The organism is Nannocystis pusilla, from assembly GCF_026626665.1.
Classification (GTDB): domain Bacteria; phylum Myxococcota_A; class Polyangia; order Nannocystales; family Nannocystaceae; genus Nannocystis; species Nannocystis pusilla.
The window spans coordinates 4689582-4803733 of the sequence record NZ_JAPNKE010000002.1 but is presented as its reverse complement, the minus strand read 5'-3'; the positions used below and the strand labels follow the sequence as shown (position 1 = coordinate 4803733).

Annotated in this window: 99 protein-coding genes and 6 pseudogenes (2 of these 105 cut by a window edge); 53 read left to right on the top strand and 52 right to left on the bottom strand. The window is 72.9% G+C overall.

The window, feature by feature from the left end; genetic code table 11:
- From OV079_RS21140 to OV079_RS21110, 7 genes are all read right to left on the bottom strand, one after another.
- A protein-coding gene (locus OV079_RS21140; RefSeq protein WP_267770665.1) for a hypothetical protein crosses the window boundary here: on the bottom strand, positions 1-12 show its beginning. 510 nt of this gene lie to the left of the window's left edge; 12 of the gene's 522 nt are visible here — the first part of the coding sequence; it begins with the start codon at positions 10-12; its stop codon lies off the left edge, out of view.
- 109 nt (positions 13-121) lie between these two features.
- Entirely contained in the window at positions 122-550 is a 429-nt protein-coding gene (locus OV079_RS21135) for a VOC family protein (protein WP_267770664.1), read from the bottom strand.
- 112 nt (positions 551-662) lie between these two features.
- The gene (locus OV079_RS21130) at positions 663-1262 is read right to left on the bottom strand and encodes an AraC family transcriptional regulator (RefSeq protein ID WP_267770663.1); all 600 of its coding nucleotides are present in this window, start codon (positions 1260-1262) and stop codon (positions 663-665) included.
- A complete protein-coding gene (locus OV079_RS21125) occupies positions 1250-1513 on the bottom strand; it encodes a hypothetical protein (RefSeq protein ID WP_267770662.1) in 264 nt (87 codons plus the stop codon). The genes OV079_RS21130 and OV079_RS21125 overlap by 13 nt, the downstream gene beginning before the upstream one ends.
- 13 nt (positions 1514-1526) lie before the next feature.
- Positions 1527-2987: a dihydrolipoamide acetyltransferase family protein gene (locus OV079_RS21120; RefSeq protein ID WP_267770661.1), complete on the bottom strand. Its 1461-nt coding sequence runs from the start codon at positions 2985-2987 to the stop codon at positions 1527-1529.
- A gap of 25 nt (positions 2988-3012) precedes the next feature.
- Positions 3013-3993, bottom strand: a complete 981-nt coding sequence (locus tag OV079_RS21115) for a pyruvate dehydrogenase complex E1 component subunit beta (RefSeq protein ID WP_267770660.1) — start codon at positions 3991-3993, stop codon at positions 3013-3015.
- A gap of 4 nt (positions 3994-3997) precedes the next feature.
- Complete coding sequence (locus OV079_RS21110; RefSeq protein WP_276603596.1) at positions 3998-4966, bottom strand: thiamine pyrophosphate-dependent enzyme; 969 nt, start codon at positions 4964-4966, stop codon at positions 3998-4000.
- 342 nt (positions 4967-5308) lie between these two features.
- On the opposite strand from OV079_RS21110, the gene bioB reads away from it, so the two are divergent.
- From bioB to OV079_RS21095, 3 genes are all read left to right on the top strand, one after another.
- Positions 5309-6406: a biotin synthase BioB gene (gene bioB, locus OV079_RS21105; protein ID WP_267770658.1), complete on the top strand. Its 1098-nt coding sequence runs from the start codon at positions 5309-5311 to the stop codon at positions 6404-6406.
- Between the two features lie 661 nt (positions 6407-7067).
- The gene (locus OV079_RS21100) at positions 7068-8180 is read left to right on the top strand and encodes an outer membrane beta-barrel protein (protein WP_338089097.1); all 1113 of its coding nucleotides are present in this window, start codon (positions 7068-7070) and stop codon (positions 8178-8180) included.
- Positions 8181-8325: 145 nt separating this feature from the next.
- Positions 8326-9912: an aromatic ring-hydroxylating oxygenase subunit alpha gene (locus OV079_RS21095; RefSeq protein ID WP_267770657.1), complete on the top strand. Its 1587-nt coding sequence runs from the start codon at positions 8326-8328 to the stop codon at positions 9910-9912.
- Between the two features lie 45 nt (positions 9913-9957).
- On the opposite strand, the gene OV079_RS21090 is transcribed toward OV079_RS21095, so the two are convergent.
- Positions 9958-10614 (bottom strand): hypothetical protein, encoded by a 657-nt coding sequence (locus OV079_RS21090; protein WP_267770656.1) that lies wholly within the window; start codon positions 10612-10614, stop codon positions 9958-9960.
- Between the two features lie 28 nt (positions 10615-10642).
- On the opposite strand from OV079_RS21090, the gene OV079_RS21085 reads away from it, so the two are divergent.
- Positions 10643-11086 (top strand): hypothetical protein, encoded by a 444-nt coding sequence (locus OV079_RS21085; RefSeq protein ID WP_267770655.1) that lies wholly within the window; start codon positions 10643-10645, stop codon positions 11084-11086.
- 145 nt (positions 11087-11231) lie between these two features.
- Here OV079_RS21085 and OV079_RS21080 read toward each other — a convergent pair whose 3' ends face one another.
- Entirely contained in the window at positions 11232-12695 is a 1464-nt protein-coding gene (locus tag OV079_RS21080; protein WP_267770654.1) for a pectin acetylesterase-family hydrolase, read from the bottom strand.
- A 412-nt stretch (positions 12696-13107) separates the two neighbouring features.
- Here OV079_RS21080 and OV079_RS21075 point away from each other — a divergent pair, with 412 nt between their 5' ends.
- Positions 13108-13467 (top strand): hypothetical protein, encoded by a 360-nt coding sequence (locus tag OV079_RS21075; RefSeq protein ID WP_267770653.1) that lies wholly within the window; start codon positions 13108-13110, stop codon positions 13465-13467.
- Between the two features lie 162 nt (positions 13468-13629).
- Here the strand turns inward: OV079_RS21075 and OV079_RS58295 are convergent.
- Positions 13630-14306: pseudogene (locus tag OV079_RS58295) on the bottom strand (glutathione S-transferase N-terminal domain-containing protein).
- Positions 14307-14368: 62 nt separating this feature from the next.
- Here OV079_RS58295 and OV079_RS58290 point away from each other — a divergent pair.
- Positions 14369-15303: pseudogene (locus OV079_RS58290) on the top strand (LysR family transcriptional regulator).
- A 149-nt stretch (positions 15304-15452) separates the two neighbouring features.
- Here the strand turns inward: OV079_RS58290 and OV079_RS58285 are convergent.
- Positions 15453-15614, bottom strand: coding sequence for a hypothetical protein (locus OV079_RS58285; RefSeq protein WP_267770651.1), 162 nt, complete (start codon positions 15612-15614; stop codon positions 15453-15455).
- 962 nt (positions 15615-16576) lie between these two features.
- On the opposite strand from OV079_RS58285, the gene OV079_RS58280 reads away from it, so the two are divergent.
- Positions 16577-17197: a hypothetical protein gene (locus tag OV079_RS58280; RefSeq protein WP_267770650.1), complete on the top strand. Its 621-nt coding sequence runs from the start codon at positions 16577-16579 to the stop codon at positions 17195-17197.
- 262 nt (positions 17198-17459) lie between these two features.
- Here the strand turns inward: OV079_RS58280 and OV079_RS21045 are convergent, their stop codons facing one another.
- The 4 genes from OV079_RS21045 to OV079_RS21030 all read right to left on the bottom strand — a co-directional run bounded on the left by OV079_RS21045 (position 17460) and on the right by OV079_RS21030 (position 21125).
- On the bottom strand, positions 17460-18644 hold the full coding sequence (locus OV079_RS21045; protein ID WP_267770649.1) for a pyridoxal phosphate-dependent aminotransferase: 1185 nt from the start codon (positions 18642-18644) through the stop codon (positions 17460-17462).
- A gap of 32 nt (positions 18645-18676) precedes the next feature.
- Positions 18677-19297, bottom strand: a complete 621-nt coding sequence (gene rsmD / locus OV079_RS21040; protein ID WP_267770648.1) for a 16S rRNA (guanine(966)-N(2))-methyltransferase RsmD — start codon at positions 19295-19297, stop codon at positions 18677-18679.
- Positions 19298-19371: 74 nt separating this feature from the next.
- Positions 19372-20340, bottom strand: a complete 969-nt coding sequence (locus tag OV079_RS21035; RefSeq protein WP_267770647.1) for a peptidase MA family metallohydrolase — start codon at positions 20338-20340, stop codon at positions 19372-19374.
- Positions 20337-21125 (bottom strand): hypothetical protein, encoded by a 789-nt coding sequence (locus OV079_RS21030; protein WP_267770646.1) that lies wholly within the window; start codon positions 21123-21125, stop codon positions 20337-20339. The genes OV079_RS21035 and OV079_RS21030 overlap by 4 nt, the downstream gene beginning before the upstream one ends.
- Before the next feature lie 1043 nt (positions 21126-22168).
- Between OV079_RS21030 and OV079_RS21025 the strand changes: the two genes are divergently transcribed.
- On the top strand, positions 22169-23128 hold the full coding sequence (locus OV079_RS21025) for a ribulose phosphate epimerase (RefSeq protein ID WP_267770645.1): 960 nt from the start codon (positions 22169-22171) through the stop codon (positions 23126-23128).
- 202 nt (positions 23129-23330) lie between these two features.
- Here OV079_RS21025 and OV079_RS21020 read toward each other — a convergent pair whose 3' ends face one another.
- Positions 23331-23552: a biotin/lipoyl-containing protein gene (locus tag OV079_RS21020; protein ID WP_267770644.1), complete on the bottom strand. Its 222-nt coding sequence runs from the start codon at positions 23550-23552 to the stop codon at positions 23331-23333.
- 299 nt (positions 23553-23851) lie between these two features.
- On the opposite strand from OV079_RS21020, the gene OV079_RS21015 reads away from it, so the two are divergent.
- Complete coding sequence (locus tag OV079_RS21015) at positions 23852-24394, top strand: hypothetical protein (RefSeq protein ID WP_267770643.1); 543 nt, start codon at positions 23852-23854, stop codon at positions 24392-24394.
- A gap of 351 nt (positions 24395-24745) precedes the next feature.
- Positions 24746-25879, top strand: coding sequence for a hypothetical protein (locus OV079_RS21010; protein ID WP_267770642.1), 1134 nt, complete (start codon positions 24746-24748; stop codon positions 25877-25879).
- Between the two features lie 155 nt (positions 25880-26034).
- On the opposite strand, the gene OV079_RS21005 is transcribed toward OV079_RS21010, so the two are convergent.
- Both OV079_RS21005 and OV079_RS21000 read right to left on the bottom strand, forming a co-directional pair.
- A complete protein-coding gene (locus OV079_RS21005) occupies positions 26035-27573 on the bottom strand; it encodes a hypothetical protein (protein ID WP_267770641.1) in 1539 nt (512 codons plus the stop codon).
- A gap of 310 nt (positions 27574-27883) precedes the next feature.
- Entirely contained in the window at positions 27884-28153 is a 270-nt protein-coding gene (locus OV079_RS21000; protein ID WP_267770640.1) for a tetratricopeptide repeat protein, read from the bottom strand.
- A 186-nt stretch (positions 28154-28339) separates the two neighbouring features.
- Between OV079_RS21000 and OV079_RS20995 the strand changes: the two genes are divergently transcribed.
- From OV079_RS20995 to OV079_RS20985, 3 genes are all read left to right on the top strand, one after another.
- The gene (locus tag OV079_RS20995; protein WP_267770639.1) at positions 28340-28912 is read left to right on the top strand and encodes a hypothetical protein; all 573 of its coding nucleotides are present in this window, start codon (positions 28340-28342) and stop codon (positions 28910-28912) included.
- A gap of 107 nt (positions 28913-29019) precedes the next feature.
- A complete protein-coding gene (locus tag OV079_RS20990) occupies positions 29020-29298 on the top strand; it encodes a hypothetical protein (protein ID WP_267770638.1) in 279 nt (92 codons plus the stop codon).
- The gene (locus OV079_RS20985) at positions 29295-30614 is read left to right on the top strand and encodes a radical SAM/SPASM domain-containing protein (RefSeq protein WP_267770637.1); all 1320 of its coding nucleotides are present in this window, start codon (positions 29295-29297) and stop codon (positions 30612-30614) included. The genes OV079_RS20990 and OV079_RS20985 overlap by 4 nt, the downstream gene beginning before the upstream one ends.
- A gap of 544 nt (positions 30615-31158) precedes the next feature.
- Here OV079_RS20985 and OV079_RS20980 read toward each other — a convergent pair.
- Positions 31159-32223 (bottom strand): hypothetical protein, encoded by a 1065-nt coding sequence (locus OV079_RS20980; RefSeq protein ID WP_267770636.1) that lies wholly within the window; start codon positions 32221-32223, stop codon positions 31159-31161.
- Between the two features lie 259 nt (positions 32224-32482).
- Between OV079_RS20980 and OV079_RS20975 the strand changes: the two genes are divergently transcribed.
- Positions 32483-33031: a hypothetical protein gene (locus OV079_RS20975; protein WP_267770635.1), complete on the top strand. Its 549-nt coding sequence runs from the start codon at positions 32483-32485 to the stop codon at positions 33029-33031.
- Between the two features lie 266 nt (positions 33032-33297).
- Positions 33298-34428, top strand: a complete 1131-nt coding sequence (locus OV079_RS20970) for a hypothetical protein (RefSeq protein ID WP_267770634.1) — start codon at positions 33298-33300, stop codon at positions 34426-34428.
- A 6-nt stretch (positions 34429-34434) separates the two neighbouring features.
- Here the strand turns inward: OV079_RS20970 and OV079_RS20965 are convergent, their stop codons facing one another.
- Complete coding sequence (locus OV079_RS20965) at positions 34435-36135, bottom strand: hypothetical protein (protein WP_267770633.1); 1701 nt, start codon at positions 36133-36135, stop codon at positions 34435-34437.
- Between the two features lie 489 nt (positions 36136-36624).
- Positions 36625-37590, bottom strand: a complete 966-nt coding sequence (locus OV079_RS20960) for a hypothetical protein (RefSeq protein WP_267770632.1) — start codon at positions 37588-37590, stop codon at positions 36625-36627.
- A 105-nt stretch (positions 37591-37695) separates the two neighbouring features.
- Between OV079_RS20960 and OV079_RS58275 the strand changes: the two are divergent.
- A pseudogene (locus OV079_RS58275) lies at positions 37696-38052 on the top strand (hypothetical protein); the annotation flags it as partial.
- 251 nt (positions 38053-38303) lie between these two features.
- On the opposite strand, the gene OV079_RS20950 reads toward OV079_RS58275, so the two are convergent.
- Positions 38304-38543 (bottom strand): hypothetical protein, encoded by a 240-nt coding sequence (locus OV079_RS20950; RefSeq protein ID WP_267770630.1) that lies wholly within the window; start codon positions 38541-38543, stop codon positions 38304-38306.
- Between the two features lie 50 nt (positions 38544-38593).
- Between OV079_RS20950 and OV079_RS20945 the strand changes: the two are divergent.
- Positions 38594-40117: pseudogene (locus tag OV079_RS20945) on the top strand (serine/threonine-protein kinase); the annotation flags it as partial.
- 9 nt (positions 40118-40126) lie between these two features.
- Positions 40127-40687, top strand: a complete 561-nt coding sequence (locus OV079_RS20940; RefSeq protein ID WP_267770629.1) for a hypothetical protein — start codon at positions 40127-40129, stop codon at positions 40685-40687.
- A gap of 309 nt (positions 40688-40996) precedes the next feature.
- Here OV079_RS20940 and OV079_RS20935 read toward each other — a convergent pair whose 3' ends face one another.
- From OV079_RS20935 to OV079_RS20920, 4 genes are all read right to left on the bottom strand, one after another.
- A complete protein-coding gene (locus OV079_RS20935; RefSeq protein ID WP_267770628.1) occupies positions 40997-41773 on the bottom strand; it encodes a ketopantoate reductase family protein in 777 nt (258 codons plus the stop codon).
- 49 nt (positions 41774-41822) lie between these two features.
- The gene (locus OV079_RS20930; protein ID WP_267770627.1) at positions 41823-43937 is read right to left on the bottom strand and encodes a choice-of-anchor L domain-containing protein; all 2115 of its coding nucleotides are present in this window, start codon (positions 43935-43937) and stop codon (positions 41823-41825) included.
- A 192-nt stretch (positions 43938-44129) separates the two neighbouring features.
- On the bottom strand, positions 44130-45530 hold the full coding sequence (locus tag OV079_RS20925; protein WP_267770626.1) for a vWA domain-containing protein: 1401 nt from the start codon (positions 45528-45530) through the stop codon (positions 44130-44132).
- A 143-nt stretch (positions 45531-45673) separates the two neighbouring features.
- Positions 45674-47896 (bottom strand): RCC1 domain-containing protein, encoded by a 2223-nt coding sequence (locus tag OV079_RS20920; protein ID WP_267770625.1) that lies wholly within the window; start codon positions 47894-47896, stop codon positions 45674-45676.
- 173 nt (positions 47897-48069) lie between these two features.
- On the opposite strand from OV079_RS20920, the gene OV079_RS20915 reads away from it, so the two are divergent.
- Positions 48070-48849 (top strand): hypothetical protein, encoded by a 780-nt coding sequence (locus OV079_RS20915; RefSeq protein WP_267770624.1) that lies wholly within the window; start codon positions 48070-48072, stop codon positions 48847-48849.
- A gap of 72 nt (positions 48850-48921) precedes the next feature.
- On the opposite strand, the gene OV079_RS20910 is transcribed toward OV079_RS20915, so the two are convergent.
- The 4 genes from OV079_RS20910 to OV079_RS20895 all read right to left on the bottom strand — a co-directional run bounded on the left by OV079_RS20910 (position 48922) and on the right by OV079_RS20895 (position 54276).
- On the bottom strand, positions 48922-51372 hold the full coding sequence (locus OV079_RS20910) for an aminotransferase class V-fold PLP-dependent enzyme (protein ID WP_267770622.1): 2451 nt from the start codon (positions 51370-51372) through the stop codon (positions 48922-48924).
- Positions 51373-51685: 313 nt separating this feature from the next.
- Positions 51686-52291, bottom strand: a complete 606-nt coding sequence (locus OV079_RS20905; protein ID WP_267770621.1) for a c-type cytochrome — start codon at positions 52289-52291, stop codon at positions 51686-51688.
- Positions 52292-52983: 692 nt separating this feature from the next.
- Positions 52984-53592: a hypothetical protein gene (locus tag OV079_RS20900; RefSeq protein WP_267770620.1), complete on the bottom strand. Its 609-nt coding sequence runs from the start codon at positions 53590-53592 to the stop codon at positions 52984-52986.
- A gap of 30 nt (positions 53593-53622) precedes the next feature.
- Positions 53623-54276: a hypothetical protein gene (locus tag OV079_RS20895; RefSeq protein WP_267770619.1), complete on the bottom strand. Its 654-nt coding sequence runs from the start codon at positions 54274-54276 to the stop codon at positions 53623-53625.
- Between the two features lie 152 nt (positions 54277-54428).
- Between OV079_RS20895 and OV079_RS20890 the strand changes: the two genes are divergently transcribed.
- Complete coding sequence (locus OV079_RS20890; RefSeq protein WP_267770618.1) at positions 54429-54983, top strand: hypothetical protein; 555 nt, start codon at positions 54429-54431, stop codon at positions 54981-54983.
- A gap of 88 nt (positions 54984-55071) precedes the next feature.
- Here the strand turns inward: OV079_RS20890 and OV079_RS20885 are convergent, their stop codons facing one another.
- Complete coding sequence (locus OV079_RS20885; protein ID WP_267770617.1) at positions 55072-56535, bottom strand: hypothetical protein; 1464 nt, start codon at positions 56533-56535, stop codon at positions 55072-55074.
- Positions 56536-56692: 157 nt separating this feature from the next.
- On the bottom strand, positions 56693-57265 hold the full coding sequence (locus tag OV079_RS20880; RefSeq protein WP_267770616.1) for a hypothetical protein: 573 nt from the start codon (positions 57263-57265) through the stop codon (positions 56693-56695).
- 456 nt (positions 57266-57721) lie between these two features.
- On the opposite strand from OV079_RS20880, the gene OV079_RS20875 reads away from it, so the two are divergent.
- From OV079_RS20875 to OV079_RS20850, 6 genes are all read left to right on the top strand, one after another.
- Positions 57722-58498, top strand: a complete 777-nt coding sequence (locus OV079_RS20875; protein ID WP_267770615.1) for a PQQ-binding-like beta-propeller repeat protein — start codon at positions 57722-57724, stop codon at positions 58496-58498.
- A 2-nt stretch (positions 58499-58500) separates the two neighbouring features.
- A complete protein-coding gene (locus tag OV079_RS20870) occupies positions 58501-59121 on the top strand; it encodes a hypothetical protein (protein WP_267770614.1) in 621 nt (206 codons plus the stop codon).
- 47 nt (positions 59122-59168) lie between these two features.
- Complete coding sequence (locus OV079_RS20865) at positions 59169-60677, top strand: TIM44-like domain-containing protein (protein WP_267770613.1); 1509 nt, start codon at positions 59169-59171, stop codon at positions 60675-60677.
- A 6-nt stretch (positions 60678-60683) separates the two neighbouring features.
- Positions 60684-61310 (top strand): DUF502 domain-containing protein, encoded by a 627-nt coding sequence (locus tag OV079_RS20860; RefSeq protein WP_267770612.1) that lies wholly within the window; start codon positions 60684-60686, stop codon positions 61308-61310.
- 321 nt (positions 61311-61631) lie between these two features.
- The gene (locus tag OV079_RS20855; RefSeq protein WP_267770611.1) at positions 61632-64208 is read left to right on the top strand and encodes an FG-GAP repeat domain-containing protein; all 2577 of its coding nucleotides are present in this window, start codon (positions 61632-61634) and stop codon (positions 64206-64208) included.
- 144 nt (positions 64209-64352) lie between these two features.
- Positions 64353-65084, top strand: a complete 732-nt coding sequence (locus OV079_RS20850; protein ID WP_267770610.1) for a class I SAM-dependent methyltransferase — start codon at positions 64353-64355, stop codon at positions 65082-65084.
- Positions 65085-65273: 189 nt separating this feature from the next.
- Here the strand turns inward: OV079_RS20850 and OV079_RS20845 are convergent, their stop codons facing one another.
- Together OV079_RS20845 and OV079_RS20840 are read right to left on the bottom strand one after the other, a co-directional pair.
- Positions 65274-66239 (bottom strand): hypothetical protein, encoded by a 966-nt coding sequence (locus OV079_RS20845; RefSeq protein ID WP_267770609.1) that lies wholly within the window; start codon positions 66237-66239, stop codon positions 65274-65276.
- 453 nt (positions 66240-66692) lie between these two features.
- Positions 66693-67166 (bottom strand): hypothetical protein, encoded by a 474-nt coding sequence (locus OV079_RS20840; protein WP_267770608.1) that lies wholly within the window; start codon positions 67164-67166, stop codon positions 66693-66695.
- A gap of 265 nt (positions 67167-67431) precedes the next feature.
- Here OV079_RS20840 and OV079_RS20835 point away from each other — a divergent pair, with 265 nt between their 5' ends.
- The 5 genes from OV079_RS20835 to OV079_RS20815 all read left to right on the top strand — a co-directional run bounded on the left by OV079_RS20835 (position 67432) and on the right by OV079_RS20815 (position 74106).
- Positions 67432-68358, top strand: a complete 927-nt coding sequence (locus OV079_RS20835; protein WP_267770606.1) for a pyridoxal-phosphate dependent enzyme — start codon at positions 67432-67434, stop codon at positions 68356-68358.
- A 12-nt stretch (positions 68359-68370) separates the two neighbouring features.
- Positions 68371-68637, top strand: coding sequence for a hypothetical protein (locus OV079_RS20830; protein ID WP_267770605.1), 267 nt, complete (start codon positions 68371-68373; stop codon positions 68635-68637).
- On the top strand, positions 68634-69875 hold the full coding sequence (locus tag OV079_RS20825; protein WP_267770603.1) for a Mur ligase family protein: 1242 nt from the start codon (positions 68634-68636) through the stop codon (positions 69873-69875). The genes OV079_RS20830 and OV079_RS20825 overlap by 4 nt, the downstream gene beginning before the upstream one ends.
- Positions 69862-71166, top strand: coding sequence for an NlpC/P60 family protein (locus OV079_RS20820; protein ID WP_267770602.1), 1305 nt, complete (start codon positions 69862-69864; stop codon positions 71164-71166). The genes OV079_RS20825 and OV079_RS20820 overlap by 14 nt, the downstream gene beginning before the upstream one ends.
- A gap of 357 nt (positions 71167-71523) precedes the next feature.
- On the top strand, positions 71524-74106 hold the full coding sequence (locus tag OV079_RS20815; RefSeq protein ID WP_267770601.1) for a serine/threonine protein kinase: 2583 nt from the start codon (positions 71524-71526) through the stop codon (positions 74104-74106).
- Positions 74107-74295: 189 nt separating this feature from the next.
- Here OV079_RS20815 and OV079_RS20810 read toward each other — a convergent pair whose 3' ends face one another.
- Positions 74296-74424 (bottom strand): hypothetical protein, encoded by a 129-nt coding sequence (locus OV079_RS20810; RefSeq protein ID WP_267770600.1) that lies wholly within the window; start codon positions 74422-74424, stop codon positions 74296-74298.
- Positions 74425-74543: 119 nt separating this feature from the next.
- On the opposite strand from OV079_RS20810, the gene OV079_RS20805 reads away from it, so the two are divergent.
- The 4 genes from OV079_RS20805 (at position 74544) to OV079_RS20790 (ending at position 78710) form a co-directional block, all read left to right on the top strand.
- Entirely contained in the window at positions 74544-75668 is a 1125-nt protein-coding gene (locus OV079_RS20805) for a M20/M25/M40 family metallo-hydrolase (RefSeq protein ID WP_267770599.1), read from the top strand.
- Between the two features lie 207 nt (positions 75669-75875).
- A complete protein-coding gene (locus OV079_RS20800; protein WP_267770598.1) occupies positions 75876-76949 on the top strand; it encodes a sensor histidine kinase in 1074 nt (357 codons plus the stop codon).
- Between the two features lie 15 nt (positions 76950-76964).
- Positions 76965-77729: a LytR/AlgR family response regulator transcription factor gene (locus OV079_RS20795; RefSeq protein WP_267778608.1), complete on the top strand. Its 765-nt coding sequence runs from the start codon at positions 76965-76967 to the stop codon at positions 77727-77729.
- Between the two features lie 210 nt (positions 77730-77939).
- Entirely contained in the window at positions 77940-78710 is a 771-nt protein-coding gene (locus OV079_RS20790; protein WP_267770597.1) for a LolA-like protein, read from the top strand.
- Positions 78711-78885: 175 nt separating this feature from the next.
- Here OV079_RS20790 and OV079_RS20785 read toward each other — a convergent pair whose 3' ends face one another.
- Together OV079_RS20785 and OV079_RS20780 are read right to left on the bottom strand one after the other, a co-directional pair.
- Positions 78886-79227: a hypothetical protein gene (locus tag OV079_RS20785; RefSeq protein ID WP_267770595.1), complete on the bottom strand. Its 342-nt coding sequence runs from the start codon at positions 79225-79227 to the stop codon at positions 78886-78888.
- A 763-nt stretch (positions 79228-79990) separates the two neighbouring features.
- Positions 79991-80227, bottom strand: coding sequence for a hypothetical protein (locus tag OV079_RS20780; RefSeq protein WP_267770594.1), 237 nt, complete (start codon positions 80225-80227; stop codon positions 79991-79993).
- Between the two features lie 123 nt (positions 80228-80350).
- Here OV079_RS20780 and OV079_RS20775 point away from each other — a divergent pair, with 123 nt between their 5' ends.
- Complete coding sequence (locus OV079_RS20775; protein WP_267770593.1) at positions 80351-80920, top strand: hypothetical protein; 570 nt, start codon at positions 80351-80353, stop codon at positions 80918-80920.
- A 164-nt stretch (positions 80921-81084) separates the two neighbouring features.
- Here OV079_RS20775 and OV079_RS20770 read toward each other — a convergent pair whose 3' ends face one another.
- Positions 81085-84891 (bottom strand): serine/threonine-protein kinase, encoded by a 3807-nt coding sequence (locus OV079_RS20770; RefSeq protein ID WP_267770591.1) that lies wholly within the window; start codon positions 84889-84891, stop codon positions 81085-81087.
- Positions 84892-85118: 227 nt separating this feature from the next.
- Between OV079_RS20770 and OV079_RS20765 the strand changes: the two genes are divergently transcribed.
- The 4 genes from OV079_RS20765 (at position 85119) to OV079_RS20750 (ending at position 87979) form a co-directional block, all read left to right on the top strand.
- Positions 85119-86330, top strand: coding sequence for a thiolase family protein (locus tag OV079_RS20765; protein WP_267770589.1), 1212 nt, complete (start codon positions 85119-85121; stop codon positions 86328-86330).
- A 63-nt stretch (positions 86331-86393) separates the two neighbouring features.
- Positions 86394-86600, top strand: coding sequence for a hypothetical protein (locus OV079_RS20760; protein ID WP_267770588.1), 207 nt, complete (start codon positions 86394-86396; stop codon positions 86598-86600).
- On the top strand, positions 86600-86944 hold the full coding sequence (locus tag OV079_RS20755; RefSeq protein WP_267770587.1) for a hypothetical protein: 345 nt from the start codon (positions 86600-86602) through the stop codon (positions 86942-86944). The genes OV079_RS20760 and OV079_RS20755 overlap by 1 nt, the downstream gene beginning before the upstream one ends.
- An 81-nt stretch (positions 86945-87025) precedes the next feature.
- A complete protein-coding gene (locus OV079_RS20750; RefSeq protein ID WP_267770586.1) occupies positions 87026-87979 on the top strand; it encodes a homocysteine S-methyltransferase family protein in 954 nt (317 codons plus the stop codon).
- Between the two features lie 138 nt (positions 87980-88117).
- Here the strand turns inward: OV079_RS20750 and OV079_RS20745 are convergent, their stop codons facing one another.
- A complete protein-coding gene (locus OV079_RS20745; RefSeq protein ID WP_267770584.1) occupies positions 88118-88873 on the bottom strand; it encodes a PAS domain-containing protein in 756 nt (251 codons plus the stop codon).
- A gap of 472 nt (positions 88874-89345) precedes the next feature.
- Here OV079_RS20745 and OV079_RS56110 point away from each other — a divergent pair, with 472 nt between their 5' ends.
- Positions 89346-89966, top strand: coding sequence for a ribosomal protein L7/L12 (locus tag OV079_RS56110; RefSeq protein ID WP_267770583.1), 621 nt, complete (start codon positions 89346-89348; stop codon positions 89964-89966).
- 43 nt (positions 89967-90009) lie between these two features.
- Here OV079_RS56110 and OV079_RS20735 read toward each other — a convergent pair whose 3' ends face one another.
- Both OV079_RS20735 and OV079_RS20730 read right to left on the bottom strand, forming a co-directional pair.
- Positions 90010-90387, bottom strand: a complete 378-nt coding sequence (locus OV079_RS20735) for a sulfite exporter TauE/SafE family protein (protein WP_267770581.1) — start codon at positions 90385-90387, stop codon at positions 90010-90012.
- Positions 90384-90782 (bottom strand): TSUP family transporter, encoded by a 399-nt coding sequence (locus OV079_RS20730; RefSeq protein WP_267770580.1) that lies wholly within the window; start codon positions 90780-90782, stop codon positions 90384-90386. Before OV079_RS20730 ends, OV079_RS20735 begins: the two co-directional genes overlap by 4 nt.
- 72 nt (positions 90783-90854) lie before the next feature.
- Here OV079_RS20730 and OV079_RS20725 point away from each other — a divergent pair, with 72 nt between their 5' ends.
- Both OV079_RS20725 and OV079_RS20720 read left to right on the top strand, forming a co-directional pair.
- Complete coding sequence (locus OV079_RS20725) at positions 90855-90998, top strand: MYXO-CTERM sorting domain-containing protein (protein ID WP_267770579.1); 144 nt, start codon at positions 90855-90857, stop codon at positions 90996-90998.
- Positions 90995-92038: a hypothetical protein gene (locus tag OV079_RS20720; protein ID WP_267770578.1), complete on the top strand. Its 1044-nt coding sequence runs from the start codon at positions 90995-90997 to the stop codon at positions 92036-92038. The genes OV079_RS20725 and OV079_RS20720 overlap by 4 nt, the downstream gene beginning before the upstream one ends.
- Before the next feature lie 41 nt (positions 92039-92079).
- On the opposite strand, the gene OV079_RS20715 is transcribed toward OV079_RS20720, so the two are convergent.
- Positions 92080-92643, bottom strand: coding sequence for a hypothetical protein (locus tag OV079_RS20715; protein WP_267770576.1), 564 nt, complete (start codon positions 92641-92643; stop codon positions 92080-92082).
- 300 nt (positions 92644-92943) lie between these two features.
- On the opposite strand from OV079_RS20715, the gene OV079_RS20710 reads away from it, so the two are divergent.
- Positions 92944-93378 (top strand): hypothetical protein, encoded by a 435-nt coding sequence (locus OV079_RS20710; RefSeq protein ID WP_267770575.1) that lies wholly within the window; start codon positions 92944-92946, stop codon positions 93376-93378.
- A gap of 416 nt (positions 93379-93794) precedes the next feature.
- A complete protein-coding gene (locus OV079_RS20705; protein ID WP_267770574.1) occupies positions 93795-97655 on the top strand; it encodes a M36 family metallopeptidase in 3861 nt (1286 codons plus the stop codon).
- On the opposite strand, the gene OV079_RS20700 is transcribed toward OV079_RS20705, so the two are convergent.
- Entirely contained in the window at positions 97561-98664 is a 1104-nt protein-coding gene (locus OV079_RS20700) for an NAD-dependent epimerase/dehydratase family protein (protein ID WP_276602759.1), read from the bottom strand. The genes OV079_RS20705 and OV079_RS20700 overlap by 95 nt on opposite strands.
- Before the next feature lie 226 nt (positions 98665-98890).
- Here OV079_RS20700 and OV079_RS20695 point away from each other — a divergent pair, with 226 nt between their 5' ends.
- Both OV079_RS20695 and OV079_RS20690 read left to right on the top strand, forming a co-directional pair.
- Positions 98891-99598 (top strand): MFS transporter, encoded by a 708-nt coding sequence (locus OV079_RS20695; RefSeq protein WP_267770573.1) that lies wholly within the window; start codon positions 98891-98893, stop codon positions 99596-99598.
- Positions 99544-100230 carry a hypothetical protein gene (locus tag OV079_RS20690; protein ID WP_267770572.1) on the top strand — a complete coding sequence of 229 codons (687 nt, stop codon included), beginning with the start codon at positions 99544-99546 and terminating at the stop codon, positions 100228-100230. The genes OV079_RS20695 and OV079_RS20690 overlap by 55 nt, the downstream gene beginning before the upstream one ends.
- On the opposite strand, the gene OV079_RS20685 is transcribed toward OV079_RS20690, so the two are convergent.
- The 4 genes from OV079_RS20685 to rd all read right to left on the bottom strand — a co-directional run bounded on the left by OV079_RS20685 (position 100209) and on the right by rd (position 102393).
- Entirely contained in the window at positions 100209-100340 is a 132-nt protein-coding gene (locus OV079_RS20685; RefSeq protein ID WP_267770570.1) for a hypothetical protein, read from the bottom strand. The two genes, OV079_RS20690 and OV079_RS20685, sit on opposite strands and share 22 nt — an antisense overlap.
- A gap of 400 nt (positions 100341-100740) precedes the next feature.
- On the bottom strand, positions 100741-101274 hold the full coding sequence (locus tag OV079_RS20680) for a hypothetical protein (RefSeq protein WP_267770569.1): 534 nt from the start codon (positions 101272-101274) through the stop codon (positions 100741-100743).
- A 212-nt stretch (positions 101275-101486) separates the two neighbouring features.
- Positions 101487-102002, bottom strand: a complete 516-nt coding sequence (locus OV079_RS20675; RefSeq protein WP_267770567.1) for a response regulator — start codon at positions 102000-102002, stop codon at positions 101487-101489.
- 217 nt (positions 102003-102219) lie between these two features.
- Positions 102220-102393 carry a rubredoxin gene (rd, locus tag OV079_RS20670; protein WP_267770566.1) on the bottom strand — a complete coding sequence of 58 codons (174 nt, stop codon included), beginning with the start codon at positions 102391-102393 and terminating at the stop codon, positions 102220-102222.
- A 113-nt stretch (positions 102394-102506) separates the two neighbouring features.
- Here rd and OV079_RS56105 point away from each other — a divergent pair.
- From OV079_RS56105 to OV079_RS20655, 3 genes and pseudogenes are all read left to right on the top strand, one after another.
- Positions 102507-104710: pseudogene (locus OV079_RS56105) on the top strand (molybdopterin-dependent oxidoreductase); the annotation flags it as partial.
- Between the two features lie 42 nt (positions 104711-104752).
- Positions 104753-105403 (top strand): molybdopterin oxidoreductase family protein, encoded by a 651-nt coding sequence (locus tag OV079_RS56100; RefSeq protein ID WP_338089096.1) that lies wholly within the window; start codon positions 104753-104755, stop codon positions 105401-105403.
- A 122-nt stretch (positions 105404-105525) separates the two neighbouring features.
- Complete coding sequence (locus tag OV079_RS20655) at positions 105526-105936, top strand: hypothetical protein (protein ID WP_267770564.1); 411 nt, start codon at positions 105526-105528, stop codon at positions 105934-105936.
- 131 nt (positions 105937-106067) lie between these two features.
- Here OV079_RS20655 and OV079_RS20650 read toward each other — a convergent pair whose 3' ends face one another.
- Positions 106068-106751 (bottom strand): MXAN_2562 family outer membrane beta-barrel protein, encoded by a 684-nt coding sequence (locus OV079_RS20650; RefSeq protein WP_267770563.1) that lies wholly within the window; start codon positions 106749-106751, stop codon positions 106068-106070.
- Entirely contained in the window at positions 106708-108678 is a 1971-nt protein-coding gene (locus OV079_RS20645) for a DUF4215 domain-containing protein (RefSeq protein ID WP_267770562.1), read from the bottom strand. Before OV079_RS20645 ends, OV079_RS20650 begins: the two co-directional genes overlap by 44 nt.
- A gap of 735 nt (positions 108679-109413) precedes the next feature.
- Here OV079_RS20645 and OV079_RS20640 point away from each other — a divergent pair.
- Positions 109414-109623: a hypothetical protein gene (locus OV079_RS20640; RefSeq protein ID WP_267770560.1), complete on the top strand. Its 210-nt coding sequence runs from the start codon at positions 109414-109416 to the stop codon at positions 109621-109623.
- The gene (locus tag OV079_RS20635; RefSeq protein WP_267770559.1) at positions 109623-109883 is read left to right on the top strand and encodes a MarR family winged helix-turn-helix transcriptional regulator; all 261 of its coding nucleotides are present in this window, start codon (positions 109623-109625) and stop codon (positions 109881-109883) included. The genes OV079_RS20640 and OV079_RS20635 overlap by 1 nt, the downstream gene beginning before the upstream one ends.
- Positions 109884-110207: 324 nt before the next feature.
- Here OV079_RS20635 and OV079_RS20630 read toward each other — a convergent pair whose 3' ends face one another.
- The 3 genes and pseudogenes from OV079_RS20630 to OV079_RS58270 all read right to left on the bottom strand — a co-directional run.
- Positions 110208-111647, bottom strand: coding sequence for a DUF790 family protein (locus OV079_RS20630; protein ID WP_267770558.1), 1440 nt, complete (start codon positions 111645-111647; stop codon positions 110208-110210).
- Between the two features lie 156 nt (positions 111648-111803).
- Positions 111804-112481, bottom strand: a complete 678-nt coding sequence (locus OV079_RS20625) for a helicase-related protein (protein ID WP_267770556.1) — start codon at positions 112479-112481, stop codon at positions 111804-111806.
- A gap of 292 nt (positions 112482-112773) precedes the next feature.
- Positions 112774-113358, bottom strand: a pseudogene (locus OV079_RS58270) (DEAD/DEAH box helicase family protein); the annotation flags it as partial.
- Positions 113359-113995: 637 nt separating this feature from the next.
- Between OV079_RS58270 and OV079_RS20615 the strand changes: the two are divergent.
- Positions 113996-114152, top strand: partial view of a hypothetical protein gene (locus OV079_RS20615; protein ID WP_267770555.1) — the beginning only. Its footprint extends 491 nt past the window's final position; 157 of the gene's 648 nt are visible here — the first part of the coding sequence; its start codon is at positions 113996-113998; the stop codon falls past the right edge of the window.

Sequence of the window (114152 nt, the reverse complement as noted above, 5' to 3'; positions counted from 1 at the left end):
CAGGTCGTGCAATTCACTGAGTTCGTGAGACGGCGCGTCGGACAGTGCCAAGGTCGTCTGAGGATGCCGGAGCCGACGGTCGGCGACAATCACCCGTGAGCGCGCGCCGGCGCGCCGGCGCTCAGGTGGACGGGGCGCTCAGGGCGTCGAGCCGCCGCTGCATCTCCGCCGCCGAGACGTCCTCGACGCGGCTCTGGACGTTCCAGCGGTGGCCGAACGGGTCGGTCAGGCGGGCCGAGCGGTCACCGTAGAACTCGACTTCGATCGGCCGCTCGAGCCGGGCCCCGGCCGCGACGGCGCGGGCGGCGACGGCGTCCACGTCTTCGACGTACACGGTCAGCGTGTGGGAGATGCGGTCGGAGGTGGGCGCGAGGAAGCCGAGCGACGGGTACTCGCTGGCCACCGCGATGCGGCCCCCGAACACCGACAACTCGGCGTGGGCGACCCGCCCGTCGGGTTCGTGCAGGCGCAAGATCTCCTCGGCGCCGAAGGCCTTGGCGTAGAAGTCGAGCGCGGCCGTCCCGTCGCGGACGACGAGGTTGGGGATCACGCGCGGGCCGGGGGAATCGGGCTGAGCTTGGACATGGCTGTTTCCTTGCAGCTCAACCTAATCGCCTGCCCGGGGGTCGGTCTTGAACAAGTGCACCTGCCGCGCGGCGGCCTCAGCCGAACGTGAGGTCGCCGAGGAGCGCCCGGGCGTCGGTCGGGGTGACGCCGGTGAAGCCGCGGATCTCGCGGGTCAAATGGGCCTGATCGGCGAACCCGAATTCGGCCGCGAGGGCGGCCCAGGTGGTCTGTGGGCCCCACTTCAGGCGGCGCACCAGATGGTCGAAGCGGACCAGGCGCGCCAGCACTTTTGGCGGCACGCCGACCCGATCGCGGAACAGGGCGATCAGGTGCTTGCCGCTGTAGCCGAGCTCGCTCGCCAGGCGGCCGATGTCGACCGCGCCGGCGCTGGCCTCGATCCGGCGGCAGGCCCAGGCGACCGTGCCGACCTCGAGGCGGGCCTCGGCGAGCCGCGCGGCGATGAAACTTTCGACCATGTCGAAACGGTCATCCCAGTCGGGGCGCGCGGCGAGGCGCTCGGCCAGGCCCCGGTGCGCGCGCGGCAGCAGGTCGTCGAGGTGGACGACGCGGCCGGCCAGCTCGGACAGCGCCACGCCGAACAGCAGGCGCGCGCCGATCGGGGTCAGGTTGAGCTGGATGCCCGCCTGCGCGCCGTCGTGGCCGGTCTCGGTCCAGCAGTCGTTCAGGCCGGCCACGAACCCGCCGGCGTAGCGCGAGGCGTGCCGTCGCCGTCGTGGACGCGGATCGGCGGGCCGAACTCGATGATGACGACGACCTGCGGCAGCGGGAACTCGCGCCGCAGGCACGGCAGCGCGGCCGCCTCGCTGTAGCCGAGGAGGCCGCGCACGTGGGCCCGCAGGCCGGCCGGGAGCTCGCGGGTGGCGACCTCCCAGCGGGAGCCGCCCGCCTCGCTGCGGGTCACGCGGGCGCGGCGGTGCGGGTCCACGGCCACCTGTCCCTCAGGTCAGGAGCGACAGCGGGCTCTCGAGCAGCTTGCGCAGGGTCTGCAGGTACTTGGCCGACTCTGCCCCGTCGAACACGCGGTGGTCGCTGCACAGGGTGACGCGCATGCGCTTGCGGGCGACGAGCTGGCCGTCCTCGACCACGGCCTCGTCCTGGACCGCGCCGACGGCCAGGATCGCGGCCTCGCCGGGGTTGACGATCGCGCAGAACTCCTCGATGCCGAACATGCCGAGGTTCGACACGGTGAAGGTGCTGCCGGTCAGCTCCTCCGGCTTGAGCGTCTTCTCCTTGGCGCGGGTGCCGAGGTCGCGGACGTCGATCGAGACCTGCTTGAGCGTCTTCTGGTCGGCGAAGCGGACCGGCGGGACGATGAGGCCGTCGTCGAGCGCGACCGCCACGCCGACGTGGACGTCGCCGCGCTCGACGATGCCGTTGTCGGTGTAGTAGGCGTTGACCCGCGGGTGCTTGCGCAGCGCGCGGGCGGCCGCGAGGATCACCAGGTCGTTGAGGCTCGCCTTGGTGCCGTCGACCGAGAGGTTGAACTCGGCCCGCAGCGCGACCGCCTTGTCCATGACGATCGGCATCGTCAGGTAGATATGCGGGATCTCCCGCTTCGCCTGGCCCATGCGCTTGGCGATCGTCTTGCGCATCTGCGACAGCTTGACCGTGCGGTCGGGCCGGCTGATGTACGGGCGGCCGTGCTCGTCGACGTCGGCCGCGTGGGCGCCGGCGGCCTGGCTGGCCGTCGGGACAGGTCCCGCAGCGCCGGTCGCGGCGGCGGCCGGGCGGGCCTGCGGGCCCTTGGCGATCGCCTGCTCGACGTCGGCCTTGACGACCCGACCGCGCGGGCCGGAGCCCTGGATCTGGCCCAGCTCGAGGTCGTGCTCGCGGGCCAGGCGGCGGGCCACCGGCGAGGCGGGGATCCGGCCGCGATCGACCTGTCCTTGGGGACCTGTCCCCTGGGACGTGGCCTTCGGGCCAGGCTCCTCGTCCTCGTCGTCGTCGCCGTCGGGCGCGGCCGACGCGGCGGCGGCCGTCTGCGCGGCCGCGGCCTCGGCCTTCGCCTCGGGCTGGGCGGGCTTGGCCTCGGGCTTGCTCGCGGCCTTGGCGGGCGCGGGCTCGGCCTTGGCGGGCTCGGCCTTGGCGGGCTCGGCCTCGGCCTTGGCGGGCTTGTCTTCGGCCTTGGGCGCGGGGGCGCCGGCGGCGTCGGGGTTCTCGCCGGGCTGGCCGAACACGGCGATCGGGGCGCCGACGGGCAGCGCCTCGCCTTCGGGGGCGACCAGCTTGAGGACGGTGCCGGCGTCGAAGGACTCGAACTCCATCGTCGCCTTGTCGGTCTCGATGTCGGCGATGACCTGGCCGCGCTTGACCTTGTCGCCGACCTTGATCCGCCACTTGGCGATCACGCCCTCTTCCATCGTGTCGCTGAGGCGGGGAAGTGTGACCACGGTTGCCATGGGGTCTGTCTCCTTGACCAGGTGCTCAGCGCTTGTACGTGACGCGCCGGATGGCCGCGAGGGCGCGCTCGGGCGAGGGGAGGATGAGGTTCTCGAGGTTCTCGGCGTACGGCATCGGCAGGTCCTCGTAGCAGACGCGGAGGACCGGGGCGTCGAGGTCGTCGAACGCGAGCTCCTGGATGCGGGCGATGATGTCGCCGCCGACGCCGCCGTTGGGCCAGCCGTGGTAGACGATGACCGCGCGGTTGGTCTTCTTGACGGAGGCGATGATCGCGGCCTCGTCCATCGGACGGATCGAGCGCAGGTCGATGACCTCGCACGAGACGTCCTCGGCGGCCGCGAGCTCGGCGGCCTTGAGCGCGACCGGCACGCCCTGGCCCCACGTGATCACGGTGACGTGCTCGCCCGGGCGCTTGATGTCGGCCTGGCCGAACGGGATGAGGTACTCCTCCTCGGGCACCTCGCCCTTGACCGAGTACATCAGCTCGCTCTCGAGGAACAGCACCGGGTTCTCGTCGCGGATCGCCGTCTTGAGCAGGCCCTTGGCGTCGTACGGGGTGGCGACGGCGATGACCTTGAGCCCGGGGATGTGGGCGTAGAAGTGCTCGAAGGCCTGGCTGTGCGTCGAGCCGAGCATGTGCGCGGCCGCGTTGGGCCCGCGGAACACGATCGGCACGCCGAACTGGCCGTGCGTCATGTGGCGCAGCTTGGCCGCGTTGTTCAAGATCTGGTCGAACGCGACGGCCGAGAAGTTGAACGTCATGAACTCGATGATCGGGCGGAGCCCGCACATCGCGGCGCCGATGCCGATGCCGGCGAAGCCGGTCTCGGTGATCGGCGTGTCGATCACGCGCTTCTCCCCGAAGTGGTCGAGGAGCCCCTCGCTGCACTTGTAGGCGCCGTTGTAGTAGCCGACCTCTTCGCCCATGAGGAAGACGCGCTCGTCGCGCTCCATCTCCTCCTTCATCGCGTCGCGGATCGCCTGGCGGATCTGCAGAATCGGCATGGTCTTACTCCACTCCCGCCGGCCGCGTGGTCGCGCTGTCGCCGTAGTAAGGGCCCTCGGCCATCACGTTGTCGAACCGGGCCTCGGGCGCCGGGGCCGGGGCCTTGTCGGCGAACTCGTAGGCGCCGTCCATCTCGGCGACGATCGTCTCGTCCATCGCGTCGAGCTCCGCCTCGGGGACCTGGTAGATCGTCTTCAGCGCCATCAGCGTGCGCTCGAGCGGGTCGTTGAGCCGCCAGCGATCGACCTCTTCCTTCTGCCGGTACTTGGCCGGGTCGCTCATGCTGTGGCCGCGGAAGCGGTAGGTGATGAGCTCGACCAGCGTGGGCTTGCCGTCCTTGCGCGCGCGCTCGACGGCCTCGCCGAGGCGGCGCCGGGTCTCCTGCACGCTGGTGACGTGGAAGCGGTCGCTGGCGAACCCGTAGCCGGCCGCGCGGGCGGTGATGTCCTCGACCGGCAGGGTGCGCTTGAGCGGGGTGCCCATCGAGTACTGGTTGTTCTCGACCACGAAGACGATCGGCAGCTTCATGATGCCGGCCATCGTCATGCCCTCGTGCACGGGGCCGATGCCGACGGCGCCGTCGCCCATGAAGCAGAGGGTGACGCGGCCGTCGCCGGTGTACTGCGAGGCGAACGCGTGGCCGGCGGCGACCGGGATGTGGTTGCCGACGATCGCGTAGCCGCCCCACAGCCCGCGCTCCTTGTCGAAGAAGTGCATCGACCCGCCGACGCCGCCGACCAGGCCCGCGGCCTTGCCGAACAGCTCGGCCGCGCACGCCTTGGGATCGGAGCCGAGGGCGATGGCGAAGCCGTGGGTGCGGTAGGTGGAGACGACGCGATCGCCGGGCTCCATCACCTGCTGGGTGGCGATGGCGATCGCTTCCTGGCCGATGTAGAGGTGGAGAAATCCGCTGATCTTGCCGCGCGTGTAGGCGCGGGCGGCCGCCTCCTCGAAGCGGCGGATCCGCAGCATCTCGCGGTAGTCTCGCAGGACATCTTCACGGCTCTGGCCGTCGTAGTCGGCGCGGAGCTTGGCCTCGTACGCGGCGTCCACGGTGCTCTCCGGGGCAGCGTCTGGTGCGGCTTCTGATTGCGTCATTGGGGACCCTTCTCGCGGGCGCGGGGAGGGTACCACCGGGGACCGAGCGGTGAAAGCGCGAGATCCGTCGAGCTCGCCGCGCGGGGACGCGAAGGACGGTGCACGGCAAAGCTCACTCGCGGACCGCGGCAGATGCGGCGGACGGGCGAGCGCGCACGACGAACGCGCGCCGGGCTCCCGGTCCGCGCCGCGCGTGCTTGCGGTATACCTCGCGCCATGACGAGCCTCGACGCGCGCCCCGAACTCCCCGCTCCGCACGCCATCGCCGATCGGATCCTCGGCGGTGAGTGGGACGCGCTCGACGGGGCGACCCTGGTCCGTTACCTGAGCGGCGAGGCCGAGCTCGGGGACCTGATGGCGGCGGCCGACCGGCTGCGCCGCGCTCGCTTCGGCGACGAGGTCCACCTGTGCTCGATCGTCAACGCCAAGATGGGCGGGTGCCCCGAGGACTGCGGCTTCTGTGCGCAGTCGAAGCACTTCACCACCCACATCAAGGCCGACAAGTTCCTCGGCCACGCCGACATGGTCGCCGCCAGCCGCAAGGCCCAGGGCCAGGGCGCGACGGCGCTCGGCCTGGTGACCGCCACGCGCGGCTACGAGGACGGGTCGAAGGGCCTGAAGCACATGATCGAGGGCATCCGCCAGGTCCGCGCCGCGGGTCACACCGAGGCCCACGCGTCGCTCGGGATCGTCAGCAAGGAGGCGCTCCGCGAGCTGCGCGACGCCGGCATGACCGAGTTCAACCACAACCTCGAGTCGGGTCGCAGCTACTACGAGCAGATCGTCACCACCCACACCTACGACGATCGCCTGAACACCATCCGCGCGGCCAAGGAGCTCGGCCTCCGCACCTGCGTCGGCGGGATCTTCGGCATGGGCGAGAAGCCCCAGCACCGCGCCGAGCTGGCCATCGAGCTGCGCGGCCTCGACGTCGACGAGGTGCCGATCAACTTCCTCGTCAGCATCGAGGGCACGAACCTGCAGCACGTCGACCCGCTGCCGCCGCGCGAGATGCTGCGCATCATCGCCTGCTTCCGCCTGGCCCTGCCGCGCCAGAACATCTTCATCGCCGCCGGCCGCCAGCACCTCGGCCAGCTGCAGCCGATGATCTTCGCCGCCGGCGCGTCCGGCATGATGATCGGCGACTTCCTCACCACGCCCAACCGCTCGACCCAGGACGACCTCGACATGCTCGAGCAGCTGGGCCTGCGCGGCCGCGTGTGCGCCACCGGCGAGGCCCCGCCGCCCCGCCCGGAGATGGCCCCCCGCGTCGAGCGGCGCGCCGGCGCGACCCACCTGCCCGTGCTCGCGTAGCGCCTGTCCGGAGAGACAGGTGAGGACGAGCGCCTGTCTCTTGTGACAGGTGACGGACGTGCGCCTGTCTCTTGGGACAGGCCACCGACGGGCCGGAGCTCCTTGCGACCGCGCATGGCGAGCGGGCGCGGGCGAGCCTGGCTCATGAGACAGGGAGCGCCCGGGGCCTCGGCGCGGAGCCGGGGCGTGTGACGGCGCGCGCACGGGCGATCTCCCCGGCGGCGGGCGAGCTCGCGGGGTCCTCGGCGTCCGGGCTCGGGGGCCGCGTCGGCCGCGGATTGGCGTCGGGGCGCGATCTGGCCGCAGAATGGGGCGGCGACCGCCATGAGCCCGCCGATCCTCAGCCTCGCCTCGCTCGTCTCGCTCGTGCTCGCCGCGCCGGCGGGCGAGTCGGGCGCGCTGGCGTTGCCGCCGTGGACGCCGACGCCGGCGATCGAGGTGCCCGCCGAGTCGACGGAGTCGCAAGGGCCGGCGGCTCCCCGGCGAGCGAGCCGGCGTCGACGGCCGCGCCGGTGCCCGCGCGAAGACCGAAGCCGGTAGTGCGACCGGCGAGCGCCGCGACGCCCGTGGCCGCGCCGGCCGAGGAAGATCGCGTCGAGGAGGCGCTGCCGGGCACCGACGCGGCGTCGGTCAACAACCCGGCGCTGGCGGCGGGCGAGCACTGGACCCGCACCTGCCCGGCTTCAAGCCGTGGGAGGTCGGCGGCTTCATCGACGTCAACTACAGCTACAACAGCAACAACCCCGACAACCACGTGTACCGCGGCACCAGCGTGCAGCCGCGCACCGGCGAGTTCTCGCTCAACCATGCGGTCGCGTACGTCCGCCGCGACGCCATCCCCGGCCGGTTCTCGCCGCTGTTCGAGTTCGCGGCCCAGGGCGGTCCGGCCGCCGACGCGCTGGTGGCCTACGAGCCGAACCCGGGCGGGGCCAACGGCAAGTTCGCCGGGCCGGAGGTGTGGAAGCACCTCTCGCGCGCCAACATCGGCTTCCGCAGCCGCCACGGCACCGAGGTGGTGGTCGGCCTGCAACTGAGCCCGGTCGGCATCGGCGTCCACTGGAGCCCGTACAACTGGAACTACACGGTCACGTGGCAGCTCAACAGCGTGCCGTACTACCTGTCGGGGCTGAAGCTGGCGCAGACGATCCGCGACAAGCACCAGGTGCAGCTGTGGGTCGTCAACGGCTGGCAGCTGCTGGCCGACAACAACAAGGCGCCGAGCGTGATGCTCGGCTACACGTTCACGCCGAGCGAGAAGTTCAACCTCGGCGAGTACGTGTGGATCGGGCCGGAGCAGGCCGACATGCGCCCGCGGGCGTGGCGGCTGTTCTCCGACACGCAGGCGACCTACAACACCGAGCGCTTCGGCGTCGGCGCGCTGTTCGACGTCGGCGCCGACCCGCGCACCGACCTGCCGCTGTCGCCGTGGCAGATGTGGATGAACGGGGCGGTGTTCACCCGCTGGCGCGTGCTCGGCAAGCTGCGCACGTGGGACATGGCGCTGCGGCCCGAGTTCTTCTGGGACCGCGACGGGCGGATGTTCGGCGTGCCGCAGACGCTCGTCTCGGCGGCGTTCACCAACAACGTCCGCCTGTTCAACAACCTGCTCGTGCGCCTCGAGTACCGCTACGATCACTCGACCAGCCCGAACGGGTTCTTCTACCGCGGGCCGGCGATCATGGACGGCGGGCCCGGCCTCGGCCGCGATCAGCACACGATCTTCTTCTCGGTCGCCGGGGTGTTCGCGCACCGCTTCGGCGGCAAGCGAGGTTGACGCCGGCGCGGGTCCGATCGCCCGCTGTGACGCTCGCGCCCGCGGTCCGCGGGTCGGTTCGACCGCGCGGGGGACGTCGACTATTCTCAGCGCCGATGGACGCCCCTCGCTCGTCGCCCCGGTCGATCCGTCCGCGCTGGCCCAGGTGCTGCGGCCGTTCGGCGAAGGCGAGGGCCTGCCGCGCGACGCGTACGTGTCGCCGGCGGTCCATCAGTGGGAGCTGGGCGCGTTCCTCGACGACGCGTGGGTGTGCGTCGGTCGGGCGCAGGCGCTCGATCAGGTCGGCGCGCAGCGGGCGATCCGCGCCGGGCGCGAGGGCGTCCTGCTCGTGCGCGACCGGTCCGGCGAGATCCGCGGCTTCTTCAACGTGTGCCGCCATCGCGCCCACGAGCTGGTCCAGGTCGGCGAGTGCGTGCGCGGCGGCCAGATCCGCTGCCCCTATCACGGCTGGGTCTACGAGCTCGACGGGGCGCTGCGCGGCCAGCGGCGCGAGCAGGAGCCGCGCGGGCTGGTGCCGGTGCGCGTGGAGATCTGGCGCGGCTTCGTGTTCGTCAACCTGTCGGGCGCGGCGGTCCCGCTGGCCGAGTGGCTCGGCGACCTCGACGCGCTGACCGCCGCGCACGACCTCGGGTCGCTGCAGATCGCGGCGACCCATAGCTACGAGCTGGTGGCCAACTGGAAGCTCGTGGTCGAGAACTACCACGAGTGCTACCACTGCCCGCTGATCCACCCGCAGCTGTGCCGCGTCAGCCCGCCGGGCAGCGGCCAGAACTACGCCGGCGCGGGGGCGTGGATCGGCGGGCCGATGCAATTGATGGCCGACGTCGAGACGATGTCGTTCGACGGCAAGAGCGGCGGCCTGCCGCTGCCGCGGCTGTCGGCCGAGCAGCGGCGCAGCGTGTTTTATTACGGGGTCGGCGCCAACCTGCTGCTCAGCCTGCACCCCGACTACGTGCTGACGCACCGGCTCGAGCCGCTCGCGCCCGACCGCACGCGCGTGGAGTGCCAGTGGCTGTTCCACCCCGACGCGATCGCGGCGCCCGGGTTCTCGCCGGCGTACGCGGTCGACTTTTGGGACATGACCAATCGGCAAGATTGGCGGGCGGTCGAGCGTGCAGCGCGGGGTGTCGTCGCGCGGCTTTCGGCCCGGCGTGTTCGCCCCGCGCGAGCAGGCGGTCTACGAGTTCGTGACCCGCGTGGCCCGCGGCTACCGCGACGGCGGCTGGGCCCGCTCGCCCGGGACGGCGTAGCTCAGGCCGGTGGCGAGCGCCGGCGCGGCGAGTCCCCGCGGCGTGGAGGGATCCCCACCACATGTCCTTTCGGACATGTCCCGTGGCGAGCGCGACCGGCGGCGGCGCGGCTCGTGGCGCTCCGCTCGCTCGCGTGCGCGCCGGCGGCTCGCCTTCGGCCGCACATCGGCCCCCCGCGGCCCGCCGAGCCGGCTATCCTGCCGCCACATGCGAGACCGCCTCCATACCGTGTTCACCGCGTCGATCGCCGCTGCTCTGGCGTCGACCGTGTCCGCCACCGGCTGCGAGAAGAAGTCGACGGTCGAGCCCGAGCCGGCGCCGACCGACAGCAGCGCGCCCGCCGAGCCGCCCGCCGAGCCCGCCGACCCGCCCGCGCCGGAGACCCCGCCGGGGCCGACCGCGGCCGACTTCGCGGGCGACACCTGCGACGCGGCCGCGCTGGTCGCCCGCTTCGGCGAGGCGAAGCTGGCCAAGCCCTATGATTACGTCGAGCTGCGGATGTCGCAGCTGCAGCCCGACAAGGGCGATCAATGGAAGGTGTTGAACTCGCAGGCGGTGGCCAGCTTCGGCGCGAGCTGCAAGGACCCGAAGACCGCCAAGGCGTGCACCAAGGCGCTCGCCAAGGCGACCTCGCCCAGTTCGCTGTTCCCCCCGGGGCCGGGCGCATGCCGACGTCGACGTACCTGGTGGTCCAGTCCGGCGCCGAGGTGTCGACGATCACCACCCGGGCCGAGGTCGCGGCGCTGTTCGGCGCCGTCGACGCGCCCGTCGAGGCGATGTTCCTGACCACGCTCGACGGCTACGTCCCGCTGTGCGACGCGAGCAAGGTGCGCGAGGTCGAGGGCGGCTACAAGCTGCTGGCCAAGAAGAACTTCAACGAGTGCCTCAACCAGTTCCACGGCCACGTGGTGACGGTGAAGGGCGAGACGGTGAGCTCGCAGACCGAGGTCGATCTGACCAAGCCGGACGAGGGCTGCGCGGTCGCCGGGCGCCGCCCCGAGGGCTTCCGCCCGGCGCCGCGGACCGAAGGCAGCGCGCTCGTGGCCTACCTCGACGAGATGCACCACCTCGAGGCGGCCAGCGTGCCGGCGTTCGAGCGCCTGGCCCGCGAGCTCGCGCACCATGGCGCCCCGGCGGCGCTGGTCGAGCGCGCGGAGGCTGCGGCGCGCGACGAGGTTCGCCACGCGGCCGGGTTCGCGGGTCTGCGCGCGCGTGGCCGCGACCGACTGCGCGTCGCCGGCGCTCGAGGTGCCGACGGCGGTGCGCTCGCTCGAGGCGCTGGCGCGCGAGAACGCGGTCGAGGGCTGCGTGCGCGAGACCTTCGGCGCGCTGGTGGCCCGCTACCAGGCTTCGGTGGCCGCGGACGAGCCGCTGCGCCGGCTGTTCGCCGCCATCGCCGAGGACGAGCTGGACCACGCGGCGCTGGCGTGGGACGTCGCGACCTGGCTGAACGGTCAGCTCGACGAGGCCGCACGCGCGCGTGCAGGCGGCCGAGGCCGCCGAGCTGGCGCGCCTCACGGTCGCGCTGGCGACCACGGAGCCCGACGCAGAAGTCTCGCACCTGTGCGGCGTGCCGAGCCCGGCGATCGCAACCGCGATGTTCGAGCGCTGCAAGGCGTCGCTGTGGGCGGCGTGATGCGATCGGCGCTCGGGTGACTGGCACGAGCGCCCGCGCCGGCGGGCGGGGAACGAGCCCCGCCCGTCGCGTGGGCGGGGCCGAGGATGCGTCCGCGGGTTCGACACGCGCGGGGCTGGCCATCGGCGCGGCCAGACCGAGCGTCGAGCGGTCGCTCGGTCCGTATCAGAGGCGGCTCACGGCGCGACGTGGGTCGCGGTGCCGGCGAGGAGGTCGGCGACCCAGTCGCGCATCAAGGTGCCGTCGATCTCCGCGGTGTAGAGTCTGCGTCAGCCAGGTGTGCTGCATGCCGGACGGGTAGAAGGTGCCCCAGGTGCCGGCGGGCTCGCTCATCCAGTCGTCGCGCAGGTCGGCGAGGCCGTCGGTGAACATGGCGCCGCTCATCTGCCCGCCGGCGCACTCGTTGAGGCCGAAGCCGAAGAAGTAGCGGATGGTCTGATCCTGCAGCGCCGAGATGAGGCCGAGGCGCTGGTCGGCGTACTTCTCCCCGAGGTATTTGATCACATTGGAGATGCCGCCGCCGTCGGGGTTGAAGCACTCGGCGCAATCGGCCGGCAGGGTGTCCTCGAAGTTCCACAGGTCGCGCCACTGCTGTTGCAGGCAGGGGGCCATGAACTCGTCGGACATGACGGGGCCGGAGTCGTCGATGAGGGTGACCGCGCGGTCGGGGAAGGCCTCGGCGATTCGATCGTAGTTGAAGGCCGAGCCGAAGCCGCCGGCGCTCTCGCCGGTGACGAGCACGTGATCGACGCTGTCGACGAAGGTGGGGACGATGCGCTCGAGGTAGGCGGTGACGTTGTTGTAGCCGACGAATTGCTGCGGGTCGGCGAGGCCCGGGATCACCACGTCGTTGCGGGCGCCGGCGTGGACGTCGCCGGAGCAGTACGGGACGAACACGGCGCTCCAGTCGAGGACCGGGTTGGCGGGCTCGTCGGGGTCGAAGATGCCCTTGCTGCCGACGTTCTGGACGAAGTTGTTGTAGCTCGGCAGGCCGAAGGTCTTGATGTTCTGGTTGCAGGTGGCGGCGTTGAAGCAGGCGCCGCCGCTCTGGAAGTAGATCATCAGGCCAGGCGCGGTGCCGTAGCGCACTGCGATGCCGGTGGTGCTGCCGTCACGGCACAAGGACTCGGGGAAGGGCACCCACTGCCACTCGCCCGGCGGCGCGTCCGGCAGCGGCTCGCCGTCCCACGGGGAGGGCTCGCCGGTGGTCTCGGTGTCGGTGTCGCCGGTCGAGGTCGAGGTGGTCGTCGAGGTGGTGGTGGTGTCGACGCCCTCGGTGGTGGTGGTGTCGGTGGTCGTCGAAGTGGTGGTGGTGGTGTCGACGCCCTCGGTGGTGGTCGCGTCGGTAGTGGTCGCGTCGGTGGTCGAGGTGTCGAAGGTGGTCGAGGTCGTGCTCGTGGTCGAGGTCGTGGTGGCGTCGCTCGTCCCGGTCGTCGAGGTGTCGGTCGTCGGCGGATCGGTCGTCTGGGCGTCGGTGGTGGGGCCGCCGGTGCTCGTGGTGGTCGAGGTGTCGCTCGCGGTCTCGGTCTCGGTGACGCCGCCGCCGGGGTCCTGGCAGGCGAACAGCGCGAAGCAGGTGGTCGACAAAGGGAAGCTCGGCGAATCATCGCGCCAATCTATGCGAACCATCGCGGCGGTCGCATGCGGGATCGCCGGGGTCTGCCGTCGCGAAGCTGTCGCCTCCGCGGTCGCGGCCGCGGTTCACGAGGGACAACGCAGGGTCGAGGCCGCTCGCGCGCGAGCGATCGCAGGGCGCGCTGCGAGATGTCCTTAGGGACATGTCGTCAATCTCTGGCGACGCGCCGCCGCGGCGGACGTCATGGCCGGCCCGACGCCGCCGCGCGCCCCCTGCGGATCACTGGCCCGCGCGCCGGTCTTCCTGGCTCATGGGACAGCCGATCTCCGGGGCGAGGATCGGGGCGCGTAACTTCGCCCGCGCGGCGTCGTAGTCCCGCCATGCCCGTCTGTCGCGCCGCTCTCGCGGGGTCCGTCGCCGTCCTCGCCGCCTGCAGCAACCAAACCCCGAGAGCGCCGAGGCGCTGTGGGACGAGCTGCAGGCGGCCGACTATCAGGGTGGGCGCGAGCGCCCGGCTACGAGGGGCGCACGCCGAGCGCGACCGTCCACGGCGTCGAGGTGGAGATCTTCATCAACGAGGTGATGGTCGAGGCGCTCGCCGGCGGATCGCTCGCGGCCTGGCCGGACGGCGCGATCGTGGTCAAGGACGGCTTCATGGCCGGCGAGCCCCACATCGTCGTGGCGATGCAGAAGCGCGGCGACGCGTGGTTCTTCGCCGAGTACGAGACCAGCGGCGAGGTCGTCTACTCGGGCGACCCGCACGCCTGTACCCGCTGCCACGACGACGGCGACGACGGGATCCTCGCGTTCGACCTGCCGCGCTGAGCTGTCCCCGGGGACAGCTTCGCCGCGACCGCGCGAGCACGTCCGCCGAGCCCACGGCAAGTGCGTGAAGCAGGCGATGGTCGCTCAGGGCCACGAGGGACCGCAAGCGGCGGCTCGTCTACCCGATCGTGAGCGCCTGGCGGCTCGTCCGTCGCTCCGGGATCAGGAGGCAGTGGCCTCGCGCGGGCGCATGAACGCGGGCAGGGGCCGGCCGTGGCGCGTGAGCTCCTCGCCGTACAGCTTGCGTTCGGCGTGCAGCGCGGCGGCGACGCTGGGTCGAGCCTGGAGCCGCTGCAAATAGGCGACCAGCGAGGGCCACTTCTTGAGGTCGATCGGGGTGGCGATCGACCACGTCAGCGCGGTGGCGAGGTAGGCGTCGGCGACGCTGAAGCGGTCGAGCAAGAACTCGCGGCCGTCGAGGTGGCGCGCGAGGTAGTCGAAGCGCGACACGCTCTTCTCGAGCACCCAGCTGCGGACGGCCTCGGGCACCTCGCTGCCGAGCAAGGGCGCGTACACGCCCTGTGCAGCTCGGTGCCGATGAAGCTCAGCCACTGCTGCAGGCGGACCCGCTCGGGGTCGCCGGGGGGCGGGGCGAGACCGGCGGCCGGCAGCGCGTCGGCGACGTACTGCAACACGGCGGCGTTCTCGGTGATGAGCCGGCCGTCGTCGGTGCGCAGCGCGGGGACGAGCCCGAGCGGGTGGACCTCGCGGTAGTCGGCGCCGTCGCGCGTGCGCTTGGTCGGGGCGTCGACCACGACGTACTCGAACTGCGCGCCGGCCTCGAGGAGCGCGATGCGCGTGGCCATGGAGCAGGAGAGGGGTGAACCGTAGAGCTGCATGGCGGAGAGGATGGCGCGCGGGGGCATATGCGTCCAACGCATCTTCGGTATAGAGTCGATGCGTGACACGCATTGCCACCATCCCGCGCCCGCGCCTCGAGCTCCGCGACCTCCAGGTGGTCCTCGCAGTGGCCGCGGCGGGCACGACCGCGGCGGCGGCCTCGACGCTGCACCTGTCGCAGCCGGCGGTCAGCCGGGCGCTGCTGGCCGCCGAGGAGCGGCTGGGGACGCGGCTGTTCGAGCGCTCGCCGCGGGGGCTGCAGGCGACGCCGGCGGGCGAGCAGGTGGTGGCCGGGGCGACGCGGCTGCTCGCCGAGCTGGTGGCGCTCGAGCGCAGCGTGCGAACGCCGGCGGTCCGGCCGACGCGCGTGCGGCTGGTGTGCGAGTGCTACACGGCGTACCACTGGCTGCCGACGGCGATCGCCGAGCTGGCCGCGCACTCGCCCGGCCTCGAGTTCGCGCTGGCGGTCGAGCACACGCGCGCGCCGGTGGAGGCGCTGATCGCCGGGACGATCGACGTCGCGCTGCTGACCACGGGGGAGGTGCCGCCGGGGGAGATCGCCACGCAGCCGCTGTTCTCCGACGAGATCGTGTTCGTGGTCGCGCCGACGCACGCGCTGGCGCGCAAGCCGACGCTGTCGCGCGACGATCTGCGAGCGGCGCGGCTCATCACCGCCGAGACGCCGGAGGCGGAGACGCGGTGGTTTTGCGGCGCGTGTTCGGCCGCGGCCGCCTGCCGGGCCGCGCGCAGCGGCTGCCGCTCACGGAGGCGATCCTCGACGTCGCCCGCGCCGGGATGGGGGTGGCGGTGCTGTCGGAGTGGATGGCGGGGCCGCACCTCGGCCGCGGCGATCTGGTGGTCAAGCGGCTGTCGTCGGGCCCGCTGCGTCGCCCGTGGCGCATGGCCTGGCGCCGCGAGGCCGAAGACGCCGCCCGTTGCCTGCTGACGGCGCTCAAGGCCGCGGCGCCGTCGCTGCGCCGCGGCGAGCGGGCGTGACAGCGGGGAGGGACGAGCGAGCGACCCGCGACGGCGCGAGATACCGAGATGCGGAGGCACGCGAGCGAGGCCGAGAGGACGCGCGTGCAGGAAGGGGCCGCCGACGTTCGCGGGCGCGCGGCCGCGTAGCGAGCACGCGTCTCCGAGATTCACGGGCACGCAGTGACGGTGGGCGGGGCGCCGCGGTAGGTCGACCACATCGTCGCCACGAAGTCGTTGCTGGCGCCGCCGCCGTCCTCGACGTCGCCGGCGAACCAGCGGTCGACGTAATCGAAGAACGCGTCGTGCGCCCAGGCCGTCTTCGCGTCCATGGCGTGGATCGCCAGCGCCTCGCCGACCCACGTGTGCGACGTACAACAATTGCAGGTAGTCGGTGCAGCCGTCGACGAGGCCGGCAGGGTCGCGGCAATCCTTGGCGCCGGCCTGACAATCGCCGCCGTACTGGCAGCCGTTCGGCAGGTAGCAGTCGTCGTCGCAGGCGCGGCCCCACAGCGCCTTGTCGCCCTCGCCGTAGTAGGTCATCTCGTCCTCGTTGCCGATGTCGGTGCCGGGGCTCGCCATCGCGGCGTCGCCGAGCAGCGCGCCGGCGAACACGATCGGGAACTTGCGGCCGTTGCTGTGGCCGCCGTTGGCGTCCCAGTTGCCGCCGGCCTGCAGCACGCCGTAGTTGTCGATCCCGAGCTGCAAGAGCCGCCGCGCCAGCTCCTGCTGATCGGGCGTGTCGAGCAGCACGTAGGCCGCCAGCGTGGCGACGATGTCGCCGACCTCGCGGCCGTAGCAGTACATGTTGAGCGTCGCGCAGCCGTGCTGGATCTCCCACGTCCGCAGGTGATCCACCCACGGCCGCTCCACGTGGCGCAGCAGCGCCGTCGGGTCGGGCGTGTCGGCCGGCGGGGCCAGCTTCGGCAGCGCGCTCCAGCACACGTCGCCGGCGCGATGGAGCGGCTTGTCGGCGCCGGCGTAGGGCGGGCGGAAGGCGTCGGCCGGCGGGGCGGCGGCGACGACCGTCAGGATCGCCTGGGTCGCGATCGGTCCGCGCTGACAGTCGCCGTCGTAGGTCATCCAGCCGTCGCTGTTGCCCTGCTGGCACTCGGGCTCCTCGGGGTGGCTGATGGACGAGACGAGCGAGTGCGTGCCCTCGACCGCGAGCGGGAAGTCGACGCGCAGGCCGTCGGCGTGGTTGCCGGCGCGGCTGTCGTAGTCCTGCGAGCCGACCGGGTCGAGCATCGAGCCGTTGCGGCCCTCGGCCGGCGCGGGATCGACGGAGACGAGGGTGACGGGGCCGACGACCCACCAGTCGCCGGTGACGAACTGCCCGACCGGACGCGGCGCGTCGAAGGTCCAGGTGATGCCGTACTGGGTGACGGACATCTGCAGATTGTCGGGCGTGCCGGTCGTGCTGGTGGGCTCGGGCCCGGTGGTGACGTCGGTGGTCGGCGCGGTCCCGGTGGTGGTGCCGGTGGTGGTGAGGTCGCCGCTGGAGGTCGTGCCCGTGGTGGTGGTGGCGTTCGGCTCGGTCGTCGCCGCGGTGGTCGAGGTGGACGAGGTGGTCGCGGCGTCGGTGCCTCCGGAGCCGCCGCCGCAGGCGAGGGCGAACGAGCAGGCGAGCGCGCAGGTCACGACGAGTCGGCGGTCCATCGCGGCATTTTATAAAAAGTATGAAGGCCGCGCCGGCGATCGGGCGTCGCGCGCGAGCCCTGGGTCGTCGCTCGCGCGGGGTCTGGTCGCCCCAAGGTGCGGGGGTGAGCCAGGGACCACGCGCGGGGGTGAGCCTGTTCCTCGGGACAGGTTCCCATGCAGCGCGGTGAAGATGTCCAGAGGGACAGGCCGAGCGTGGCTGCGCCCGCGCGGCCACGCGTGGGGTGAGCCTGTTCCTCGGGACAGGTTTCCGTGAAGAACGGTGGAGATGTCCGGAGGGGCAGGTCGAGCGTGGCTGCGCGCGCGCCCGAGTCGCTCGGAGCGGCGGCGAGGCGCGTGTCCGAAAGGACATGTCGGAGCGCGCCCGGGCCGCCGAAGCAGCGGCGAGGGCCCGAGCGATGCGTATGTCTGAAGAGACAGGTCATCGGCGCCGCGCGCTGACCGCTCGGCGCGGAGCCCGAATCGGTGCGGCTGGCCCGAGGGACAGGCCAGCCGCAGATGTCCCGGAGGACAGGCACTCACCCGCGCGGCGGGGGCAGGCCGGCGAGGGCCTGGCCGAGGCGAAGGGCGCCGCCCTGCAGGGTCTCGTCGGCGGCCGCGTAGGACAGGCGCAGGTGGCCGGGGGCGCCGAAGGCGGTGCCGGGCACGGTGCCGACCAGCTTCTGCTCCAAGAGCCATGTCGCAAAGGCAATGTCGTCGGCGAACTGGGTGCCGGGGCCGATGTGGCGCGAGATGTCGCAGAACAGGTAGAAGGCGCCGTCGGGGGCGACGATGTCGAGGCCCGGCAGGGCGCCGAGGCCGGCGAGCATGAACTCGCGGCGGCGGGTGAAGGCGGCGTGCATGTCTCGCACGGCGGCCTCGCAGCTCGGGTCGGTGAGGGCGGCGAGGGCCGCGATCTGCGACACCGTGGCGGCGCCGGAGGTGGTGTGGCCCTGCAGGCGCGAGGCGGCGGACACGACCTTCGCCGGGGCCAGCAGGAAGCCGATCCGGTAGCCCGTCATCGAGTAGCTCTTCGACACGCCGTCGACGACGACGATCTGCTCGGTGACGTCGGCGAGGGTGGTGATCGCGCTGACGTGTTCGAAGCCGCCGTAGACCAGGCGGCGGTAGATGTCGTCGACGAGCAGCCAGCAGTTCGGCGCGACGCGGGCCATGACCTCGCCGAGCGCGCGCAGCAGCGGGGCGGGGTAGCCGGCGCCGGTCGGGTTGGTCGGGTTGCCGAGCACGATGAAGCGCGTCTTCGGGGTGAGCGCCGCGGCGAGCGCCTCGGGCTGCAGGCGCCAGCCGTCTTCGCGGCGCGTGGGCACGATCACCGGGACGCCGTCGCCGAGGCGCACCATGTCGGCGTACGAGACCCAGTAGGGGGCGGGGATCACGACCTCGTCGCCGGGCGACAGCGTGACCATGAACAGGTTGGCGAGGCTGTGCTTGGCGCCGCACGACACCAGGACCTCGCCGCGGGTGACCGGGCGGCCGTGGTAGCGCGCGAACTCGGCGGCCGCGGCGTCGCGCAGGGCGGGCAGGCCGGGCACCGGCGCGTAGTGGACCGGGCGCGTGCGTACGTACTCGGTGACGGCCGCGGTGACGCCGGCGGGCGGGTGGAAGTCGGGCTCCCCGGCGCTGAAGTCGAGGACCTCTTTGCCCTGGGCCTTGAGCTCCTTGGCGCGCGCCGACATCGCCAACGTCGGCGACTCGCTCAGCACCTGGGCTCGTGCGTTGGTCTCAAGATCGCGCCTTAGCACTGCTGTGGGCCCCCGTGGTCGTAGTCTTTAGTATGGCGGAGGAACTCGACGGCCGTCTGGCCGTAATGCCGGGTCGTCTCGACGACCAGGCCCTGCGGCCACGCAGGCGGCCTGCGCCCTCCAGCGCGGTCATATTCGCATACAAGCGCGGCGCTTTCAGCCAGCCAGCCGCCGGCGATCAGCGCAGGCAGCACCGCGGCGAGCACGGCTTCGGTGTCGTCGTAGGGCGGGTCGATGAACACGAGGTCGTAGGGACCGGCGAGCTCCGACGCGCCCGCGCTCGCGGAACGTCGCCGCAAGAAAGTCGCCGCGTCGCCGTGCCAGAGGTGTGCGCGCTGGCCGAGCGCAAGCTCACGGATCTGGGCCTGCAGGTGGCGCGCGACCGCGGCGTGCTGCTCGACCAGCGTGGCCCGCGAGGCGCCGCGGCTGAGGGCCTCGAACGCGAGCGCGCCCGAGCCGGCGAACAGGTCGAGCACCACGGCGTCGCGCAATTCGTGCTGCAGGCGGTCGAAGATGGCCTCACGCACGCGCGCGCCGGTCGGGCGCAAGCCGGGCACAGTCGGCAGCGACTTCAACACCCGCCCGCGCAGGCTCCCTCCGCTGATCCGCTGCACGCCCGGGCATATACCCCACGTCGCCCCGCGCGCCCAGTGCTCCGCGTCGACCTGTCCCGAGCGACAGGTGAAGCTCAGGCCGCGAACGGCGCACGCAGCGCGGCGTCCTCGGCCTCGAGCCGGGCCCAGCCCTCGCGGAGGTGGCGGCGGCGGCGGACCGCGGCGACGAACACCAGCGGGAACGCGAGGGCCATCGGCAAGCCGTCACCGCTGACGATCGGGAACCACATGAAGCGACCGGTGAGGCCGCTGCGCCACTCGGTGTCGAGCTCGGCGAGCGTGCGACCGAAGCCGTTGACGAACGCGGCCTCGAAGTTCTTGCCGTGCTTGACCTGCGCCAGCGCCTGCCGCAGGTCGGAGCCGTCCTCGTCGCGCCAGCGGAGGAAGTTGACGAAGTCACGCGCGGCCGCGTAGCTGATCGTGGCCGTGATCGCGTCGGTGCTGCGGAAGTTCTGCTCGAGCTGTTCGAAGTGCGGCACGCCGGACCCGAAGATCGCGCCCGCCAGCGTCTGGCTGCGCATCAGATCGATCTCCTCGCCGAAGCTCTCGGCCACGCCCTCGTGGAACCACCGCGGCAGCGGCTCGCCGCCGGTGGCCCGGTACAGCGCGACGTGGGCCATCTCGTGGCGCAGCAGGCCGTCGAGGTCGGTGAGCGAGCCGTCGGGGGCGTGGGCTGCGATCGCGATCTCGCCGGTCGGCGGGTGGGCGACGCCCGCGGCCCATTGCGGCATGCCGGTGCCCTCGGCGATGCGGCCCGAGTGCGAGACGAAGTGGATCGTCAGCGCGTCGTCGAGGTCACCGGCCAGCGCGTGCTCGATCTCCGACCAGGCTCGCGGGATCTCGCGGGCCACCGCGACCGCCTCGTCCTCCAGCCGCGGGTCGTAGCGGAGGGTGACGCGGCCGACGTGCATCTGCGACGTCGCGCTCCCCAGAGACCAGCCCACCGGGCGGCTCACGTCGGCCCGGGCGGCCTGCGGCGCCACGAACAGGAACAACAACGCCGCGAAGAAGAGGCCGAGCGCCGCGCGCCAGGGACGGGTCATGGACTGACTGTGAGCACGACGATCTCACGGCGCAAGCTGGCCGCGACGACGACGCCGATGGCCAGGCCGACGGCCAGGATCGCCCCGCCGACGATGAGACCCGTCCTCACCTTCGGACCGAGCCGGGTCCGCCGCCGCTCCTTCGCCCCGTCGCGGACCAGCGACTCGTGCTCACTCCACAGCGCTGCGATCAATTCGGGGTGGCTGGCGGCGTCGCTCCCGCGGACGCCGAGCGCCCGGTCGAGCCGGCAGTCGTGCGGGAGCAGCACCGGGTCGGGGCGATCGGCGAGGTACTCGACGAGGATCACCAGGTCGTCGCGGCGCTCGCGGCACACGTGCTTGCCCTCGCCCACGCCGGCGCGGAGGCGGCGGACCTGGGTCCTGGGGGCCGCCGAGGCCCGCGCCGCGCGCTCCAGCGCGTCGACCAGCGCGACCTCGGGCTTCGTCCCCGGCGCGGTCGGGCCGAGCCCGACGGCCACGGTGATCGCCTCCTCGGGCTCGCCGAGCCCGGCCCCGGGGGCCAGCGACGGCGGCGGCGGCGGGGCTGGCCCTTCGGCCCTGGCCTCGGGGACCTGTGCCATAGAACCTGTGCCTGAGGACATGTCCTCGGAGACAGTGGGTGCGACGGGCGACTCGGCGGGCTGGGCCGCCGGCCGCTCGGGCGCCGCGGGCACGGGCACCTCGAGCGGGGCGTCGACGGGCCGCAGGTCGGCCGCGCGCGCCGGCGCCGGCAGGGCGACGAGGCCTGCCAGGACGAGCGCGCCGCATCGCCGGGCCGTTCGCATGCGCGCCGGTTCTTGCGCGTCCGCAGGCGCGTGTCAACGGCGGTGAAGTCATGCGGGCGCCGGGAATGACCGGGCCGCGGTGACGGTAGTCGTGCCTCGCTGCGGCGGAGGCAGGCGAGCCGCCGGCGCCGGAGACGTCGCGGTCCGGGCCGCAGGAGGATGACGCGCTCGGCAGACGAGGCCGGTCGGGAGATCGGTGCACGTCACGCGAGCTCGTTCGGCGAAGGCTGACGCGCTGGGAAGACGAGGCTGGTCGGGAGATCGGTGCACGTCACGCGAGCTCGTTCGGCGAAGGCTGACGCGCTGGGCGGACGAGGCTGGTCGGGAGATCGGCGCACGTCACGCGAGCTCGTGCGGCGAGTTGCCCGAGCGCTGACGGAGGACGCGCCCGCCAGGCGCACCTGTCTCATGGAGCTGGTCGTGCGGGCTTGCGGGCGACGAGCGTCGTGCTTCGAGACAGAGTCTCCGGCTCGTGCGCCGGCACCCAGTGAGTCGGTGCGCGTCCTCGTGTCATGAATGCCTGAGTGCACACGACTTCGTCGGTGAGCCCGAGCCGGCGCCAGCTGCCGAGGTTCACCGCGCTGTATGTGGGGTCATGGTGAGCGTCGTGCTCGTCGCCTTCGGCGCGGCTGCGTGGTCCGAGGTCGCAGCGCCCGCGGCGAGCCTCGCCTGCTCAACCTGGCTTTGCTCATCCGCCTGTGTGCCCGGGTGCGCGAGCGGCCGCGGTGGATCCGCGTTCTCGCGGATTGCGGGTCTCGTCATTCGCGGACTTGGGCCGTGGCGACGGGTCGACCTGGGTTCGGGGTCGATCGACCGGCGCAGACCGAACACCGTCAACTTCGCCCGCGGGCGCTGGCGAGGCCGCGAATCGGGTCCTGCAGGGCTCGCTACGGCGTTCCACGTCGAAGGGGCGGAAGTTTCACGGGCAGAGGGTGCAAAGATGAGAGAAAGACCACTCGACTGTTGCAGCGGCTTTGGCGGTTATGGCATCCTCGGGGGATGGACGGGGCATGCTCGATGGCGCCCCTCCCGGAGGGGAAGAGATGCGTTTGATGCCAAATAGATTGATCTCGTGTGCGCTCGTCAGCGCGCTTTTGTCGGCGTGCGGCGACGACGGCGGCAAGGCGACGGGTGCCACCAATCCGAACCCCAACACCACCAACAACGATACGACCTCCAGCGGGACGGAGGGCGAGACGTCGACGGGTGGTCCTGACCAGACGACGTCGACGACGTCGACCACGGCGCCGCCCGAGCCGACCACCACCGGCACCAGCGGAGACAGCAGCACCACCGACGGGTCGTTCATCACGCCGCCCGACGGCGGCGGCGGCACCAAGGAGTGCGATCAGTGGACGCAGGACTGTCCCGAAGGACAGAAGTGCATGCCGTACTCGGGCGACGGCGACAACGCGTGGGAGTCGCTGAAGTGTACGCCGGTGATGGAGAACGCCGGCCAGGTCGGTGACCCGTGCACGGTCGAGGGCAGCGGCGTCAGCGGCATCGACAACTGCGACGAGGGCAACATGTGCTGGGACGTCGTCGACGGCGTCGGCGTGTGCGTGGCCCTGTGCATCGGCTCGCCCGACGCGCCCGACTGCGCCGCGCCGATGACCTCGTGCCTGATCTCCAACGACGGCGTGCTGACGCTGTGCCTGCCGTTCTGCGACCCGCTGCTGCAGGACTGCCCCGGCGACGACCTGTGCATCCCGAACCCGCAGAACCCGGACGCGTTCCTGTGCGTCCTCGACGCGTCGGGCGAAGAGGGCCAGGAGTACGACGCGTGCGAGTACATCAACGCGTGCGACAAGGGCTTCACGTGCGCCAACCCGGAGGTCGCTCTCGAGTGCGACACGATGGCGATCGGCTGCTGCATCGCCTTCTGCGACGTGACCGAGGCGGGCGTCTGCACCGGGCAGAACGCCGAGTGCCTCGCCTGGTACGAGGCGGGCATGGCGCCTCCGGGGTTCGAGAACGTCGGCTTCTGCGGCATCCCGCAGTAGGTCCGACTGCTGCCGCTTCGTGCGGGCTCCGGGCGCTGCCACGGTCCGGGAGCCCGCGCGCGAGAGGCAGAGCGTCCGGCGGCCTTGCACCGCGGGCCGCCTCCGGCTGACCCCAGGTGCCCCTCGCGGGGGGCCCTGGGGTCACTTCGCTGGTTCCACGGGCCTGAAGCGCGGCGACTTCGGGGCGGGGGTACGGGCGCCGTCAGCCCGTGGCGGTCTCGTCGATGCGGCAGAGCAAGCCTTGCTTGGGGACCACCGTCCCTGGCGGGGCGACGATGGAAGTGACGACACCATTCGTCGGCGAGGGGATCTCGGTGTCGGCCTTGGACGTCTCGACCTCCAGCAAGACCTGATCCCGGGTCACGTATTGCCCTTCACGCACGAACCACTGCGACACGGTGGCCTCGTCGATGCTTTCGCCCATTGCGGCATGACTACGTCGATCATCGATTCTCGCTCCTGACGGTCGGACGTATACCGCTTACAAGCTCGCAGGTTGCAGAAAATCGGGCGACCGCGCAGCGCGGGACGACGCGCGCGCTCGCGTCTGTTCACCCACGCGCGCGGGCCTGTCCGGCGAGACGGGCACGAGGTCCGCGCGAGGGTCGGCGACCGCATCGTGCAATCGGGCAGCGCCGACGTCGACATCGGCGCAGACGCGGTCCGTGTCACGGACGATCGATTTCGCGGACCGCGCGAGCCGGCCATGCTAATGCCGTGGGCATGCATAGCCTTCGATACTTGACCTGCAGCGCCCTGGCCGTGTTCGCGCTCGCCGCCTGTTCATCCAAGCCCCAGGACACCGACACCGACCCGTCCACGAGCGCCCCGACCGGTACGACGACCGACGCCACCGAGGGCGTCACGAGCACCACGACCACCACCGGCACGAGCTCGTCCTCGCTGACCGGGCCGGCGACGACGACCACGACCACCGACACGAGCACGGACACGACGACGACCACCACCACCACCACCGGTGGGATCGAGTCGGGCGGCGCCAACCCGTGCGGATCGTGCGCGGAGGGCGAGTACTGCTATTGGCAGCCCGCCGAACAGCCGGAATGCGCAGACACTCAGTGCAAGGCGATCCCGCAGGAATGCGCGGACTGCTTCGCGGCCCCGCTCGAGTGCGACGGCGCCACCATGATGTCGTGCGCGTCGAGCCGCTGCTACATGGAGCTGTTCGAGAAGGTCGAGTTGGCCGACGACGGCGTCGTCGTCGTCCACTGCGGCTTGTGGGCCGACACCGGCTGCGGTAGCTGAGGCCCCCGGCCTCGCGGGAGCGGGACGAGCCGCGAGCCGTGTCCGGCCGCGCGATCGGCCCGCCGCCGGCGCAGCGTTCGCGCGTGGTGTCCACCGCCACCGCGCGACGTCTGCCGCGGCGGAGTTCGCCGAGCGTCGACTGCGCCCGGGTGCGGGGGGTGGTGCTACGAAATGGGTACGACACCGCAGGGGTGCGAGAACGTCGGCGCGGGCGGGCGCTGCCGGGCGTCGCGCGAGAGGCCGCCGTCGCGGCCCGGCGAGCTGCGAGTGGCGGGGGCGCGCGCGGACGCATGCCCGGCGCGACCGGCGAGCTTGCGCTGCGACGGCGATGGAGCGACGCTTTGTGGGCCCATGATCATCGAGCTCGAACGCGGCAGACAGGCAACCCTCGATCAGATCCGCGACCTCGCGGTGCGCTTCGGCAATCGTGTCGAACTGAGCGAGGGCACCGGGGTCTACGACACCGTCCACATCATCGGCGACAGCCGCGAGTTCGCCAGCCGCGAGAGCTACATCCTCGGCCTGCCCGGGGTGCGCGCGGCGTGGCAGCCGACCGGCGGCTACAAGAACATCGCCCGGGTCGTCCGCGGCAACGAGGGCAAGGCGCTGCACCGCGAGCGGCGGGTGGTCGAGGTCAAGGGCCTCGACGGCAAGGCGCGCCGGTTCGGCGGCGGCAACGGCAAGCACATCTTCGTGTGCGGCCCCGACTCGCCGCAGACGCTCGAGCAGACGCTGGCGACCGCGCGGATGGCCCGCGAGGTCGGCGAGAAGTTCGGCATCCTCGACCGCGTGATGCTGCGCGGCGGCGCGTTCAAGCCGCGCACGCGGCCGACCGACTGGCGCGGCCTCGGCATGAAGGGCATCGCCATCATGGACGCGGCCCGCGAGGAGACCGGCCTGCCGTACGTCACCGAGGTGATGGACCACAACCTGGTCGAGCAGATCGGCGCGCACGCCGACATGCTGCAGATCGGCACCCGCAACGCCCAGAACTTCGACCTGCTCGAGTCCGTCGGCCGCTTCGGCAAGCCGGTCATCCTCAAGCGCGGGTTCGGCAACGAGGCCGAGGAGTGGTTCTACTCGGCCGAGTACATCGCCAACCAGGGCAACCTCGACATCGTCCTGTGCGAGCGCGGGATGAAGACGCTGTACACGAAGGGCGGCTACTGCCGCAACCAGCCCGACCTCAACGCCTGCACCCACGCGCGCAAGCAGACGATCCTGCCCATCATCTTCGACCCCAGCCACGTCGCCGGCGACCACCGCATCGTCGCCGAGAACCTGATGGCCGCCTGCGGCCACCTCGTCGACGGCTCGATCACCGAGACGGTCCACACCGAGGCCTGGCGCCGCGAGCAGCTGTGCGACGCCGGCCAGGCGCTGGTGATGGACCAGTACTCGATCCTCGTCGAGGCCGTGCTCGAGTACGAGAACCACGTGGCGCCGAAGATGAAGTCGATCCTCCGCATGCTCGGCACCGACTGAGGCGGCCGCTCCTTCGCGCGCGCGAAGGGGCATGTGCGAAGGGGCATGTCCGCGAGGGCATGCCCCTTCAGTCATGTCCGGAGGGACAGCGGGCGGACCGCGGCCCGGAGGCTACGACAGCGGCAGCGCGAACGACAGCGCGACCGGGGCGCCGGTCAGCGCGGCCGGGAAGGAGGCGCCGATCTTGAGCGCCGGGCCCGCCTCGCCCTGGACGATGGCCGCGCCGAAGCGGGGCGCAGCGGCGTGCCGGGCAGCAGCATCAGCGCGGCGGCGTGGGTCACGGCGTCGGCGGCCTGCTCGGGGCTGGCGCCGGCCGGCACGCGCCCGCGCACCCACAGCGCGAAGCGGACGGTGCGACCGACGAGCAGCTGACCGGCGAGGGTGGTGGTCTCCTCGCTGCGGTGGACGGTCGGCGTGCCCGCGAGGGTCAGGAGATCGCTCTGCTGCGGGCTGGCGAGGGCGACGAGGCCCTGGCGCGCCAGCGCGAGCTGGTCGTCGGCGGAGCACGGCGCGGCGGTGCCGATCGGGATGTCCTCCTGGCCATGTTTGAAGGTCCGGGTCGCCGGCGCGCGCAGGTCGGCGTCGCGGCCGAGCTGCGCGAAGGTGCCGCCGAGGCGCAGGCTGGTGGCCAGGAGGGCGGCGACGGCCAACGCGGCGCCGCCGGCGACCACGCGCTCGCCGGCCGGGGTGGTCTCGGCGGCCAGCACCGGGCCGTTCACGGCGAGCGCGAGCCAGCGGCTGGCCGGATCGTCGCGCAGGGCCGCGAACTCGTCGCCGAGGTCCTGGGCCGCGATCGCGGCAGTGTCGGCGCGCCCGAGGGCCGCGGGGGCCAGCTCGGCGCACACGGGGGCGTGCAGGTCGGCCGCGACCTCGGCGAGGGCGGCGGCGTCGGCCAGGCTGGTGAGCGGGTCGAGCAGGAAGATCGCGTCGGGGCGGGCGAGCGGGTCGAGCTCGCCGAGCTCGCCGAGCGCCGCGGGCAGGCGGGCCGCGTCGACGTCGAGCAGCTCGACGTCGAGATCCTGGTCGCGGGGACATTGCCCCAAGAACAGCCGCAGGGCGCGCCAGCGCAGCTCCGCGGCGCGCAGGGTCGGGTCGGCGAGCACCGCGGTGGCGGCTCGCGCGAGGGCGGCCGAGAGGGCGGCGTGGGCGGCCCGCGACGGCTCGGCGGCGCCGCCGGCCGGGGTGCTCTGGACGGCGCCGCGGACGACCGCGTCGATCGCCGAGCTGGCGGCGCTCTTCGGCGGGGCCGAGCCGCGGGCCAGGAGCTCCTCGACGAGGTCGCCGCCGCCGGCCTGGGCGGGCTTCTCGGGCGGCGGGGCGAAGCAGGCCGCGAGCTCGGCGTGCAGCGGCCCGCGGCCGGCGATCCGGGCGACGGTCGTCAGCAGCTCGTCGCTGCGCGGCCGAGCGCTGGGGGCGTTCAGCCGCTCGCGCAGGCGGTGCAGCTCGCCGAGGCTCTGCTGCACGACCTCGGCGGCCGAGAAGTCGCGGAAGCGGGAGAACTTGGCCTTGATCTTGAGCTCGCCGGCGGCGCCCAGCGCCGGGCCGACGTCCACGTCGAGCGCGAGCGACGACTGCGTCAGCCGCTCGGCCAGGTCGGCCAGCAAGATCCGCCCGCGCCGCCCGCTGGGCCGCGGCGACAACGGTCCGGCGACGAGGAAGCGGAGGCGCGGCGCATTGGAGGTCGAGGGCTGCATCGCACGCACGCTACCCAAGCCGCAGGGCCCGCGACAATGCATGTCTCCGCGCGGCGCGATCGCGCGGCGCGAGTCGGCGCGCGCGAACGCGATCGCCACGTGCTCGCGCGACGGCCCGGCGTCACGAGGCCGCGACGTCGCGGGACCGCAGTCGCGTCGAGGACGCGAGTGTTTCGACGCTCGATTCCGTGCGCATGCACCGCGCAGGCGCTGCTCGGGATTCTTGGGCGCGATCCGGGCGCTCTTGCGGAGCGCCGCATGGATTCAGCGAGGTGCTTCGCGAGTCTGCTGCGACGCGGCTGCTGCCGGCTCAGGGGAACACGCGGGCGCGGGCGCGCGCCAGGACGCGGTGGGCCTCGTCGAAGATCTCGCCGAAATTGCCGGCGAGGTTCGACAGGGCGATCGCTTGCTCGGCGCGGTTGATCGCGGCGGCGTAGCGGCCGAGCTGGCACAGCTCTCCAGCGGCGCTGCTGTGGAGCCCTGCCAGCGACGGGTGAGAGGCGCCGAAGCGGGCTTCGATCCGCGCGATCGACTGCTCGTAATGCGCGAGGGCCGCTCCATGGTCGAAGGGGTGGAGCATCTGGAGGAGGGAGCAGTCACGAGGCAATTGCTAGCTCGGTCGCGGACCTCGTCCGGTCACTGCCCGGCAGCGTCGTCGCGACAAGGTTTGTCGTGGTCGCGCATCCGAGGCTCGATCATGTGCGTAAGGCGCGCCAGAGAGGCGAGGGGCGCCATCGCCGCCCCGGGCGGGATATCCTCCGCGCCCATGACGAAGCTCCGCCATCTCCGCCGCCTCGCCCTCGCGTTCGCCCTCGCCGCTGCTCCGCTCGCTGCCACCGCCTGCAAGCCGTACGCGGTGGTCCAGCAGTCGGGGCCGCCGTCGGCCCTCAAGGGCGTGACGAGCGTGACGGTCGGTTTCGACTGGTCGAAGGTCACCGTGCTCGACAAGGCCAGCGAGGCCGAGTACCTGGCCGAAAAGACAGCCGAGGAGCGGGCCGACTTCGCCAAGATCAAGCAGGAGACCGACGCGGCGATCCTCGAGGGTATGCGCGATCGGGGGATCGACGCCGCGCCCGCCGCTGCCGACGCCGCGCCCGACCTCGTGGTCTCCTACATCCACGTGACGACCGGCATCTACACGCCGGTGTACAGCGTGCCGTCGAAGCTCCAGGCCCGCTTCTCGTTCCAGAAGGACGGCAAGGTCACCGACGTGATCGACACCAAGTCGATGGTCGGCGCCAGCCTCACCACCCCCTCCGATCACCAGCGCATGGAGATGGCCGGCCGCAACGTCGGCAAGTCGGCCGCCAAGTACGTCTCGGACGCGCAGGGCAAGTGACGCGCGGGGGCCCGAGCCCGCGATGGCGGTCGGCGCATTCGCTGCGCTGACCGGTCGGCTCCACGTCGGCGTCAGGTCCAGACCGGACGCGCGATAGACTGTCCTCCGTGCCGTGGCCGCTCACCGTGCTCGCAGTGCTCGCCGGTCTGTTCGCGCTCGACCGCCTGCTGCTGGCGCTCGAGCGCGGCGGGTACATCTATTATCGGGTCCGCAAGCCCTCGGGCTCGGGGGCGGGCAACGCCCTGACGGAATTGCAGCAGATGCTGGCGCCGTCGACCCAGCACGTGGTCGTCGCCAAGCGCGAGCAGCGGCCCGAGCACAACGACGACGGCGGCCCGCCCGATCCCGACGGCCGGCCGCCGCGCCGTGATACGCTGCGGCAATGAGCCTGCGGGACAATCGCCGCCGCTTGCCGGTGGTGGCCTCGCTGCCGCGGCCCGACGATCGCCGCGCGCTCACCCGCGTCGCCGGCGAGGTGCCCAGGCCGCGCTACGCGGTGTGGGAGCTGACGCTGAAGTGCGATCAGAAGTGCATCCATTGTGGTTCGCGGGCCGGCGCGGCGCGCCACGGCGAGCTGACGACCGCGGAGGCGCTGGCGCTCGTCACCGATCTGCGGGCGCTCGGGATCGGCGAGATCACGCTGATCGGCGGCGAGGCGTATCTGCGCGACGACTTCATCCTGATCGCCCGGGCGATCCGCAGCGCCGGCATGGACTGCACCATGACCACCGGCGGGCTCAACCTGAGCGAGGCGCGGGTGGCCGCGCTGGCGGAGGCGGGGATCCGCAGCGTCAGCGTGTCGATCGACGGGACCGCCGCGGCGCACGACGCCCTCCGCGGCGTCCACGGCAGCTTCGACCGCGCGTTCGCGGCGCTGGCCCGCCTGCGCGCGGCGGGGGTCGGACGGGCCGTCAACACGCAGATCAACCGCCTCACGCTGCCGACGCTCGAGGCGCTGCAGGAGCGGCTCGTCGCCGAGAAGATCGGCGGCTGGCAGCTGCAGATCACGGCGCCGTTCGGCAACGCGGCCGACCACCCGGAGATCCTGCTGCAACCATTCATGCTGCTCGAGGTGTTCGCGGTGATCGAGCGCCTGATCGCCCGCGGCGCGCCGCACGGGCTGCGGCTGTTCCCGGCCAACAACCTCGGCTACTTCGGGCCGCTCGAGGCCGAGCTGCGCGGGCGGCAGAAGGCGGGCGGGCACTACAAGGGCTGCATCGCCGGCCGCCACGCGCTGGGGATCGAGGCCGACGGCACGATCAAGGGCTGCCCCAGCCTCGGCGGCCCGGCCAACGTGGCCGGCAACGTGCGCGAGCGGCCGCTGCGGGAGATCTGGGAGCACGCGCCCGAGCTGCAATTCACGCGCGTCCGCACCGTCGACGACCTGTGGGGCTACTGCCGCGATTGTTATTACAACGACGTGTGCATGGCCGGCTGCTCGGCCACCAGCGAGCCGCTGCTGGGCCGCCCGGGCAACAATCCCTACTGCCATCACCGCGCGCTCGAGCTGGCGCGGGCCGGGCTGCGCGAGCGCATCGAGCCGGTCGCGCCCGCCCCCGGGGTGCCGTTCGATCACGGGCTCTACCGGGTGGTCCGCGAGTCCCTCGACCCCGTGCTCGCGGCGCAGGGGCCGGTGGCGGTCGACGACCCGCGCGTCGGTCGCGAGGTGGAGCCGTTCGGGCCGGGCACGCCGGTGAGGTGAGCGGTCCTCGGGGGCAGGGAAGCCCGGGCGTCGCGTCGACATGAGCTTCGGGACATGTCATGACAGCGCAGCAGCGCGGACGACATGTCCCTCGGGACATGTCATGGATGCGCAGGGGCGAGCACGGGAGACATGGCCTTCGGGACATGTCATGAAAACGGAGCGGCGATGGTTGGTGACATGTCTCTCGGGACATGTCATAAACGCGGCGGTCGCGAGCGCGGGCGATATGGCCCTCGAGACATGTCATGAAAGCGCAGCGGCGATCGCGGTCGACATGGCCCTTGGGACGTGTTGAAGGCGCGGCGGTCGCGAGCGCGTGCCGTCATGACCTCCCGACAGGTCATGAAGTTGCGGCGGCAGCGAGTGGGTGTCGACCCGACCTTCGGGACATGCACGAATCGCGGCGCGCGGCGCATGACCTGCGGGGCAGGTCACGAGATCACGGCGGCGCGAGGGCGCGCCGAGCGGGCCTGCGGGGCATGTCACGGGAGCGGGCGGCGGCCGGCGTACGCGCGGCTGTCTCTCGGGACATGTCGACGAATCACGGCGGCAGCGCGCACACGCCGACGTCCTCGAGGCCGGACGGGGCCTGGCCCTCGTCGAACCATGGCAGGCACTCGGCGCCGGCGCCGGTGCACGTCGGCGCGGCGAGGTCGCAGTAGGCCACGCAGCAGCCGAAGGCCATGGGGTCGCACTCGGTGGCGGACGTCGAGTCGAGGCACGCGAGCCCGAGGTCGCAGGCGTTGAGGAACTCGCACGGCTCGAACTCGGCGCCGCCGTCCTGCGACACGTCGATGACGCAGGCGAACTGGCCGTCGGGGGCCGAGGGGTTGGGGACGCACACGTCGCCGGTCTTGCAGGCGGGCGCCAGCGGGTCGCAGGTCGGCACGCACAGGTTGAGGGCGTCGCTGAAGCTGACGCAGGTGGTGTCCGCCGCGCACACGGGGGCGTCCGGCGTGCCGCCGCACAGCGCGAAGCAGGTGCCGGCGAGCGTCTGCTCGTCGATCTCCCAGCACGTGCTGCCGACGGCGCACGAGTCGATGCCGCTGCCGAGCGTGCCCTCGAGGGTGCACGGCTCGCCGGGCAGGTCCGGCTCGCGCGCGACCGGGACGCACGCGGTGGCGTCGAACGACTGGCCGTCGCTCTTCTGCGGGCTGCACTTCTGGCCTTCGGGACAGTCCTGCACGAAGGGGTCGCACTCGAACGGGTTGGCGAAGTCGGCCGGGCAGCCGCCGTAGAAGCTGCAGCCGGTGTCGGTCGTGTCGATGTCGGCGGTGGTCGACAGCTCGCCGCTGCTGCTCGTCCCCGGGGTCGTCGTCTCGCTCGTCGAGGTGGTCGAGAGCGTGGCGGAGGTGGTCGTGGTCGTGGTGGTGGTCGTGGTCGTGCTGGTCGAGGTGTCGCCCTCGCTCGTGCTGACGTTCGGCGTCGCCGTGTCGCTGTCGGTCTCGTCCTCGACCGGCCGGCTGCTGCACGCGGCCTCGAGCGCGCCGAGCAGGACGACCGCGCCGAGCCGGGCGGCGGCGGTGGTGCGCAGCGAACGGCCGCAGAATGGGCAGGCCCCCTCGGTCGGGCGCACGTGACGGTGACAGGCATCGCAAAGCTTCATAACCCGTCGAAACTATCATATCGCCGCCGGGTGTCTAGGGATCCGCCAGCTGCGCAGGCGAAGGCGGGCCAGCGTCCGCCCGGGAGTCCCACCATGCAGACACCGGTCGAACACCCGCCGGCCCGGCCATTCACAAGAGAAAGAGCCCAGAGTCAGGGCGGGTGGCTCGAAAGGTGCGCAGGACGCGTGAAGCGCCCTCTGCCCGCCTGTCGACCCCCATGGAGAAGGACAGTCGACGATTGTGCCGTACCTTGCGAGCGTGACCCGGGACCCCTCCGGCGCGCGAGCGGCCCTCGTGGCGCTCACGGAGGCCGAGCAGCTGGCGCGGCAGATCCAGCGCGACCTGCGGCGGCGGGCCCTGGTCGACCAGCTGGCGCTCGGCACCCGGCCCGAGCTGGAACACGCGCGACCGGGCAGCCTGGCGGCGTCGCTCGGCCTGCCGGCGTGGGCCTGGATGGTCTGGGCAGGGCTGGCGGCGGTGGTGTTCATGGCCCCGGCCCCGGGGTTCGTGTGGATGGCCGCCATCGCGGCGGTCGCCGCTCTGGTCATTCGCACCTGGCTCACGGTACAGGCGGCAGCGCAGCTGTTCAGCCCCGACGCGGCGGCCCTGTCTCGCCTCAAGGCCGCGCTCGAGGCCAGCGCTCGCGAGATGCGAGTCCTGCCGACAAACCCTTACCGTGACCCGCCGTGCGAATGGGTCGGAGGCGATCCGACCGCCGCCGAGCGACCGTGGACCGAATTGACGACCATCGCCCGCACGGCCGCGGCGCTGCGTCGCCGCGGCTTGCCGCCGGAATTGCGCGGTTGAGCGGCGAGAACGCTGTCACGGATCGACTCGGGACATGGCGGAAAGGCCAGGTTGCGCGCGAACCTGCGCCGATGTGCAGCCGTGAACCTCACGCTTCCGCGCAGCGCGGTTGCGCCCGGTCGGGGTAAGCTGGGGACGTGCGGGGAATGAGTGCAGTCGTGGCCGCGTCGCCGGCCTGCGAGGGCCTACACCTCACCGCGCGTTCGCGCGCCTGCCGGTCCGGCGCGCCATCCGCGAGCGGGGCTGCGGCGGATGTCCCCGAGGACATGTCCATCGATTCGCCCGCGGCAGACCGGCCGCGGCGGGTCTGGCGTCCTCGCGGCAATGGCCGCGGCGCCGGCCTGGGCCTCGTCGCCGCGGCGCTCGCGGGGGCGTGCGAGGGCCCCGATCCGGCCGCCTCGTCCTTCGCCATTCCGCCGGCGGTCACCGCCCCGGCGTCGACCGGCGAGGCGCCCGAGCCGTCGACCGTGACCGCGTCGACGTCGACCTCGACCGGGCCTGTCCCCGAGGACAGCTCGACCTCCACCACCGGCGACGCGAGCACGAGCACGACCGCGCCGCTGCAAGATCTCGGGGCGCCCGACCTCGGCGACCTGCACCCGGTCGGGTGCAAGGGGAAGATCGACTTCCTGTTCGTCATCTCGCGCCTCTCGTACATGGAGAACCTGCAGGCGCGGCTCATCGAGGCGTTCCCGTACTTCATGGAGACGATCGAGAGCAAGTTCTCCGACTTCGACTATCACATCATGGTGATCGACCCCGACGCGACGTGGGGTCACCCGCTGTGCAACGCGGATTGCAGCCCCGAGGGCTGCTCCGTCCCGGACTACCCGTGCGAGGCGCTCGCCGACCTCACCGCCTGCGACACGACGCTGGGCGCGGGGACCGTCATCCCGGCCGGCAAGGGCGCGTCGAACCAGGACTGCGGGCTCGTCGGCGGGCGTCGCTACATCACCCGCGAACAGCCCGACCCGGTCGGGACGTTCGCCTGCATGGCCCAGATCGGGCTCAACGGCGACGACGAGCTCGGCGAGGCGGTGACCGCCGCGATGTCCCCGGCGCTGAACGAACCCGGCGGCTGCAACGAGGGGTTCATCCGCGACGACGCGCTGTTGATGATCACGTTCATCTCCAACACGGCCGACACCGACTCCGAGGGCAAGCCGAAGCTGTGGGCCGACGCGATCAAGAGCGCCAAGCACGGCGACGACAGCTCGGTGGTGATGTTCAGCATTCAGGAGCCGGAGTGCAACCCGTGGGACACGGTGTGCGATCTGGTCAAGTATTACTTCCCGTACTGGTACATCGCGGACAATGAGGAGCCGGACTACCGGCCTGCGTTCGACGTGGCGACCGATCGCATCAGCGAGGCCTGCTCGGCCTTCATCCCGCAGTAGCCGTCGCTACGGGGCGATCAGGGCGACGGCAGGGTAGCCGCCCGCGGTCATGCCGCCGGCGTAGATCTGGCCGTAGGGCCCGATCGCCAGCGACGTGGGGGTGTGGATCGCCAGGCCGTCCTGGTGATCGTACGACCAGACCGACTGGGCCTTCAGCGGGAACCACGCCTGGGCGAAGAACGAGGTCGAGTCCTGCGCGCCGTCGCGGGCGGCCGCGAAGACGACGTAGCCCGCAGGGTGCCACGCCAGCGCCCGCGGGGCGGCCAGCAGCGGGTCCAGCGAGCGGCGCCAGGCCAGGTCGCCGTTGGCGCTGAACAGCAGCAGCTCGCCGACCGGCTCGCACTGGTCGCCGCAATGATAGCCGCCTGTCATCGCGCGCCCGCCGGCGTCGATCGCCAGGACGCGGCCGCCGCTCTGGGTGCTGCCGTCCTGCGGGACGAGGGTCCACTCGGGATTTTGCCCGGCGCCGTCGATGTCGAGCAGGAAGTGCCGCGCTCGTGTGACGCTGTCCTGGTCGTGCTGGCCCTTGACCTCGCCGGTCACGAGCAGGTGCTCGCCGACGAAGGCGCAATCGTTGGGGAGCTCGCTGAAGCCGATGGGGTCGGGGAACTCGTTCTCCGGCAAATAATCATAGGACAGCACCTTGCCGGATTGGCCGGGCGCGAATGACCACACCGTGCCGCGGACGAGGTCGTCGTCGGGCTTGGTGCCGCAGACCGCGTCGCGGTCGTCGGCGAGGGCGAGGGCGCGGGCGACGTCGCCGACGACGCCGACGCCGACCTGGGTGGGTGCGCCGGCCCAGGCGTCGTACTTGCCGAGCCACCAGCGGAGCTCGCCGTTCTCGAGCTTGTCGACGAGGACGTGCAGCGCGCCGTCGTCGTCGACCGCGAGGTCGATGGCGCTGCACGGCAGGCCGGCCTTGACCTCGAACAGGTCGCCCTCGACCCAGAGGCCGTCGAGGCCGCGCCGGCGCAGGTAGCAGCGCGCCTGTCCCTGGGGATAGTAAGTGCCGAGCTCGATGAGCTCGCGCGCCGGCGTGACTGCGAGGGCGACGACGGTGCCCTTGCCGATCTCGTCGTTGCCCTCCCAGAACAGCTCGCTGCCCGGCGGCGGCAGGGCCACGGTGAACGGCAGCTCGAACAGCTCGCTCTCGAGGTCCCCGCGCCAGGCGACGAAGGTGGCGAGGTGCGGGCCGTTGTCCAGCGCGGTGTAGATCACGATCTGGCCGGTGAAGGTGTCGCCCCCCTCGGGGTCGAGCTCGATCGGCGTCCCGCCGTCGACCTGCATGCGCACCCCCTCGGCGTGGGCGGTCTCGATGGTGACGTCGAGCGGCTCGTGCTTCACCAGGACGTCCATGTCGAGCGCGCCCTCGACGATCGCCGGCGGCGCGAGCGGGTCGTCGGCGGTGGTGCTGCCGGGCTCGCTCGTGGGGCCGCTGCTCGTGGTGCCGGTGCTCGGCGCCTCGCCGGTGGTGCCGGTGGTCGGCGCCGGGTCGCCGGTGGTCGACGGGGCCCCGTCGCTGGCGCCGGTGGTCCCGGCAGTCGCGGTGTCCGGCGGCTGGTCGTAGGTGATGCCGCCGACGCTGGGCGCCGTACAGGCCGCGACGCCGAGCACGACGATGGCCGGGAGGCTGGGGAGGCTCGCCGCTTCATCTCCGGGTCCGCGCTCAAGAGGGTAGCCGAGCCCGGCGAGTTCGCGGGCCGACACGTGCGTGACTTCGAGGCCGCACACGCGTTCGTCGACCGCTCATTGTCCGGCAGACCCGTGTTCGTCGCCATTTGGCGCGGTCTGGCGATTGACCGCGGCTTGTCAATGTCGGCCCCGCGCGGGCGAGCGGACCGGCAAATTCGTGGCAGGCCGCGGTCTCGACATCGCGGGCGCGCGCGCCGGCGCTCATGTCATGATTTCGCGCGGCGCGGAAATGCTCGGACGGGGGATCCTGGGGACACGCGGGGGTCACGAGCGCGCGCGGCCGAGCGGCCGTGGGGTGGATTTGCGCGGGTGGCGCACTAGGTGTCCGAAGGGACATGTCCTTTGCGCCTGCGACGTCGTGCTGCCAATGTCACGAGCGCGAAGTGGGCCGACTCATGCCATTGTCCGCGTTCGCGAGCGCCGCGCCCACCGATCGCATTGGCCTTTGTCTGCACCCATGAAGCTCGCGGCGCGGCGCCGCGGCTGCGGGGGGCCGAGGGTCGCTCAGAAGCGGCCCGAGACGGTCAGCATCGCCGACCACGGGGTGGCCGAGACGCGGGCGATGGTGCGTCCGCGGTGCCGCGTCGCCAGCAAGACGACGCCGGCGACCGCGGCGACGCCGGCGGCCGCCCCGGTGATGCCGGCCACGGGGGTGAGGGTGCGATAGACGTCGGCGAGGTGTGCGATCCGGTCGAGCTCCTCCATCGTGAACAGTCGCAGCTCGGCGTTGACGCGCCGGTCGATCTCGATGATCTCGCCGTTGGCCTCGCTGCGCCGCCACAGCGCCGCGCCTGCGCCGACGCCTGCGCCGACGCCGAGGACCAGCAGCAGGCTGCCGGCGATGACCCGGTTGCGCGAGCGGACCTCTGCCGCGGGGTCGGTCGCCGGCGGGGCCGCGGGGGCCGGCTCGGCCGCGGCCGGCGAGGCGGCCGACGGCGCGGGGCGATGGCGCGAGACGTCGAGCAGCGCCGGCTGCGAATCGTCGGCCGGCGGCGGCGCGACGGGCCGCTGGCGCTGCACCACCGGCAACAGCTCGGCCGGGGTCGGTGTAGGTACATGGGCGGCCGCCCGCGGCTTGCTGCAGGGGTCCTTCGGCCTCTGCTTCGCCAGCCCGGACTCGGTGACGTCGCGCAGGCGCGAGGCGACGGCCTCCGCGTCGCCGAAGCCGACCTCGCGCTCGACGCGGCGCAGCAGGTTGCGGGCCCGACACAACCCGGCGGCCTGACCCGTGACGGCGAACACGCGGTGGTAGCCGCGCAGCGCGTAGAAGGCGAGCTCGCGGCGCTGCCACGGCTCCAGGTCGGCGCGAGCGAACGCCGTCTCGCCGGCACGCGCGAGCTCCTCGAACCGCTCCTGCTCGACGAGCTCCTGCATGCGCCGCTCGAGCTGCCCGAACGTCGACGGCGGCGCCGCGGCGACCGGACCCACCGCGATGCCGGCAGCGAGGACGATGCACAGGCAAGGATTCATCGCCCCGTATCCATACCACAACCGGGCCCAGCGCGAGGCGCCGCGTCGCGGGTGACGCGCGCCGGCAATTGCGTTCGCGTGGCTGACGAGGCACGCTCCCGGGAGATGCCCGTCTCGCCCGAGTCGCCGCGGTTCCGCCCGGTCGGGCCGATCGACGAGGAGCCGGGGCGCAACGTGTACGTGGCGCACGACGAGCGCGAGCGGATGCGAGTGCAGGTGGTGGCGCTGCAGCACGCGCTGCCGGCGGCGGCGGCGGAGCGGTTCGGCCGCGAGGCGAAGCTGCTGTCGGCGCTGCGCCACGCGTACATCGCCGCGGTCGTCGATCACGGGGTCGGCGGCGACGGCCACCCGTACTTCGTCCGCGAGGACGAGGGCGGGGTGTCGCTGGCGCAGCGGTGGACCGAGGGGCCGCTGGCGATCGACACGTCGTGGCAGCTCGGGCTGCAGATCGCCGAGGCGCTGATGTGCCTGCACGAGCACGGCCTGTGCCACGGGGCGATCACCGCCCGCAACATCCGCTGGAGCGACGCGGGCGTGGCCCGCCTGCTCACGGCGCCGCGCACCGACGACGACGCGCCCGACGACCGCTCGCCGCGCGCCGACCTGGCCCAGCTCGGGCGCACCTTGGCGGCGCTGATGGACCACGACGACCTGGCCGAGCCGGTGCCCGAGCCGCTGCGGCGCGTGCTCGAGCTGGCGGCCGACGTCGCCGGTCACCCGCAGCTCCGCGCCGACGAGCTGCGCGCCGCCTGGCTGGCCGCGGGCGTGGAGGTGTGGCCGTACAAGCTGGCGGCGACGCAGCCGGTGCTGCGGCCCGAGCCGCAGGTGTGGCCGCCGGCGCCCGACCTCGCGCCGGCGCCGCTGGGGCAGCCGACGTGCAGCGACGCCGGCGACGTCAGCTGCAGCGCCTCGGCGCCGCCGCGGCTGTTCGCGCGTCGGCTCGAGCTGCGCACGCTGCTCGGGCAGGGCAAGTGCGGGCAGACGTGGCGCGCATCACCACGTCCTCGGGCGCGACGTCGCGGTCAAGATCTTGCCGCGCACTCTGGCCCGCACGCCGGTGCTCGCCGACCTGTGCCGCGAGGCGATGGCGCTCGACAAGCTGACCCACCGCGCGTTCCCGCGGATCTACGAGTGCGACTACAACGACGACGGCTCGTGGTACCTGGTCGAGGAGCTGATCGACGGCGAGCCGCTGGCGCGCACGATCCAGCGCGGGCCGATGGAGCCGCTGGCCGCGGTCGAGCTGGTGATCGAGCTGGCCGAGGCGCTGCAGGACGCGCACGCCCGCGGGATCCTCCACGGCGACCTCAGCTTCACCAACCTGATGCTCGAGCGCAGCCTGCCGCCGCGGGCGCGCATCATCGACCTCAGCGAGTGCCGCTTCCTCGACGCGTTCTACGCCCGCACCGACCAGCGCTACGCGCCCGCGCCGCGCCACCGCGGCGACGACGGCCGCGCGTTCGGCCACCCCGGCTTCGCCGCGCCCGAGCTGTCCCGCGGCGGCGCCAAGTCGGAGCGCAGCGACGTCTACTCGCTCGGCGCGGTGCTGTTCATGCTGATCACCGGGGCGCAGATGCCCAACGCGGTGATCCGCGAGCTGCTGGCCGCCGAGCCCGGCGAGGGCGCGGCCCGCCTGCGCGAGCACGTGGTCCGCGCCGCGCCGCAGCTCGAGGACACGTTCCTCGCGGCCGACTTCCAGGACATCCTCGCCCAGGACCCCGCGCTGCGGGTCGCGTCGATGACCGCGCTGCTCGAGCTGCTGCGGGCCGAGCACGACGCGCTGCGCAGCCTCCACAGCGATCGCGGCGAGCGGACGGCTCCGCCGGCCACGACCGGCTCGCGCCCGCGCGCGGCGGCGCCGGTGGGCGCGGACGCGGCTGTCTGGAAGGACATGTCCCCCGAGGCAGCCCGGCGGCCGCGCGCGCGCGCTGGGCTGGGCGTCGGCGCTGGCGCTCTCGGCGGTCGCAGTGGCTGGCTTTTTCGCCATGTCCTTGCGGACAGATTCGGAGGCGCCCGCGAGCCGCAGCCCGCCGGCGCCGGCGAAGCCCGCCCCGCCGGCCGAGGCGCCGCGCAGCGAGGCCCCCGCGCCGGAGCCGACCCGGGCCCGGGTGGTCGCCGCGGTCGAGGCCCTGGCGCCGCGCCTGCGCGCCTGCCCGGGGGCGCCGCGGCGGCTGGTGCTGGCGCTCGAGGTCGGCGGGCCGACGCGGCTGCTCGAGGTCCAGCACCTGTCGGTCGACGACGACCATCCGCTCGACCGCTGCATCCGCGAGGCGGTCGGGTCGCTGCGATTCGCGGGCGCGCCGGTGCGCCACGCCCTGACGATCGACCTCGGAGGTTGAGCCGGGCGCAGCGCCGCCGGCGCCGAGGTCGACGCGGCAGCGAGCGGAGCCACCGTGGGCGCGAGGGGCGAGGGCGGTCGACGATGACGCGACGCGAAGCCGATGTCGTCGATGCTCCGACGCGCGCGCATGCAGACGGCGTCGAGCCGCGCCGCCGGAGCAGAACGGCGAGCGTCCGCCGGCGTTGAAGCGAGGGCATGGATGACGACGGACGCGAGCCGCTGCGCACGTTCGCGGTCGCCTCGTTGTGGTCGATCGTCAGCGCGTTGCCGTCGCTGGTGCTGCACGCGCTGGAGCTCCCCAGGATCGAGGGCGACACGGCCGACGCCGGCCCGTTGATCCTCTCCGGCCTGTGGTTCTTGTGCGGCGGGCTCACCTCGCCGGCGCTGGGGCGGATCCTCGGCGCAGTGCCGGTGGTGAAGGCGTTGCCCCCGGCCGAGCGCCGCCTCGACCACCTCCCGCCCGCGGGCGCGCTGCTGGTGCGCGAGGCGGCGACGATCCGCGGCCAGCTCGACGCCCTGCGCTTCGACGAGGCGCTGCAGCGGGCCTGGGAGCTCGCCGGCGAGGTCGACCGCGCCGGCCCGGAGGTCCGCGCGGTGCTCGAGGCGTGCGGCGCCTCGTTGCAGGCGGTGCGCGAGATCGCGGCCGCCCGCGCGGGCTCGGCGATCCCCGGTTCGCGCCTGCGAGGCCGCCTGGACGCCGTCCTGGCGGAATTCGAGCGCGCGCTGAGCTCGCCGCGCTCGGGGCTGTTCCGCTGAGCGCGGGGCGGCGGCGAAATCAAATGTCCCGGGGGACATGTCCTCGCGGACCGACGAGAAAACTTGCGTGGTGGTCGGAAGGACATGTCCTTGGAGACATGTTCGAGCGCGCGGTCGGTGTCCTGGGCGCTGGCGCTCGTCTGTCGCTCGGGTCAGGTCGAGTCGCGGCGACGACCCCGCCCGGCGGGGCGCGGGGCGGGCCTGTCTCTCGGGTCAGGTCGAGTCCGCGCGCGCGCCGACCTCGCGCCGCGGTCGCCGCGGTCGGGTGGCGACCCGAGCCTTGTCCGGCGCGAGCGCTTATCCTTCGGGTCAGGTCGTCGCCGGCAGCGCGCCGGCCTCGCGCAGCAGGGTGATGTGGGTCGGCGTCGGGACCTGGTGCGCGGCCGCGGCGGCGACGAACCAGCCGTTGCGCCACGACCAGTCCTTGACGGCGCCGCGGTAGCTGGCGATCGCGCGCGAGTAGGCGCGCAGGCGCTGCAGCAGCGGGGCGGCGTCGACGTCGACGCCGAGGGCGGCGCGGCCGACGGCCAGGAACTCGTGGACCAGGGCATCGAGGAGCTCGCCCTGGCGATCGAGGACCTCGCCGACGGTGCAGTCGAACCGCTGGCACAGGAGGCCGAACGCGCAGTTCCAGATCAGCTTCTCGAGCATGGCGGCGGCGAAGGCGTCGCGGGCGACGACCTCGGCCGGCAGGTCCATCGCGCGCAGCCAGGTCGCCAGCGACTCGGCGTGCGGGCCGGTCAGCACGCTGGTGCCGCCGGGCTCGATCGCGGCGCCGCGGCGCGGCACGGCGAAGTAGAGCAGGGCGCGGGTGCTGTCTTGAAGGCCATGTGCGAACAGCCAGGGCTCGAGGACCCCGTTCTGCACGAACACCAGGTCGGGCCGGCGCGCGGCCGGGACGCGGGCGAGCGCGGCGTCGAGGCCGGCGTTGTCGACGGCGACGACGACGGGCTCGCCGACGGGGCCGTCCAGCGCCTCCCAGCCGGCCTCGCGGGTGACGAGGGCGACGGGGATCGGGCTGCGCGCGGCGAGGGCGCCGCCGACGCGGCCGGCGCCCAGGATCGTGACACGTGACAGGACGGGCACGGCGAGCGGAACGTACGCCCGATCGCCGGGGCTGTCGAGCCGGGCCGGCTCAGTTGGGCTGGACGCCCGGCTGCGAGGCCTGGACCGACCAGACCCAGTCGTCGAGGAGGACCAGCGAGTCCCACTGACCGTCGGCGGTGTCCCAGATGGCGAAGCGGATCTCCATGACCTCGCCGCCCTTGACGTTGCCCGACATCTTGAGCCAGCCGGTCGCGCCGCCGGTGTGGTAGTTGCCCTCCTGGCAGTAGTCGAAGCCCGCGTCGGCCTGGAAGCCGGTGCCGGCGATGCCCTGCGTGCCGGTGCAGTTGTTGTAGTTGAACGGGGTGCCGTAGCAGCCGACCTGGCCGTTCTGACACTGCGTGAACAGGCCGGGCGCCGCCTTGGCGATGTTGACGCCGACCGGGAATTTCTGGTTGTTCGGCGCGTTGTAGATGGCGATGTTCTTGTCGTTCGGGTTGCCGGCGGCGGTCGAGTTGACGAGGCTGACGAACAGGTCGTTGAAGGCCGTGCACACGTACTCGGGCCACTCGGCCGAGTAGAAGTACATCTGCACGTTGAACGACTTGGCGTTGGTCGGCACCCGGATCCGCAGCTTCAGCATCGCGCTGTCGTTGGCGCCGTTGCTCTGGGCGCCGGGGCAGCCGGGCGCGTTGGGGAACTGACCGCCGTTGGCGGCCAGCCAGTCGGCCGGGGCGTTGCTGTTGGCGCCGTTGATCTTGCCGGGCTGGAAGTCGGCGTACGGCGGATTCACGTCGTTCTGGTCGGCGGCGTTGCCGGTCGACAGGACCGCCAGGCGCGCGTTCTGCTGCGGCAGGACGTTGTTGCCGAAGCCGGGGCGGATCGACTTGGCCTGCGAGTCGATCGCGCCGACGCCGTCGGCGCGGGTGAGGGTGCCGGAGATCACGCCCCACTTCTTCTGGTTCTGCGGCGGGTTCTCGGTGGTGGTCTGACACAGGTCGATCGCCTTGGCGTAGTCGAGGGCGTTCGACGAGTTGCTGGTCAGGTTGGCGTCGCACGAGGCGACCGGGTTGTCCTTGGTGCCGTCGCAGTCGTCGTCGACCATGTTGCCGCCGACCTCGAACGCGCCGGGGTTGACGAGCGCCGGGTTGAGGCAGTTGGGCCCGACCTCGTCGCAGCAGTCGCCGCCGCACACGGTGTAGCCGTCGCCGTCGGCGTCGGCGTCCTCGTCGACCTGGCTGTTGCAGTTGTCGTCGAGGCCGTTGCTGCAGATCTCGGTCGGGTTGGGCGTCACCTCGCCCATGCACGGGCCGTAGCCGGTGCCCTGCGGGTTGCAGGTCTGCAGGCCCTCCTTGCAGATGCCGACGCCCTGGGTGCCGTCCTGGCCGGTGTAACAGGCGGTCTGCGTGCCCGGGTCGCACTGGCACGGGCCCTGGTTCTCGCAGCCGTTGCCCGGGTCCTTGTCGCAGTCGTTCCACGGCGCCTTGCAGGACGCGAGGCCGCACTGGGCCATGACGCACGAGGCGTTGCCGTTGGGCGGCACCGGGCAGGCGTTGCCGCAGGCCTGACAGTTGGCGGTGTCGACCAGCAGGTCGACGCAGCTGTTGCTGCAGCAGGCCAGGCCGTCCTGACACGGCTGCATGTCGTTGCAGCCGGGCATGCACTCGCCGGCGTCGCACACGGTGCCGAGCGGACAGTCGCCGTCGCCGAGGCAGCCCTTGCAGGTGTTGCTGCCGACGTCGCACTTGGTCGGGGCGTTGCAGTCGGTGTCGTCGTTGCAGCCGGGGACGCAGCCGTTGCCGTTGGGATCGCAGAACTGTCCCATGGGACAGTTCGCCTCCTCGCACGGCATCGCCATCGTCGTCGAGGTGCCGGGGTCGGTGGTCGAGGTGGTGCTCGGGTCGGGGCCGGTGGTGTCGACGGTGGTGGTGCCCGGGTCCGTGGCGGTCTCGGGCGTGCCGGTGGTGTCGGTGGTGCCCGTCTCGGTGGCGACCGAGCTGGTGCCGGGCTCGGTCGGCGTCGTCGTGGTCGTCGGCTCGGTGTCCTGCGGCCCGCTGGTCGACGAGACCTGGTTGGTGGTGGGGTTGTTCGCGGTCGTGACTTGCGAGGTCGGATCGAAGGACGAAGACGGCTGATCGTCGCCGCAAGCCGCGAGCAACACGGCACACGACGCCAGCGCCACGAAGTCGGGGCGGAGTTTATGCATTCCAGCCACCCTACCAGGGTCGCGGCTAGGCATCAATCGCGCCCGCGCGGGGCGACCTGCGAAGCGCCGCGCACGGCGAAGCCCGCGGCCGGGAGGCCGGCGGGCTCGTGCCGGTGGCGGCAATCCGCAATCGACGATTGCCCGCGCGAATGACGGCACCGGGCTCGGCTGCCCGGCCCGACGGGCGGCGCGTCAGCCGGGCTTGCAGTAGTACTCGACGCCGGCCTCGCCGGTCTGCTTGAGCGAGTTGCAGGCGGTGCCGCACAGCTCGATGGCGGTGTACGGCGGCGCGGGCTCGACGTACTTCCAGCCGTTCTCGTTGGCGCAGTCGGTGATCTTCGGCACCTCGACGTCGCCGATCTTGACCTTCGTGAACTGCGGGAAGCCGGGCTGGTCGTTGAGCGCGATCACGCAGCTCTGGGCGTCGCTGACGATGGCGTTGAGCGCGGCCTGCAGCTCGACCTGGTTGTCGGCGCTGTAGAACTTCTCGGGGCCGGGCTTGGCGGTGCCGCCCGAGGTCGCCAGCTCGTTGAGCTTCTGGTACGGGTTGATGTTGTCGGGGCTGCCGTCCATCTGCACCGGCGAGACGGCGTTGGCGATGGCGATGCCGATGACGTAGGTCGGGATGCCGTCCTGCGTGAAGGCGTTGCCGACCAGGGTGTGCAGCGACTGATCGTAGTCTTCAAACAACGGCGGGGGCGCCTTGCCGGTGGTGCAGTTGGCCGCGCCGTCGGTGATGAGCATGATCGCCCGCGGGATCATCGGGTCGAGCGACTTGAGGTGGTTGAGCGCCGCCAGCACGCCGGCCTGGGCCGGGGTGCCGCCCTTGATGGTGTTGTTGTTCTGCGCCGGCAGGGCGTTGAGGATCGGGTTCTTGTTGAAGGGGGCGACCGGGACCTCGACGTTGGCGTTCACCGGGCAGGCGCCGACGACGTAGGTGTCGACGGCCTGCTTGTTGGGGAACAGGTTCATGCCGAAGTTGAAGTTGCCGTTGAAGGCGGTGAGCACCTGGTCGACCACGGCGTAGAGGCTGAACCAGCGGCTCACCGTCGGCGTGTTCGGGTTGGCGTCGTGGTCCCACAGCGACAGCATCGAGCCCGACTTGTCGAGCACCAGCATGACGTTCGGCACGACCGGGGTGAGGACGACCTGCATCTCGTTGCAGGGGATGTCCTCGGTGGTGGTGCCCGGGTCCGTGGTGGTGGTCGTGGTGGTGTCGGTGGTCGAGGTGCTCGAGGTCGTCTCGTCGGTGGTGCTCGAGGCGGTGTCGGTGCTGGTCGAGGTCGTCGTCTCGGGCGGCTCGGTGGTCAGCGTGTCGGTCGCGGTCTCGGTGGTGCTCATCGTCGCCGTGACCATGCCGGTCGAGGTGCTGTCGGTGGTCGACGTCGGCACGCCCGAGCTGTCGCTCGTCATGCCCATGGTGCCCTCGGTGGTGGTCGGCGGGGTGCCGGTGGCAGACTCGCTGCCTTCGGAGGTGCCGAGCGTGTCCAGCGTCGTCGGCTGGGTCGACATCGTCGTCTGCGAGGCGACGCCGGTCTGCGAGGTTTGCGTGCCGTCGTCACCACAGCCCACGACGAGGCCGATCGAGGTCATCCATACGAGAGGAGCTTTGCGTGCCATAATTTTCACCGCGCGAAGAAGTCGAGCCGATCACGACTATCGCCCGGCGACGACGCGCCTTTCAAGCGCGCGAGCCACGGTGATTTCGCCGCGTCAGCGCCGCACTGAAGGCGAGTTCATGGCAGCGGAATCGCGCGGGGTTTGGTGACGACGTCCCACGTGCGAGGGCGCTGCGGCGACAGCCCCGCGCCCCGACAGACGACGCGCTCGCCGTCGCCGCTGCACGCCCCGTGCGCGCCGACGGCGAGCACCTCGGCCGGCGCGTCGCCGACGAGCTCAGGCGCGAATCGACCGCCTCCGCCCGCGCCGTCGCCCCAGCAGTGGACGCGGCCGGCCTGTCCGATCGCACAGGTCGCGTCCTCGCCCGCCGCGACCGCGCGCGCGGGCCCGAGGTCGGGCACGCGGGTCGGCGCCGCGCGATCGGCCCGCGAGCCGTCGCCGAGCTGTCCGAGCATGCCGTCGCCCCAGCACACGACGTCGCCGCCGCGCCGCAGGGCGCAGGTGTGGAGCCTGCCGGCCGCGAGGGCGACCGCGTCGTCGAGCCCGCGGACGGCGACGTCGGCGTCGCGAGACTCGGTGGTGCCGTCGCCGAGGCGACCGCTGTGATTGGCGCCCCAGCAGCGGACTTTGCCGCTGGCGTCGCGGCTGCACGCGTGCGCGGCGCCGACGACGAGCTCGACGGCGCCCGCGATCGTGCGCTCCTGCGCCAGCGGTGCCTCGGCGAAGGCGTGCCAGCACACCACGGCGCCGCCGCGCCGCAAGGCGCAGGTCCGGTGCTCGTAGGCGGCGAGGTCGACGACGTCCGCGAGGCCGGCCACGGGGCCCGGGCGCGCTCGACTGCGCGTGTCCACCGGCGGCAGCGGCAGCGGGCCGGCGTGCTCGTCCACCGGCTCGCCGCGCGGGACGCCGCGCCCGGCCAGCTGGCCGAAGGTGTCGTCGCCCCAGCACATGACTGTTCCGCCATGTTCCAAAGCGCAGGTGTGACGCGCGCCGACCACCAGCTCGCGCACGCGGCCGAGGCCCGGCACCGCGGTCGGGGCGTCGCGCCGGGCCCGGGCGCCGTCGCCGAGCTGACCGTAGGTGTCGTCGCCCCAGCACCAGGCGCCGCCGTCGTTCCAGGCGCAGGCGTGGACCTGGCCGACCGCGAGGCCGGTGGCGGCGATCGGGTGGACCGCAGGCGGGACGGCGGTCGCGGGCGGGCGCGGACCGGCCTGGGCGAATTCGTCGTAACCCCAGCAGGCCACCTCGCCGCGCTCGCGCCGGACGCAGGCGTGCGCGGAGCCGACGGCGAGCTCGACGACGTCGGCGAGCTCGACGACGGGGCCGGGGCGATCGCGGGGGCGCTTGCTGCCGTCGCCGAGCTGGCCGTCGCGGTTCTCGCCCCAGCAGGCGAGGGCGCCGGTGCGCCGCAGCGCGCAGGCGGATTCGCCGCCGACCGCGGCGCTCACCGCGTCGTCGAGGTCGACCACCTCTGCGACCCGCGGGCGCGCCACGGCGATCCCGTGAGGGCTGCGCGCAGGCTCGCGGGTCGGGGGACGGCCGTCTCCGAGCTGTCCTTCGGAACCTGTCCCGATGCACAGGACGTGACCGTCGCGGCCGACGGCGCACAGGTGATCGCCGCCGGCGGCGAGGCGGACGGCCCCGGCCAAGGCGGGCAGCTCGGCGGCGGCGGTGTCGTGGCCGTCGCGCAGCGGATCGGCGCCCCAGCAGGTCACGTCGCCGCCGGCGCGGGCGCAGGCGTACGAGTCGCCGAGGACGACGGCGTCGGCCGCGGGCACGCCGGGGACGGCGGTCGGTCGCGCGAGCGCGGCCTGGCCGGGGCCCGACTCGCCGCGGTAGTTGGAGCCCCAGCACAGGACCTTTCGGACATGGTCGATCGCGCAGGTGTGCGAGCCGCCGGCGGCGATGGCCCGGGCCCGCAGGCCGGCCACCGGGCTCGGCCGCGGGCGCGTGCCGAGAGCGCCGTCGCCGAGCTGGCCGAGCGAGCCGTCGCCCCAGCAGAGGACGTCGCCGCCGCGCCGGAGGGCGCAGGTGTGCCAGGTGCCGGCGGCGAGGGCGACGACGTCGGTGAGGCCCGGGACGCGCGTGGGTTCGCTGCGATCGCGGCGGTCGCCGAGGCCGAGCTGGCCGTGGGCGCCGTAGCCCCAGCAGTAGACCTCGCCGCGTTGCAGGGCGCAGGTGTGGCCGACGCCGAGCGCGAGCGTGGGACCGGCGGCGGTGATTTCGTCGCCGTCGCGGTCGCCGACGGCAGGCGGCGTACCGGCCGGCTCGCGCCCGCGGTCGGCGCAAGCCGGCGTGAGCGCGAGGAGCCAGCCGAGGCCGAGGCGAAGCGTCTTCATCGCGCCGACGATAGCCCACGACGTGCGGGCGGGTGCGAGCGAGGGCGGGTCGCGTGGGTCGGGTCGCATGAACTTTGGGACATGTATGGGGGGACCGGCCGGCGCGCGCGGAACGTGGTACAGTAGAGATGATGGGGCTTCGGGGCGGACGCGCGCGGCTGGCAGGGTGCCTGGTGGCCCTGGGCGGGTGCCTGACCGAGAACCCGGCCTACGACGGCGTGACCGGCTCGACGAGCGAGCTGGTGCCGGCCTCGACCGCGGAGCCGGGGACGAGCACGAGCACGAGCACGAGCACGACGACGACGACGGATACGAGCACGAGCACGAGCACCGGACCGGTGACGACGGGCGTGCTCGACGGCGAGGACACCAGCACCGGCACGACGATCGCCCTGACGACCGGCGACACGAGCACCACCGGCGGCGCGCCGTCGACCGCCGAGCTGCACCACTACGATCCGGCCAACTGCGTCGAGCCGCTGTGGTGCTATGGCGCCGGCAACATCTGGAACGGGCTCGACGGGGAGATCCGCGGGGCGGAGTGCTTCGACGCCCCGGTCCCGCCGCCGTACCGGGTGCGGCGCATCGACTACACCCTGGTGTCCGTGTCGGGTCAGGCGCGGGTGCGCTTCCAGATCCGCTCGGCCGACCTCCAGCAGGTGCTCTACACCTCGGAGTCGCTCGGGCTGCCCGTGAGCTCCGGGTCGCTGCAGATCTCGGAGCCGCAGCAGCCGGTGATCGAGACCGGGCGCTTCTGCGTCGGCTTCGTCGGCGGCGACGCGAAGTCGACGATCGGCTTCGGCGCCGATCCGTCGTCGCTTCCGTCGCCGCAGCAGAGCTACTTCGGCTCCGACGCCTGCGACGAGGCCGGCCTGCGCGACGTCAACCTGTTCACGCCGGAGGTCGACCCCCACGGCGCGTGGTGCCTGGGGGCCGAGATCGCGGCGCTGTGAGCGGATGTCTCTCGGGGCATGCTCCCAGGGGCATGTCCGAATGGACATGGCCCGAGGAGCATGTCCGCCAGGTCATGTCTGACAGGCGGCGTTGGCCCGGCTGACCGCCGAGGCCTCGCCGGGGTTGGGCGCCAGGCGGGCGCGCAGCTGGCCGAGGTCGCCCTGGAGGAACGGGTTCTGCCCGGCCTCCTCGCCGATGGTGGCGCGCCCGCGGCCCTCGAGGTCGTGCAGCGGCCACACCTCGGTGTGCGCGGGCAGGCCGCGCAGGCGCAGCAGGCTGGCGGCGAGGGCGGCCGGATCGCCGCCGAGGTCGCAGCCGCCGGTGCCGCCGAGCCACAGAGTGTCGCCCGTGAGGACGCGGTCGGGCAGGAGCAGGCACAGCGAGTCGGGGGTGTGGCCGGGGGTGTGCCACACCTCGAGGGCGAGGTCGCCGAGGGTGATGGTGTCGCCGTCCTCGAGCGGCCGATCGACGCACGGGGCGGCGGCGGCCCGGTGCATGGCGATCTCGCAGCCGAGCAGGTCCTTGAGCCGCTTGGCGCCGGAGAGGTGGTCGCCGTGGGTGTGGGTGTCGAGGACGAGCTCGAGGCGGAGGCCGTGGCGCTGCAGCTCGGCGAGGTAGCGGTCGACCTGGTCGCGCCGCGGGTCGACGAGCATGGCGGCGCCGCTGCGGCGGTCGGCGACCAGGTAGGAGCGCGTGGGGCCGCTCGGGTTGAGCTGGGCGAACAGCATGGCGGCGCCCGGGTCGGTGTCGACGTGGGCCGGCGGGCTCGGGGCGTCGGCCTCCATCCAGCGGTCGTTGCAGCGGCCGGCGAACTCGGCGGTGACGCCGGCGGCGCGGACGCGGTAGCGGCCGACCCATCGCCTGTCCCGAAGGACAGCCACGGCCTCGATCAGGCGATCGACGTCGGCCTCGTCGTTGTAGAGGCCGAACGAGGCGCGCACCGCCCCGGGCGCGCTGCCGGGCTCGGGGGTGGCGCCGCCCTGGCTGGCGAGCAGGCGATCGACGTGGACGTGGGCGCAGAAGCGGCCGTTGCGGACGGCGATCCCGCGCTCCTCGCTGAGCACCGCGGCGGCCAGCGGATCGGAGACGCCGGCGACGTTGAAGCTGAGGACGCCGAGGCGCGCGTCGGGATCGTCGGGGCCGTAGAGGGTCACGCCGAGGGCCTTCATGCCGGCCATGGCCCGTCGCGTCAGCGCGAGCTCGTGCTGGCGGACGTGGGCCATGCCGATGCCGTCGAGGAAGCGCAGCGCCTCGGCCAGGGCGAGCACGCCGCCGATGTTGGGCGTGCCGCCCTGATGGCGGTCGGGGGCGCTGACGTACTCGACGCTGTGCGGGCCGACGCGCGAGGCCGTGCCGCCGCCGGGCAGGTAGGGCGGGGCGGCGTCCATGATGCCGCGCGGACCATAAAGGAAAGCGGCGCCGAACGGGGCGTAGGCCTTGTGCCCGGCGGCGGCGAGGAAGTCGAGGTGCTCGGGGTCGCCGGCCGGCCTCACGTCGATGCGCTGGTGCGCGAGCAGCTGGGCGGCGTCGACGAGGATCAGCGCGCCGTGCTCGTGGGCGAGGCGGGCGATCGCGTGGATGTCGGGCATCCAGCCGGTGACGTTGCTGGCGCCGGTGACGGCGACCAGCTTGACCTGGTTCTGCCGCAAGAGCTGGGCCAGGTGGTCCATGTCGAGGCGACCGTCGGCGGTGATCCGCGCGCGCAGGACCGGACCGCGGTTGCGGTGCGGGAGGTCGTTCGAGTGGTGCTCGAGCTCGGTGACGACGACCTTGCCGGGCAGCCCGGCCATGACGTGGGCGGCGAGGTCGACGGCCTGGGTGGTGTTGCCGAGGAAGACGACGCAGTCGCGCTCGAGGTCGCCGCCGATGAAGTCGGAGACGACGTAGTAACACTCGTCGAAGTGCTCGGTGGCCTTGCGCGAGAGGAGGTGGGTGCCGCGGTGGATGTTGGCGTACTCGCCGGCCATGAAGCGGGCGTAGCGATCGAGCACGGGCTCGGGGGCGTGGGTGGAGGCGGCGTGATCGAGGTAGAGGAGGGCCCGCTCGCCCTCGCCCATGACGGGGACCTGGCGGCCGACGATCGGGAAGGCGGCGCGGATGTCGGCCCAGGTCGGGGTGCGGGCGCAGGCGGCCGCGGAGGGGCGAGCGCAGGAGGCGGGCGCGAGCGGGAGACCGGCGCCCTGCCAGGCGAGCAGGCCGCCCTCGAGGTACTGCACGCGGCTGTAGCCCAGCAGCTGCAAGACGTCGGCGACGAGCACGGCGCGGTGGCCCGAGGCGCAGACGACGGCGATCGCGGCGTCGAGGTCGGGCAAGATGTCGGCGGCGAGCTTCTCGACGAGGCCGCGCGGGACGTGCAAGGCGCCGGCGAGGGCGCCGGTGCCCGCGAACTCGTCCGGCTCGCGCACGTCGAGGACGACGCTGGGATCGCCAGGCTGAGCGCGCCGCACCGCGAGCTCGGCGGCGGTGACCCCGGAGACGCGGGCGCGGACGCGATCGACGAGCTGGTGGTAGCTGAGGCGCATGGCGGCACGCTACATGACGGTCGTCGCCCGTGAAAGCGCGAGGTCGCGGCCGCGCCGACGCAGCAGGCCGCGGAGCGGAGTTCTGACGCCGATGTGAGCGCGCTCCTCCGGCGGCGCCCTCGCGGCGCGCGGCGAGCGGCCACGTGCAGCTGCGGTCGCGCTGGCGTTCGTGAGGTGGCGGCGCGGGCGCGGCCGGGCGGGTAGGAGGCGCTCAAGATGGCTTCATGGACATGTTCTTGAGGATATGTCTTGAAAGACAGCAACGAGCGAAGCGCGATGGACATGCTCTAAAAGGCATGTTCATCGGGACATGTCACTGCGGGCGGCCCTGGGCGATCCAGGTGTCGACCAGTTGAATGTCGGCCAGGGGCACGGGCGTGAGGCCGAGCGGCATGCCGCGCAGCTCCGGCGCGGCGCCCTCGACCTCGGCGTGGCGCGCGAGCATGTGCGCGACGATCCGCGGGGTGCCGTCGGGCAGCGGCGCGAACACGCTGCGCCGCTGGCCGTCGTCGCCGACGCTGCCGGAGGAGATCCCGATGTACGAGGCGAGGTCGAGCCGCCGCGGGGTGAAGCCGTAGCCGCCGCTGTTGCCCGGGCCGCCGTCGCCCCGCGCGTAATCCGGATCGGAGTGGCAGTGCCAGCAGGTCTTTTGGAGTTCGGCCTCGACCTCGGCCCAGGTGACGCGGCGCTCGAGGATCGGCAGGCGCCGGACGGGCTTCGGGGCGGGGAGGGGTTCGAGCGGGACGTCGGTGAGGTAGGCGGCGAGCGCCCGCGCGTCGGCCTCGTCGAGCGGGATCTTCGGCATCGGCGTGCCGGGCTTGTGCCGCGGCGGATCGAGCAACCAGGCGACGAGCGCGGTGGGGCGCATGCGCTCGCGCGTGAAGCGGAGGTCGGGGGCCTGCGCCAGGCCGCGCTGCATGGGCGTCGTCGAGCGGGACGGGCAGCCTGGCCGCCGGGGCGATGGGCGGCGCGCCGGTGAAGCGGTGACACAGGGCGCACGACTTGTCCTCGAACAGGACGCGGCCGCGGGCGAGCTCGCCGGGCGGAGGCGCGGCGAGCTCGGCGTCGGGGATCAGCGCGGCGGCGAGGTCGGCGGCCTCGGCTGTCCCGAGGGACAGGCGCGGCATGGTCGAGTTCAGGCCCGGTCGCAGGTCGTGGGGGGCGTGCAGCCATTCGGCGAGCCAGGTCCGGCGGAAGCGGTCCGTGCCGCGCAGCGCGGGCACGTCGGTGAGGTGGGTGATGTGGCCCTGCCACTCGCGCAAGGTCTCGGCGGGGGCCGGGAACTGGCCGGCGAGGATGTCCTGGTGGCAGCGCACGCAGTGCTTCTCGAGCGGGGCCGGCTCGCGCCCGGGGAGGTCGTGGCAGCGCGCGCACTCGAAGCGGTCGATCAGCGCGTGGCCGCGCGCGACCGCGGCCGGGTCGGCGGCCGGCTCCAGCGCGACTTGCGGGAGCGCAGGTGGGGTCGCCGGGATGTCGTGAGGGACAGGGTCTTTGGAGCCTGGCCCACAGGACATGTTCAACGAGACAGCAATGACCGCGACGGCGAGGCGGAGCATGGGCGGCGTCAGGCCTGCTCGGTGACGTCGCACTTCACGCCGCGCGCGCGCATCTTCACGCAGCGCTCCACGGCCCGCTTGCTGGTCTCGCCGTCGCCGCGCTCCTTGCTGAGCTCGGCGAGGAGGGCCCAGCCCTGCGCGGTCGGCATGAGGTCGCCGTCGCCGAGGCGCTTGAGCAGGTCGTGGGCCTCGGCGCGGCCGCTGGTCTGGCGGGCGAGGGCCTCGGCCAGCTCGGCGGTCTGCGCGGGGAGGGCTGGTCTCCGGCCTGCAGCCGCAGGGCGAGCACGGCCCAGGCGATCGCGGCGTCCTTGCGGCTCTGCGCGGCGCCGCCGAGGTCCATGCCGATGGCGATGTCGCCGCCGCTGCGCGCGACCGCGAGGGCGAGGATCCGCTGGGCCCGCCCGTGGAGGTGCGCGCCGGGGCCCTTCATGTCGGCGGCGAGCGCCTTGTCGCCGAAGGCCTCGCGGATCGTGCTCACCGCCTTGCGGTGCTGGCCCTTGGCGAGCAAGAGCTCGGCCTTCTGGACGTACTCCTGGCCGCTGTCGACGAGCCGGCGCACGGTGTTGCCGCAGGCGTCGGCGCGGTTCGGCGGGCCGAGGGCGGCGGCGGTGACGACCAGGGACAGGGCGAGCGCGAGTCGAGACATGGCTGACCTCGAAGACATGGTGGAAAGGACATGAACCAAGGGGAAGCTCTACAGCGCGCCGCAGCGGGGGCCGTGGCCCGCCATCTGACGGCAGCGGAGGACGGCGACCTCGCGGCCGGCGGCGTCGCCTTGCTCGCCGCGCAGGCGGGCGAGGGCGGCCCAGGCGTCGGGGCCCGGCAGGAGGTCGGCCTCGGCGAGGCGGCCGAGGATGGCCAGGGCCTCGCCGCGGAGGTCGGGGCTGCGCGCGAGGGCCTCGCCCAGCTCGCCGTCGGCCGAGGGCACGAGGTCGGCGGAGCAGCGGGCCGGCTCGAGGGCGCAGTCGGGGTGCGCGGCGATGGCGTCGTCGCGGACCTGCCGCAACGCGGTGATGGCCCACGAGATCGCGGGCTGCTCGTCCAGCAGGTCGCCGCGGCCGCGCTCTTCGACGCGGACGACGCCGCCGCTGCGCACGATGGCGAGGGCGAGGACCCGCCGGGCCCGGCGCTCCAGCGTCTCGTCGCCGTGCCGCGCGTGCTCCGTCCTGGCCAGCTCGGCGCGGGCGAGGCTCGCGGCGCGCCGGTACTGGCCGGCGTCGAGGGCCGCCTCGGCCTTGTGGACCCGCCGATAGAGGCTTGCCCTCACGCTGTTGCCACACGCGTCCGCGACGGCGGGGACGGTCAAGGTCGAGCAAGCGAGGGCGAGGGCGAGGACGAGTCGAGGCATGGCGACGCCGAGGTGCGCGTGGCTACGCGCGGGGGACGGGGGCCGATCTGGCTACGCGCGAGCGAGCGACGATCTTCCTTCTCATGTTCCAGCGATCCGCGTGAAACTCAAGGCCGTCGGCCGGGCGTTGCCCGGATCGACCTGGAGGATCGATGTCGCTCTCGCGCCCCTGCATTTTGGTCTGCGGAAGTTGGTTGTTGCCGTGGTTGTTCGCCTGCGCGGCGCCGGAGGCCGCGCCGCAGCCGGAGACGAAGCCCGCCCCGCCGGCCGCGCCCGCGCCCGAGGTGGTGCCGCCGACCCTCGCCGCGGGGCCCGAGACGCCGCTCGCGCCCGCAGCCGCGCCGCCGGTCGCCGCCGCCGACGGGAAGATCGACGTCGCCGCCTGTGACGCCTACGCCGAGCGCTACCGGACCTGTATCGCCGACAAGGTGCCGGGCCGCGACCGCGACGCGCACTCGCGGGCGCTGCAGGCCCAGCTGGCGACCTGGCTGGCGGCCAAGGCCGACCCCAAGCTGGCGCCGGCGCTCGACGGCGAGTGCGTGGCCGCGGCCGCGGCGGCGCGGGCGACCACGCGGGTGTTCGGCTGCGTGTGGCGCGACGACGACACGCCCGAGCCCGAGTCGCCCAGGCCCGGCAAGCTCAAGCCCGGGGCGATCGAGTCGGCCCGCAGCGTCGCGCCGGAGCTCGGCGCGCTCGATGCCTTCTAGACCCGAAGGACAGGCCCTCGAGGACATGTCTGAAGGCGCATGTCCCCGGGAGCAGGTTTGAAAGGACCTGTCCCCGGGGACCGGCGGCTCAGATCGCGTCCTTGAGGGCGATGGCGATGCCGACCACGGCGAGGCACATCTCGTCGAGGGTCTCCTCGCCGAGCCGGACGTCCTTCGGGGCGCCCAGGCCCTGCTCGGCCAGCGCCTGGACGACGAACGGGTTCGACATGCTGTTGTTGTAGGTGCAGCGCAGGTACAGCGCGTCGCCGGCGTCGAACCGCGGGACGGCGTCGAGCGCGGCGTCGTAGCTGTAGGTGCGCTGCCAGTTGAAGTCCCAGCCGGGGGTCTGCAGCAGGCACTCGTTGGCCGGCTCGCCGTCGTCGGGGCTGGAGCGCTGCAGGCCGATCAGCATGTCGGTGCCGACGTAGTGCATGTGCGTGCCGACGGCGAACACGCGCAGCGGCGGGACGTCGTTGAGCTTGAACAGCATCTGCTCGACGTGGTTAGACGCGCCGGCGGGGATGATGAACTCGGGGTAGCCGTTGTCGTCGTGCTCGCTCGGGAGCAGCTGCGGGCCCTCGCTGTTGCCGATCAGCGCCAGCATGCCGACGTACTCGGGGATGGTCGGGTGGATCCGCAGGTCGAGCGAGGTGGCGCTGTCGAGCTCGGGCTTGCCCGTCGGGTGGTAGTGGACCTGCATGACGATCCGCGAGCCGGCGACGACCCGCGAGGCGACCTTCGGCGGCATCTCGAACGGGGTCATGCCCGGGGCCCAGGCGGCGATCAGGTTGGCGGTGTTGATGCCGGGGCCGCCGAAGCAGGGGTAGTAGCCGTCCTCGTTGACCTTGTCGGCCGAGGCGCCGCTCTCGTCGACGTAGGCGAGCACGTGGTGCACGACCTGCGGGTTGCCGGCGCTGATCTGGACGGCGTCGATCCAGGTGTCGTCCTCGAAGCCGGGGTCGACGCTGAAGCAGAGGAACATGTCCTTGTCGCCGTCGATCGAGACGGGGGTGGGGATCTGGACGCGCACGTCGGCGTCGGTCAGCTCGACCTCGGGCGGCTCGGGCAGCGGCGCGGCGGTGGCCGGGTCGCCCTCCGGGGCGCCTTGATCGACCCACGCGCGCAGCAGCTCTAACTCGTCGTCGCCGAGCCGCGGGTCGTCTTGCCAGCCGAACCGCGGCTGACAGTCGGCGGTCTCGTCGGCCAGAAACGGCGGCATGGTGCCGCGCTCGACGGCGTCGAGGGCCGCGGTGGCGAACGGCTTCGCGGTCTCGTAGCTCGCCAGCGAGAACGGGGCGATGCCGGCGTCGCTGTGGCAGCCGCTGCACTTCTGCACGAAGATCGGGGCGATGTCCTGATGCCACGTGACGGGCTCGGCCTCGGCCGCGTCGGTGGTGGTCGGCGCGTCGCTGCCGGTCGTGCCGGCGGTGCCGGCCGTGGTGGCGTCGGTGCTCGCGTCCGCGGTCTCGCCGGCGCTGGCGAGGCCCGGGCCCGGATCGCCGCAGCCGCTCGTGGTCACGCACGCCAGCAGGACCGCCGCGGGTCCCCACATCTTCGAATCATGCATCGGTCGTTGACCTCTCACGGACCTGGGCCCGCGAGATCGAGGGGTACTTCAGCGGCGACGAATTGTCACGGAACGAAAGGTCACGGGGCCGCTGCTCGTGGACCGTTCGCTGCGGCGCCTCCGGGCGCTCCGCCAGGGCGTTTCAGGGGTCCTCGACCTCGACCTGGATGCTGGCGAGGGTCCACGTGTTCTGCCCGTGGTTGTGCAGGTGGAACACCACCGGCTCACCGGCCGCGAGCGCGAAGTCGGCGACGAGGTCGACCTCGTAGACCATGGCCTTGCCCGGGATTTCGACCTCGCGCTCGAGCAGCACGTGGTCGCCCGCCATGATCACGGCGTGCGCGGTCGCGGGCTCGGCGGCGACGAGGTCGAAGTGGTAGAGGTTGAGCGAGATCTGCGCGCCGGGCACGATCTCGCGGAGCGACGGCTGCGTGAACGCGCCGTAGTTGCAACCACCCGTGTTGACCTCGAAGCCGGTGACCTCGACCAGCCAGCCGACGCCGAGCGGGCACTCGACGCTGGCCGGTCGGTGGTCGCGCAGCGGGTCGGCGTCGGCCCCGAGCTGCACCCACGCCTGCGGCTTGACGAGGTCGACCATGGTGCCGTCGATCTCGGCGACCGAACCGGTGCTGTCGGTGCCGCCACTGTTGGGGCTGCCGGCGTCGCCGCACCCGGCCGCCAGCGCGCACGCGAAAAAGAGCCGACGAGAGGTCACGCGGGGACGATAGGGGGTCGCGGCGGGACTGTCACGCGGGAGGTTGCGCTACAGTGCGGCCGGTGCGACGCCCGGCTCGCCTCTGGAGCGCCTCCGCGCTCGTGATCGTCCTCGCGGCCTGTCGCCGCGGCGATTCGTCGCAGGCGCCGGCCGGAGTGACAGCGGTCCATCCGGCGGGCCCCGGCGGGGGTGCTCCGGGCGGCGCTGCGACCGGTCCTTCGGGACAGGTGGTGACGACCGGCGGCGAGGCCCTGCCCCCGGCGCTGGCGCTGCGGCGCGCGCAGGGGGTCGCGGCGATGGACGGGGGCGCCACGACCTGGCCCGTCAGGCCTTCGCCGAGGTGCTCGACGAGGCGCCGGGCAACCTGGCGACGCAGGCGCTGTACGACGCGGCGACCGAGGCGCTGCTGGCCGCGCAGTCGCGGGCGGGCGAACAATCGCGGGCCGCGCGGCGACGGTGCTGCCGGCCCCGCCGTGGGCCTACACGCTGAAGCGACCGGCGCCGATCGAGCCCGGGCCGCCGCCGACGCTGACGCTGGTGTCGGAGCGCGCCAACGGGATCGGCGACGACGGCGAGTGGCTGGCCCGCAACGGCCTGGCGCTGCCCGAGTACGAGGTGCCGAACCCGATGCGCGGCGAGCCGGGGACGCTGCCGCCGTCGATCCCGCCGACCTTCGGCAAGTACCTGCTGGTCCAGGCGATCCGCGAGGACGGCTTCAACATCCTGTTCTATGGGGCAGATTACTCGGGCGGCCGGTTCGTCGCGGTCCAGCGCGAGGACACCGCGGAGATCGTGGCGCTGTTCGACTTCGAGGCCTACGCCCACCCGCCCGGGACGCCGGCCGGCGAGCGGGCGTTCACGGCCCAGCGCGCGACCTGGGCCGCGCTGGTCGGCTCGGTGCTGCTGGTCGGCCACGCCCACCACGCCGACGCCAGGGGCGGCAACGCGTTCATCACCGCGCTCGACCTCGGCAGCGGCGAACTGCTGTGGCGCAGCGCGCCGCTGGTCGCCAACGCGGCCGACTTCGTGGTCCACCGCGGCCACGTCCTCAGCGGCTACGGCGCCGGCGCCGAGCCCGGGCACCTGTACGTGCTCGACGCGGTGACCGGCAAGACCGTGAGCAAGACGCGCGTGAAGAGCGGGCCGGACTACCTGTTCCTGCGGACAGGTCAATTGCTGGTCCGCTGCTACGACACCGACTACGTGTTCGAGCTGCGCCACGGAGGAGGCTGACGATGGCCGGGTTCTTCGCCGACGACGGGAAGGGCGCGCTGCGCCGGGCGATCGAGGCGTTCGAGGCGGGCACGGCCGCCGAGCTGGTGATCGCGGTGCGGCCGGCGTCCGACCGCTACGCCCACGTGCCGGCGCTGGTCGGCGGGCTGGCCGCGGCGCTGACGCTGGCGTTCCTGCTGTACGGCGAGCCGGAGTTCGGGCTGCACTGGTTCCTCGTCGACCCGCTGCTGGTCGGGCTGGCGGCGGGCTGGCTGGTCCGTCACAGCCACGCGCTCGCGCGCGGGCTGACGCCCCGGGCCTGGCGCGACGAGGCGGTGCTGCGCGCGGCCAAGGCCGGCTTCCTCGACCACGGGGTGATGGAGACGCGGGCGCGCACCGGGGTGTTCCTGTACCTGTCGCTGACCGAGCGGGCCGCGGTGGTCCTGGCCGACGTCGGGGTCCGCCGCGAGGTCCCGCGCGCGCCGTGGGACCAGGCCGTCGCCGGCCTCCAGGCCGCGGTGGCGGCGGGCGCCCGCGCGACCGAGCTGGCGCCGCACCTGCGAGCCCTGGGGGCGCTGTGCGCCGACGCGCTGCCGCGCGGCGAGGACGACGTCAACGAGCTGCCCGACGAGGTGCTGGCATGAAGGACATGTCTGAACGAGCCTGCTCCCAGGAGCATGGTGCGAAGGGCATGTCTCCGCGGACATGGTCGAAGGTGCTGGCGATCGCGGCGGCGGCGGTGCTGCTGGCGCTGGCGGCCGAGGCGGCGGCGCGGCCGGGCGGCGGCCACGGCTACTCGGGCGGCGGCAGCCAGGGCGGCGGCGGCAGCTTCAGCGGCGGAGGCGGCGGGGGCGGCGACGGCGGGGCGATCGTCTACTTGCTGGTGCGCCTGCTGTTCGAGGTGCCGCAGATCGGGGTGCCGCTGCTGATCGTCGTCGGCGTGGTCGTCTGGTACCACTACCGAAACGACCACCAGCGCCAGGCCGAGGAGACGTGGGACAGCGCGCCGACGGCCGCGGCGCACGCGGTCCGCCACGGCGACCTCGGATCGATCCGTCGGCTCGACCCCGACTTCTCGGCGGTGCTGTTCACCGACTTCGTCTACGCGCTGTACGCCCGCGCCCAGGGGGCCCGCGGCGACGCCAGAGCGATGGAGGCGCTGGCGCCGTACGTCGAGCCCGGCGCCCGCGAGGCGTTGATGAAGCGCGAGCCGGCCGGCGTGCCGATCCGCGGGGTCGTGATCGGGTCGATGCAGGTCGAGCGGGTCCAGCTGCCGGCGGGGCCCGACGGCATGATCGAGGTCGAGGTCGCGTTCGAGGCCAACTACAGCGCGGCGCTGCCGGGCGGCGAGCGCGGCTTCTACGTGCGCGAGGCGTGGCGGCTGCAGCGGCGCGCCGACGCCAGGAGCCGCACGCCCGAGACGGTGACCGCGCTCGGCTGCCCCAACTGCGGGGCCCCGTTCGAGCGCAGCGACAGCGGCGCGTGCCGCTACTGCGGCCAGCAAGTCGAGGGCGGGCGGTTCGACTGGACCGTCCACCACGTGCGCGTGCGCAGCCTCGAGTCGCGCCCGCCGCCGCTGACGCACCACGCCGAGGAGGTCGGCACCGACGACCGCACGCTGTTCATGCCGGGCATCCAGCAGGCCCACGCGGCGCTGATCGCCGAGGACCCGACGGTCGCCCCCGAGCGCATCGACCAGCGCGTGCGCACGATCCACGCCGAGCTGAACGCCGGCTGGACCGCGCTCGACCTCCGCCGCGTGCGCCCCTACGTGTCCGACTCGCTGTTCAACTACCTGCAGTACTGGATCGACGCCTACCGCGCCCAGGGGCTGCGCAACGTGCTCTCCGGCACGCAGGTGCTGCGCATGGTGATCGTCAAGCTCGAGCGCGACCGCTGGTACGACGCGCTGACCGTGCGGGTGTGGGCCCGCGGGATCGACTACACCGCGCGCACCAGCGGCGAGCACGTGTCGGGCAGCACCAAGCACCCGCGCACGTACAGCGAGTACTGGACGCTGATCCGCGGGTCCAAGGTCCGCGGCGCGCCCGCCAGCGACGTGAACTGCCCGAACTGCGGCGGCCCGCTCGACCGCGTGAACATGGCCGGCGCCTGCGAGTACTGCGGCGCTCACCTGACCCGCGGCGAGTTCGACTGGGTGCTCAGCAAGATCGAGCAGGACGAGGCCTACGCCGGATAATCAGAGATGCTCGAGCACGCCAAGAACTTCGCCCGCAACACCTTCCTCGCCGGGGTCTTCGCCGCGATCCCGCTGGTCGTCACCGTGTTCGTGCTGTGGTACGTCGACCACCTCACGCGCGAACCTCTGAAGGAGTTGGTCGGGATCGACGTGCCGTTCGCGGGGGTGGGGCTGGCCCTGGTCGGGATCTTCGCGCTGGGCCTCGTCGTGCGCAGCCTGATCGGCCGCTACGTGCTGGCGGCGATCGATCGCCTGCTGCTGAAGGTGCCGGTGCTCGCCGAGCTGTACAAGGCGTGGAAGCAGATCTCGCTGACGCCCGGCGGCAGCAGCGGCATCTACTCCAAGGTCGTGCTGGTGCGGCTCGACGGCGACGCCTGGCACCTCGCGTTCACCAGCGGCGAGCCCATCGGCGCCGGCACCGACGCCGTCTGCGTGTTCGTGCCGACCACGCCGAACCCGATGGTCGGCCGGGTGCTGTTCGTCCCGCTGTCGCGCTGCCGACCGACCTCTCTGGCCGTCGAAGAGGTCTTCAAGTTCTTGCTGTCGGGCGGCAACTACGTCCCGGAAGAGGTCGCTGCCGCCGCCCGCGACGGCGCGGCGGCGAGGCCTCCGCCGCTCGTCTCCGAGGCATAGGTCGTCGCTGGATCCACCTGTCGCCGCGGTCATCGACGCATCTGCAGATCTGCGTCTGGAGGCCTTTATCGGGCAGATCTCGGGCGAATGCGACGTCTGCACGATCGCCGCCGCGGCTGCGCGCCGTGTCACGACGTCGTGAAGACGGTGAATAAAAGTCACGCGGCGGCGAAACCCGCGCGTGGGCTCGAACCCGCGGAGGGCATGATCCAAATGTCGTGATCGGCCAACCGTCCGGGCGGCCCGCCGAGGGCCCGCGGCCGCGAAAAATGCCGATTTGTTGCGTGGTCCGAGGCCGCTCAGTATGGCTAAACTGTCGATATGAACACGAACTTAGCGCGTTATTGGGCACTCTCCGGACTTGCGCTGCTCAGCCCCGCGCTGGCCGGATGCGGTGACGCCACCAACGTGGCGACGGGCACGGACACGGATGCCACGTCGACCGGCGACACGACCACCGGACCGACGACGTCGACCACCGCGCCGTCGACGGACACGATGCCGACGAGCACCTCCGAGGTCACCGACTCGGGGATGAGCGCGACCGGCACGACGACCACGTCGACCACGGTCGAGCCGACGTCGACCACGAGCACGACGACGGACACGACCACCGACGCGACGTCGTCCTCGACGACGGAGCCGGTGGGAGAGACCACCAACGACATGTGCATGACGATCCTCTGCGGCGAGCCGGCTCAGTGCTGCGCCGCCGGCGAGGAGTGCGTCGACGGGGCCTGCCTCCCCGAGTGCCCGAGCGGCATCCGCTGCGGCGAGGACAAGTCGATCTGCTGCGACGCCGGCGCGGTGTGCCTCGGCGACGTGTGCGAGCAGCCCGCGGGCGACTGCCAGGACTCGTACGACTGCGAGCCCGGCTTCTACTGCGAGCCGCTGTTCAGCCAGTGCCTGCCGCAGCCCGACCCGCTCGACTGCGAGGTCGTGCCGACGTTCGACGACATCGATGTCCAGCTCGAGTGGGCGTGGACGGCCAACGAGGTCATCACGCTGCCGGTGATCGCCGACGTCGACGGCGACGGCGTGCCCGACGTGGTGGTCAACACGACCCGCGCCGACAACATGCCGGGCAGCTACCCGCTCGGCGAGATCGTGCTGCTCGACGGCGCGACCGGGCAGGAGAAGTGGCGCATCAGCCACAACCCGGCGATGATGCAGTTCGGCTCGCACGGCCGCGCCTCGATCGCGGTCGCCGACGTGAGCGGCGACGGCCTGCCCGACATCATCTACGCCGGCCGCGAGGAGGGCGCGAACCACCTCTCGCCGATCCACGCGGTCGACGGGATGGGCGCGCTGCTGTGGACGGCCCGCACCTCGAACAACGCGGTGGCGAAGGTCCGCATCGAGAACGGCTCGGCCACGGTCGTCAACCTCGACACCGACCCCGAGGCCGAGATCGCGTTCGGCGGCACCATCCTCGACGACGACGGCCTGATGGTGTGGAACCAGCCGTGGGGCCCCAACAACCAGCCGTGGGGCGCGATGTACGGCACGCCCATGAACGGCAACACGCCGATCTACTCCGGCGGCGTGGCGACCTTCGCCGACCTCGACGGCGACAACAAGCCCGAGCTGGTGACCGGCCGCGAGGCGTGGAAGATCGAGTGGGTCCCCGGCAACCCGCCGTCGGTGACGATGACCCAGTTCTGGTCGAACAAGAACAACCCGGTCGCGAGCCACAACAACGACGGCTGGCCGTCGGTCGCCGACCTCGACGGCGACGGCAAGCCCGAGGTGGTGCTGGTCGCGTGGCCGGCCATCCGCGTGATCAACGGCCAGACCGGTCAGCTCTGGTGCGGCGTCGACCCGACCGACGCGATGTGCCAGCAGAACGCGGCCCTGCGCACGCAGCCGATCCCGATCAAGGGCACCAACCTCGGCGGCCCGGCCACCATCGCCGACTTCGACGGCGACGGCCGGCCCGAGGCGGGCATCGCCGGCGGCGTGGCCTACGCGGTCTACGACTTCAACCGCTCCGGCGAGACCGTGGTCAAGCTGGCCAATGACCCGGCGCCCGCGGCCGGGGCGATGTACGCCCGCTGGACCGCGACCACCCAGGACAACTCGTCGGCCGCCACGGGCTCGTCGGTGTTCGACTTCCAGGGCGACGGCAAGGCCGAGGTCGCGTACCAGGACGAGTGCTTCGCCCGCGTCTACGACGGCGCGACCGGTGCGGTGCAGCTGCAGATCATGAACTCGAGCGCGACGATCCACGAGTACCCGCTCGTGGCCGACATCGACGGCGACGGCAACTCCGAGTTCGTGGTGGTCGCCAACTTCGCCGAGGCGAAGAACGTCACCGACTGCCAGGCCAAGACGCCCGGCTTCACCGCGCGCAAGGGCGTGTTCGTGTACGGCGCCGGCGGTGACAACTGGGTCCCGACCCGCAAGGTCTGGACGCAGCACACCTACCACGTGACCGACGCCGACTCGGCCGGCAACCCGCCGATGTCCGAGGAGGCCAACTGGACGGTCGGGGGCCTCAACAACTTCCGCCAGAACGTGCAGGGCGAGGGCGTGTTCAACGCCGTCGACCTGACGATCTCGGTGGCGGCCGACCTGAACGAGTGCTCCGAGGATCTCGTGCTGGTGGCGACCATCTACAACGAGGGCACGCTCGGCGTCGGCCCCAACGTCGACGTCTCGTTCTACGAGGGCACCGACAACACGGGCGTGAAGCTCGGCACCAAGCCGACCACGGTGCCGCTGCTCCCCGGCGCGTCGACGCAGGTGGAGTGGACCGTGCCCGGCCCGACGAAGAACGACAAGAAGAACTTCTTCGTCGAGATCGATCCGGGCATCAACAACGGCCAGGTCCAGGAGTGCAAGGAAGACAACAACGGCGCGCTCGTGACCGAGGCGTTCTGCCCCGAGGCAGGCTGATCGTCACGACGTGAGCGCCCGTGCGGGCCGGTCGGCGCAGCGCCGGTCGGCCCGTCGTCGTTTCGGTGACGTCTCGGTGGCAGATTCGCCAAGCGCGCGGTGCGCGCTTTACAAGCGCAGGGCGGGTTGCTACGTAGATTCGCCTTGGATCGCAGCGCCTACGACAAGCTGTTCGAGCTCGAGAAGCGCCACTTCTGGCGGATCGGCCGTCGCCACGTGATCCTCGACGTGCTGGAGCGCTGGGCGCCGAAGGGGCCGCTGCGGATCCTCGACGTCGGCGGGGCGTGCTCGCTCATCTCGCAGGAGATGACGCGCTTCGGCGAGGTGACGGTGGTCGAGCCCGACCTGCCGACGGCCGAGTTCGCGGCGCGCGAGCTCGGCCTCGACGTGCGTCCGGGCAGCCTGCCCGACGACCTGCCGGTCGAGGGGCTGTTCGACGTGGTGACGCTGTTCGACGTGCTCGAGCACATCGACGACGAGGACCCTGCGATGGCCGCGGTGGCCCGGCTGGTGCGCCCCGGCGGGCTGCTGCTCGTCACGGTGCCGGCCCTGCCGATCCTGTGGAGCGACCACGACGTGTCGGTCCACCACCGCCGCCGCTACACCAAGGCGACGCTGCGGCCGGTGCTGGAGCGCGCCGGCTTCCGCCTGGAGCGGCTGTCGTACCACACCTGCCTGCTGTTCCCGCTGGTGTTCGCCCAGCGCGTGGCGAGCCGCCTGCGCGGCCTCAAGGCCAAGCCCGAGTACGACGTCCGGGTCCCGGCCGCGCCGCTCAACCAGGCGCTGCTGACGGTGATGGAGGCCGAGCGCCGGCTGCTGCGCCGCGTCGACCTGCCGATCGGCTCGTCGCTGGTCGCGGTCGCGTTCCGCGAGTGAAGGCCGCGGGGCATGTCCTCGCGAACATGATGAGAGGGGCATGTCCGTTCGGACATGTTCGAGTGAGCATGTATGAAGGGGCACGCCCCGACCGGCAGCTCGGTTCGAGGCGACAGGGGCGCCGAGTTAAACGCGACGAGCGCGACGAAGGCTCGTCGCGCTCGCGCTGGGCCCGGGCGGGCCGGCCCGTCAGAAGCGGGCGGTGAGGGTCAGCTGACCGCCGCCGAGGCGGCCGCCGGCGTTGAGGTTGGTGTTCTTGGCCACGCGGACGCCGTACTCGTTGAGGACGCGGTTGCGGTACTTGTCGCGGTGGTACTGCACGGTGCCGACGATGCCCATGATGAGGCCGAGGCCCTGCAGCGAGCCCGAGACGGCCAGCGAGAAGTCGTCGGTGGCGTACTTGGCCTGCTCCATCGCCAGGAACGGACCGACGACCGGGATGAACATGTTCTCGGCCAGGTCACGACAGCGGCCGGGCTTGTTCATGCCGGGGCAGCGGTCGTAGAGGTCGGCCGCGTTGCTCGCCGTGATGAGGTACGAGACGCCGAACAGCACCCAGCCGGTGACCATCAGGCCCTTGCGCGGCGGGGGCGGGCGCTTGATCGCCGGCGGCGGAGCGGCGTGCGACGGCCGCGAGACCACGCGGGTGACGATCCGCGGCGGGGGCGGGGGCGGGGCGTAGCGGCTCTGCGGGTAGCGCTGCTGCGGCGGCGCGACGTAGACGGGCGCCTGCGGCGGCGTCGTGCGCGTGTTGGTGGTGACCGTCGGCGTCGCGTTCGAGTTGCTGTTCGAGTTGGTGTTCGTCGAGATGTCGGCGCTGCTGGTCGGCGAGGCGTTGCCCTGCGGCTGGGCCTGGACCTGGATCTGCGGCTGCACGAGCACCTGGATCTGCGGCTGCATCACCGTGCTGCCGGGCGGCACGACGAGCGGCGCGGCACCCGGGGCGGCGAGCGTCTGGCTCTGGCTCTGCGGCCCGGCGACGCCGCCCGGCGGGGTCGCCTGGGTCTGCGCGCCCGGGGCCTGGACTTGCGTGTTCACCGGGGTGGCCGGCGTCTGCCCGGGGATGGGCTGGGCGAGGGACTCGCCGCCGGGGTCTTGCATGCCGAGGAGCGGGACGCTGCGCGCGTAGGGCGACGCGACGGCGGCCGACGGCATCAACAACGACGCGGCGAAAGGGAGTGGCGACGGAGACGAGCAGACGAGACCGCAACATGACGTGGCTACCTCGAACGGGATGGCTTCTAGATTGGCAGATGCTCCACGTGCCGACCAGTCGGAAAAGTCAAATATTCCGACCCCGCGTCGGTCGCCCGGCGCAGATCCCCGACCCCGATCGGACGCGCTCCGGCGCGCCGTGGAATGCGCGAGAGGCGGCCTACCGGCCCGCTTTGCAGCGGGAAACGTCGTTCGAACTCGAGCCTGGGGTCGGGTGTCGACACCGCGAGTTCGGCGCCATGAGCGGGGTGAGTCATTGGCTGCGCATCACCTGCACGCGCCGGTCCGGTCGCAAACGATTGGAATGACACGAGCCGGCGCGGCGCGGACCGAGGCGGACGGACCCGCGGCGCTGCGATTTGCGACGCTCGTCCGTCACAGGTGCGCCGCCGGTCAGGCCACGGTGCCGGGGATCCCCTTCCGCCGCTTCAGCTCGCGGATCCACTGCTCGCAGGCGTCGGCGCAGAAGTCGAGGTAGCGGTCGACGTCCGGACCGAGCGGCCGCTCGTCGAAGAGGACCTTCTCCTCCATCAGGCGGAAGCCCGCAGAGAATGTCATCAGTCGCGTGAGGTCGAGCGCCTCCGTCTCGGTCAGCTCGCCCCGGTGGATGAAGCGCCGCAGCCCCTGCGAGGCCTGCACCGTGAGGTCGTCGACGAAGATCGCGCAGTTGAGCCGGCCGAAGCGCGGGTTCAGGCGGGCGATCGAGAACATGCAGCGGACGAAGAGCGGGTGCGTGCGGCTCTCGTACAGCCGCTTGACGTAGCGCGCCACCAGCCGCGGGATCTGCTCGAGCTCGGCGGCCGCCACGACCTCCGCTCCGCCCGCCGCCATGTCGCCGTAGAAGGTGACGATGATCTGCTCCACCATCTCTTCCTTAGGTCCGGAAGTAGACCGCGGTGACTTGGCGAGCGGCCGTGCAAGGACGAGCGGCGAAAGTTGCCGGGATCACGAATCGTCAGGGGACGATCGCTCGGCAGGACGAGCGGTGGTCGCGAGCGACGTGCGAGCTTGCGAGGGCGGGCGGCCCCGAGGTGCGGCGAGCGGAGTGGCGCTTCGCCACGGTCGTCCCGGCGCTGCGGCCGAGGCTGCTGTCGCTTGCCCGGCGCGGGCGCGCGGGTGTATGGCGGTCGAGATGTCGCTCGCGCATGCCACTCCTCTTCTGCGCTCGGTGCCGCTGGGCGCGGCGCTGGGCGAGCCGGTGCTGCTCAAGATGGAGGCGCTGCAGCCGAGCGGGTCGTTCAAGCTGCGCGGGCTCGGGCGGCTGTGCGCCAGCCGGGTGGCAGGCGGGGCGCGGCGCCTGGTGTGCGCGTCCGGCGGGAACGCGGGCCTGGCGGTGGCGTACGCCGGCCGTCGGCTCGGCGCGGCGGTGCGGGTGGTGGTGCCGGCGACGACGAGCGCGCGCTCGCACGAGCTGCTGCTCGCAGAGGGCGCCGAAGTGGTGGTGCGCGGCGACGACTGGCTCGCGGCCCATCGCGCGGCGCTCGCGGAGCTGCCGGAGGACGCGACCTACATCCATCCCTTCGACGACCCGGAGATCTGGACGGGCCACGCGGACATCGTGGTCGAGGCCGCTGCACAGGGCGAGCGCCCGGGCGCGGTGGTGGTCGCGGTCGGCGGCGCGGGCCTCTTGTGCGGCGTGCTTCAGGGGATGCACGCGGTCGGCTGGACCGACGTGCCGGTGCTGGCGGTCGAGACGGAGGGCGCGGCGTCGTACGCGGCCGCGCTGGCCGCGGGCGCGCCGGTGACGATCCCGGCGATCACCTCCCTGGCGACGACGCTCGGGGCCCGCGCGGTCGCGGCCGAGGCGGTGGCGTGGTCGCGCCGCCACGAGATCATCCCGTGGACGGTCAGCGATCGCGCGGCGGTGCAGGCGTGCCTGCGCTTCGCCGACGATCACCGCGTGCTGGTCGAGCCCGCCTGCGGAGCTGGCCTTTCGGTCATCTACGATCGCGCGCCGCCGATCGTCGGTCGCGGGCCGGTGCTGGTGATCGTGTGCGGTGGGGCGGGGGTCAGCCTCGCGCTCCTGCGCGCGTGGGCCGAACACACCGGGGCCTGCTGACGCCGGCGCGGCTTGACCGCGACGGAGGGCTCGGCGACCGTGCCCGAGGGAAGGGCGGGCGGCATGCAGATCCAGCGGGAGAAGTTCTTGGCTCTGACGGCCTCGCTGGCGGGGTTTCGGCCCGACGCGGGCCGCACGATCGAGGTCGCCGACGCCGCGGCGAGCGAGGGCGCGACGGCGACGACGACCCCCGGCGCGTCGCCCTCGTCGACGGCGAGCGCGAGCACCACGGGCGGCGCGACCCCCGGCAGCCGACCTGTGCGAAGCTCCGGGCCGTGAGCGACCCGAGGCTCGTGCCCGCCGCCGCCCCCTGGGCCGAGGACATGCGCACGTTCGGCGTGACCGGCACCAACGGCAAGACGTCGACGACGACGATGCTGGCGGCGATCGTCCGCGCGGCCGGGCAGCGGGTGTTCGCGGCGACGACCCTCGACTACTCGCTCGACGGCGTGCCGCTGCCGGTCGAGCGCAGCTGGCAGGGCTTCCTCGCCGCGGCCGAACAGTCGCGCGCCGCCGGGGCCCGCCACGCGGCGGTCGAGATCACCAGCCAGTCGCTGGCCCGCGGCTACGCCAAGCGCTGGCGGTTCGACTGGTCGGTGTTCACCAACCTGTCGCCCGACCACTTCAAGAGCCACGGGTCGTGGGAGCACTACCTGGCCAGCAAGGCGCAGCTGTTCGTCCACACCTCGCCGGGCGGGGCGGCGATCCTCAACGCCCGCGACCCGGCGGCGCTGCTGCTCGACCAGGTGACGCCGGCCGACGTCCGCCGGGTGTGGTATGGGTATATGTCCCGAGGACCATGTCTCATGGAACATGACCTCGAGGCCGTGTCCGTACGGACATCCGTCGACGGGACCGCCTTGACGCTGGCGGCCTCGCCGCTGGCCGAGGCGCTCGGCGGGGCGCTGCAGGTGGCGTACGTCGGCGAGGTGTTCGCCGAGAACGCGCTGGCGGCGGCCGCCGCGGCGCTGTCGGCCGGGCTGCCGGCGGCGGCGGTGCGCGCGGGGCTGGCGAGCTGCCCGGTGGTCCCGGGGCGCTTCGAGGTGCTGGGCCGGTCGCCGGTGGCGGTCGTCGACTACGCGCACACGCCCGACGCGCTCGAGCGGACGTGCGCGACGGCGCGGGCGCTGGCGGGCGAGGGGCGGGTGATCGTGGTGTTCGGCGCGGGCGGGGACACCGACGCCGGCAAGCGCGAGCCGATGGGCGAGGCGGTCGGTCGCGCGGCCGACATCGCGGTGCTGACCACCGACAACCCGCGGCGCGAAGAGCCGCGGCAGATCGCGGCGCACCTGCGGGCAGGCCTGACGCGCGGGGGCCGGGCGCGGATCGTCGAGGAGGCCGACCGGCTGCTGGCGATCGGCCTGGCGCTCGAGCTGGCGCAGCCCGGCGACGTGGTGGTGGTCGCCGGCAAGGGCCACGAGTCGGGCCAGACGATCGGCGACGAGACGCTGCCGTTCTCCGACCGCGCGGTGGTCCAGGAGCTGCTCGGGCTGGAGGCCGACGATGGCGCGGCTTGAACCCGCCGCGATGCTCGCGGAGGCCGGGGCCGCACGAGGGACGGGCGCGGTGCTCGACGAGGGCGCGGCGCGGCGGCTGACGGAGCGGCTGGCGCGGGCGCTGGCCGAGCGCCGGCGGACGCTGCAGCGCCGCTTCGGCTGGGCCGGGCCGGCCCTGCGTTGCACGGCGGAGCCGCGGCGGCGGACGCTGGCGATCGCCGGCGAGGCGCTGAGCCCCAGAGCGCTGACGACCGCGATCGCCGAGCTGCAGGCGGCGCTGCCGACCGGATGGACGATCGACGCGGCGGCGACGGAGATCGCGGCGCCGCGCGAGTGGTTCGCGCTGCCGGCCGGGGTGACCCGGCTGTGGCAGGCGCCGCCGGTCGGGGACGTTTCAAACAAAGTGTACTTCGGGACATGTGCATCGGAGCATGTCTGCGAGGACATGCTCCGATGGGCGCACGAGCGGCGGAGCTGCGGGGAGCTGCGGGGGGCGGACGGGCCGGGGCGAGGCGCCGGTGTCGGCCGCGGGCTGACCGCGCGCGGCGGGACGAGGGCGGAGGAGCGCGGGGCCGCGGGCGGCCGGAGTGACGCGTGTCCCGAGGGACATGTCCGATGGAGCCGCGAAGACGGGGCCGTCGGGGACGGTGGGTGTCTTTCAGGGCATGTCCGAGAGGATAGGAGTGTCGGCGCGTCGCGGACCGATGGCGTCGGTGAGTGGCCCGCGGGACATGTCCGTGAGGACAGCGAGCTCTGCACCGAGCTGCTGGCCGGCGACGGGCCGGTGGGGGTGCTGGCCGCGGCGGGCGAGTGGGCGCTGGTGCGGGCGCGCGACGGGACGATCGGCTGGACGCGGGCGCGACTCGGCTCGCCGGTGGCTGCGCCGGTGCCGACGACGGGCCAGGAAGGCGCGGACGCGCTGGCGCGGGCGCTGCGGCGCTTCCGGGGCGCGCCGTATCGGCTCGGCGGGACCACGTCGCTCGGGATCGACTGCTCCGGGTTGGTGCAGCGGGCGGTGCGCTCGGCGCTGGGCGTCGTGCTGCCGCGGCACTCGAGCGACCAGCTCGCGCTGGCGGCGGCGCCGGTGCGGGCGCTCGGCGAGCCCGGCGATCTGCTGTTCCTGTGGGGGGCAGGCGAGTCGCCGTGTCACGTGGGCGTGGTGCTCCGCGGCGCGCGGGCGGAGGACCGCACGCTGCTGCACGCGTCGTCGCGCCGCGGCAGGGTGCTCGAGGAGCCGCTCGAGCATGCGCTGCGGCGGGCGGCGCGGTGGCGGCACGTGGAGCTCGAGCAGGTGCTGGCGCTGCGGCGGTGACGGTGACCGCGCGGGGCGAGACATGCTCGATCGGGCATGTCCGCGAGAACATGCGCAGAAGGACACATGGCCGGACGTTCGAGGTCGCGGCGACGAGCGGTCGGGCGGGCGCGGCGGATCGTCGCGGGCCGGCGTCGCGTGACGCGCCGCGGGGCCTCGTGGACCACGGGGTGCGGCCAATTCGCTCCAGCGAACTCTGCGGCGCAACTGTGTTCAGCGTCGGGTTGGTCGCGCGACGCCGGAGCACGCGTGACAAATGCGGCGGCTACATGTCGCAGTCTGTCACGCCACCACGCCGAAGCGCCTGGCAGAGATGTCACTTGCTGCGCCGGGAGCGTCGGCATAGCGTCCGCGCCGATGACGAGCGACGAGCGCAGTCGGGGCTCGCACGCGCCGAAGTTCCGTCGGCTCGCGGCCGTCGGCCACGGCGGGATGGCCGATATCTACCTCGCGGCGGCGCGCGGGGTCGGCGGGGCGCTCAAGCTGCTGGTGCTCAAGGACCTGCGCCCGGCGCTGGTGCGCGACCCGGAGTACCGGGCGATGTTCCAGCGCGAGGCGAAGATCGCCACGCTGCTGTCGCACCCGAACGTGGTGCAGACCTACGAGGTGGGCAGCGAGGAGGGGCGGCCGTTCATCGCCATGGAGTACCTCGAGGGCCAGCCGCTGCACCGGATCCTCCGCCGCGTGCACCAGCCGCCGCCGCTGCCGCCCGGGCTGCCGCTGGCGATGCACCTGCGGATCCTCGCCGAGCTGCTCGCCGGCCTCCACTACGTCCACGAGCTGTGCGACTACGACGGCCGCCCGCTCGGCCTGGTCCACCGCGACGTGTCGCCGCACAACGTGCTCGTCACCTACGACGGGCAGATCAAGCTGGTCGACTTCGGCATCGCCCGCCTCGAGGGCGACGGCGACACCGAGGTCGGGACGTTCAAGGGCAAGGCCGCCTACTCGTCGCCCGAGCAGGTGTGCGGCGAGCCGATCGATCGCCGCAGCGATCTGTTCGCGGTCGGCGTGATGCTGTGGGAGGCGCTGGCGCGCCAGCGGATGTGGCTCGGGCTCGACGAGCTGACGATCGCGCGGCGGCTCGAGGAGGGCGACATCCCGCCGCTGCCCGCCGAGGCCGCGGCAACGCCGGCCCTGCGCGCGCTGGTGGCGTCGGCGCTGGCGGTCGAGCCCGCGGCGCGCCCGGCCTCGGCCGAGGTGTTCCGCGAGGCGCTCGAGCTGCACCTCGGCAAGAGCGGCCCGTCGCCGCGGGCGATCGGCATCACCCTGGCCGACATCTTCGCCGCCGACCGGGCCAGCATGCGCGGGCTGGTGGAGGCGCAGATCCGCCGGGCGCGGCAGGTCCAGGACGACCTGCCCGTGCTCGACCTGTCCGACCCGGCGAGCCTCGCCGACCCCGGGCCCGGCGACCTCGCGCACCCCGACGAGCCGACCCGCCGCGACGTCCCGCGCGCGGCCGAGGCCCCGGTCGAGGCGACCCCGTCGCGCGAAAGCGGGCCGCACGACGCCACCTGGTCGGCGGTGCATCCGCAGCTGCGCCGGTCGCTGGCGCTGCCGCGCTGGTTGCCGTGGGGGCTGGGGGCGGCGGCGGTGGCTGTCTCTGCGACCATGGTCTTCACGACAGGTCCGGAAGACCATGTCGAGGCGGACATGTCCGCCGAGCCAGCCGTGCTGGAGCCGTGCGCGCGCGCCGACAAGCCGGTGGTCGAGCTGTCGGGGGAGATCGAGCACTCGGCGCGGCTGACGTGCGACAAGGTCTACCGCCTGCGCTTCGCGACGTTCGTGCGCCCGGGGGCGACGCTGACGATCGATCCGGGGACGACGATCGTCGGCGACCGCGACACCCGCGGGACGCTGGTGGTCCAGCCGGGCGCGAAGCTGGTGGCCGAGGGCACGCGCGAGCGGCCGATCGTGTTCACCAGCGAGGCGCGGCCGGGGGCGCGGCGGGCCGGCGACTGGGGCGGCCTTATCATCCTCGGCAAGGCGCCGACCAACCTGCGCGACGCCGAGGGGCGGCCGATGATCGGCCGGGTCGAGGGCATCGCCGACGGCGGCGAGTACGGCGGGGATGACCCGGAGGACAGCTCGGGCGCGCTGCGGTTCGTGCGGGTCGAGTACAGCGGGACCGAGCTCGGGCCCAACAACGAGATCAACGGCGTCACCTTCGCCGGCGTCGGCCGCGGCACGCAGGTCGACCACGTGCAGGTGCGCCACACCGCCGACGACTGCTTCGAGTTCTTCGGCGGCACCGTCGACGCCAGGCACCTGATCTGCCAGGACCCCGGCGACGACGGGTTCGACTGGGACCTCGGCTACACCGGCCGCCTGCAGTTCCTGTTGCTGCGCGACGGCGCCGAGGCGCTCGACACCACCGCGGGGCTCGAGGGCGACAACGACCCCGGCGGCTCGGACAACACGCCGCGCTCGGCGCCGACGATCTTCAACGCCACGCTGTGCGGTCGCGGCCACGGCGCGGAGCACGAGCACTACGGGATGCTGCTGCGCCGCGGCACCGCGGCGACGATCGGCAACGCGGTGGTGGTCGGGTTCGAGGCGCCGCTCGACCTCCGCGACCGCGGCACGGCGGTCGACCTGCGCGGCGGCCTGTGGCTGGCGCGCAACTTCGCCGCGCCGCTGGCCCACGCGGAGGTGGCGGGCGGCGAGCTCGCGCTGGCCGACGACGACTTCGGTCTCGACGAGGCGGCGCTGCTGACCCGGGCCGGCGCGCGCGTGGAGGATCCGGATCTCCCTGGCTGCGCCGACCCGGCCGGCCTGAATCGCTACAAGCCGCGCGCGCCGCTGGCCGCCGGCGCGGCCGCCCCGCCCGCCGACGGGTTCTTCGCCGCCGAGGCCCGCTTCGCCGGGGCGTTCCGTGACGAAAGCGACGACTGGGACGCCGGCTGGGCCGTGTGGGCCGATGCGCCGGAAGATGTCTGATACGACATGGTTTTGGGGCCAGGTTCGGGTCTTGCGGCCCCGCGCCGGGGTAAAGTAGAGGATGCGGGTGCGCCTCGCGTCCTGCCTGCTCCTCGCCGTCGCCGTGTCCGCCTGCCCGGCCCCGAAGTCGGGTGAGTCTGCGCCGCCGGTGGTCCGCGCCGAGTCGATGCCGGTCGGGGGGCCGCCGGGCTACGCGGGCGCCGGGCCGGTGATCGGCGGCGACAAGCCGTCGCTGCCGTCGGCGACGGCGGTCAGCGCGACGACGCCGCGCCTCGACGAGCTGCCGCAGGTGTTCGTCGACGCGGCCGAGCGGCTCACCGCGGCGGCGCAGGGCCGCACGCGCGTGGGAGCTCCTGGCTGTCCTTTCGGACACGTTCGGTCACCGCCTCAGCGGGTCGCGTGCGCTCGAGAGGGCGATCGACTGGTCGATCGAGCAGATGAAGCGCGACGGGCTCGACAGCCCGCGGCGCGAGAAGGTGATGGTGCCGCACTGGGTCCGCGGGGCCGAGCGCGCGCGGGTGGTGGCGCCGATCGAGCGCGACCTGGTGATCCTCGGGCTCGGCGGGACCGTCGGCGGCAAGGTCCGCGGCGAGATCGCGGTGGTCGACTCGCTGGCCGAGATCGCTACCCGCGGGGCCGAGCTGCGCGGCAAGATCGTGGTGATCAATCAGCCGATGCCGCGCTTCGACCACGAGCGGCACGAGACGCACTACGGCGATACGGTGCGGATCCGCGGCGGCGGGGCGTCGGAGGCGGCCAAGATCGGGGCGACCGCGGTGCTGATCCGCTCGGTCACCGCCAACAGCCTGCGGAGCCCGCACACCGGGGCGCTGCGCTACGAGGACGGGGTCAAGAAGATCCCGGCGGCCGCGGTCACGCTCGAGGACGCGGAGCTCCTGGCCCGCCTGGCGCGCCGCGGCAAGACCACGGTCGAGCTGTCGCTCGGGGCCAAGACGCTGCCCGACAGCCCGAGCGCCAACGCGATCGCCGAGCTGCGGGGGCGCGAGCTGCCCGACGAGATCGTGGTGATCGGCGGGCACATCGACTCGTGGGACGTCGGCGACGGCAGCACCGACGACGGCGGCGGCTGCATGATGGCGATCGAGGCGGCGGCGCTGCTCAAGGAGCTGGGGCTGGTGCCGCGGCGGACGATCCGCGTGGTGCTGTTCACCAACGAGGAGAACGGCCTGCGCGGAGGCAAGGCGTACCACGCGGCCCACGGCAAGGAGAAGCACGTGGCGGCGATCGAGGCCGACACCGGGTCGGGGGCGCCGCGTGGGTTCGGCATCAGCGGCACGCCGGAGGAGGTCGCGGCGGTGCAGCGGTTCGCGCCGCTGTTCGAGGGCCTGGGCGCGAGCGTGCTCGAGGCCGGCGGGGGCGGGGCCGACATCTCGCCGCTGACGAAGGACGGGGTGCTGAGCCTCGGGCTCCACCCCGACGCCAGCGCGTACTTCGACCTGCACCACAGCCCGGCCGACACGTTCGACAAGATCGACCCCGACCACCTCGAGCGCAACGCGGCCGCGCTGGCGCTGATGGCCTTCGTGCTGGCGGAGCGCTGAGGGACGCGCCCCTCGTGAGACGTCCGGCCAACTGATTGGGACCCGCGTCTTCGAGCCGCGGTTTCATTTGCATTCGCACCGCTCGCTGCGGCTTCACGTCCCTTGGCTGCAACCACTCGGGCACCTGTCAGGTCGTAATGGCAAGGTCCCGAGGATGGAACTCCGCCCCGAGTCGGCCGCGACGTCGCATGGCCCCCCGCGTGGGTAATGGCCGCGCCGTGGCTGCTGTGCGGCCTCATCTCGACTTCGCAGGTGTATTTCCTATGGCCCGTGCGGGTGCCCGAGCCCTCGTTTCTGCGCGACCTCGCCTGGCAGTACCCTCCCTGGCTCTATCTCGCCGCGGCGGCGCCCCTGGTCGCGCGAATGGCCCGACGCTTCCCGCTCGGACGTGACAGCTGGACGCGTCACCTCGCGCCGCACCTGCTCGCCAACGCGACGCTCGCCTCGGGTTATGCCCTGGTGGTGTGCGTCGCCGGGGTCCTGTTCGGCGACGCCTACTACCAGGAGACGCCGTTCCTGCTCGCCTACGGCAAGCTGCTGGCCAAGGGCGTGCAGCTGCAGCTGTTCGTCTACTGGCTGGTGGTCGGCTTCGTGCACGCGTACGACTACCACCGCAAGGCGCGCGACGCCGAGCTCGCGTTCTGTCGCCTCGAGACCCAGCTGGCGCACGCGCAGCTCGAGGCGCTCAAGATGCAGCTGCACCCGCACTTCCTGTTCAACACGCTGCACGCGATCGGGGTGCTGGTGCGCAAGCAGGACACCCAGGGCTCGCTGCAGATGTTGTCGGGCCTGGCCGACCTGCTGCGGCTCGCGCTCGACAACACCGGGCGACAGATGGTGCCGCTCAAGCAGGAGCTCGACTTCCTCGGGCGCTACCTGGCGATCGAGAAGGTGCGCTTCTGCGACCGCCTCGACGTGCGCATCGACGTCGCGCCCGAGGTGCTGGACGCGCTGGTGCCGAACCTGATCCTGCAGCCGCTGGTGGAGAACGCGATCCGCCACGGCATCGCGCCGCGGGCCGCCGCGGGTCGCGTCGTGGTGACCGCGAGCCGCGAGCGCGGGGCGCTGACGCTGTCGGTCCGCGACGACGGGGTCGGCCTGCCCGAGGCGTTCTGCGTCGAGCGCTGCGGCGGCGTCGGCCTGCGCAACGTGCGGGCCCGCCTCGGACAACTCTTCCCCGCCGACCATCGATTCGAGGTCACGGCAGCGCACGGCGGCGGGGCCGCGGTGTCGCTGCAGATCCCCCTAGCCTTCGAGGAGCCGATGTATGTTGGAGCGTAATACCGCAATGGGACCCTGATCGTCGACGATGAACCCCTGGCCCGCGAGGGCATCCGCCTCCTGCTCAAGCAGGACGTGGACATCGAGGTCATCGGCGAGGTCGGCTCCGGGCGCGAGGCGGCCAGCCGGATCGAGGAGCAGCGCCCCGACCTGGTGTTCCTCGACGTGCAGATGCCGGAGTGTACCGGGTTCCAGGTGCTGGCCTCGCTGCCCCCGGCGAGCGTGCCCGGGGTCGTGTTCGTGACCGCGTACGATCGCTACGCGCTGCAGGCGTTCGAGGTCCACGCGCTCGACTACCTGCTGAAGCCGTTCGACGACGAGCGGTTCTTCGAGGCGCTGCGGCGGGCCAAGGCGCACCTGCAGGTGGCGCAGGTCGAGGACCTGCGGCGCCAGCTGGCGGCGCTGCTGGCCGACGTCGGCGAACCGCGCGCGGCGACGCCCGCGGTGGCGCAGCCGGCCGAGCGCCTGGCGATCAAGGACGGCAGCCGGGTGGTGTTCCTGCGCGCCGACGAGATCGACTGGATCGAGGCGGCCGACTACTACGTGCAGATCCACGCCGGGCCCAAGAGCTACCTGCACCGCGAGACGATGCAGAGCCTCGAGCGCCGGCTCGACCCGTCGCAGTTCGTCCGGATCCACCGCTCCGCGATCGTCAACCGCCGGCGGATCCGCGAGCTCCGCAGCGGCGGTCGCCGCGAGGCGGTGGTGGTGCTCGAGGGCGGCGCGACGCTCAAGGTCGCCCGCAGCCAGCGCGACAAGATCGCGTCGCTGCGCGTGTGAGCGGCTGCGCGTGGAGGCATGTCCGTAGGGCATGCGCGAAGGGGCATGTTTTAAAACATGCCCCTTCGCGCATGTTCGCAGGGGCATGCGGCCGTCGGCTGCGCGGCGAACGGGCGGGGCCGGCGGCTGCGTCGTATCGGCGTTCGCCTGCACCGCGCTGGGGCGGCGCCCGGACGTCGCATAGCTTGTCCAGGCGAACGGAGGATGACGATGCAGCGATGGATCTTGACGATGGTGCTCGCGCTCGGCGGCGCGGCGGGGTGTGACGACGGCGGCGAGGGCAAGGGCCGGGCGGCCCCGCAGGCCGACATGACGGCGGAGCAGGTGGTGGCGAAGCACCTGGCGGCGCTGGGCGGGGAGGGCAAGCTCAAGGCGACGAAGACCCTCGTGTTCCGCGGCGAGTACCAGGAGGGCGGCGCGGTCGATGCGTTCGTGGCCTACCGCGCGCGGCCCAACAAGCTCCGCAAGGAGGGCACGCACGAGGGCAAGGCCTTCGTGAAGATCTTCGACGGCGACAAGGGCTGGCTGGCCGAGGGCGACGCGCCGATGGGGCCGGTGCCGGCCGATCACGCGGTCAAGATGAAGCAGTACGCCGAGTTCGACGACGCGCTGGTCGACGCCGCGGCGCGCGGGCACAAGGTCGAGCTGGTCGGCGCCGAGGACGTGAAGGGCAGCAAGGCCTACCACCTGCAGCTCACGCTGGCGAGCGGCGACGTGGAGCAGCGCTGGCTCGACGCGACGACGTTCCTCGACGTGAAGCGCACTGTCACTTTCAAAGACAAGGCGGGGGTGCAGAAGACCAAGCACGTGACGTACAGCGACTGGCGCGAGGTCGGCGGGCTCAAGTTCAGCTTCGCCAGCGAGGGCGAGCTCGACGGCAAGCTCGGCAAGGTGAAGATCCTGTCGATCGAGGTCGACGGGGTGATCGATCCGTCCAAGTTCACGGCCCAGCTCAGCAATACGGTGGCGATGGCTCGCTGAGCGCCGTCGCTTGCCCGGGCGCCGTCCGCCTCGCCGTCGGCGACGAGGACGGCGCCGTTACGTCGGTGGGCCGGGCGGCGAGGGACGAGGGGGAGGGCAGCCCGGCCGGTGTGGGGCGGGGTGGCACGAATCATGGCAGTCGGCGCGCCGGCTCGATCATGATAATCCGCGGCGCTCAGGCGCGTTCGGGTTGGTTGTCCTTCACCTCGAGGCGGCAATCCTCGGTGGCGGGGTCGTAGCATTGCTCGCCGCAGGGCTTCTGCGACCCGGCGCATTCGACCCGGCCGGTGCTGCAGCTCTGATAGAACGGGTCGTAGCACTGGCCGCCGCAGGCCCGCTGGGCGCCGCGACAGACCAGGGCGCCCGGCTGGCAGCTCTCGGTGGCGGGGTCGTAGCATTCGTCGCCGCACGGCTTGTCGGTGCCGCGGCAGACCTTGCGAGGGCTCGCGCCGGCGGTCCCGACCAGAGCGAGACCGGCGCCGAGAGCCACAGCGAGCGCGAGGGTGATACGTCGCATGCGTATGGAGTTGCGACCGGGGCCGGGGGTCGCCAGTCAAGACGCGATCAATTGCGTGCAGGGCGACGCTGCAGGGACACGTCGCGCGGTGTCGGGTGGGCTCGCGGGCGCGCGTCCACGGGTGCACCCGGGCGGGGCGGGGGCGTCGACGGCCGCCCGGCGAGGCGGCGATCGGCCGGGCGGCGAGGTTTCTCGGATGGCCGAAGAGACAGGTCTCCTCGGGACAGGTCGCAGCGATGGGCCGAGATGGCCGAAGAGACGGGTCGAGCGTCTTGCGGGCCCGTGCGTCTGCACGGCGCCGGCATGAATTTCCAGGCGCTCCATCGCTGAGTTCGGCCGTTGCGCGGCGATGTTCGGCGCGGTCCCGTTGCTCGTCCGCGAGCGCGCGCCGGCCGGGGTGCGCAGGCGGCAGCGCAGCGGCTGTCCCGAGAGACAGCATCGCCATTGCCGGCGAGCGCGGCGCGGCGGCGCGCGGAATCGGGGCAGCACAAATCGCGCTCGGGCGGGCGGATGGATCGGGCCCGGTGCGGCCCGGATTTGCGAACGCAGAGCGGCGCCGGAACGGCGTTGGAACGGCGAAAGCGCCCCAGGGGGCGCACAGAGGAGGCTCACGCGAGGCTCCGGCTCCAGGCCTCCGCAGCCCGCCGGGAATGTGACAGGAATCGTCGCAGGATGTGGGGCATGGCGGGCGGACGGGCGGCGGTGTTGGCGGTGTGCGGGCTGATGCTCGTGGGCTGCTGGAAGGACAACCCGGCCTTCATGGTCACCGCGGGGCCGGGCGAGGGGAGCGGCGACGGCGAGACCACGAGCGGGTCCGCGAGCGACGGGCCGGACACGACGAGCGGGACCACCGACGAGGCGACGACCGCGGGGTGGGGCCGGGTCCGTCGACGTCGACGGCGAGCACGACCACCGACGCGGGCTCGAGCGAGCCCGAGACGACGACCTCGACGACCTCGACGACCTCGACCAGCGGCGACTCGGGCGACAGCACGAGCACGACGGGGAGGACGCGGCGCCCGCCTGCGGCGCGACCGGCCTGGGCCCGGCCGAGCTGCAGGCGCGGCAGTGGAACGGCCTGCTCGCCCAGGCCTGCAACGACATCCCCGGGCGCAACTACCGGGTGCTCGAGATCGCGGGCGTGTTCGTCACGGGGGTCCCGTGCTCGAGCAACCCGGCCGCCGGCTGCACCGGCTGCGACTACGGGAAGACGCTGCTGTTCGGGTTCACCACGCCGGCGCCCCAGGGGGTGATCGAGCTGTCGAAGTGCGTGTATCTGTCGGCCCACGGGGCCATCGACACCCCGGCGCCCGAGCCGTGCCGCTACCGGCAGATGGCGCTGTGGTGGGACGACAGCAACACGCCGGCGAAGAAGGCGCCGCTGGCGATCTTCGGCCACGACACTCTGGCGGTGGATCCGTCGGTCGCCGACATCAGCGACGCCGACCTCGGAGTCGGGCTCGTGCCCGCGGAGGCCGAGTGCTCGTGCGTCGACGGCGAGGACTGCTGCCCCGACAAGGCGGTCGAGTACGACTTCCTCTTCGAGGGCGAGGAGCCGGTCGCGGTGCCGCAGGGGACGTCAGGGCCGGTGAAGCTGGCCGGCGCGACCTACGAGGCTTACAACGGCCAGTCGTTCGAGACCGGCGCGTGCGGGCAGGAGCAGCGGTTCGACTGGTGGCTGCTGCGGCAGTGAGGGGCCGCCGGTGACGACCGCGCGGGGACGCGCGGACGAGCCGGCCCGCGACTCGGAGCGCCGGCGACGGCATGGCCTCCGTGACATGCTCGATCGGTCATGTTCCATCGAGCATGCTCCATCAAACATGTCCGCATGGACATGCTCATGAGGGCAGCGGGGCGTCAGCGGGCGGGGAAGCCGGGCAGGAGGGCGCGGGTCATGCGGTCGGGGCGGCGGACGCCCTGCTCGGCGAGGGCGCTGTCGGCGGCGGCGACCAGCTTCGCGCCCTTCTCCCCGCCGGTGAGCTCGCCGAGGCGGCGGCGGGCGGCGGCGGCGTAGAGGGCCATGTCGGCGGCGCGCAGGCCCGGCTCGGCGGCGCGCAGGCCGGCCAGGGCGCGCTCGCGCTGGCCCTGGATCGCGGCCAGGCCGGCGCCGACCAGCTCGCCGAGCGGGCGGGCCCACGGGGCTGTCTCCAAGGCCAGGCGGCTGGCCTCGTGCTCGACCAGGCGGACCAGGCCGGCGCGCTCGCTGTCGCCGTGGTCGGACCCGAGGCGCAGCAGCGCGGCCTGGGAGCGCAGGAAGCCGAGCACGACGTGGGCCCACTGGCTGTGGAACAGCAGCGAGGTCTCGAGGTCGGCGAACTCGCGCTCGACGCGGCCCCACGGCGCGGCCGGGTCGTCGCCGTAGAAGTCGACCAGCAGGCTGCCGACGAAGGTCCACAGGCGCGGCGGGCCGAGCGACTCCTCGGGCAGGCGCTGCTGGACGTAGCCGATCTCGGCGCGGGCGCGCGGCAGGTCGTCCTCGGCCAGCCAGTAGGCGACCTGCGGCCCGCCGCGCAGCAGCGCGTCGGACCAGCTGTCGTCGCGATCGCGGGCCTCGGCGATGAAGGTCGCGAGGCGCTGGCCGACCAGGCGCAGGTCGCCGAGCAGGAAGTGGGCGATCAGGCGGTGCGACTGGCCGGACACGATCTCGAAGTTGGTGCCGGTGCACTCGCCGCGCAGGATCTGCTCCGACTGCTCGAGCAGGACGATGCTCTCGCGCCAGCGGCCGAAGTGGAACGCCGCGACCCCGCGCGACAGGGCCAAGAGGCCGCGCGGCAGGGCCTCCGGGGTGCGCTGCAGCAAGGCCTGGGCCGCGCTGGCGAGCTTCTCGGTGCGGGCGCGGTCGGCCTCGCCGCCGGACGACACGAACGCGACCTCGGCCGCGAGCGCGCAGGCGGCGTGGAAGATGTTGCCTGTCTTGTAGGCCAGGTTGAGATAGCGGGCCTGGAACAGCGCGGTCAGCGGGAGGTCGTGCGCCGACAGGCTCGACGACAGGGTGCGGCACACCGCGAGGCGCACGAGGTCGTCCGGATTGACCGTCTTGGGGTCGCGCTCGCGCAGGCCGAGGCCGCGCAGGCGCCAGCGGGTCCGCTCCCACGCGAGGCTGGTGTGCAGGGCGCGGCTGGTGGCCGGGAGGCTCATGCCGGCGGCGGCGAGCACCTGGCGGATCGTCTGCATGCCCTCGGGCAATTGGCCGGCGCGCAGGAACTGTTCGCCGGCGCGGCGGCGCAGCTCGAGCGCGCGGGCCGGCGGCTCGGAGGCGGCGGCCTCGAGGTAGAGGCGCGCCGCCTTGACGCCGCGGCCGGCGTTGGCGAGCGCGTCGGCGAGGCGGACGCTGAGCTCGGCGCGGCCCTTGTCGCTGTGCGGCTTGAACTCGAGGGCGAGGCGGTAGAGGCGGGCCGCGCGGTCGAAGGCGAGGGCGGCGGCGGCCTGGTCGGCGGCCATCTGCGCGTAGTCGCCGGCGCGCTCCCACTCGCCGGCCTCGCGGTAGTGCAGCGCGAGGGTGTCGCTGTCGCGCTCGCCGTGGTTCTCCATGGCGACGGCGAGGTCGCGGTGGCGGGCCTTGAGGTCGTCGGGCGGGAGGGCGCCGAGCACCAGCTCGCGCACGCGGTCGTGGTAGGTCTCGATGATCTCGCTGTCGCCGCTGCGAGTGAGCACGAGGTGCTCGCTGCGCAGGGTGGCGAGGGCGGCGTGGGTCTCGGGCAGACCCGCGGCGGCGCCGGCGAGGCGGAGGTCGACGGGGCCGCCGGCGACCGCGGCGATCTCGAGCAGGCGCCGCGCGGGCTCGGGCAGGCCGTCGATGCGGGTCAGGAGGACGCGATCGAGGGTGACCTCGCCGCGCTCGCCGGGGCGCTCGCCGGTGGCCAGCAGGTGGCGCACGAGCTCGCTGACGAACAGCGGGTTGCCCTGGGCCTCACGCGCGACCTGGCGGGCCCGCGCGCGCAGGTTGGCGGGGAGGAGCGACTGCGCGAGGTCCTCGGCGTCGGCCTCGGACAGGGGGCCGATGTGCAGCTCGCGGAGGTCGAGCTCGCCGCGGGCCGCCTCGCGCAGGGTCTTGAGCACCGCGCCGTTGTGGGCCTCGGTGCGGTAGCTGGCGATCAGCAAGAGCGCGGGCGCGTCGGGCGGGCGCAGCAGATCGGCGAGCAAGGCGGCGCTGTCGCGATCGCCCCACTGCAGGTCGTCGATGTGCAGCACCAGCGGGGCGCGATCGGCCAGGCGCGCGAGCAGCTCCTTGAGCGCCGCGAAGGCGCGCCGCCGCAGCTCACGCGGGTCGGGGATGTCGACCGAGCGCCGCGGGGCCTGGGTCACGGCCTTGACGCGCTGCAGCACCGGGAACACGCGGGCCAGGGCGTGCACGTCGCGCGGCATGAGCTCGGCGACCTTGGCCTCGGGCAGGCGCAGCAGGTGCTTGGCGAGCGCGTCGATCAGCGAGTCGAGCGCCTTGAACGACACCGACTCGCGCTCGTAGCAGCGACCCGCGAGCACCACCGCGGGGCCGCGCTGCAGGCGGGCCAGGAACTCGCGCACGAGGGCGCTCTTGCCCATGCCGCTGCGGCCGTAGACCTGGACCAGCGCGGCGCGGCCCTTCTGCGTGGCGGCGGCGGCGTCCTGCAGGGCGCGCAGCTGGGCCTCGCGGCCGACGAACAGGTCGCGCTCCTGACCGACCGAGGTGCGCGGGCGGATGCCGGTCGGGCCGCTGCCGACGCGCTGCAGCACCTCGGCGCTGCCGGGCCGGGCCTTGGGGTCGCGGCTGAGCAGCGCGATGCACAGCTCCTCGAGATCCTTGGGCAGGCCCGAGACGATGCTCGACGGGACCGGGGCGTCCCGCTCCTGCTTGGCGATCATGATCTTCAGGCCCTTGCCCTTGAACGGCAGCTCGCCGGTCAGGGCCAGGAAGACCATCACGCCGACGGCGTACCAGTCGGAGGCGGCGGAGGCCGGCTGACCGCCGGCCTGCTCGGGCGAGATGTACGCGGGCGTGCCGACCACGCCGCCCGCCTCGGTGCTGCGCACCGTCTCGGTGATCGAGTCGCTGACGAGGCCGAAGTCGAGGATGACGAGCCGGCCCTCGCGGGTGATGAGGACGTTCGACGGCTTGATGTCGCGGTGCAGCTTGCCCGCGGCATGCAGCGCGCCGAGGCCGGCGGCCAGCTGGCGCAGCGCGGCCCGCAGGCGCTCCCAGCCCTGCTCGCGCTCGGCGGCCTGCGCCGCGGGGTCGGCGTCGCCGCCGTCCTCGGCCTCGCCGCGCACGTACTCGACGAACTCGAGCCCGTCGATGTACTCCATCGTGAAGAAGATCTGCTCGCCCTCGAAGAACAGCTCGTGCAGCTGGATGACGTTCGGATGGGCGACGTCGGCGAGGGCCCGGAACTCGCGCTTGAACCGGTACAGCGCGCCGGGGCTGACGTTGAGCAGGGTCTTCAGCGCGACCGGGTGGGCCCGCTCGCGATCGATGGCCTCGTACACCACGCCCATGCCGCCGGCGCCGACGCGGCGGACGATGTTGAAGCGCTTGTCGGCGGCGAAGCTGACGAACTGGGCGCTCTCGCCCGGATCGGGCTCGGGCGGCTGCGACGGCGCGCTCTTGCCGTCGCCCGTGAGTTCGTCGTCCGAGCGGAACGACATCGCCTCCTCGAGCGACAGCTGCGTGTTGTCGTCGCGACTCACGACCCCGGCAGGGTAGCTCTGCCGCCGCCCGCGCGGAACCCGATCCGCGCTCTCGCGGGCCAGGGGCCGCGCACGCGAGGGTGCGTCGGCGGCCGCGCAGCAAGCGGGGCGGCAGGCCGCGTCGCGCGTGTGATCGTCCTCCGCACGGACCGCGCGCGGTTCGCGTGAGCGAGCGCAACTGAAACGTGGCCTGAGCCCGCGGGCGGTCGTGATAACCCCCAAGGGACATGACCTCCGATGCTCGCACGCCCGTCATCGTCGCCGCCGTCCGCACGCCGATCGGGCGGCTCCGCGGCGCGCTCGCGCCGGTACGGCCCGACGACCTCGCGTCCCACGTCGTCCGCCACCTCGCGGAGCACTACAGCCCGGCGATGGAGCAGCTCGAGGACGTGTACTTCGGCGCCGCCAACCAGGCCGGCGAGGACAACCGCAACGTCGCGCGCATGGCCTCGCTGCTGGCCGGCCTGCCGGTCGAGATCCCCGGCGTCACCGTCAATCGCCTGTGCGGCTCCGGCATGGAGGCCATCATCCAGGCGGCCAAGAGCATCATGGTCGGCGAGGGCTCGGTCTACATCGCCGGCGGCGTCGAGAGCATGACCCGCGCGCCCTACGTGATGCCGAAGGCGAGCGACGCGTTCGCCCGCGACGCCCAGTTGTTCGACACGGCGCTCGGCTGGCGCATGACCAACCCGGCGATGGAGCGCCTCTACGGCGCGGAGCCGCTCGGCATCACCGCCGAGAACGTGGCCGAGCGCTACCACGTCAGCCGCGCCGACCAGGACGCGTGGGCCCTCGGCAGCCACACCAAGGCCGCGGCGGCGCAGGACGAGGGCTGGTTCGACAACGAGATCGTGCCGATCGAGATCCCCGGGCCCAAGGGCGCCGATCCGGTGCGCGTCACCGCCGACGAGAGCGTCCGCCGCGACACCACGCTGGCCGCGCTGGCCAAGCTCAAGCCGGTCTTCAAGGCCGGCGGCAGCGTGACCGCCGGCAACAGCTCGCCGCTCAACGACGGCGCCGCGGCGCTGCTCATCACCAGCGCCGAGCAGGCGCACAACCTCGGGCTGCGGCCGATGGCTCGCATCGCCGCGTGGGGCCACGCCGGCGTGGCGCCCGGGGTCATGGGGATTGGCCCGGTGCCGGCCAGCCGCCGTGCGCTCAAGCGGGCCGGCCTGCAGGCCTCGGACCTCGGGGCGGTCGAGCTCAACGAGGCGTTCGCGTCGCAGACGGTGGCGTCCATCCGCAGCCTCGACCTCGACCCGGCCAAGGTGAACCCGGGCGGCGGCGCCATCGCCCTCGGCCACCCGCTGGGCTGCTCCGGCGCCCGCATCACCGCCACGCTGGCCCACGGGATGGCCCGCGCCCGCGTGCGCTGGGGGCTGGCGTCCATGTGCATCGGCGTCGGTCAGGGGATCGCGCTTGTGCTCGAGCGCACTTGAGCGAGCGGCGCTGCGCGCATGTTTGTTGGCGGCCTGGCCGCCGCGGCCTATCGTCCGGCTCCAATGCGCAAGAACATCGTAGCTGGCCTCGCCTGCATGCTCCTCGCCTTGCCCGCCTGCAACGGCGGCAGCGGCGACACCGACACCGACAACACGCCGAGCACCACCGAGAACGCGACCGCGAACGACACGACGACGGCGCCGACGACGACCACCGAGACCGGCGGCGTCGTCTGCGAGCCGCCCCGGCCGGCGGCGTCGGCGGCGTGATGAGCGAGTTCGGCGCGCCCTGCACCATGGACGACGAGTGCGTGGCGATCCTCGGCGAGGGCGGCGTGTGCCTCACCGACATCCTCGAGCTGTACGACCTGCCCTGCGGCTACTGCAGCAAGCTGTGCGAGCTGCCGCCGAACACCGCCTACGTGCCCGACGACGCGATCTGCGGCCAGGGCGTGACCTGCATCGGCGCCGACATGTACTTCGAGGGCTGCGTCGTCGAGTGCACCGACAACGCGGACTGTCCGCGCGAGGGCTACGAGTGCCGCATCATGCCGACCATCGGCCAGCCGAACGACCCCAAGTTCTGCCTGATGAAGGACGAGTTCATGCGCTGAGCCCCAGGGGCCGGCAGAGGCGGGCCTGGCGCCCGGGACATGCTCGAAAGGACATGCCCGGGCGGACATGTTCTTGGGAGCATGTCCATGAGGCCATGGCCGGCGCCGGCCCTGCTCGACGGGGCGATGGGGACCGAGCTCGAGCGCCGCGGCGCGCGCATGGACGCGCCGCTGTGGTCGGCGCACGCCCTGGTCGAGGCGCCCGCGGTGGTGCGGCAGGTCCACCTGGACTACCTCCGCGCGGGCGCGCAGGTGATCACGACGAACACGTTCCGCACGCACGCGCGCAACCTGGCCGCGGGCGGGCGGGCCCACGAGGCGGCGGCGCTGACCCGGCTGGCGGTGACTCTGGCCCGCGAGGCGCGCGAACAGCTGGCGGAGGACGATCCAGCGAGCGCGGCGACGGCCCGGATCGCCGGATCGATGAGCCCGCTCGAGGATTGCTTCCGCCCGGCCGACTCGCCGGGCAGCCGCGCAGGGCCGGAGCACCGGGCGATGGCCGAGACGCTGGCTGGCGCCGGCTGCGACCTGCTGCTGGTCGAGACGATGGGCCGCGTCGACGAGGCGGTCGCGGCGGTGACGGCCGGGCAGGGGCTCGGTCTGCCGGTGTGGCTGGCGGTGGTGTGCCGCGCCGACGGGCGCCTGCTGGCCGGCGAGTCCTTGGAGGAACTGGTGGCCGGGCTGCGCGGGCTCGCGGTGCAGGCGCTGCTGGTCAACTGCACGGAGCTGACGTTCTTGCCGGCGGCGATCCCGGCGCTGGTGGCCGCGGCTGGCGCGACGGACATGCTCCTCGGGACATATCCGCACACCGGGCGCGCCGAGCCGGGGCGCTTCGTGACGCACGCGGTCACGGCCGGAGCGTTCGCCGCCGAGGTGGCGGAGATGGCGAGGAGCGCCGGGCTGCACCTGGTCGGCTCGTGCTGCGGGTCGACGCCGGCGTGGACGGCGGCGCTGGGGCGGGAGCTGTACCGAGAGACAGGTGAGCGAGAGGCCGGGAGAGCGTCGCTGGCGGCGGCGGTGCCCCGTCGGCGTTGAAGCGGTGGGCGGTCGCCTGTTCCAAGGGACAGGTCGAAATCGACGGCGTTCGCTGGCCGAGAGACAACTTTTCTGGTCCACGCCGCGGGCCCGATTCGTTCGACATGTCCGGAGAGACAGATCGAGTGGTCGCGCGACTCAGCCGGGCCGCGGCACCCGGGCGAGGGCGTCCTCGAGGGTCGCGGCGGTCGTCAGGTGGGTCAGCGTGGCGAAGCTCGTGACGAGCAGCTGCGCGAGCGCCGGGGACACGCCGGCGAGCAGGCACTGGGCGCCGAGCAGGCGGGCGGCGGCGGCGGTGCGGCCGAGGTAGTCGGCCACGCGCTCGTCGGCGTCGACGAGGCCGGTGACGTCGAGGATCAGCGCGTGCGCCCGCTGCTCCGCGATCGCGGCCAGGACGCTCTGGTTCAGGCTCTGCACGCGGGCGGCGTGGTAGTGGCCGACCAGCGGGACCACCAGCACGCCGGCGGCGACCCGCAGGACCGGGGTCGGGTTGTTGCGCTCGACCGTGGCGGCGGCGGCGAGCCCGGCGGCCACGCTGGCCTGGGCGGTGAGGTCGACGACCACGCCGATGCTGTAGCGGACGCCGGCGATCTGCGTGACGTGGACGGACATGTGGATCGGCGTGCGCTTGCCGGTCTGCAGGCCCACCGCCGAGAACTCGTAGTGCTCGGGGACCGCCTCGCCGGCGATCCGCCGGCGGTAGCGATCGACGACGAATTCGCGGTCTTCGGGGGCGATGAAGCGGACGAAGCTCTGGCCCAGCGCCTGCTCGAGCGGGCACTCGCACAGGCTCGAGAACTTGTCGTTGCACCACTGCAGCATGCCGTCCTGCATCACGTACAGCGCGATGGGGAGGTGCTCCAGCAGCGCGAGGACCTGGGTCGCGTCCAACATCCGGACGATATAGCCGAGCCGCTCGGCGCCAGCACGGCGTGGAAGCGCGCAGCACCGCCCTTTCGGCGGCATTTCGTCGCAGCTCGGTCCGCCCCCGAGGGCGGCGCCCCACGACGCCCGGCGAGGCCGCAGGACGTTCGGTCCGATCTCGCCGCGCACCTCGCGGACCTTCACCCGCCGCACCTTCGCCGGTGCGGTAGCGACGAGCGACCCGGCCGTCGCGGTCCTCGGCAAGATGTCTCGAGGGACATGTCCGTCGCCAGCGCTCCGCCGGGCTGCGCGTCGCCGCGTCGGCGCCGTCGAGCCCGGCGCTGCCGACCTCTTCCGCGAGGGCGCGCTCCGCGGGCCGCGGGTCGGCGACTCTGGTACCGTCGTCGCCCATTCCCATGAGCGAACGACTGGATGTGGTCATCGTGTCGGACGAGGGGCGGCGGTTCACCACCAGCGCTGGGGCGCCACGGCGCTGTTCGACATGCTGCTGGCGGGTCCCGAAGGTGCCGTCGCGCAGGCCCGTGGCTTCGACCGCACGGAGGAGATCAGCGACGTGCTCGCGGCGTGTGTGATCGACCTGGTGCGCCGCCGGCTCGTGGTCGCCGGCCCGGCGGAGGTGATCAGCGCCGCCGGCCCGCGCGTGGTCGAGCCGCAGGACGTGCTCGTCGCCCTGGCCCGCTCCTGGTCCGGGTGGAGCCTCGCGTACGAGCCCTCCTTCGTGCTCGAGCCCGTCGTCCTGTACGTGCGGAGCCTCGGCCTTTCGCTCGCCTCGTTGAACGAGCCCCACAACCTCTCCGACTACCTGGGCCGACCCCGCTTCGTCGCCCCGACTTACACACTCGACGTCATCGTCGGCGAGAGCGCGCCCGAGCGGCGCTTCACGAGCGGAGCCGACGCGTCCGCCGTCATCCTCCACAGCCCCGGTGACTCCAAGATCGCCGTCATCAAGGCCCTCCGCGAGCTGTCACCGATGAGCCTCAAGGAGGCGAAGGACCTCGTCGCGTCGGCCCCTTGCACCCTGCGCGCGGCCGTCCCGCGCCAGGAAGCGAGGGCGATCGCCGCGCGCCTGCGCCTGGCCGGTGCGATCGTCGAGATCCGCTGATCGCATCGACCCGCGCCGGCCCCGGCCGCCCGGGACCTGTCCTTCAGACCAGCAAGGACGCCCCGCTGACCGCCACCATCACGACGATCGTCCAGCGGACCAGCGGCGCGCCGGCGCGGAGCTGCATGCGCGCCCCGAGCCAGCCGCCGAACGTCATCCCGATCGCCAGCTGGCCCGCGCGCGGCCAGTCGATCTGGCCCGCGGCGGCGAACACCGCCACCACCAGCAGCGTGTACACGAACACCAGCGCCACCTTGGCCGCGTTGGCGCGCAGCAGGTCGTGGCCGAGGTGGGACACGAACAGGGCGATCAGCGGGAAGCCGACGCCGGCCTGCAGGAAGCCGCCGTAGACGCCGATGAGCAGCGCGAGCGCGTAGGCGGCGGTGCCGGGCGGGCGCGGCTCGGGCGGCGGGGTCGTCATGCCACCTGGCCGAAGACCAGGAACAGCGCCCACGCGACCAGCACCCCGCCGATGATCGGGCGCAGCAGCGCGTCGCTGGTGCGCGTCGCCAGCCACGCGCCGAGCAGCGCCCCGGCGCACATCGGCGGGGCCATGCGCGCGACCAGGCCGGTGTGCAGGGCGCGGTCGCGCGCGAACGTGAGCGCCGCGGCCGAGCCGTGGGCGAGCACGCCGATCCGGCTGGTCGCGTTGGCGACCCCGGGCGGCAGGCCGAGGCCGATCAGCAGCGGCAGGATGACGAAGGAGCCGCCGCCGGCGAGGGTGTTGAGCACCCCGGCGAGCACCCCGGCGAGCACGAGCAAGGTCGGCCCGACGTAGGGGTCGGCCAAAAAGCCGCCGGTCGGCGAGGCGAGCACCGGGCGACGGTACGCGATCGCCCGCGCCGGCGCACCTTCCCAGGCCGCCGCCGCGTGTGCCATCGTGCGGCCATGACGCCAGGAGCCCGCGTGGACGTGCCCCCGGGGCCGCCGCCGAAGAAGGGCGGCTGCCAGGTCGACGCGCAGGCCGACGCGGGCGCCGGCTGGCTGCTGCTGCTGGCGCTGTGGGCCGCGCGCCGGCGACGACGAGCATGACCGCGACGACGCTCCTCCGCGGCCCGATCGACGCGGCCGACCTCGTGCGGCGCTGGTGGCTCCGCAAGCTCGGGCGCGTGGTCCGGCCGCTGATCCGCCGCCGCGAGCTGCGGATCGCCGTGCTCGGCTCGACCATGGTCTGCACCGCCCTGCTGGCCACGCTGGTCGCGCCGCTGTGGCTGCTGATCCTCGGGCCGCTGGTGTGGGGCGTGCCGCACCTGGTGGCTGACCTTCGGTACATGCTCGTTCGGCCAGGTTATCACCGGCGCGCCGCCCTGGCCGTGCTGGCCGGGCCGCCGCTGGTCTACGTCGCGCTCGGCGGGCACCTGCTGTGGGGCTTCCTGGCGGCCGGGCTGGCGGCCGCGGCGGCGCGCGCGAGCCTCGGCCGGCGCGCGCTCGGGGTCGTGTTGGTGGCGGCGCTGGCCGGCAGCTTCGCCGCGCTCGGGCGCACCGGCGACGTGGTGTTCGCCCACCTCCACAACGCGATCGCGGTGCTGCTGTGGTGGGCCTGGCGGCCGCGGACGTCGCGGCTGCACTGGCTGCCGCTGGCGCTGATGGTCGCGGCCAGCGTGTTCCTGGTCAGCGACGTCGCGTTGTCGGCGGTGCGCGCCAGCGGCGGGCTGCAGTGGTTCGGCGGCGGCATGGGCCCCGAGTACCAGGTGTGGCGGCTGTCGCCGGGCGTCGGCCCCGAGTGGGCGCTGCGGCTGGTGCTGCTGTTCTGCTTCGCCCAGACCATCCACTACGGGGTGTGGCTGGGCCTTCTGCCCGACGAGGACCGCGACCGCGCGACCCCGCCGACCTACCGCGCCCGCTGGGCCGGGCTGCAGGCCGACATGGGCCGGCCGCTGCTGTGGGCGGCGATCGCCGTGGCCGTCGCGCTGGCGCTGTGGGCCGCGCGCGACCTGATGTCCGCCTGCCACGGCTACTTCCGCATGGCCCGCTTCCACGGCCACCTCGAGCTGTGCGCCGCGATGCTGCTGCTGCTCGAGGGCGGCTCACGGGACCTGCGCGATGGCGCAGGTGCGAACGGACATGTGTGAAGGGACATGCTGTATCGGGCATGTCCGTAAGGGCAGCCGGATCAGCCGGGGTTGACCGGGAAGCACTCGCAGCGGCCCCAGTCGCCGACGCAGCCCCAGGGCACGCCGCCGTCGAGCTGGGCGAAGAAGGCGTCGTAGTCGCTCTGGCCGAGGGCCGGGTTGCCGACCGAGGAGAAGCTGCCGACCTCGGTCAGCTGCGGCGCGCCGGTCAACGAGGCGAGCTTGTCGTTGCCGGCCAGGGCGAAGTGGCCGACCGACGCCAGGCTGTCGAGGCCGACCAGGCTGGTGAGGCCGTCCATGCCGCCGCCCTCGCCGTGCGAGCAGTCGCCGATCGTGAAGGTGCCGACCGAGACGAGCGCGCCGAGCCCCGCGAGGTCGGTGACCGCGGGCAGGGCGTTGAAGGTGAGCTGGCCGCCGCTGACGAGGCCCGCGAGCGGGGCGAGGTGGGGGACCTTCGGCAGCCGCTCGAAGTGCAGGTCGGCCTGGACCACGGGCTCCAGGCCGGTGAGCGAGACGAGCTTGGGCAGGTCGAACAGGGTGATGTGGACGGGGTCGGCGCCGTTGGCGGCCATGAGCCCGCCGAGGCCGGCGAGGCCCGGCAGCACCGCGTTGCCCTCGATGCGCAGCTCGAGCGGCGCGCCGGCGACCCCCAGGTCGCGGCCGCGTGCAGGTCGACGAGCGCGTCGTTGTCGCGCAGCACGACCGACGCGACGCCGGCGAAGTCGGAGGCGAAGCTCGGCAGCGCGGTGATCCCGAGCCGCTCGAGCTCGAGGACCGGGGCGACGCGCAGGCCCGCCAGCGCCCCGAGGTCGCCCAGCTGCGGCATGCCGGTCAGCTTGAGCGACTCGACCTCGCGCAGACAGGCGAGGCTCGACAGGTCGGTGAGCGCGAGGTTGCCGGCGATCGTGACCGACCCGTCGACGCGCTCGAGGTTGCCGAGGCTGGCGATCTCCTGCAGCCCGGCGTTGGCGCCGACGTACAGGTCGCCGACGATGTGGTCGACGCAGGCGAAGTTGGCCCCGGCGCCGGTGAGCATCACCATGCCCTCGTGCGACGAGAAGCTGTCGCACGGCGGGCCGCAGGCCGCGGGCGGATCGAAGGTGCTCGAGACGTCGCCGCCGCCCGAACCGGAGGTCGACCCGTCCTCGGTGTCGCTGGTGGTCGGCGTGGGGACGGGGTCGGTCGGCCCCATCGTCGTGCCGGAAGAACCATCGGTGAGCGCCGTGGTGGCCCCGACGGTCTCGCCGGGGTCGCTCGCGGTGTCGGTGTCGAGCGGCCCGGGGACGGTGCCCTCGTCAGGGCATGCGCATATGACCAAAAGGACAGGTAAGAGGCGATAACGGAGAAAGCCAAGCATGACAGCCATGATGCCGTAGATCGACCGCAAGCGCGACGGTGCCGCCCGGCGTAACGTGCGAGCCGCGGCGGCGCGCTGGCGGGCGCGTTCTCCGCGAGGGGGCATGGCCGCGCTGCGCGACGCACGATCGGGGGTGACGCTCGAACCGTGCGAGTGATTCCCGCGTCGCGCGTGCGAGCGGGTCGGCGCATGGAACCGCGTTCGACCGGGGGCCGGCAGCATCTGTACGAACGGACAGGTCGGTGCCCGTCGCAGCTCCTGCGCGGCCATGCGCCGCGCGGCGTATTTCGTGGTGACTCGACACGAGGGGTCCAGCGGCTAAGCTCGGCGCCGATGCACCATCGATCGAGGATAGGCTTCGTCCCCTGCGGATATCTTCTGACACTGGCTGCCGCGCTCGTGCCCGCCTATGCGTCCGGGTCGACGGTGCCGGCCCTCGCCGGCGAGTTCGTGAGCGACGCGGTGATCGCCTCGCGCCATGACGGCGCGCCGTCGTTCGTATGGGCCACCGGCGAGTCCCCGCGCGGCGCCTCGCCCGAGCAGGCGGCGCGCTATCACCTCGAGCGCCTGCGCCCCCTGTATGCGGTGCCGCGGGCGGCCCTCGCCGGGCTGCGCCTGGTCCACGTCCACGACACCGGCCGCGGCGGGATCGTGGTCATCCTCCGGCCCACGGTCGCCGGCGTCGACGTCATGCAGGGCGACATCAAGGTTCTCATGGGTCGCGACCTCGGCCTGCGCGCGATCGCTGGCAGCCCGCATCCGGCGGCGCTGGCCAGCAGCGCCCGCGCGGCCGCAGTGAGCGCGCCCGCGAGCGTGTCGGCGGCGCTGCGCGAGCTGTTCGGCGTGGATGTCCCGCAGGACAGGTGGGTCGCGACCCGGGCGGCCGACGCCGCGGGGCGGGTGCCGTACACGCTGGCCAAGGCGCCCGCGGGGCTGCGCCTCGACCGGCCGGCGCGCGTGCGGCCGGTGTACTTCCCGAGCGGCCGCACGCTGGTGCCGGCCCACCGCGTCGAGGTCCAGGCCACGCCCGTGGGCGGCGAGCTCACCGCGTTCGCGGTCGTGATCGCGGCCGACGACGGGCGCGTGCTGGCCCGCCGCGACGCCAAGCAGCGCGACGCGTTCTCGTACCGCGTGTGGGCCGACGAGGACGGCGACCACCGCCCGCTCGACGGGCCGCTGGAGGACTACACGCCGCACCCGCTGGGCGAGCCGACGGGCGGGCCGACGAGCGGCGTGGCGCCGGTGTTGATCGCGATGGAGGGCTTCAACGCCAATCCCGACGGCGTCGCCGACCCGTGGCTGCCGCCGGGCGCGACCGAGACGAACGGCAACAACGTCGACGCGTACTGCAACCACGGCGGCGACGAGCTGCTCGGGGCCAAGGACTTCCGCGCCACGGTCACCGCGCCGGGCGTGTTCGACCGCACCTTCGACCTGACGAAGGAGCCGATCGGCGACAAGGAGCAGTGCATGGCCTCGGCCACGCAGCTGTTCTACGTCACCAACTACATGCACGACTGGTGGTACGACTCGGGCTTCAACGAGGGGGCCGGCAACGCGCAGGTCGACAACTTCGGCCGCGGCGGCGTCGGCGGCGATCCGCTGCTGACTCTGGCCCAGGACGGCGCGTTCGACGGGGCCCGCGACAACGCGTTCATGGTGACGCTCGAGGACGGCGAGTCGCCGCACATGCACATGTTCCTCTACAGCGCGCCGGCGGGCGAGCTGTCGCTGACGGTCGACGGCGAAGCGTACGCCGTCGGCCAGGCCGGCTTCGGGCCGAAGGTCTACGACGTCACCGCCGAGCTGGTGGTGGTCGACGACGGCATGGGCAAGAGCCCGACCGACGGCTGCGAGCCGCCGCTCAACGACCTCTCCGGCAGGATCGCGCTGATCGATCGCGGCACCTGCGAGTTCGAGCTCAAGGCCCAGCTCGCCGAGGAGGCGGGGGCGGTCGGCGTGATCTACCCCGACATCCTGGCCGACATGCCGGCCTACCCGCCGGGGCCCGACCACACGATGGAGGACCCGACGATCCCGGGGCAAGGGCTGGCGAAGGCCGACGGCGACGCGCTCAAGGCCCTGCTGATGAACGGCCCGCTGACCGCTCACATGGTCGGCGACAGCCTGCCCGAGCGCGACGGCACGCTCGACAACACGATCGTCGCGCACGAGTGGGGTCACTTCATCCACAACCGCCTGGTCGAGTGCGTGAGCTGGCAGTGCCGGGCCCAGGGCGAGGGCTGGGGCGACTTCCTCGGCCTTCACCTGTCCCTGAGGTCAGGTGACGACCTCGACGGCACCTACGCCGCCAACGCGTACGCCAGCTTCGATCCGACCGGCTACTTCGGCGTCCGGCGGGCCCCGTACTCGGTCGACATCACCAAGAACGCGCTGACCTTCCGCCACATCGGCGCCGACGAGCCGCTGCCCGACGAGCACCCGCTCAACGACCTGTTCGGCGCGCCGAACTACGAGTCGCACAACGCCGGCGAGGTGTGGGCGACGATGATGTGGGAGGTCTACGTCGCGCTGCACAAGGTCAACTCGGGGCGCAAGAGCTTCGACGAGGTGCGGCGGGCGATGAGCGACTACGTCGTCACCGGCATGATGATGGCGCCGGTCGGGCCGACCTTCACGGAGCAGCGCGACGCGGTGCTGGCGGCGATCGCGGCCGCGGACCCGACCGACTTCGCGGCCGCGGCGACGGCGTTCGCCCGCCGCGGCGCGGGCACCTGCGCGGTCGGGCCGTCGCGCGACTCGGTGACCTTCACCGGCGTGATGGAGGACTTCGAGGTCCGGCCGCTCGGGGTGATCGCCGCGGCGGCGGTCGACGACCTGACGATGTCGTGCGACCAGGACGGCGTGGTCGACGTCGGCGAGCCGGGGGTGCTCAACGTCAACATCGACAACCTCGGCGGCGGCGACCTGGCGGGCGCGCAGCTCGAGGTGTCGGCGTCGAGCCCGAGCGTGACGTTCGCCGGCGAGACGAAGCTGGCGCTCGACAGCCTGGCGCCGCGCGACTCGCTGTCGCTGCAGTTCCCGTTCGAGCTGCCCGAGGCGCTGGCCGGCGTCGAGGACGTGACCTTCACGGTGACGATGACGACGCCCGGCGGCTGCACGAGCGAGACGGTCCGCGAGCTGGCGGTGGTCCTCAACGGCGACCCGATGGCGGCCTCGTCGTCGCTCGACGACGTCGAGGCCGCCGACTCGCTGTGGAAGACGGAGGGCAACGGCGGCGCGGCCCTGTGGTCGCGCGCCGCCAACGCCTCGAGCGGCAAGGGCTGGCACGCCGACAACGCCGACGTCACCACCAACACCTGGCTCACCTCGCCGGCGATGCAGGTCGCGGCCGACCAGCCGCTCAAGATCTCCTTCGACCACGCCTTCTTCTTCGACTCGTCCGCCGACCAGGAGGCCAACGTCCTGGCGTGGGACGGCGGGGTCGTCGAGATCTCCGCCGACCAGGGCAAGACCTGGGACGACCTGTCGAAGTTCGGCGACCCCGGCTACACCGGCATGATCGCCAGCAGCGACAACCCGCTGTCGAACCGGCCGGGGTACGTCCTCGTCAGCCCGTCGTACCCGCTGCTCGACCACGTCGAGGTCGACCTCGGCACCGCGTTCGCGGGCCAGGAGATCCAGCTGCGCTTCCGCCTGGGCACCGACTTCGCCACCGGCGCGCCCGGCTGGGACATCGACAACATCGGCTTCTCGGGCGTGACCAACACGCCGTTCCCGGGTGGGTGGCCGACCCCGGCGACTGCGTCGGCGCGGTGCCGACCACCAGCGAGGGCTCGGACACGAGCAGCTCGACCGACGCGCCCGACAGCTCGAGCGGCGAGCCCGACTCGGGCACGACGTCACCGCAGACCGGCAGCGACGACGGCTGCGCCTGCCGCTCCGACGCGGGCAGCGGCTGGCGAGGGGCGGGGCTGCTGGCCCTGGCGGGGCTCTTGCGGCGGCGCCGGCGGGTCGCGTGAGGCTGGCCCTCGGGGCATGACGAAAGGGGCATGTTCTCGAACATGCCCCTTCGCGCATGCGAGGAGAAGCATGTCCGAAGGGACATGCCCGCAATGCGCCTGCGGGCCCGTCCGCACCGCGAGCCCCCGGCTCGCGAGGTCGGTGCTCGGGCCGCCCTCTCTTCAGGTCTGCGCCGGCGACCTCAGGCCGCTTTCTTCTTCTTGGCCTTGGGCTTGCCGGGGGCCGGGTGCGCGGCGTGCCAGGCGGCCAGCAGCTCGGCCTCGCGCTCGCGCGTGATGCCGGCGCGCATCTTGGCCCCGCGCGGCTCGGGCAACGTGTTCCACCAGGCGACCGTCGCGGTCACGGTCTCGGCCAGCGGGCGGAACTTGAGGCCGATCGCGGTGGCGCGGTCGATGCGGAACGAGGTGGCGCCCTCGAAGCCGGGGTCGGGCGGGATCCACACCGGCAGGTCGCTCCACGGCTCGACCTTGTTGTCGGCCAGGAACTGGCGGTCGACCCACGTGAACTCGGCGTTGCTGGCGAGCGCGGCCTTGCTGCCGTTCAGGAGGTCGCCCATCGGCATCGGCGCGCCGTTGGCGTTGTAGATGCCGACGTGGCCGCCCTCGATCGCGGTGATGATGAAGTCGGCGAGGTCGCGGACATCGATGAACTGCACCGGGTTCGCCGGGTCGCCGGGCGCGAGCACCTCGCCGCCGGCGGCCACGCGCACGGGCCAGTAGGTGAAGCGGTCGCTGCCGTCGCCCGGACCGACGATGAGGCCGGGGCGGACGACGGTGGTCCGCCCGGGCAGGGCCGCCTCGGCGGCCTGCTCACACAGGGCCTTGAGCGCGCCGTAGTGGGCCGGGATGTCCTCGGTCTTCGGATCCGGCGCGACCGCGACGGGCGAGGTCTCGTCGATGCCGACCTGGCTGGTGTCGGCGTAGACGGAGATGGTCGACACGAACACGTACTGCCGGACCTTGGGCGCGAGCAGCTCGGCCGAGGCCTTGACGATCCGCGGCACGTATCCCGAGGTGTCGATCACGGTGTCCCACGTGCGACCCTCGAGCGCCTTGAGGTCGCCGTCGCGGTCGCCGCGGAGCTTCTCGACGTTCGGGAACATCTCGGGGCGGGTCTTGCCGCGGTTGAACAGGGTGACGGTGTGGCCGCGGCGCTGCGCCGCCTCGACCAACTCGGGGCCGAGGAAGGCGGTGCCGCCGAGGATCAGGATCTTCTGCGCCTGGCCGCCGAGCACCACCGGTTCGGGCCGCAGCGGCGGATCGGCGGCCGGCGGCGCGTCGTTCAAGCGGTGGGCGCGGCGGTCTGTTCGCCGGACCGACGACAGGCGGCGAGGACGAGGGCGGTGCTGGCGAGGCGGAGGAAGCGGCGACGTGCGAGGCTCATGCAGGGCTCGGTGGTGGTACGACCCACGGGCCCGCGGACGGGTTTCGCGGCGACGACGTGAGCCGGTGACGGGGCGCGCGGCTGCAGGCGCGGCCCCGCGGCGCGGGCGTCCTTCTACAATCGCGGCGATGGCAGAAGACGAGGGTCGGGTGTGGCGAGCGGCGCGGGCGATCGCGCCGCTGCGCCGCGAGGAGCTGCCGGGGGCGCTGTGGTCGGCCGGGCTGCTGTTCTGCGCGCTGTGCTCCTTCTACATTCTCAGGCCGCTGCGCGACGAGATGGGGGCGGCCGGCGGGGTCGACGGCCTGCCGTGGCTGTTCTCCGCGACCTTCCTGCTGATGCTGGCGGCGGTGCCGGTCTACTCGTGGGTGGTGGCGCGGTTCGGCCGGCGCACCATCGTGCCGCTGGTCTACCGCTTCTGCGCGTTGGTGCTGCTCGGCTTCGTCGCCCTGTTCGCGCTCGCCGACGGGCCGGTGCTGGTGTGGACGGGCCGCAGCTTCTTCGTGTGGGCGGCCGTCTACAACCTGCTGGTCGTCTCGGTGTTCTGGGAGCTGATGGCCGATCTTTGGCGCCGTGAGCAGGGCGAGCGCCTGTTCGGCCTGGTGGCTGCCGGCGGCAGCGCGGGGGCGCTGCTGGGCCCGCTGCTGACCGCGGCGCTGGTGCCCCACCTCGGCGCGCCGGCGCTGGTGCTGCTGGCGGGGCTGTTCCTCGAGGGCGGGATCGTGTGCGCGCGCGGGCTGATGCGGTCGTTTCAGACAGGTTCGAAGAGCATGTCCAAAAGGCCATGTCGATGGACGCCCGGCCGATCGGCGGCGGGTCGCTGGCGGCGTTCGTGCTGATCGCCCGCTCGCCGCGGCTGCGCGGGATCTCGCTGTGGATCGTGCTGCTGACGACCACCGCGACGTTCGCGTACTTCGAGCAGGCGCGGATCGTCAAGGCGGCGCTCGCCGACCCGGCCGAGCGCACGGCGCTGTTCGCCAAGACCGACTTCATCGTCAACGCGATCAGCGTGGCCCTGCAGGGGCTGGCGGTCGGGCGCATCATCCCCAGGCTCGGGGTCGGCTGGACGCTGGCGCTCCTGCCCCTGATCTCGCTGGTCGGCTTCGCGGTGCTGGCGGCCTCGCCGGTGCTGGCGGTGCTGATCGGGTTCCAGGTGCTGCGCCGCGCGGCCGACTTCTCGCTGGCCAAGCCGGCCCGCGAGGTGCTGTTCACCCAGGCCGGGCGCGAGGCCAAGTACAAGGCCAAGCACCTGATCGACACCGCGCTGTACCGCGGCGGGGACGTCGCGGCGGGCTGGCTGTACAGCGGGCTCGGGACGCTCGGGCTGGCGACCGCCGGGCTGTGCGGGGTGGCGGCGGCGCTGTGCCTGCCGTGGGCTGTCCTATCGCGCAGGCTCGAAAAGACAGGTGCGAACGAGCAGGGCGAAGAGGACAGGTCCGAAGAGGCAGGTCACTCGCCGGCGAACACGTAGAGGCGCTCGCCGAGCATGGCGACGCCGCCGAGCCGCTCGCCCGCCGGGGCGCCGGGGGCCGCGAACGGGGGAACGAGGCGAGCGAGCTCTGCGCGACCATCTCGAAGCACCAGGCCACGTCCTGGACGAACACGTCGGTCGGCGTCAGCCAGGCGGCGTAGCTGGTGAACGGGACGAGCTCCTCGAGGCAAGTGGCGTAGAACTGTCCGCTGACGTACGGGAACGGGGCGACGAGGTCGACGTAGAGGTCGCGCACGACCCCCGGGGTGCCGGGGTTGACGAGCGGCGTGAACGAGTTGCAGCACGGGCCCTCGAGCGCGAACTGGGTCGTGAAGCCGTCGGGCTGGAGCGCCAGGGTGTAGATCCACGCCAGCGGGTCGCCCACGGCGTAGACGTCGTAGGTGTCGAGGTCGGGGTTGTGGACCGCGTAGGACTGCAGCGGCGTGAACGGCAGGTCGGGGAACACGTCGGCCAGCGGGCCCGAGGAGAGCCACGTCTGATCGTCGCCCTTCAGCACGTGGTAGGTGGTCGCGGTGAGGACGACGATCGCGTCGTGGGCCTGGAGGTCGAAGGCGGCGATGGCCGGGCCGCGGGCGCGTGGCGTGGCGGCGGCTGGGGCAGGGCGACGCGCTCCCAGCCGAGCTGGACGTCGTCGAGGTACCAGTAGGCGCACGAGCTCGGGTCGTCGACGCACTCGTCGGGGCCCCAGGTGCAGTCGGCCTGGCAGGTGCGGCGCACGCGGCCGCACGGGTCGCACAGCGCCCCGGTGTCCATGACCTCGTCCGGCGTGCACTGCATCTCGCCAGGGCACAGCGGCGCGGCGGTGGTGCCGGTGGTCACGGGCTCGCCGGTGGTGGTGGCGGACTCGCTGCCGGTGGTGGTCGTCGTGGAGTCGAAGGCGCCGGTGGTGGTCGTGGTCGGGCTCGTGGTCGAGCTCGGTTCGAGCGAGCCCGCGGTCTGGGTCAGCGCGGCGCCGTCGTCCTTGAAGCAGCCGGGCAGGAGCGGCAGAACGACGAACGCGAGGGCGCAGCGGCGGACCGACATCCCGCGGATGCTAGCGCAGCCACCCCGCGCGAGGCGCCGCGCCGGCGTGCGCCCGCGCGGTCGGGGGCGCGCCGAAGCTGGCCTCGCGGATAGATCGTCGCGGTCTCGCCGCCGGGGCGCAGGAGCTCACGGCGGCGGCCTGTGCGCGGGGCGGTCTTCGCGGACATGTCGCGACGGACATGTCTCGGCGGCCATGTCAGCCGGCCGGCCGGTCAGGACGCGGCCTCGGGCTTGCGATCCTTGCGCGGCCACGAGAGCAGCTGGCACAGGCGGTCGACGATGGTGTCGAGCGAGGCCGGCTTCTGGATGCAGCCGACCGCGCCCAGGTGGCCCTGGATCTCCATCAGCTGCTCGATCGGCATGCCGCTGAGGATGACGACCGGGAGGGTCTTGCCGCCGACGTTGGTGGCCCGGCGGACCATCTTCATGGCCGTGTCGCCCCGCATGTCCGGCAGGTTGAGGTCGAGCACCACCATGTCGGGCTGGAAGCGCATGACGACCGCGACCAGCAAAAAGCCCTTGTCCAGGGTCTCGACGACGAACCCGGCCTCGGTCAGCGCGCCCTTGACCACCCTGGCCGTCGCCGCGTCGTCCTCAACAACCAAGACCCGTGGAGCACGTGTCGTCACGCCCTCCAGGGTGCAGGGTTTACGGTTCCCCGTCCAGAGCAAACTCGGAGCGCAGTGCGCCACGTTGGGGTCTTCGGGCCCGCGGTGAAACTGCTGCATGCAGGCGAACGGCGGCCGTCCGCGACGCCTGGGGTGATGTGGACCCATGCCGCCGCGCGCGGCCGCGCAGGCGGCGCTCGGCTCGCCGCGCGTCGATCGAGAGGCGCCCCGGGGCCGGCCTGAACGGCGTGACGACGACCGCGTGGGCGACCGTCGGCGAGCTCATCCGGACAGGTCCCAAGAGCCAGGTGGGAGGGGCGCCGCGTTCGCCCGGACTTCAGTCTTCGATGGGCTCGAAGTCGGCCTTGGTGGCGCCGCAGTCGGGGCAGTACCAGTCGTCGGAGATGTCCTCGAACGCCGTCCCGGGGGCGATGCCAGTGCCGGGATCGCCCTCGCGGGGGTCATAGATGTGCTCGCAGACGAGGCAGCGGTATCTCTTGGCGTTGGCCACGGTGAGGCCGAGCGTACACCGGCCGCGATGTGGCCGAAAGCACGGCGCGGCCCGCGTGATGACGGGCGGGGGCGGTCACGGCCGCCGATCTTCGGCGCTATGATGCAGGGACGATGTCCGCGGCACCGCCCGAGGTCGAACTCACCATCGACGGCGTCGTCGTGCGCGCCCCGGCGGGGTCGACGATCTGGGAGGCGGCGCGCGCCGCCGGCATCGAGATCCCCGTGCTGTGCCACGACCCGCGCTACCGCCCGGTCGGCGTGTGCCGCATGTGCGTGGTCGACGTCGGCGGGCGGGTGCTCGCGGCCAGCTGCGTGCGCCCGTGCGAGCCGGGCATGAAGGTCACCGCCAGCGGGCCGGAGATCGAGGCCCACCGCAAGCTGCTGACGGCGCTGCTGCTGGCCGATCAGCCGCAGGCGCCGTCGCAGCAGCGGCCGGAGGGCAGCGACCTGGTCGCGCTCGGCCGCCGCTACGGGCTCGTGGGCGAGGGCGCGAGCGGCGATTTGCTCGGCCTGCCCCGAGGGACAGGTCGCCCGCAGGACCCGTCGTCGCCGGTGATCGGGGTCGACCACCAGGCCTGCATCCTGTGCGACCGCTGCGTGCGCGCGTGCGACGAGCTGCAGAGCAACGAGGTGATCACCCGCTCGGGCAAGGGCTACAAGGCCAAGATCGCGTTCGACCTCGACCTGCCGATGGGCAGCTCGTCGTGCGTGTCGTGCGGCGAGTGCATGGACGCGTGCCCGACCGACGCGCTGGTCAACAAGCCGCTGGCGCCGAGGCGACGCCGACCGCTGCCGCTGGCGCCCGCGCCCGAGCCGAAGCCGGCGCCGCCGCAGCCGGCCGCGCTGACGCCGGTGCCGACGCTGTGCCCCTACTGCGGGGTCGGCTGCAGCGTGACCGCGCACGTCGACGAGGCGAACAACAAGGTGGCGTGGATCGACGGCCGCGACAGCCGGGTGTCGGACCGCCGCCTGTGCGTGAAGGGCCGCTACGGCTTCGACTACGCGACGCACCCGCAGCGGCTGACGCAGCCGCTGATCCGGCGCGAGGACAGCTACCCGAAGGGGGCGCTGTCGAGCGCGCTGCGGGTCAAGGAGGGCAAGCGCCCGGGCGGGCTGGTCGACTACGCGGAGGTGATGCCGCACTTCCGCGAGGCGAGCTGGGACGAGGCGCTGGGGCTGGTGGCGCGGCGGCTGCTCGAGATCCGCGAGCGCCACGGCTCGTCGGCGCTGGCGGGCTTCGGCTCGGCCAAGGGCAGCAACGAAGAGGCGTACCTGTTCCAGAGCTGGTCCGCGTCGGCTTCGGCACCAACAACGTCGACCACTGCACGCGCCTGTGCCACGCGTCGTCGGTGGCGGCGCTGATGGAGACGATCGGCTCGGGCGCGGTGTCGACGACCTTCCGCGACATCGAGAACAGCGACGTCGCCCTGCTGGTCGGCACCAACGCGACCAGCAACCACCCGGTCGCGGCGACGTTCTTCAAGCAGGCGGCCAAGCGCGGCTGCAAGCTGCTGGTGATCGATCCGCACCGGCCGCAGCTGGCCGACTTCGCCCACCGCTACGTGCGGCTCCGTCCCGGCACCGACGTCGCGTTCTTCAACGGGGTGCTGCACGAGATCATCCGCCGCGGGCTCTACGATCGGCAGTTCGTCGCCGAGCGCACCGAGGGCTTCGAGCGGCTCAAAGCGACGGTCGAGCACTACTCGCCGAAGGTGGCCGCGCAGCTGTGCGGGCTCGACGAGCAGGAGATCGTCGACGTCGCGGTGACGTGGGGCTCGGCGCGCGCGGCGATCTGCTTCTGGGGGATGGGCGTCAGCCAGCACGTGCACGGCACCGACAACGCGCGCTGCCTGATCTCGCTGGTCCTGCTCACGGGCCAGGTCGGCCGCCCGGGCACCGGCCTGCACCCGCTGCGCGGGCAGAACAACGTGCAAGGGGCGAGCGACGCGGGGCTCATCCCGATGGTGTTCCCCGACTATCAGTCGGTGACGGACCCGGCGATCCGCGGGCGCTTCGAGGCGGCCTGGGGCACGCAGCTCGACCCGCAGCCGGGGCTGACGGTGGTCGAGATCATGCACGCGGCCCTGCAGAAGGACGTCCGCGGGATGTACGTGCAGGGCGAGAACCCGTTCGTCAGCGACCCGAACACCGAGAAGGTGCGCAAGGCCCTGGCGGCGCTCGACTTCCTGGTGGTGCAGGACATCTTCATGACCGAGACGGCGGAGTTCGCCGACGTGGTCCTGCCGGCCTCGAGCTTCTTCGAGAAGACCGGCACGTACACCAACACCGACCGCCGGGTGCAGATCGGCCGGCCGGTGCTGAAGCTGCCCGGCGCGGCCCGCCTCGACTGGGACATCATGTGCGAGATCGGCCGGCGCATGGGCGTGCCCGGCTTCGAGTTCACGCGCATCGAGGACGTGTTCGCCGAGTTCGCCGCGCTGACCGAGAGCTACCGCGGCCTGTCCTACGAGACCCTCGGGCTGGAGGGCAAGCTGTGGCCGTGCAAGGATCCGGTCCACGAGGACGGGCAGGTAGTGCTGTTCGAGCGCGACTTCCCGAGCGGCCGCGGCAAGTTCGTGCCGGCCGAGTTCGCGCCGCCGAACGAGCTGCCGAGCCCGGAGTTCCCGTTCGTGCTGACGACCGGGCGCCTGCTCGAGCACTGGCACACCGGGACGATGACGCGGCGGGCGTCGGCGCTCGAGACGATCGAGAGCGAGCCGTACGCCGACATGCGCCCGGCCGACATGGCGGCGCTCGGCCTGCTCGAGGGCGACGAGATCGCGGTGACGAGCCGCCGCGGCAGCATCACCCTCAAGGTCCGCGCCAGCGAGGCGCCGGGGGCCGGATCGATCTTCATCCCGTTCTGCTGGCGCGAGGCCGCCGCCAACGTCCTCACCTCCGACGCCCTCGATCCGTTCGGCAAGATCCCCGAGTTCAAGTTCAGCGCCGTGCGCGTCGAGAAGCTGCACGCCCCGACCCTCGCCGACTCTCGCGGCGCCGCCGAGTGAGATGGAAACGCTCTTCATCGCCGCAGTGACTGTGCTGGTGGTCGGCTACGGGTTCGTCCGCCTGCGCCGCGCCGACGAGGCGGCCCGCCGCTACCTCGAGTCGGGCCAGGAGAAGCCGCTGCATGGCCCACCTGAGCGAGACGCTGGCCCGCGTGGCCCGCGAGACGCGGACGCTGCGGATCTTCCTCGAGTCGCCGCTGCAGGCGGTGCGCGACCACCTGGCCACCGACCTGATGCGCACCGACGAGGACATCGAGGCGTTCGACGCGGTCCTGCTCGACGCGAGCCGCGAGGTCGGCCTGTACCTGGCGATGATCGACGGGCTGCAGCCGCACGAGCGCCAGGAGTTAGAGTCGCTCGGGGCCGGCGCCGGGGCGATCCGCGGGGTCATGGAGGCCGAGAACGGGGCGTTCGAGCGCGCCCACGTGAAGGCGCCCGGACGCCCGCCGATGGACCAGCGCATGGAGGCGCTCCTGCGCGAGCTGACGCGCATCGAGAGCGCGCTGCAGGCCCAGGGGCACGTGTACCGCTGAGCCGCGGAGGGTGTCGTCAATGGCCTTCGGGCGGGCGGGGGCTGTCGGCGCGAGCTGTATTAGGGGACATGTCCGAGGGGACATGCCCATCAGGCTATGTCCCCGCGAGCATGTCCCGACGCGCAGGTGCGTCAGAACTCCGCGGCCAGGCCGACCATCCAGGTGCTGTCGCCGAGGTTCATGCTGTCCTTGCGGCCGAAGTTGGACAGGCGTGTCAGCTGCCACTCGCCGAACAGGTAGGTGTGGTTGATGCCGGAGATCCGGTCGAACGTGCGGGCGGTGCCGGGGTCGAGGAAGTCGAGCCGCAGCATCATGCCGAGGTTGATCTGGTAGCCCCACACGCCGCCGCGGCCGCGGTCGACGACGTTGTTATCGCCGTCCTTCAGGACGGCGATCTTGCCGCTGCCGTTCTTGGTCCACCAGAAGCCGTAGGCGACGCCCGCCTTGACGTAGGGGACGAACGGGGCCCAGCGGACCTTGTCGGCCAGGAGCTCGAAGCGGTAGACCGCCTGCAGGGCGATCGGCATGACCGTGAAGCGGACGGTGTCGGCGCGGCTGCGGGTGTAGCCCTCGTCCGGCGGCTCGGCCAGCGGGGCCTGGGCCTTGTCGCGGGCCATGGTCCACTGCACGCCGATGCCGATCGGGCCGGCCAGCTTCTTGGTGATCTGCCACTCGAAGGCGAGGCCGCCGTAGATGCTCTTCTTGGGCTGGCCGATGGTGACGCCGTCGTTGTCGGTCTCGCCGAAGATCTTGGCGTAGGGGCCGTAGCCCTCACCGCTCCAGTTGCGGTCGACGTCGGGCAGATAGGTGCCCATCTTGACCTCGAGCGCGAACCGCTGCCTGCTCTCGGCGGTCAGCGGGGCCTGCTTCTTCTTCAGGCTGTCGGTGAGGTCGGGGTTGCTCTGGCCGACGACGGCGGACTCGCTCGGGACCGGCTGCTTCTCGTAGGTCGGGCCCTCGATCGGCCGCCACCTCGCCCTCGCGCTTCTCGCCGACGCGCGAGCCGTAGGGCGGGCCCATCAGGTCGCCCTGGCGGGTCTCGGTGGTGGTGGTGCCGCTCGGAGGCGGGCTGGCCTCGGGGCCAGGGGGCGCAGGCGGGACGGTGCCGGTGTCGGCCGGCGGTGGGGTGGTGCCGGCGTCGCCGGTGATCGTCATGTCGGCCGGCGCGGGGGCGGCGACCAGGGTCAAGGCGAGGGCGATCACGCGCGGTTCCTTCTCCGGTTGGCGACGCCGAGGCCGCCGATGCCGAACGCTGCGAGGGCGGTGAACAGGGCCAGGCCGTCGCTCGAGTCGTCGCTGACGTTGCAATAACCCGAGGCGCCGCAGATGCCGCCGTCCTCGTCGCATTGCTCCCACAGGTCGTAGGTCTCGACCGGGATGCCGCGCACGATGGTGTCGACCGGCGCCGGGTTGCCGATCAGGTCGTAGGGCACGAGCAGGAAGTTGTACTCCTTGCCGTTCTCGAGCCCGTCGATGCGGTAGCTCTTGGTGCTGAACGAGATGTGCGGGGTGCAGACGTAGCGCCAGTCGAGGTTCAGCATGCCCGGGCTGGCCGTGAACTTGCACTCGCCGCTGCAGCTCGACGTCGTTGTTGTTGACGCCGTTGTCGCACTCCTCGCCGGCCTGGACGATGTTGTCGCCGCAGGCGGGCTCGCGGCAGTTGTTGGCGCAGTCGTCGTCGTCGACGGTGTTGCCGTCGTCGCACTCCTCGACGCCGTCCCACACGAAGCCGTCGCCGCAGAAGGCGCGCAGGCACTCCTCGGTGCAGGCGTCGGTGGTGTCGTCGTTGCCGTCGTCGCACTCCTCCAGGACGCCGCCGTCCAGGGGGTCGCTGAGCACGAAGCCGTCGCCGCACACGTTCCACGTGCAGTCACTCTTGCAAGTGGCGTTGTTGGAGTTCAGCGGGCCATCATCGCAATTGGGAGCGACCTCCACGCCGTCGCCGCACTCGGGGCAGCCGTTCATCATGTTGGCGCAGTCGACGACCTCGCAATTCGTGTTGCACGGGGATGCACCGCCGTCGGCGTTGAGGGCGCCCATGTCGCAGGTCTCCATGCCGACCCAGAGGCTGCCGTCGCCGCAGGCGGCGTTCTTGCAGGCGTTCGTGCAGCCGTCGCCGTCCTCGTCGTTGCCATCGTCGCACTCCTCGACGTCGGCCTGGACTCGACCGTCGCCGCAGAAGCTGCGGGTGCAGTCGCTGCCGCACGCCGCGTCGTCGGCGTTGGCGTCGCCGTCGTCGCACTCCTCGCCGGCCTCGATGATCTCGTTGCCGCAGTCGGTGTTCTCGACCGTATCGCCGGTGTCAGCGCCGGTGTCACCGCCGGTGGTTTCGATGCCGTCGGTGTCGGTGGTGCCTGGCGGCTCGAGCGGGTTGTCCTCGCCGCTGTTGAAGGTGCTGAAGGGGCCGTTCGGGCACAGATTATCCTTGGTGTAGAAGTACTGGCCGTTCGGGATTGCGTAAGGGTCGGGCGGTGTCTGTGTGCGGCCAGTGACCGGCTGGCCGGTCGCCGCGTCCTCGCACAGCACGCGGAAGCCGTTGATATCGCCGGAGCCGGTCTGCCAGCTGAGGACGACGGCGCCGTCGCCCGACTCGGCCTTGATGTCGGTGACCTTGAGCAGCGGCGGCTGGAAGTCGAACTTGATGCCCCCGGTCTTGCTCGGGAGGTTGATGTTCTGCGCGCCCTGGATGAAGAACTCGTCGGCCTGGCAGTTGGGCATCGAGTTCTGGCCGGGTGCGCACAACCACGCCCGCCTCGCCGGTGACGTTGGCGTCGCACTTGCCGGCGGTAAACGCCTCGCTCGGGTGGCGCGAGGGCGTGTCGGGGTTGACACCGTTGGCCAGCCAGATCGGGTGGAACGAGGTCGTGATGCCCTGCTGATAGGTCGGCACCAGCTCGGCACCCAGCTGCGCGCAGCGGCGGAACTGGCCCGCCAGCGAGGTCTCGGCCGTCGCGCATTGCGAGCCGACGAAGCTCTGCAGCTGCTCGGTCACAGAGTAGGCCGCCATCGTCTTCTTGAGGCGGACGATGACGCCGATCTGCTGCCCGCACTCGCAGCGGGCCCGGTTGATGAACTGGGTGAAGTACTTCTCCGTCAGCGGACGGATGAACTTCCCGGTCTGGTCGGTGAGCCAGTACTGGATCGTGAACGCGTCTGCCGGTGGGAGCGAGGGCCCCATGCCGGTGCCGCCGGAGGGCGGGGTCTGGGCGGCGGCGGTGAGCGGCCCGAGGGCGCACAAGCCGGCGAGGAACAGGGCAGCAGGACGCGAAAGGTCGTGCGGACGCATAGGCGGAAGCAGCGCTCGACGGCTGTGCAACCAGGATGCCACATGCGAGGACCTCGCGGGAGTTTGGCGCGGCGCGGCTTGCCACACGCGGGCTGCCGTGCGCGCGTGACATTTTGTCAGCCAGCGCGCGCCGACGATGACGATCGGACGCGCAGCCTGCGGCGCCGCGGCTCTGGTAGAAAGCGCGGTCGATGGCGACGACCGGGTCCGAGCTGCGCCTGCGGCGGCTGCAGAGCGAGGCGTACCTCAACCTCTCGCGGATCCACCGCGAGCTCGAGCGCAAGGTCGCGGACCTGCTGGTCGAGTCGGGGCTCCAGGAGGTGACGCCGGCGCAGCTCGGCGTGCTCATCCACCTGTTTCAAGAGCGCGCGCCGCTGACCGCCCGCCGCTGGCGAACCTGATGGGCCTGTCGGAGGTGACGGTCGGCCGCTTCGTGCGCGCGCTCGAAGGCGTGGGCTGGGTCGAGCGCACGTCCGACCCCGCCGACAGCCGCGCCATCCTGGTGAGGCCGACCCGCCGGGCCTACGCGGCCCTGCCGAAGCTGCTCGAGGTGTCGAACGCGCTGCTCGACCGCGCGTTCGCCGGGTTCTCGCCCCAGGAGATCGAGGCGATCGCGCGCACCACGGAGATGGTCCGCGACAACCTCGACTCGCAAGAGTGAGCGAGCGATCGCGCGAGGCGCGAGCCGGGAGCGCGGCGGCGCTGGAGATGTCCTTTCGGGCAGGTGAGGGCGGGACGACGCGCACGCGGAGCGCCCTGCGGTCGGAGCCGAGATGGCCTTTCGGGCAGGTGAGGGCGGGACGGCGCGCACGCGGAGCGCCCTGCGGTCGGAGCCGAGATGGCCTTTCGGGCAGGTGAGGGCGGGACGATGCGCACGCGGAGCGTCCTGCGGTCGGAGCCGAGATGGCCTTTCGGGCAGGTGAGGGCGGGACGATGCGCACGCGGAGCGCCGTGCGGTCGGAGCCGAGATGGCCTTTCGGGCAGGTTAGGGCGGGACGATGCGCACGCGGAGCGCCGTGCGGTCGGAGCCGAGATGGCCTCTCGGGCAGGTGAGGACGGGACGTCGGGCGCGGAGCCGGGAGCGAGGCGACGTCCTCGGGCAGGTGAGCGCCGCAGGCTTCGGTCGTCGAGGTGACCGCTCGGACATGCGATCCGGGCGGGACCGCGAACGGATGACGCTGTCCGCGGGGACATGTCCCCGCGGGCATGTGACCTGGCCTTCAGAGCAGGTTGCCGAGCGGCTCGAGCAGCGGTGCCAGGCGCTTCCAGGTCGGAAATTGTTGAATGTGAAGACCTGGGGGGCGGTGGCGAGGCGGGCGGCGAGGGCGTCGTCCTTGGCGAGGCTGAGGTCGACGCCGACGAGGAAGTGGGGGTCGGGGCGGGCGGCCAGCTCGTCGAGGCGGCGCAGGAGGGCGTGGCGGTGCCAGCGGTGGAACAGCTCGACGGCGACGCTCTTGCCGGTGGTGGCGTCGCGGAGGGCGAAGTCGGGCACGCACATGCCGGCGGCGCCGACGTGGCGCAGCTCGGGCATCGGGTCGAGGGTCCAGCGGGCGTCGCCGAGGCTCGCCATGCCGAGCTCGATCTCCGGCGGGATGTGGCCGAGCGGGCCGTCGTCGAGCGCCTTGAGCGGGTCCTTGTGGTCGAGGTAGAGCCGGGCGCGAGGCTGGCGCGGGAGGTCGATGTCGGCCTCGACCGTGAACTTGCCGAGCACCGGCACGGCGCCGAGGAAGGTGGCGAGCTGCAGGCCGTACTTCTTCTGCATGTCGAGCTGCGCGGCCGGGCCCTCGATGCGCAGGTGCCAGCCGTCGCCGTCGCGCCGCACTTCGGCGACCAGGCGCGAGAAGCGGAGCCAGCGCAGCAGCTTGCGCAGCTCGAGCGGGCCGGGGCTCGGGGCGCGGACGTCGAGGCTGCCGGCGTAGAGCACGAGGCCCTGGGCCAGCGCGAGGTTGTAGCGGGCCAGCAGGGCGGCCGGGCTCGGCAGCTTGGCCGACAGGAGGCGCCGGTGCTCGGCGAGGTCGTCGTAGAGGTGGGCCCGCACGTCGGCGAGCGGCCGCGGCAGGCCGGCGGCGACGGCGGCCAGGTAGTCGGACAGGGATGACTCTTCGGACAGGTCGCGGAGGACCGCGGCGCTGCGGGCGAAGGCGGCGGCCCGCAGCTCCATGGCGGTGTCGCCGGGGTCGTCCCACTCGCAGCGGTCGGTGAGCAGCTTGTAGAGGCCGCGCGCGACCTTGACCTTGCGGGCTTCGCCGCAGATGGCGTCGGCCGCCTCGTCGACGGCCCCGCGCGGCTCGCCGGCGGCGTGGGTGAGGAGCTCGATCAAGGCGCCGGCGGTGGCGATGTGATCGTCGTCGTCGGGGTCGACGAAGGTGGGGCGCAGGCGGATGCCCTTGACCCGGCGGTAGACGAGGAGGTCGCGGGTCAGCATGCGTTTCGTCGGACGGGCGGGCGGGACGCGGGAGGTCGCGGGTCGGGGTGCGGCCGCGCGAGCCGAGGATGCGTAGCGATGCGCGCGGGAGGTCGCCGGTCGGCGTGCGGCCGCGCGGCACGGGCAGGCGCAGCGCTGCGCGCGGGAGGTCGCGGGTCAGCATTCGTCCTCCGCGGGGGACGCGGCGCGGGCCCGAGGGCCGCGGGCGCGGGGCGAGGGGCCGGGCGCTTCGGACATGTCGCCGGGGACATGCTCTTCGGGACCTGTCGGCTCGGACATGTCGCTGGGGACCTGGTCGATCGGGCCTGGCCGAAGGGCGGCGGGGCCGCGGCGGGGCTGGGGCTCCTTCTGGTAGGCGCGGTGCTGGCGGCGGCGCTCGCTGACGCCGTGCTCGGCGGCGACGGCGGTGCACAGCTCGTAGAGGGTCGCGCGCTTGCCCTCTTTCTTGCGCAAGATCCGCCCGAGGCGCTGGACGTGCTCGCGGACCGAGCCGCTGCCGGACAGGATGATGCCGACGTTGGCGTCGGGCACGTCGACGCCCTCGTTGAGGACCTTCGAGGTGAGCAGCACCGGCAGCGCGCCGGAGGCGAACTGGGCCAGCAGCGAGACGCGCTCCTTCGGCGGGGTCTGGTGGGTGATGACGGGCAGGAGGAACAGGCGCGACAGGCGGTGGACGGTGTCGTTGTCCTCGGTGAACACGAGGATCCGGTCGCGGCGGTGACGCAGGAGCAGGCGCCACAGGGCCTCGATCTTGGCCTCGGCGGTGAAGGCGATCCGCTTCTGCTCGCGGTAGGCGGCGAACGCCTGCCGGCCGTCCTCGCTGCGGTGGCACACGGCGATGAACTGGGCCCACCCGCCCGGGCGGTCGAGGCTGACGCCGCTGCCGCGCAGGAAGTCGATGTAGAGCGCGCGCCTCGTCGTAGCGGCCCTGCTCTTCCTCGGTCAGCGCGACCGCCAGCGACTTGACCTCGTAGGGCGCGAGGTAGTCGCCCTCGAGCTCGTCGATGTTGGCCCGGTAACACACGGGGCCGAGCAGATCGGCGGCGACGCTGTGGAGGCCGTCGGGGCGCTCGAAGGTGGCGGTGAGGCCGAGGCGGAACGGGGCCAGGCAGCCCTGGGCGATGAAGCGGTAGGCCGGCGCGGGCAGGTGATGGCACTCGTCGCACACGAGGAGGCCGTGGCGGTTGCCGTGGAACTCGGTCTGGGCGGCGGCCGAGTCGTAGGTGGTGACGGTGATCTCGCGCGCCTCGCTGTTGCCGCCGCCGAGCATGCCGATCGGCCGCTGCAGCCAGTGGCCCAGCACCTGCTGCCACTGCAGCATGAGATCGATGGTGGGCACGACGATCAGCGCGGGCCGGCCGGTGTGGACGATGGCGAGGACGGCGAGGATCGTCTTGCCCGCGCCCGTGGGCAGCTCGACCACCCCGACGCCGCCGGCGGCCCGCCACGCGGCCAGCGCGTCACGCTGGTGCGGGAACGGCTCGAGCGGGCCCGACAGCGCGAGATCGAGGCGATCGTAGATGCGAGCTTTGTCGACGTAAGGAATGTGGGCGTTGTGAAGATGCGAGACGATCGCGCGGTACCGGTGCGCAGGTGCGCGGTGCGTGCCGGTGCGGCGGTCGAGGCTCACGAGCGCAGCCAGCCGCGCGTCGCCGTCGGGGACGCCGAGGACGACGAGCGTGCCGTGATCGAAGTGGAGCTCGACGGGCATGTCGCGGCGCGGAGGGTAGCAGCAATTGCCGCGATGCGCGCCTGCGCGCGTCCCGCTCGCCAGGCGTGTATATTCGGCACGATGCCCGAGTGGCGAGACAGCACGGCCGGCGCGACCGGCGGGTGGACGCGCCGAGGCGATGAGGCGCGCCGATCGTCGCGCGGCGACGAGGACCGTGAGGCGGCGCCGCGAGCGGAGCGCCAGCCCGGCGGCGGCGACGAGGACCTCGACTCCGGCGGCCCGGACCCGCAGGCGCCGGCGATCTCGGCCGGCGACAGCGACGCGGGGCTGTCGACGATCCGCGAGGCGCCGCGCGCGGGCGGGTCGACGACCCAGGGCGCGCGCCCGGCCTCTCGGCCGCGATGGCGCGGGCCGGCTCGCGGGCGCGGCGGTCGGTGGCGCCGCGCACGTCGGCGGTGATCCTGGGGGCCATGTTCGTCGGGACATGTGCTTCGGTTTATGTCGTTTCGCGCATGGCGGAAGAGACAGGTGAGCCAGGGGCGGCGCGCGGCGGTGAGGGGGCGCGGGCGGTGCTTCGCAGGTCCCGTTCGCTGGCGCGGGCATGGGCGGTTCGAACGACGGGAACGGGGCCGGGGACATCGCCGGTGGCGCGGGGCCGGGTGCGGACCCCGGGGCCATGGGCGCGAGCGGCGAGCCGGGTGGAGCTGCGGGCCCGGGCCCGGGCGTCGGGGTGGAGTGGCGCGGGGCGGCGGGCACGGGGCCGGGAGTTGCGGGCGCGGGCTCGGGCGGTGTCGTGGAGTGGCGCGGGGCGGCAGGCACGGAGCTGGGAGCTG

Excerpts from the sequence above, each read along its gene's own strand:
- OV079_RS21120 (WP_267770661.1), bottom strand. The coding sequence starts at position 2,987 with ATGGCAACCGTGGTCACACTTCCCCGCCTCAGCGACACGATGGAAGAG.
- OV079_RS21115 (WP_267770660.1), bottom strand. The coding sequence starts at position 3,993 with ATGCCGATTCTGCAGATCCGCCAGGCGATCCGCGACGCGATGAAGGAG.
- OV079_RS21110 (WP_276603596.1), bottom strand. The coding sequence starts at position 4,966 with ATGCTGCGGATCCGCCGCTTCGAGGAGGCGGCCGCCCGCGCCTACACG.
- bioB (WP_267770658.1), top strand. The coding sequence starts at position 5,309 with ATGACGAGCCTCGACGCGCGCCCCGAACTCCCCGCTCCGCACGCCATC.
- OV079_RS21080 (WP_267770654.1), bottom strand. The coding sequence starts at position 12,695 with ATGGTTCGCATAGATTGGCGCGATGATTCGCCGAGCTTCCCTTTGTCG.
- OV079_RS58285 (WP_267770651.1), bottom strand. The coding sequence starts at position 15,614 with ATGGACGCGAAGACGGCCTGGGCGCACGACGCGTTCTTCGATTACGTC.
- OV079_RS21035 (WP_267770647.1), bottom strand. The coding sequence starts at position 20,340 with ATGACCCGTCCCTGGCGCGCGGCGCTCGGCCTCTTCTTCGCGGCGTTG.
- OV079_RS21030 (WP_267770646.1), bottom strand. The coding sequence starts at position 21,125 with ATGCGAACGGCCCGGCGATGCGGCGCGCTCGTCCTGGCAGGCCTCGTC.
- OV079_RS21025 (WP_267770645.1), top strand. The coding sequence starts at position 22,169 with ATGCGTTTGATGCCAAATAGATTGATCTCGTGTGCGCTCGTCAGCGCG.
- OV079_RS21020 (WP_267770644.1), bottom strand. The coding sequence starts at position 23,552 with ATGGGCGAAAGCATCGACGAGGCCACCGTGTCGCAGTGGTTCGTGCGT.
- OV079_RS21015 (WP_267770643.1), top strand. The coding sequence starts at position 23,852 with ATGCATAGCCTTCGATACTTGACCTGCAGCGCCCTGGCCGTGTTCGCG.
- OV079_RS21010 (WP_267770642.1), top strand. The coding sequence starts at position 24,746 with ATGATCATCGAGCTCGAACGCGGCAGACAGGCAACCCTCGATCAGATC.
- OV079_RS21005 (WP_267770641.1), bottom strand. The coding sequence starts at position 27,573 with ATGCAGCCCTCGACCTCCAATGCGCCGCGCCTCCGCTTCCTCGTCGCC.
- OV079_RS21000 (WP_267770640.1), bottom strand. The coding sequence starts at position 28,153 with ATGCTCCACCCCTTCGACCATGGAGCGGCCCTCGCGCATTACGAGCAG.
- OV079_RS20995 (WP_267770639.1), top strand. The coding sequence starts at position 28,340 with ATGACGAAGCTCCGCCATCTCCGCCGCCTCGCCCTCGCGTTCGCCCTC.
- OV079_RS20985 (WP_267770637.1), top strand. The coding sequence starts at position 29,295 with ATGAGCCTGCGGGACAATCGCCGCCGCTTGCCGGTGGTGGCCTCGCTG.
- OV079_RS20980 (WP_267770636.1), bottom strand. The coding sequence starts at position 32,223 with ATGAAGCTTTGCGATGCCTGTCACCGTCACGTGCGCCCGACCGAGGGG.
- OV079_RS20970 (WP_267770634.1), top strand. The coding sequence starts at position 33,298 with ATGTCCATCGATTCGCCCGCGGCAGACCGGCCGCGGCGGGTCTGGCGT.
- OV079_RS20960 (WP_267770632.1), bottom strand. The coding sequence starts at position 37,590 with ATGAATCCTTGCCTGTGCATCGTCCTCGCTGCCGGCATCGCGGTGGGT.
- OV079_RS20940 (WP_267770629.1), top strand. The coding sequence starts at position 40,127 with ATGGATGACGACGGACGCGAGCCGCTGCGCACGTTCGCGGTCGCCTCG.
- OV079_RS20930 (WP_267770627.1), bottom strand. The coding sequence starts at position 43,937 with ATGCATAAACTCCGCCCCGACTTCGTGGCGCTGGCGTCGTGTGCCGTG.
- OV079_RS20925 (WP_267770626.1), bottom strand. The coding sequence starts at position 45,530 with ATGACCTCGATCGGCCTCGTCGTGGGCTGTGGTGACGACGGCACGCAA.
- OV079_RS20920 (WP_267770625.1), bottom strand. The coding sequence starts at position 47,896 with ATGAAGACGCTTCGCCTCGGCCTCGGCTGGCTCCTCGCGCTCACGCCG.
- OV079_RS20910 (WP_267770622.1), bottom strand. The coding sequence starts at position 51,372 with ATGCGCCTCAGCTACCACCAGCTCGTCGATCGCGTCCGCGCCCGCGTC.
- OV079_RS20905 (WP_267770621.1), bottom strand. The coding sequence starts at position 52,291 with ATGCAGCGCGGCCTGGCGCAGGCCCCCGACCTCCGCTTCACGCGCGAG.
- OV079_RS20900 (WP_267770620.1), bottom strand. The coding sequence starts at position 53,592 with ATGTCTTCGAGGTCAGCCATGTCTCGACTCGCGCTCGCCCTGTCCCTG.
- OV079_RS20895 (WP_267770619.1), bottom strand. The coding sequence starts at position 54,276 with ATGCCTCGACTCGTCCTCGCCCTCGCCCTCGCTTGCTCGACCTTGACC.
- OV079_RS20890 (WP_267770618.1), top strand. The coding sequence starts at position 54,429 with ATGTCGCTCTCGCGCCCCTGCATTTTGGTCTGCGGAAGTTGGTTGTTG.
- OV079_RS20885 (WP_267770617.1), bottom strand. The coding sequence starts at position 56,535 with ATGTGGGGACCCGCGGCGGTCCTGCTGGCGTGCGTGACCACGAGCGGC.
- OV079_RS20870 (WP_267770614.1), top strand. The coding sequence starts at position 58,501 with ATGGCCGGGTTCTTCGCCGACGACGGGAAGGGCGCGCTGCGCCGGGCG.
- OV079_RS20865 (WP_267770613.1), top strand. The coding sequence starts at position 59,169 with ATGTCTCCGCGGACATGGTCGAAGGTGCTGGCGATCGCGGCGGCGGCG.
- OV079_RS20860 (WP_267770612.1), top strand. The coding sequence starts at position 60,684 with ATGCTCGAGCACGCCAAGAACTTCGCCCGCAACACCTTCCTCGCCGGG.
- OV079_RS20855 (WP_267770611.1), top strand. The coding sequence starts at position 61,632 with ATGAACACGAACTTAGCGCGTTATTGGGCACTCTCCGGACTTGCGCTG.
- OV079_RS20845 (WP_267770609.1), bottom strand. The coding sequence starts at position 66,239 with ATGCCGTCGGCCGCCGTCGCGTCGCCCTACGCGCGCAGCGTCCCGCTC.
- OV079_RS20840 (WP_267770608.1), bottom strand. The coding sequence starts at position 67,166 with ATGGTGGAGCAGATCATCGTCACCTTCTACGGCGACATGGCGGCGGGC.
- OV079_RS20835 (WP_267770606.1), top strand. The coding sequence starts at position 67,432 with ATGTCGCTCGCGCATGCCACTCCTCTTCTGCGCTCGGTGCCGCTGGGC.
- OV079_RS20820 (WP_267770602.1), top strand. The coding sequence starts at position 69,862 with ATGGCGCGGCTTGAACCCGCCGCGATGCTCGCGGAGGCCGGGGCCGCA.
- OV079_RS20815 (WP_267770601.1), top strand. The coding sequence starts at position 71,524 with ATGACGAGCGACGAGCGCAGTCGGGGCTCGCACGCGCCGAAGTTCCGT.
- OV079_RS20805 (WP_267770599.1), top strand. The coding sequence starts at position 74,544 with ATGAAGCGCGACGGGCTCGACAGCCCGCGGCGCGAGAAGGTGATGGTG.
- OV079_RS20800 (WP_267770598.1), top strand. The coding sequence starts at position 75,876 with ATGGCCGCGCCGTGGCTGCTGTGCGGCCTCATCTCGACTTCGCAGGTG.
- OV079_RS20790 (WP_267770597.1), top strand. The coding sequence starts at position 77,940 with ATGCAGCGATGGATCTTGACGATGGTGCTCGCGCTCGGCGGCGCGGCG.
- OV079_RS20785 (WP_267770595.1), bottom strand. The coding sequence starts at position 79,227 with ATGCGACGTATCACCCTCGCGCTCGCTGTGGCTCTCGGCGCCGGTCTC.
- OV079_RS20765 (WP_267770589.1), top strand. The coding sequence starts at position 85,119 with ATGACCTCCGATGCTCGCACGCCCGTCATCGTCGCCGCCGTCCGCACG.
- OV079_RS20760 (WP_267770588.1), top strand. The coding sequence starts at position 86,394 with ATGCGCAAGAACATCGTAGCTGGCCTCGCCTGCATGCTCCTCGCCTTG.
- OV079_RS20755 (WP_267770587.1), top strand. The coding sequence starts at position 86,600 with ATGAGCGAGTTCGGCGCGCCCTGCACCATGGACGACGAGTGCGTGGCG.
- OV079_RS20750 (WP_267770586.1), top strand. The coding sequence starts at position 87,026 with ATGTCCATGAGGCCATGGCCGGCGCCGGCCCTGCTCGACGGGGCGATG.
- OV079_RS20745 (WP_267770584.1), bottom strand. The coding sequence starts at position 88,873 with ATGTTGGACGCGACCCAGGTCCTCGCGCTGCTGGAGCACCTCCCCATC.
- OV079_RS56110 (WP_267770583.1), top strand. The coding sequence starts at position 89,346 with ATGCTGCTGGCGGGTCCCGAAGGTGCCGTCGCGCAGGCCCGTGGCTTC.
- OV079_RS20735 (WP_267770581.1), bottom strand. The coding sequence starts at position 90,387 with ATGACGACCCCGCCGCCCGAGCCGCGCCCGCCCGGCACCGCCGCCTAC.
- OV079_RS20725 (WP_267770579.1), top strand. The coding sequence starts at position 90,855 with ATGACGCCAGGAGCCCGCGTGGACGTGCCCCCGGGGCCGCCGCCGAAG.
- OV079_RS20720 (WP_267770578.1), top strand. The coding sequence starts at position 90,995 with ATGACCGCGACGACGCTCCTCCGCGGCCCGATCGACGCGGCCGACCTC.
- OV079_RS20695 (WP_267770573.1), top strand. The coding sequence starts at position 98,891 with ATGGCAGAAGACGAGGGTCGGGTGTGGCGAGCGGCGCGGGCGATCGCG.
- OV079_RS20690 (WP_267770572.1), top strand. The coding sequence starts at position 99,544 with ATGTCGATGGACGCCCGGCCGATCGGCGGCGGGTCGCTGGCGGCGTTC.
- OV079_RS20680 (WP_267770569.1), bottom strand. The coding sequence starts at position 101,274 with ATGTCGGTCCGCCGCTGCGCCCTCGCGTTCGTCGTTCTGCCGCTCCTG.
- OV079_RS20675 (WP_267770567.1), bottom strand. The coding sequence starts at position 102,002 with ATGCAGCAGTTTCACCGCGGGCCCGAAGACCCCAACGTGGCGCACTGC.
- OV079_RS56100 (WP_338089096.1), top strand. The coding sequence starts at position 104,753 with ATGTGCGAGATCGGCCGGCGCATGGGCGTGCCCGGCTTCGAGTTCACG.
- OV079_RS20655 (WP_267770564.1), top strand. The coding sequence starts at position 105,526 with ATGGCCCACCTGAGCGAGACGCTGGCCCGCGTGGCCCGCGAGACGCGG.
- OV079_RS20650 (WP_267770563.1), bottom strand. The coding sequence starts at position 106,751 with ATGGGCACCTATCTGCCCGACGTCGACCGCAACTGGAGCGGTGAGGGC.
- OV079_RS20640 (WP_267770560.1), top strand. The coding sequence starts at position 109,414 with ATGGCGACGACCGGGTCCGAGCTGCGCCTGCGGCGGCTGCAGAGCGAG.
- OV079_RS20635 (WP_267770559.1), top strand. The coding sequence starts at position 109,623 with ATGGGCCTGTCGGAGGTGACGGTCGGCCGCTTCGTGCGCGCGCTCGAA.
- OV079_RS20630 (WP_267770558.1), bottom strand. The coding sequence starts at position 111,647 with ATGCTGACCCGCGACCTCCTCGTCTACCGCCGGGTCAAGGGCATCCGC.